Source organism: Streptomyces sp. NPDC048171, assembly GCF_043202655.1.
Lineage (GTDB): Bacteria > Actinomycetota > Actinomycetes > Streptomycetales > Streptomycetaceae > Streptomyces.
The window spans coordinates 247,925-360,240 of sequence record NZ_JBIDAU010000003.1 but is presented as its reverse complement, the minus strand read 5'-3'; the positions used below and the strand labels follow the sequence as shown (position 1 = coordinate 360,240).

The window sequence follows — 112,316 nt, the reverse complement described above, 5'->3', positions numbered from 1 at the left end:
ACCGCCACGAGTCCGAGCGCTACGGGCCCGCCGAACTGAACGAACTGGGCGCCAGGCTGCTGGGCCTGACGCCCTGGCACGAGGACGCCGGCACCGGCACGGACGAGGCGACCGACGAGGCCACCGGGGACGCCGCATGCGCAGCATCTGCCTGACCCTGCCCACCAACCGGCACTGCCCGGACACCATCACGGCACTCGGTGAGGAAGCGTCCTACGCGGCCGCTCACTTCGACATCGATGTCCACCTGCTGGTCCTCGACTCCTGCCCGCCCGAGGACCACGCCGCCCACGCCGCGGCGCTGCGGCGGCTGCCCCCGCACCCCCGGATCACGGCGCACCACCTCGACGAGGCCGCCCAGCGCGACTTCCTGGAGCGGGTCACGGCACGCTCCGGCAGCGCCAAGCCCGAGCTGCTCCTCGACCTGATGCTGCCCGACGGCCTGTCCTACGGCGCCTGCACCAACCGCGCCTTCCTGATCGCGGCGGCGCTCGGCTGCGAGTCCGTGCACCGCAGGGACTCCGACAGCCGCTACCAGAGCGTGGACGGCCGCACGGTCTTCCCCGTCCACCACGAACTGCTCTCCCTCGGCAGGCGCGCCGCCGACGCCGTGTCCGGCGTCACCGAGTCCGCCCTCGCGGACGGCCTCCTCGCACGGCGGGTCGCCATGGTGGGCAGCTCCTTCGTGGGCGAACTCTCCGTGGACATCGCGCGGATACGCGACACCGACCCCGGCATCTACCACGACGTGGTCTCCCTGTGGGCGCCCGAGGACTGGACCCCCGAACAGAAACGCGACCTGGTCGAGGAGTCCTTCGCCGGCGCCGGCACCGACCCCTTCACGGCGGACCACTCGCTGCTCACGGTGGTCGACCCCATGCGGGTCGACATGTGCAACATCGCCTTCCACGGGGAGACGGTCAGCGAGCGCGTGCCGCTGCCGCCCGCCCGCGACACCATCGGCAGCGACTACTTCCTCATCCACCTGGTGCACGACGCCCGGCTGCCCGGCGTGCTGCACAACCGCAACATCGTCAACTACTACACCGGCGAACGGCGGACCGGCCCGGGATTCCTCGCCTACCAGACCCGCTTCGCCAAGTTCCTGCTGTCGATGCTCTACTTCCACTTTGTCTACGACCGCATGGCCGAGGCCGGCGACACCCTCCTGGACGAGCACGGCCGGGCCCGCCCCACCGCGGTCGCCGCCCTGGCCCGCGAGAGCACCAGCCTGGACACCGCGGAGAACGTCCGCAGGCTCGACGCCCTCGACACCGCCTACCGGCGCCTGGGCGGCCCGTACGCCGACTTCGCCGACCTGCTGGCCGGCCGGCGCGAACGGCTCCTCGACGAGGCACGCGGCGACATGGCCGACTTCGCCCTGCTCACCGAGGCGTGGCAGGGGCTGGTCGCCGCCGCCAAGGCCACGCCCCCGGTCCGGCCGCCGGTGGCGCCGCGGTGAGCGCGCTGACGGGCCCGGTGCCGAGCGCGGTCCTCGCCGAGCCCCTGGCCGCCGCCCTCGCCGCCGCCACCGAGGACCGCATCGTCTACGACCTGGCCGGCATCGAGCAGCGGTACGACACCCTGCGCCGGGAACTGCCCGGCGTCGAGGTGCGGTTCGCGATGAAGGCCTGCCCGGTCGACGAGGTCCTCGCCGCGCTGGCCCGCCGCGGCGCCGGCGCCGACGCGGCCAGTCCCGGCGAGATCGAACAGGCGCTGCGCGCCGGAGTGCCGGCCGGACGCGTGCACTACGGCAACACCGTGAAGTCCGACCGGAACATCGCCGACGCGTACCGGCTCGGCATCCGCACCTTCGCCACCGACAGCGTCCAGGACGTCGCCGCCCTCGCCCGCCACGCCCCCGGCGCCCGCGTCTTCTGCCGGGTGGCGACCGGCGGGGCGGGCGCCGTATGGGGGCTCAGCAACAAGTTCGGCTGCTCGCCCGGCGACGCCGTCCGCGTCATGGAACGGGCCCGGGAAGCCGGTCTGGTCCCGGCCGGCCTGTCCGTGCACGTCGGCTCCCAGCAGATGACCGGCGAGGCGTGGCACGCCGCCGTCGAGGACCTCGGCGAGGTGCTGCGCGCCCTGCACCGGCGCGGTATCCGCGTCGACCACGTCAACCTCGGCGGCGGCCTGCCCGCGCTCGGCTACCGCGACCGGCGCGGCGCCCCTCTCGACCCACCGCTGGACAAGATCTTCGCGGTGATCCGGGAGGGCGTGGACGAACTCCGCCGGATCCACGGCGGACCGCTGGACTTCGTCATCGAACCCGGCCGGCACCTCGTCGCCGACCACGGTGCGATCCGCGCCCACGTCGCCCGCCTCACCGAACGCCGGGACGCCGACGGCGAACGCCGGCACTGGCTCTACCTGAGCTGCGGCAAGTTCAACGGCCTGTACGAGATGGACGCCCTCCAGTACCGGCTGGTGTTCCCGACCCACCCCCACGGGCCCACCGTCCGGGCCGTCGTCGCCGGACCCACCTGCGACAGCGACGACGCCTACTCCCACGAGGAGGGACTGGTGCCCGTACCCCGCGCACTCGCCTCGGGCGACCCGGTCTGGGTGCTGTCCGCGGGCGCCTACGCGACCAGTTACACGACCCTGGGGTTCAACGGCGTCGCCCCGCTCCCGTACGCCTGGGCGGACCGCCCCGAGGGGACCGGCGCCGATGACTGACACCGTGCGCGTCCGGCCCCTCGCCGACCGGGACTGGGACGCCGTCGTGGCGCTGGAGCGGGACGCCTACACGGGCCTCGGGCTGTCCGAGGGCCGGGCGGCGCTGGAGTCCCGCGCGGCGGCCTCGCCGGACACCTGCTTCGTCGTGGACGTCGGCGCCCGCACCGCCGGATACCTGCTGGCCCTCCCCTACCCGCCGCACCGCTACCCGGACCTGACGCAGGCGGAGGAGGCCGCGACGGCGTTACCGGCCGGCAACCTCCACCTGCACGACATCGTCGTGGCACCCGGCCTGCGCCGCAGAGGGCTGGCGCGGCACCTGCTGCACCATCTGACCGGCACCGCCCGGACGCGTGGGGACGAGCGGATCTCGCTGGTCGCCGTGGGCGGCACCGAGCGGTTCTGGTCGGCGCGCGGCTTCGTGGCCGAGCCGGGGGTGGTGCCCGAGGGCGCCTACGGCGGCGCGGCCGTCTACATGTCCAGGCCGGTCCCGGCCCACCCGTCCCTCTCCCCGCCCCCGAGTCCGTCCCCGTCCCTGCGCGAAGTGAGCTGATGCGCGTGTCCCGTGTCCACGACCCCTTCCTGCGCGGCCAGTTGGCGATCGCCGCGCTGTTCCTGTCCCTCGGCTTCCAGTACGCCACCTGGGCCGCGCGGATCCCGGCGATCAAGTCCGACCTGGACCTGAGCGCCGCCGAGGTGGGGGTGCTCCTGATGGCCGCGGGGGTCGGCGCGGCGGTGTCGTTCCCGTTGGTGGCGTGGCTGATGCGGCGCATGGGCTCGCGGCGGCTCGGCCTGCTCTCCCAGCTCGGCCTCGCCCTGCTCCTGCTCGGCCTGTCGGCGGCCCCCAACTACCCGGTGGCCCTGCTGGTGATGTGCGCCGACGGCGTCCTCGTCGGCTGCCTGAACGTGGCCATGAACGCGCAGGGCTCCGCACTGGAGACACGGCACGAACGCAACACCATGGCGAAGCTCCACGCGACCTTCTCCGCCGGCTCGCTGCTCGCCGCACTGCTCGCCTCGGGCATGACCGCCGCGACCGGCTCCGTCGCCGCGCACTTCGGCGTGGCCGTCGTCCTCCTGGTCGCCCTGGGCGCCGCCGCCCGCACGGGGCTCCTCGACGACGAGGCGCCGGCGGACGGGGCGGGCGAGGCGGCCCCCGCGGACGCGGCCGCCACCACCGGCGGGAAACCGGCCGGCCGCCGCTGGAACATCCCCTCCAGCCTGACCCTGTGGATGTGCTGCGCCATGGTCTTCGGCACGGTCGCCGAGGGCGCCATGAACGACTGGTCCGCCCTCTACCTCGAGGACGTCGCCGAGGCGTCGGCGGAACTCGCGCCCCTGGGCATCGCCGTGGTGTCCGGGATGATGGTCGTCGCCCGCCTGTTCGCCGACGGCTGGCGGGCCCGCTGGGGCGACGGCCGGGTCGTCCTCCTCGGCAGCGCGGTCGCCGCCGCCGGCCTCGCCCTCGCCCTGGTCAGCGGTGGCGTCGCACCGGCCCTCGCGGGCTTCGCCTGCATGGGCCTGGGCATCGCCGCCGTGACCCCCTGCGTCTACGCCGCCGCGGCCCGCCAGGGCTCGGACGCGCTCACCCTGGTCGCCGCCATGGGCACCACCGGGCTGCTGGCCGGGCCGCCGCTCATCGGCTTCATCGCCGGCGCGAGCAGCCTGGCCTGGGGCATGGGCGCCGTCGCGGCGTCCGCGGGCGCCGTCGCCCTGTGCAGCACCCGCATCCGCTGGACCCCGGCACCGGCCGTACCGGACGAGGCCGCCACCCCCGCCTGACCTCGCCCCCTTGAACGCCCCCGGCCGCGCGTACGTATGCCCTCACAACCGCCCGCGGCCCGGGGAAGGCGGACGCGGGGACGACGTGAGGATCAGGCGATGAACGAACGGGTCACACCGGCGCCGGCGATGCACGCCCTGCCCGACGGGGAGGCCGAGGTCGCCCTCGTGCTGCGCCTGCCCTGGGAGGACGTGGCCCGGCTCGGCCAGGAGGCCGGGCGGCTGGCCGCGCAGATGCAGCGTCCGGTGACGCTGGACGAGGCGGTGAGCCACCGGCTGCGCTCCGCGCGGGCCGCGGCGACGCACGCCAGGCCGGCCGGTGAACAGCCGCCCGCGGTGGCCGCGTCGGCGTCCGGCACGGCACCCGCATCGGTGTCGTCGCTGCCCGCGCGGCCCCCGGCCGAGCAGGCACGGCAGGCCATCGACCGGATCAACGGCACCGCGTAGCACCGGCGGAGCCGGAGTCAGCCGCGCCGCTCCTCCACCACCCGCGCGGTCTTGCGGGCGGCGACCAGGACGGGGTCCCACACCGGGGAGAAGGGCGGCGCGTACCCCAGATCGAGGGCCGTCATCCGGTCCACGGTCATCCCGGCCGTGAGGGCCACCGCGGCGATGTCGACCCGCTTGCCGGCGCCCTCGCGGCCGACGATCTGGACGCCGAGCAGCCGGCCGGTGCGCCGCTCCGCGAGCATCTTCACCGTCATGGGGGAGGAGTCCGGGTAGTAGCCCGCACGGCTGGTCGACTCGATCGTGGCCGTCACGAACCGCAGCCCCGCCCGCAGGGCGTCCTTCTCGCGCAGCCCGGTGCGCGCGATCTCCAGGTCGCACACCTTGCTGACCGCGGTGCCGGCCACGCCGGGGAAGGTGGCGTAACCGCCGCCCACGTTGGTGCCAACGACCTGACCGTGCTTGTTGGCGTGCGTGCCCAGCGGGATGTGCCGCGACTGCCCGGAGACCAGGTCGAGCACCTCCACGCAGTCGCCGCCCGCCCAGATGTTCTCGTGCCCCCGCACCCGCATGCCGAGATCGGTCAGCAGCCCGCCGTGCGCGCCGAGCGGCAGCCCGGCGGCCTCGGCCAGCGAGGTCTCGGGGCGTACGCCGATGCCGAGCACGACCACGTCCGCCGGGTACTCGGCGCCCTCGGCGGCCACCGCCCGGACCCGGCCGTCGTCCCCGGTGAGCACCTCGGTGACCTCGGCGCCGTTCACCATGGTGATGCCGAGGCCCTCCATGGCCTCGTGCACCATGCGGCCCATGTCCGGGTCCAGCGTCGACATCGGCTCCCGGCCGCGGTTGACGACCGTCACCTCGTAGCCGCGTTGGATGAGCGCCTCGGCCATCTCCACGCCGATGTACCCGGCACCGACGACCACCGCGCGACGGCCGCGCGTGCGGGTGAGCGTGTCGAGCAGCGCCTGACCGTCGTCGAGGGTCTGGACCCCGTGCACGCCGGGCGCGTCGACGCCCGGCAGCTCCGGCCGGATCGGCCGCGCCCCGGTACCGATCACGAGCTTGTCGTACGGCGTCCAGGACTCCGCCCCCGAATCGAGGTCACGCGCGCGCACCCGCCCGCCGGCCACGTCGATCTCCGTGACCTCCGTGCGCATCCGCAGGTCGATGTCGCGGGCGCGGTGCTCCTCGGGCGTACGGGCGATCAGCTGGTCCCGGTCGGCCACGTCGCCGCCGACCCAGTACGGGATGCCGCACGCCGAGTACGAACTGAAGTGGCCGCGCTCGAACGCCACGATCTCCAGTTCCTCCGGGCCCTTCAACCGGCGGGCCTGTGACGCCGCGGACATCCCCGCGGCGTCACCGCCGATCACGACCAGTCGCTCTCTCGTACCGCCCGCGGCGCTCATGCTCATGCGAACACGCTACGCGGACCCGGCACTTCAGTCCCGCGCGCCGCTCTCCTCCCCGCGCGCCGCCGGTACCGCCGGTGACGGCGACTGGGCGGGTGCCGTCGCCGGTGCCGTGCGGCGCGGCAGCCTGGGCCGCACCACCCGCAGCCACACCAGCACCAGCAGCGACGCCACGACGGCGAACGGCAGCACCGCGCCGAGGGCGACCGCCAGCCAGCGCAGCATCGTCACGAAGGCGTCCCAGCCGCCGGCCAGCGCGTCCGTGAACCCGGGGTCGTCGTCCTCGGCGGCCTCGTCGACCGGCGTCTCGGACAGGGACAGGGTGATGGTGGCCAGGCTGGTGCGGTCCTTCAGGGACGCCTGCTGGGCGAGCAGCGCCTCCAGTTCGGTCTGCCGGGAACTCAGCTCGCCCTCCAGTGTCACCACGTCGCTGAGCTTCGCCGCCCGGTCCATCAGCTCCCGCACCCGGGCCACGCTGGCCCGCTGCGACTTGACCCGGCTCTCCACGTCGACGACCTGGTCGGTGACGTCCTCCGCCTTCGCGCCCCGGTGCAGCAGCTTCCCGGCACCCTCCAGGCCGTCGAGGACGTCCTGGTACGCGTCGACGGGCACGCGCAGCTCCAGCCGGGTGCGTTCCCGGCCGTCCTCGTCCCGGCTGGTGTCCTCGTCGCCCACGTAGCCGCCCTCGTTCTCGACGGTGGTGCGGGCCTCGTCCAGGGCCTTCGGCACGTCCTCGACCTGGACGGTCAGCGAGGCGGTGCGGATGACGTGGGTCGCGGCGGCCTTCGGCGGAGCGGTCGCCCCGGCACCGGAGGCGTCGCCGCCCGCCGCGCCCGGGCGGTCGTCGGCCGCAGGGGGAGCGGCCTCCTTGGCCGCGCCGCCCGCGCTGTCCGCGCCGGAGTCACCGCCCCCGGAGGTGCATCCGGTCAGCGCGAGAGCCCCGGCCAGCAGGAGGGCGGCCAGCGCCGGAAGCGGTCGTGGGAAGGATGATGTGCGCACAGGGGCCCCCGGGATCGTCGGTACGACTGTCGTTCCTACGACGCGTGGAGCGGCCCGCAGGCCGGCGCGGAACGGTCCCGAACAGGTCACGGTCCGGACTCGCGGGGCCCGGACACGTGACCGGCCTGGCGGCGGCCCCGCCGGTGGGGTCTGAGACGCTGGGGGACATGTGCGCAAGCGAGACCCCCGCGGGGCGGGTTCCCGTGGCCCCGGACCCGGGACCGGGACATGTCGTCGTCGTCGGAGCCGGCATCGCCGGACTGGCCGCCGCCCACCGCCTGCTGGAGCGGGGCGCCCGGGTGACCGTGCTGGAGGCCGCCGACCGGGTCGGCGGCAAGCTGCTGCCCGGTGAGATCGCCGGCGTCCGCGTCGACCTCGGCGCCGAGTCGATGCTGGCCCGCCGCCCCGAGGCCGTCGGCCTGGCCCGCGCGGCCGGTCTCGCCGACCGCCTCCAGCCGCCGGCCACCGCGTCGGCCTCCCTGTGGACCCGCGGTGCGCTGCGCCCCATGCCCAAGGGCCACGTCATGGGCGTCCCCGGCACCGCCGCCGCCCTGGCCGGCGTCCTCTCCGACGAGGGCCTGGCCCGCATCGAGCGTGACGCCGACCTGCCGCGCACCGAGGTGGGCGACGACGTCGCGGTGGGGGAGTACGTCGCCGTGCGCCTCGGCCGCGAGGTCGTCGACCGCCTCGTGGAACCGCTGCTCGGCGGCGTCTACGCGGGCGACGCCTACCGCATCTCGCTGCGCTCCGCCGTGCCCCAGCTCTTCGAGGCGGCCCGCGACCACACCTCCCTCACCGAGGCGGTGCGCGCCCTCCAGGGACGGACGGCCACCTCACCGGCGAGCGGCCCGGTGTTCATGGGCATCGAGGGCGGCATCGGCACCCTGCCCCTCGCCGTCGCCGAGTCGGTCCGGGCGCGCGGCGGCGAGATCGTCACCGGGGCACCCGTGACGGAGCTGCGCCGCACGGCCCCGGACGGCTGGCGGATCGTCGCCGGCGAGCGGGTGCTGCACGCCGGCGCGGTCGTCGTCGCCCTCCCCGCCCGCCCCGCCGCCGATCTGCTGCGCGCCGAGGCGCCCGCGGCCGCCGCCGAGCTGTCCGCGGTGGAGTACGCCTCGATGGCCCTGATCACCCTCGCCTACCGCCGCTCCGACGCCGCCGCCCTGCCCGCGGGCAGCGGCTTCCTGGTGCCGCCGGTCGACGGGCACACCATCAAGGCGTCCACCTTCGCCTCCCGCAAGTGGGGCTGGATCGCCGACGACGACCCGGACCTGGTCGTCCTGCGCACCTCCGTCGGGCGGTACGGCGAGTCGGAGATCCTCGGCCGCGACGACGCGGGCCTGGTCGCCGCCTCCCGGCACGATCTCGGGGAGGCCACCGGGCTGACCGCCGAACCCGTCGCCACCCGGGTCACCCGCTGGCAGGACGGCCTGCCCCAGTACCCCGTCGGCCACCACGCGCGCGTGGCCCGTGTCCGCGGGCACGTCGCGAAGCTCCCGGGCCTCGCGGTGTGCGGGGCGGCCTACGACGGCGTCGGCATCCCGGCGAGCATCGCGAGCGCGTACGCGGCCGTGGACCGGATTCACGGGGGCCCGCGCGACGTGGACGGGCCGACCGCCCACCCGGTGCGGAGTCCGCACGGCGGAGCGGGAGAATAGGGGCATGAGTGACGACGCCTCCACCGCTGCCGCCGGCCGGATCCCCAACAAGGGCAAGCTGGCCAAGGACCTCAACGAGGTCATCCGCTACACCCTCTGGTCCGTCTTCAAGCTCAAGGACGCGCTCCCCGAGGACCGCGCCGGCTACGCCGACGAGGTCCAGGAGCTGTTCGACCAGCTCGCCGCCAAGGACGTGACGGTCCGCGGCACGTACGACCTGTCCGGTCTGCGCGCCGACGCCGACCTCATGATCTGGTGGCACGCGGAGACCGCCGACCAGCTCCAGGAGGCGTACAACCTCTTCCGCCGCACGAAGCTGGGCCGCGCGCTGGAGCCGGTCTGGTCGAACATGGCGCTGCACCGCCCCGCCGAGTTCAACCGCGCGCACATCCCGGCCTTCCTGGCCGACGAGACGCCCCGCGACTACATCAGCGTCTACCCGTTCGTGCGCTCCTACGACTGGTACCTGCTGCCCGACGAGGACCGCCGCCGCATGCTCGCCGACCACGGCAAGATGGCCCGCGGCTACCCGGACGTGCGCGCCAACACGGTCGCCTCCTTCTCGCTCGGCGACTACGAGTGGATCCTCGCCTTCGAGGCCGACGAACTGCACCGCATCGTCGACCTCATGCGCCACCTGCGCGCCTCCGAGGCCCGCATGCACGTCCGCGAGGAGGTCCCGTTCTACACGGGGCGCCGCAAGGACGTCGCGGAGCTGGTGGCCGGGCTGGCCTGATCAGGGCGCCGGGCTCGGCTCCGGTTCCGGGCGCGGGGCGCACGACGCGTTCCGCGCCGGGAGCCGGCCCTCCAGCAGGTACGCCTCCAGGTGGCCGTTGACGCAGGCGTTCGGTCCCCCCGCGATGCCGTGCGTACCCGCGTCCCGCTCGGTGACCAGGACCGAACCCGACAGCCTGCGCCGCAGCTCCAGCGCACCCTCGTAGGGGGTGGCCGCGTCCCGCTCGGCGGCCAGGATCAGCGTCGGCGGCAGCTCACCGGGCACGGTGCGCACGTCGAGGGGCCGCTGCCGGGGTACCCGCCAGTAGGCGCACGGCAGGTTGGTCCACACGTTGTCCCAGGTCTCGAAGGGCGCCCGGCGCGCCAGCCGCGTGTTGTCCCGGTCCCAGACCTCGAAGTCGGTCGGCCAGGCCGCGTCGTTGCACTCGACGGCCGTGTACACGGCGTTGGAGTTCTCCGCCCCCTTCGCGCCCTTCGCGGTCCGCGTCCCCGCCTGGTCGATCAGCGGCTGCGGATCGCCCTTCAGGTACGCCGACAGCGCCTCGGCCCGGTGCGGCCAGTAGTCGTCGTAGTACCCGGCCCGCAGGAACGCCCCCTGCAACTGGGCGGGGCCCACCGTTCCGCCGGCCGGCTCCGCCGCGAGCCGCTCGCTCGCCTCCTCGTAGCTGTTCTGCACCTGCCTCGGCGTGTCCCCGAGGCCGTACACGGCGTCGTGGCCGGCGATCCACGCCTTGAAGTCGTCCCAGCGGTCCTCGAACGCCTCCGACTGCTCGAGGTTGTTGCGGTACCAGACCAGCGACGGGTCCGGATTCACCACGGAGTCGAACACCATCCGCCGCACCCGGGCCGGGAACAGCTCGGCGTACAGGGCCCCGAGGTAGGTGCCGTACGACGCGCCCATGAAGGACAGCCGCTCCTCGCCCAGCGCGGCCCGCACCACCTCCAGGTCACGGGCGTTGTTGAGCGAGTGGTAGTGCCGCAGCGACTCCCCGGCGCGGGCGGCGCAGCCCCGCGCGTACGCCTCGGCCTCGGCGGCGCGCTCCTTCTTGTACGCGTCCGAGGGCTGCGTCGGGGCCGGGCGCGGGCCCTTGAAGAAGTCGCCGGGGTCCTGGCAGGACAGCGGCGCGGAGGGCGCGACCCCGCGCGGCGCGTATCCGACCAGGTCGTAGGCGCCCGCGATCCGCTTCCACTCGGGCACCAGGCCGACCAGCGGGAACTGCAGGCCCGAGCCGCCGGGACCGCCCGGGTTGTAGAGGAGGGCGCCCTGTCGCGGCACCTTGCGCTTCGGGTTCCCCGGGTCCTTGTGGGTGGCCCGCACCCGGCTGACGGTGAGCCGGAGCTGCTTCCCGTCGGGGTGCGCGTAGTCCAGGGGCACCCCGACCGTGCCGCAGCGCATGCCGCCCGGCAGGTCCTTGGCCTTCGGGCAGCTGCCGAACTCGATGCCGGCCGCCGCCGCCCGCCCGGCCGCCACGGCGGTGCCGCGCGCCTCGGCCGAGCCGTGGGCGGGCGGGGCCGCCTGGGCCGGAGTGGTGGTGGCGAGGGTGGTCAGCAGCAAGGACCCGGCGGCCGAGTAGAGGGCGGCAGCTCGCATCGCGTATCCCTTCCGTGGCACGGGGGTGTCACAAGGGATGTTTGGTTCGCCCGCCGGGCAGGGCAAGCACCGCCCGCGGGTGTCGGCGCCGAGTGCCTCCGTACGCCCCCGGCGCGTCGGCGTGTCGGCGGTGGCCGGTCAGAACCGGCGCCCGCGGTCCCCCTCGGTGTACGCCTCGCGGTGGGCGAAGGCCGCGCGCAGGTCCGGCTCGCCGATCGCGTGCACGCCGCGCACGGCGACGGAGGTGAGGTAGGTGCGCTCGTCGGCGGAGCCGTCGGCGTGCTGGACGAGGCTGCCGATCAGCCGCTGCCCGGCCGGGGAGGCCCAGCGGGAGTACGGGTGGATCTCCATCCGGGTGATGGCGAGGCAGCCCAGGGTCAGGGCGAGCGGCAGGGCGAACCACAGAGCGATCAGCGTGCGCGGCTCGTGCGCGGGCAGGGGCAGCGCCAGTGCGGAGACGGCCAGCGCGCACACGGCCACCGCCGCGACCCGTACCCGCCGCACTCCGGCCGCGATTCCGTCGGAGCCGCCGTCCGGTACGGCGAGACCGGCGCCGACCAGCCGGTCGGCCAGGCCGCGTATCGGGTCGGCCGTGGCGGCGGTGGCCCGGACCGGGGCTATCCGGGACTGTCCCTCGGGGCCTATCGCCCCTATGACCGACCGCTCCATGTCGTCGCGCCCGCACGGGTCCACGACCGTCGCCCAGCCGGTGTGTGCGAGCAGCAGCCGGCGCTGGCGGGCCATCGAGACCAGCGTCAGGTCGGCCACCCGCCGCGGGCCGCCGGACAGGAACGCCGCCTCGTACAGCGTCAGCGCGTGCTCCCGCGCGGGGGTGCGCGGGGCGACGGCCGCCGCGCGCACGGCGGCCAGACACAGCCGCAGGCACGCGAGGCCGGCGACGGCCCAGGCCGACAGGAGGAAAAGGACCCAGAACATGCCGTACTTCTATGCCAAAGGCTTTCGCCGGCGCCATGGCCTGTTCACATTTCGGGACGCAGTGTTGTGGGTATGTGACGTTCCGTTTGGTGATGTCCCGGACCGGCCGCGTCCGGGTCAGCGGCGCAGCAGGACCCGCCTGGTCGCACGCGCCCACCGCACCCCCGGCCGCCTCGACCGCGGCACCGGCCCCGAGCGCTCCAGCCACCACTCCCGCAACTCCCGCCGCACACCGGCGTCCTCCGCCGCGGGCCCCGCGTCCGCGCTCAGCAGCCGCTCTGCGAAGTCGAGGGCGTCCCGTCGGTAGCCCGCGCCCATCGGGCATCCCCGCGCGTAGGCGAGGAACGCCGGCCGGTACGCCGGGCCGAGGATCACCGGCAGTTCGGGCGCGACCTTCGCGACCACGTCCGCCCGCTTCCCGGCGAGCGCCCGCGCCTGTACGCCCAGCCGCACCCGGTCGAACCCCTCGGGCGCCGGCGCCCCCGCGACCAGCGCGGACAGCAGCGCGGCCTGCGCCAGACCGAGCCGCTGCCGTACGGCGTGGTCCGCCGCGTCCGCCGCGTCCGCCCCGGGCGGGGCCGCCTGCGCCACGGACGCGTCCCGGTCGGCGCGCCCTCCGCTCTCGGCCCGCCCCCGTGCGACGGCGTCGCGGATCGCCTCCACCTCCGCCTCCAGTTCGCCCGCGCCGGGGAAGTTCTCGTCCCGCTCCAGCAGGACGCCGGGCGGTGCCACCCGCGAGGCGAGGTCGGTGAGGATGTCGAGCACCGGCCGCGGGACGGGGTGGGCGTGGCTGTCGTGCCAGACGCCGTCCCGTTCGAAGCCGCCCGCGACATGGACGTAGGCGATGGCCTCCAGCGGCAGTTCGCGGAGCGCCTCGGCCGGGTCCGCCCCGATGTTCACGTGGTTGGTGTGCAGGTTCGCCACGTCGATCAGCAGCCGCACCCCGGTCCGGTCGGCCAGCTCGTACAGGAACTGCCCCTCCGTCAGCTCCTCGTCCGGCCAGGCGACGAGCGCGGCGATGTTCTCCACGGCGAGCGGCACGGGCAGTGCGTCCTGCGCGATGCGCACGTTCTCGCACAGCACGTCGAGCGCGTCCCGCGTGCGCGGCACGGGCAGCAGGTGCCCGGCCTCCAGGTGCGGGGAGGCGGTCAGCGCGCCGCCCGCGCGGACGAACGCGATGTGCTCGGTGACCAGCGGCGATCCGAGCGCCTCCGCGCGGTCGGCCAGCGCCGCCAGCCGTCCCGCGTCCGGCCGTTCGGCGCCGCCGAGACCGAGCGAGACACCGTGCGGCACGACGGTCACCCCGCGCTCGCGCAGCCGCAGCAGCGATTCCGGCAGATGCCCGGGACAGAGGTTCTCGGACACCGCCTCGACCCAGTCGATGCCGGGCATCCGCTCCACGGCGTCCGCGATCTCCGGACGCCACCCGATGCCGGTTCCCAGTCGTCGCATGGTCGTACCTCCTCCCCGTCGGTATGACGGGGGTATCGCCCGCCCGGCCCGCCGCCAACCGCGCGGGTGCCGTCTTCAGAGCAAGATTTGAGGGTGGGGAAATGTGAGCTCTGGGCGCGCATGGGCCGGCCCGCGTCGGCCGGGGCCACGTCGAGGCGTCCAGCGGACCGACGTCACCGGGGTGAGGACGGGCCGGCCGTCGTGGTGGCCGCGCCCACGCGGGCCTCGAAGCACTCCCGTTCGCCGTCGGCCGACGCGGGCCGGAAACAGGCCCGTACGGTGCTACCGGGGTGCACCTCGGTCATCTCGGTGTAGACGAAGGTCGCCGCGTCGTCCTTGTTCCTGATGCGCACGCCGTGGGTCGGGCCGTCCGCCGTGACGTCCACCCGGTCGCCGATCTCGGTCGCCCAGGTCCGGGCCCAGCTCGCACCGCACTTCTCACTGTGGCGCAGTTCGACGTGGGCGCCGGTGGCCGTGCGGTACGAGGCGAGGGTGTCGGGGCCGACGCCGCAGATCAGGCGCATCGGGTCCTGGCCCTCGCAGGCCGCACCCTGGCACAGGGGAGCGAAGGAGAACGGCACGGAGGCCGGCAGCGACTCGGCCTCCGGCGCCTCCGAGTCCGGCAACAGGAGGAACAGCAGGGCCGCGACGCCGCCCACGACCACGGTGTAGGCCGCCGCCAGCACCACCAGGAGCCTGCTTCGGCGAAGTCGCGGCCGCCGGGTCCCGTCGGGCGGTGGCAGCTCCTGGGGATGCGGCCGCGGCGACTCGTCCGGGGAAGCGGCGGGTGCGGTGGCCACCGCGCGTCCGCTCCAGTGCGATTCGGCGATCTCACGGAGTACGAGCAGGCGCCCGTCCGGTTCGTCCGCGAGCCTGCACAGTGCCTGTACGGCCTGTCGGGGCGGCAGGCTCTTGCCGTTGAGGTAGCGCTCCCAGGTGGACTTGCTGTACGGCGTGCGCTCCGCCAGCGCTGCCAGGCTCAGGCCCGCGCGGGCCCGCAGTTCCCGCAACGCCGCCACCAGCCGCGTGTGTTCCGTGCTCACTCGGGCGCCGCCCTGCGCAGTGCCTGCCAGGTCGGCGGGTCGATGACTCCGTTCACGATCAGTCCGTTCTGCTTCTGCATGCGTTCGACCGCTCGCCGCGTCTTCGGGCCGAAGACGCCGTCGATCTCTCCCGGCGCGGTACCCGCGCGGCGCAGCAGGCACTGGGCCTCGGCCACTTCCAGCCCCACCTGGGTGTTGGACAGCAGGATGTCCGTGGTGCTGCTCAGGCCCGCGGACCAGCGGGCGTCACGCCGCTCCAGCCGGCAGGTGTAGATGACCGGCACCAGGGTCTCCGACACGGTGGCCGGGACCGTCACTTCGGCGTCGGCGCGGTCGTGCGCGAGCTGGGCGCGGGCCTCGGTGAGCCGAACGGCCAGCAGGAGGGCCACGGAGACGGACAGCACCGTGACCACGGCTCCCGCCGTGACCGCCACGCGCAGAAGGCGCCCGTGGGGCTGCCGTTCGGTGGGGGTGTGGTCCGGTGTCGCGGAGGAGTCCTCGGGGGGTGCCGTGCCGGCCGTCCGCCCCTCCGCCCAGCGTTGGGCGGCGATCTCGTGCATCACCAGCAGCCGGGCCGGATCGTCATGGCAGATGCGGGCCATCGCCTCGACGGCTTCCAGGGGCGGCAGGGACCTGCCGTTCAGATAGCGCTGCCACGACTTCGCGCTGTATCCGGTCTTCACGGCCAGTTGCCGCGTGCTCAGCTCGCTGTGGTCCTTCAGCCTGCGCAGGCGCACGATCAGCTGGTGAACGTGCGGATGCAGCTCTGCGGGCAGTGCCTTCCAGCGCGACACGCTTCCCCCACTCGCGTTCCGGACCGCAGGACCGGCCCCCCGTGTCCTGGTCTCATTCTGCACCAGCGGTCCGGGGAACCGCCCCGCCGCCGGCCCCGCCCCGGGCGCGCACCCAGCCGCGCCCCTGTCGTCGAAGTCCCGCCACAGGGACACGGCGATCGGCATCCGCGCAGGTCATGGCGTGGGACGTCTCGGGACGGGGCCACCTCCGCGTCACCCGTGGACGGCCATCTCGCCGAACCCGCAGTGTCGTTGCGGAGCCGGCCGCCGCGGTCGGCTTCTTCAAGCGCACGTCATATCGAGGAGCACAGCATGCGAGCTCTCACCAAGACACTGGTCGGTGTCACCGCCGCGGTCGGCATCGCCACCGGCAGCCTCGCCACCGCGGGTACGGCCATGGCGGACACCTCACCCGCCCCGAGGCCGGCGGTCGCGGCGGTGGCCGCGTACAACAACCTCGGCCTCACCAAGAACCAGGCCACCGGCGTCCAGTGCTTCCTGAACACCTCGCCCACCGTCAACCTTGACGAGGACGGGTATCTCGGCCCGAAGAGCTGGGAGGCGATGCAGGAGTTCCTCAACAGGAGTTGGGGCCGGAACCTCGTCGTCGACGGCATCGTCGGCCCGGCCACCATCAAGGGGCTGCAGTACTTCCTCAAGCACGGCAACTGGGGGTACACCGGCAAGATCGACGGTATCGCCGGCGAGGGAACGCGTGCGGCGTTCGCCAGGTTCGGTCAGGCGACCGCGAAGCAGTTCTGCTAGGTCCTGTCCGGATTCCGCGTCATGAGTGCGGTGCGATGCGCGGAGCCAGAGCATCGCACCGCACGGGTGCGGTCCGGCCCCGGACGCTCAGCGCAGGTCGAGCCGCATCAGGACGCGCGGGTGTCCGGCCAGGGCGGAGGTGGTGTCGGCGGCGTGGACGAACCCGGCGCGCTCGAAGTTCCGCCGGAGCCCGGCGTACGCCATCGTCAGGTCGACCCGGGCGTCCCCGTTGTCCAGCGGGTACGCCTCGATCGCCGGAGCACCCTGGGAGCGGGCGAATTCGACGGCCCCGGCGATCAGGGCGTGCGAGATCCCCCGCTTCCGGTGTCCGGGCCGCACGCGGACGCACCACAACGACCAGACCGGCAGGTCGTCCACGTGCGGGATCTTGCGGTTGCGGGCGAAGGAGGTGTCCGCGCGCGGCGCCACGGCGGCCCAGCCGACCGGCTCGTCCCCGTCGTGGGCGAGCACTCCGGGAGGCGGCGCCGTCCGGCACAGCTCGGCGACGTACGCGCCGCGGGCCGGGCCGCGCAGCTCCTTGTTGACCTTGGAGGGGACGCGGTAGCTCAGGCACCAGCAGACGTTGGCTCCGGGCGACTTGGGGCCGAGCACCGCGCGCACGTCCTCGAAGACCGAGGCCGGGCGCACGTCGATGCTCATGCCCCCACGATGTCACGCGGCACGGGACTACGCCTCCGGCGCCCGCCCGGCGTCCAGGAACTCCTCCAGGAGCGGCACGAGCAGGGCCGTGCGCCGCATCAACGTCATGTGGGTGGTGCCGGGGAGGACGGCGAGGCGCGCGTCGGGGATCAGCTCCCGCATCTCGGCGGCGTGCTCCACGCGTACGAAGTCGCGGTCCCCGACGACCAGCAGCGTGGGTGCCGTCAGTCCGCGCAGGTCGTCGGCGCTCCAGGGCAGCGGGCCGTGGGCGGCCTGGGAGCACTTGTCGATGAAGTCCTGGAAGTGCTCGGGGTGCGGAGCGGTGGCCGCGTACGCGTCGGCCATCTCCTTGAAGTCGGCCTCGCCGGGCAGCAGCGGTGAGTCGTAGTCGGGGGTGCGGACCTCCTCGCGGTAGCCGTCCTGGGTGTACTGCGTGGCGGCGAGCACGAGCCGCCCCACCCGTTCGGGATGCCTGACGGCGACCTCCAGCGCGGTCAGCCCGCCCAGGCTGAACCCGAGCAGGTCGGCCCGCTCGATGCCGAGCGCGTCGAGCAGGCCGACGACGTCACCCGCGAGGTGGGGCACGGTGATGGCGCGGTCGACGTCGGCGGTGTGCCCGTGCCCCTGCAGCTCGGGGGCCACGATGTGGCGGCCGGGGGCGAGGGCGGGCAGCAGGGCGCCGAAGCTCAGTCCGACGGTGAGGACACCGCCGTGCAGCAGGACCAGCGGACGCCCGGTGCCGTCCCGGCCGGAGCCGTGGATCTCGTAGTACATCTCCAGGCCGTCGAGGAGGGCGTGGGCGGAACTGCTCGGCACGGTGATCACGTCCGTTTCTGGGAGGTACGCCTGCTGGATACACCTGCTGGGTAGACCGTCCCGCCTCGCGGAACTCATCGCATGCGCACCGCCGCGGCCGTCGTTCAGCGGGCGTCAACCGTTTGCGTATGCGGGTGGCCCACGCTGGCCGTGGACGGGTTCGGCGTCCGCCGGGGGAACGGGGGAACACCTTGCTGCGGATCCACTTCACCGGACAGGACCTGGAGAACATCAGACTGGCCCGCGGCCCCGATCCGCTGTGGGAGATCGTGTGCAGCGTCTGCCGCCTCCAGACCCGGGAGGGCGCGCTCGCCTTCGACCCGTGGCGGCGGCAGGTCAGGGCCCGGCTGCTGCACGACGGCACGGCCCGCCGGGCCGCGCTGGCGCTGCGTGGCCTGGTGCCGTTCGGAGCGTACTTCCCGGACTTCCTCACCCCGCCCGTGGAGGGCCACCACGTGACCCTGCGGGACGGCGTCGAACGGGTGCTCGCCACCCCGCGCGGCCGCCTCCGGCACGAGCTGGCCCTGCTGGCCGCGTCGGGCGCGCGGCCGGTCCCGGGCGCGGCGGCACTGGCCGGGGGCGACGTGACGGCGCTCGGGGTGCTGGGCGACGGCCTGCGCGCCTACGACGAGGCGCTGCTCGAACCCGTGCGCGACCGGATCGGGGCGGCCGTCGGCGCCGACCTCGCCTGGCGCACCCGGGCCCTGGTGACCGGTGGGACGGCCGCCCTGCTGGCCACCTTCCGGCCGATGGCGGTGTGGCGGCCACCGGTGCTCGAAGTGGACTATCCGGTCCGGCGCGACCTGCTCCTGGAGGGGCGTGGGCTGCTGCTCGTGCCCTCGTACTTCTGCTGGCGGCGGCCGATCACCCTGGTCGACGCCGGCCAGAGCCCCGTGCTGGTCTACCCGGCGGACAAGACGGTCGTCCCGGCGCCGGTCACCGGGTTCGCCGCGCTCACCGCCCTGCTGGGCCCCACCCGGGCCGCGCTGCTCCACGAGGCGGCCGGACGCGCGTGCGGGACGACGTCCGAGTTGGCGGCGGCGGTCGGCATCTCGCTGCCCAGCGGCAGCCAGCAACTGGCGGTGCTGCGCGAGGCGGGCCTGCTCACGACGCGCCGGGCCGGCAAGTACGTCCTGCACTCGGTGACCGCGCTGGGCCTGCGGCTGCTCGGCGACGATTTGGCTGGGCCCGAACAGTGGTGCGCGAACGGCACCCGCGCCAGGAACCTGCCGGTGCAGGAAACCGCAACGGAGGGAATCCCATGAAGCTCTTCCACCGCGCACTCGCCGGCGGCGCCGCGTCCGTCGCCCTCACGGCCGGACTGCTGGGCGCCGGCACGGGGGCTGCGTCCGCGGCACCGGCCGCGGACTCCCAGTACGGATGCCCGGTCGGGGCCGTGTGCATCTACCCGCAGGGCGAGTACTGGAAGGACAGCAAGCCGACCCACTTCTACTACTCCCGGGGGGTGCACAAGCTCTACAACCAGTTCGGAGACCACTGGGTCTACAACAACCAGACCGACGGCTGGACCGTGCGGCTGTGCACGGGCGGCAACGGCACGGGCTGCGGCGACCGCATTCCGCCGGACTGGGCCTGGAACCGCAACCTCACGCCCATCAACTCGATCAAGATCGAGTCGTAGCACCAGCCAACGCCGGGTGGTCCGCGACCACCGTGCACGAGCCCGGCGCGATCTCCGTGAACCCGGCGTCGCGGACCACCGGCAGGCCACTCGTGGTCAGGCCGCTCCAGCGGGCGGGATCCGGTGTGCGCACGGCCAGCGGGTAGCCCGCCGCACGCCACGCCGCCCGCGCCCCGGCGTCCAGCTCCCACCAGGCGAGCTGGGCGCCGTGGCCCGCCTGGGCCATGGCCTTGCCCGCCGACATGTCCAGGTCCGGGTTCATCCAGAGCACCGGCGCCGCGAGGTCGGCCTCGGCCGGCGGCTCCGGATCGTCGAGGTCGGTGCCGGAGACCTGGAGACGGGCCAGGTCCTTCGGCCAGCCGTCCAGCGGAACCGGGGGAAAGACCCGGACCTCCGCCGACCCGCCGCTCACCGTGATGCCGGGCAGCGCCTCGGCCCGCCGCCACTCGGCGCCGCGCGCCCGGCGCACCACCTTGCGGATGCGCGCGTCCTGCCAGTCCCGCACCGCCTGCGCCCACTCGCCGTCGCCGGCCGACCGCTCATCGCCGAGCATCACCAGCACCGCCCGGGCCGCGGTCTCCAGCGCGTCGGTACGGGCCGGCGGTGCCGCCCGCTCGATGCGCACCACCAGCGGCAGGACGAACTGCGGCGCGAGGTCGCGGTCGCCGGGTTCGGGGCGGAAGGGGCTGTCGGGGACGGGCGTCGTCGCTTCGTTGCTCACGCCCCCAGTCTGCCAATCCGCGTGCCGGTCAGCCCGAGCAGGCCGTGCGCTGCGCCTCCTGCCACTCGCAGACCGGGCAGTAGGTGATGCCCTTGTACGACTCCGGGTACTCCGTCGGTTCCCGGCACAGCACGCACTCCGCGTACGGCGGGCCGTCGGCCTTGGGCGGCCGGGTGGCGTCGATGAGGCAGTAGCCGTCCGGACCCCGTTCGTCCGGACCCTGGTCGTCGTCGCTGTTCATCTCTCCAGCGTAGGCCCGTCAGGCGCGGCCGTTCGCGGTGCCGATCAGCTCCGAGACCTTCACGAAGCGGTAGCCCCTCTCGCGCAGCTCGGGCACGATCGTCCGGACCGCCCGCTCGGTCACCGGGGCGGCGCTGCGCGTGCAGTGCATGACGACCACCGACCCCGGCTTCGCGCCGTCCAGCACCTCGCGGGCCACGGCGTCGGCGTCCGTCGCGAACGCGTCGCCGCTCACCACGTCCCACTGCACGGCGGTGACGCCGGCCGCGGTCAGCTCCTTCAGCGCCGCCTTGTCGTAGCAGCCGCCCGGGAAGCGGAAGTACGGCATCGCGTCCGGCACCCCGGCCTTCCGGAACGACGCGTACGCCCGCTCCAGGTCCGAGCGCATCCGGTCCCGGGACACGGTCGGCAGTCCGTAGCAGTCGTCGGTGTAGGCGTAGTGGCTGTAGGAGTGGTTCGCGACCTCGAACCGCGGGTCCCGGCCGATGGACCGGGCCGCGTCCGGGTACTCCTCGGCCCACCGGCCGGTCATGAACACCGTGGCCGGCACCTTCAGCCGCCGCAGCGTCGCGATCAGCCCGGGATTGTCGAAACGCTCACCCGACGCCGCCCGGGGCCCCTGGTCGGCGGTCATGTCGGCGTCGAAGGTGAGCGCGACCGTCTTGCCGGCGGTGCGCGAGCCGTGTTCGAAGACGGGGGTCAGACCGGCCGGGCCGGGCGCGAGCGTCGGTGGCCGGGAGGGTTTCGACGGGGCGGTGGAGGGCGCGCTGGGCGCCGGCCGGGGCGCCCGCGGGGACTCGGAGGTTCCGCAGGCGGCGAGGGCGGCGCCCAGCACGCAGAGGGCGGTGGCACGACGTACGAGAGTGATCACCGTACGAACGTATGAGTACGTTCGTCGGTTTGTACGACTATGGGGCGTGACGTGCCCCGAGGCTCACCCTCCCGGGCCTACCCGCGCCAGGGACCCGTGACCGCGAAGGTGGTGCCGGGTGTGTAGCAGTTCACGTACATCGTGTCGCCGTCGGGGGAGAAGGTGACCCCCGCGAACTCGCCCCACTCCGGCGCCTCGGGCGTCCCGATGTTCTGGGCGCCCCGGGCCATCGCGTACACCTCGCCGCGCCGGGTCACCCCGAACACGTGCTGGGCGCCCCCGCCGTCCTCGCAGACCATCAGGCCGCCGCTGGGGGCCAGGCAGATGTTGTCCGGGGACTCGCCCGGCAGCTGCACGTCGGTGTCCGGACCGAAGACGATCACCAGGGTCAGGCGGCGCCGTTCGGGGTCGTAGCGCCAGATCTGCCCGTAGTGGTCGGCGGCCGAGCCCTCGTCGCTGTGGGCGAAGGACGACACGAAGTACACGCACCGACCGCCCCAGTAGCAGCCCTCCAGCTTCTGCGCGTGGGTGATGCCGCCCCGGCCGAAGTCCTGGAAGCGGATCGGCGTCCCGGCGGCCAGCGGGTCGGGTACGTCCACCCACTCGATGCCGTCGAATTCGGCGCCCGTCTCCTGGATCGAGGACAGGTCGGGCACGCCGGGCACCCGCATCGCCTGGAGCCTGCCGCCCGCCCGCAGTGAACCCCGGCCGCCGAGCGGCTTCTCGGGCAGGAACCGGTAGAACAGTCCGAACGGCCGCTCGAACGCGTCCTCCGTCTCGTACACGACGCCGCGCCGCGGGTCCACGGCGATCGCCTCGTGCTGGAAGCGGCCCATCGCGGTCAGCGGTACCGCGCCGGTGCGGTGCGGGTCGACCGGGTCGACCTCGAAGATGAAGCCGTGGTCCTTCGTGTAGCCGTTGGTGCCGGCCTTGTCCTCGGTCTCCTCGCAGGTCAGCCAGGTGTGCCAGGGCGTGGGCCCGCCCGCGCAGTTGACGGCCGTACCGGCGATCGCGACCCGCTCGGACAGCACGCGGTTGCGGGAGTCCAGCGCCAGCGCCGTACAGCCGCCCTTGCCCTCGGGGTCGTAGGTCAGGCCCTTGACCGTCGGGACCGGGACGCGGCCGTCCTCGCGGTTCTCGTGGTTGCGGACCAGGTGGACCCCGCCGTGCCGGCCCGGGAAGGCGGCCATGCCGTCGTGGTTGGAGGGCACCGGGCCCTCGCCGGAGCGCAGCCGGTCGCCCTCGCGGGACAGCACCCGGTAGCGGAAGCCCCTGGGCAGGTCGAGCAGGCCGTCGGGGTCGGGCACCAGGGGGCCGTAGCCGGTGTGGCCCAGGGTCTGGGCCGCGGCGGTGCCGGCGAAGAGTTCGGAGAGGGCCCCGGTGAAGGCGATGCCTGCGCCCAGGGCTCCCGTGCGGGCGAGTACCTGACGTCGGGTCGCGTCGTTGCTGGACATGGTCATGGGGGGAAACCTTCCTGCTGGCGGACAGGATTGTGACCCCGCCGTGTCTATCACCTGCCAGGAGTCCCGGGAACCACGCGCGTAGCACGTGTCACTGCTCCACGGGGTGCTCCTGGGCCCTCTCCAGGAACCGCAGCAGCTCCACCGGGAAGGGCAGTACGAGGGTCGAGTTCTTCTCGGCGGCCACCGCCACCACCGTCTGCAAGAGGCGCAGTTGCAGCGCCGCGGGTGTCTCGGACATCTCCCGCGCCGCCTCCGCGAGGACCTTCGAGGCCTGCAGTTCGGCGTCGGCGTTGATGACCCGGGCCCGGCGCTCCCGGTCGGCCTCGGCCTGCCGGGCCATCGAGCGCTTCATGGTGTCGGGCAGGGACACGTCCTTGATCTCGACCCGGTCGACCTGGACGCCCCACCCCACGGCCGGGCTGTCGATCATCAGCTCCAGGCCCTGGTTCAGCTTCTCCCGGTTGGACAGCAGGTCGTCCAGCTCGCTCTTGCCGATGATCGAGCGCAGGGAGGTCTGGGCCATCTGGGAGACGGCGAAGCGGTAGTCCTCGACACGGACCAGCGCGTTGGCCGCGTCGATCACCTTGAAGTAGACGACGGCGTCCACCCGCACGGTGACGTTGTCGCGGGTGATGCCCTCCTGGGCGGGCACCGGCAGGGTGACGATCTGCATGTTCACCTTGTGCAGCCGGTCCACGACCGGCACCACCATCGTGAACCCGGGCCCGCGCACCTCGCCCGCGAGCCGCCCGAGGCGGAAGACCACCCCGCGCTCGTACTGCTTGACGACCCGCGCGGCCGAGACGACGTACACCACCCCGGCGCTTCCCACCGCCGCGGCCGCGGTCAGGAGCTCCTCGAGCATGACGGCCTCCTCGCCAGAGGTCCGGTTCATCTGCTCCTGCCACGATATTCCCGACGCCCGGTCCGGGGCCACGCCCCGGACCGGGGTGTGCTGGGGTGTGCCGCTACACCGAGACCGCCTTCGGCGGTTCCGTGACCGTCACCGGTTCCGTGCCGGCGGTGCTGTGCCGTTCGGCCCAGTTCTCCAGGGCCGTGCGGCAGGCGTGGTCCAGGTGGTGCAGGCCGGACAGGTCCAGCTCGACCGGGCGGTCCTGCGGCAGCGACTCCAGGCTCTCCAGGATCTTCGGCAGCCGCAGGAAGGTCGCGTTGCCCGACAGGTGGGCCTGGACGGGGCCCGCGCCCTTGTCGACGATCTCCAGCTTGAGGTGCGAGGCCTCCCAGGCGGTCTTGACCACGGACAGGGCCAGACCGATCAGCACGCCCTCGAACATGTTCACCGCGACGATCGACACGGCCGTGACCACCAGGATCAGCGCCTCGCCCCGGTGCTCCCGCCACAGCGGCACGATGCCGCGGAACGGGATCAGCTTCCAGCCCGCGTGGACCAGGATGCCGGCCAGCGCGGGCAGCGGGATCAGGGCCAGCGCGGACGGCAGCAGCGCGGCGAACAGCAGCAGCCACACGCCGTGCAGCACCCGGGACGCCTTGGTCTTCGCACCGGCGCTCACGTTGGCGGAGCTGCGCACGATGACCGCCGTCATCGGCAGCGCGCCGAGCACACCGCACACCGTGTTGCCGGCGCCCTGCGCCATCAGCTCCTTGTTGTACTCGGTGCGCGGCCCCTTGTGCAGCCGGTCCACCGCGGCGGCGCTGAACAGGCTCTCCGCCGACGCGATCAGGGTGAAGGCGACGATGGTGCCGAGCAGCCCGATGTTCGCCAGCTCGCCGAAGGCGTCGGCGCCGGGCGGCTGGATGGAGTCCAGCAGGCCGTTGACCTCGACCGTCGCGACCGACAGGCCGAACACCGCCGTGACCGACGTGGCCAGGACGACCGCGGCCAGCGCGCCCGGCAGGGTCTGCGCCCGCTTCGGCAGCCGCTTCCACAGCACCATGACCGCGACGGTGCCGGCGCCCAGGGCGAGCGAGGTGAGCGCCTCGGTGCTGCCCAGCGCGTCGGCGGCGGCGCCGGGCAGCCCGGTGAGCTTGTCCAGGCCGGAGGCGGGCGCGTCGAGGCCGGCGGCCGCGTAGAGCTGGCCGGCGATGAGCACCAGGCCGATGCCCGCCAGCATGCCCTCGACCACCGACAGGGAGATCGCCCGGAACCAGCGCCCCAGCTTCAGGGCGCCCATCGCGAGCTGGAGGAGACCGGAGGCCAGCACGATCACACCGAGCGCGGGCAGCCCGTACTGGTCGACCGCGCCGAAGACCAGCACGGTGAGGCCGGCGGCCGGGCCGGACACCTGGAGGCTGCTGCCCGGCAGGAGTCCGGTGACCAGGCCGCCCACGATGCCGGTGACCAGGCCGAGTTCGGCCGGGACACCGGAGGCGACGGCCACGCCCACGCACAGCGGGAGCGCGACCAGGAACACGACGAGGGAGGAGGTGAAGTCCTGCCGCCAGTGCGGGAACTTGGCTATCCGGTTCATGCCGGCGCTCACAGGGTCTCGAACGCGTCGGTGTCCGCGCTGTGTTGGCGTACGGCTCCGGTGTGGACCTCGTAGTACCAGCCGTGCAGCCGCAGCCGGCCCTCCGTCAGGCGCTGTTCCACGCAGGGGTAGGAGTGCAGCCGCTCCAGTTGCGCCAGGACGTGCTGCTGCACGGCCTCGGCGACGGTCGGGTCGGCGGGGTCGCAGGGCTTCGGCTCGTCGGCGGCGTACGCCAGCCAGTCGCGCACGGCGGGTACGGCGCTCAGGTCGTCGCCGCGCACCAGCGCGCCGACGGCACCGCAGTGCGAGTGGCCGCAGACCACGATGTCGCCGACGCCGAGTACCGCCACGGCGTACTCGATGGTGGCGGCCTCGCCGGAGGGGTGTCCGGTGCCGTGCGGCGGGACGATGTTGCCCGCGGTGCGCAGCTCGAAGAGCCGGCCGGGCCGGGCGCCCGTGATCAGGGCCGGGACGACCCGGGAGTCGGAGCAGGTGATGAACAGTACTTCGGGCGACTGGCCTTCGGCGTGCCCGGCGAACTCCTCAGGGCGCTGTCCGAACGTACGGGCGTTGTCGATGAGGGGTTGCATGATGCGGGTTTCCTCCTGGCGCGCAGTGGGGGCGCGTCGGATGGGCAGGACAGATGTGGGGGATCCGGCCGTCCCTCAGCAGCGGAAGACCTGAAGTGCCGCCGGGGAGTGGCCCGTCGAGGGTCTGGACCGGTGGTCGGTGTGCCGCCCCGACGTGGCCGGCTCGGTCCACGCGAGCGGGCGCCCGGGTGGACCGGGCGGGGGCGTCGCGGTGGTGCGGTGCCGGTCGCGGACGCGCGCGGCGTCGTGGGCGTCCGCGGAGCGGCCGCTGTCGTGACAACCGGCCCGCTCGTCGTACGGCGCCGTGCCGGAGAGGGTGGTTCCGGGGTGGGCGTTGGCCATGGCATCACGGCTCGTATGCGCGAATGCGAAGGAAGTGGCCGGAGCGAACAACAGGAGCACGACCAGGACGGCGGCGGGGAACGGAATCCGCGTCCGCGCCGTCGTGCCTCGGAACATGCGCCCCCCTCCAGGCATTTCACGCCTTCGATGTGTGCCGGTGCATGGTCGGTGCACGGTCATCGCTTGGTCAACGCATGGTCAATGCGTGGTCAAGAAACACGTTAACCCTGCAATGAGCTTTGCAGGGTTAACGTAGCGTTACGAGCTGAAGAGAGCCTGAAAATCGAGGGCGGTTGGCGCGAAGCGGCCGTTCTCAGGGCGCGTCGGGGCCGTCGACCAGGCGCGCGGCGTCCCGGGCCAGCGCGGTGAGCCGGGAGATCGCCCGGAAGTACTTCTTGCGGTAGCCGCCCTTCAGCATGTCCTCGCCGAAGAGCTGGTCGAAGGGGAGCCCGGACGCGAGGACGGGCACCTCGCGGTCGTAGAGGCGGTCCGCGAGCACCACCAGGCGCAGCGCCGTCGACTGGTCCGGGACCGGGCGCACCCCGGTGAGGCACACCGCCGCGAGGTCGTCGGTCAGGGCGCCGTAGCGGCTGGGGTGGACGCGGGCGAGGTGGTCGAGGAGCGCGCCGAAGTCGTCGAGCGAGGCGCCCGCGGTGGCCCGCGCCGCCCGGGTGACCTGCTCGTCGGTGTGCGGCGCCGGGGCCTCCGGCAGGCCGCGGTGTCGGTAGTCCTCGCCGTCGATGCGCAGGGTGCGGAAGTGGGCGGACAGGCCCTGGATCTCGCGCAGGAAGTCCACCGCCGCGAAGCGTCCCTCGCCGAGCTTGCCGGGCAGCGTGTTCGAGGTGGCGGCGAGCGCCACGCCGGCCTCGACGAGCCGGGCGAGCAGGCTGGAGACGAGGACGGTGTCGCCGGGGTCGTCCAGCTCGAACTCGTCGATGCACAGGAGGCGGTGCCCGGAGAGGGTCCGCACGGTCTGCTGGAAGCCGAGGGCGCCGACGAGGTTGGTCAGCTCGACGAAGGTGCCGAAGGCCTTGCGGGAGGGGTCGGCGGGGGTGGCGTGCCACAGGGAGGCCAGCAGGTGGGTCTTGCCGACCCCGTAGCCGCCGTCGAGGTAGACGCCGCGGGGGCCGGCCGGGGCCTTCGGCGCCCTGCTCCGCCCGAACCCGAAGAACCCGCGCCGCCCGGCACCCGCGCCGGACGCCTCGCCCAGCCCGCCCGCGAACTCCTCCAGGACCCGTACGGCCTCGTGCTGGCTGGGCTGGTTCGGATCCGGCACATAGGTCCCGAACCGCACCGAGTCGAACCGCGGCGGCGGCACCATCTCGGCGACCAGGTGGTCGGCGGGCACATGCGGCTCACGAGCACACAGGGACAACGGATCGGCCCCGGCTATCGGGGTGGACCCGGGGCCGGCGGCGGAGGAGGAGGGCGACACGGTGGTCCATGGTAGGCCCTGTGGACCCGGGGCCCCGGTCGAGCGGCCGGCGCCCCCGGTGCCGGCGGCGGCCCTGGGCCGGGGCGCCCCCGGCGTCGGTGGCGTTCCCGGGGCTGGTGCGGACGTGCGGCCGGGGCCTTGCACGCGGGCCTGTCCGCCGGCGTGTGGGCCGCGCGGCCGAACGCGGCAGATCTTGATCCCGTCGGCTCCGCCGCAGCCCAGCCGCAGCCGCAGCCCCAGCCGCCGACGGCTCCGGGGCCGATGCGGGCGTGCGGCCGGGGCCTTGCACGCGGGACCTGCCGGGAGCGTGCGGGTCCGGCGGCGCGTGGACTCCCGCGGCGATGTGACGGACCTCGGCGCCAACAGGACCCCACCGGCGGATCCGGGGACGGTCCGGGTTCCCTGGGCGTGGAAGACTGCGTCGCATGCGACGTCTGTTCCCTGTGATCGATCAGGCAGCCGGCCCCGGGGCGGGCCCTGGCCCCGACGGGGGTGACCGGGAGTGGAGCCTGGCCGAGCTGGCGGAGGCCTACGCCTATCCCGTGCCGGACGGGCGGCGTGCGGCGTGGCTGCGGGCCAACATGGTGTCCACCCTCGACGGCGCCGCCCAGCACGAGGGCCGTTCCCAGCCCATCTCCAGCGCGGCCGACATGCGCGTCTTCGGCACCCTGCGCGCGCTGGCCGACGTGGTGGTCGCCGGCGCCGAGACCGTACGGCAGGAGGGGTACCGGCCCGCACGCGCGCGTGCGGAGTTCGCCGAGGCGCGGCGGGCTGCCGGGCAGACGCCCGTGCCCGCGGTCGCGGTGGTCAGCGCGAGCCTGGAGCTGGACCTCACCCTGCCGCTGTTCACCGCCCCGCTGGTGCCCACGCTGATCCTCACCGGGGCCGCCGCGCCCCCGGAGCGGATCACGGCCGCCGAGAAGGCGGGCGCCCGGGTCGTGATCGCCGGGGACGGTGCCGGTGTGGATCCCGTCCGGGCCGTCGGCGCGCTGGCCGCGCTCGGACACACCCGGCTGCTGACCGAGGGCGGCCCACGGCTGCTGGGCCAGTTCGTCGCGGCCGGCGTGCTGGACGAGCTGTGCCTGACCGTCTCCCCGATGCTCACCGCCGGGGACGCCCAGCGGATCGCGGGGGGACCCCCCGTCGGGGTGCCGCGACGGTTCGCGCTGGCGTCCCTCCTGGAGGAGGAAGGTTTCCTCTTCAGCCGCTACCGGCGGGACTAGGACACCCCGTCCCGGGCAGACGACGGCCACCGGACACGGGTCCGGTCGTACCGCCCTCCGGAAATCGGCGGAACCATCCGTTCCGTTTGGTCCGCGCCGGGCACACTGATTCCGGCAGTACCCGGGCGATCACGGGGCAGGATGGTTTCCGCAGGGTCCGGTACGGCCTACGGAGGGTGGGCCCACGGGCCCTCGAAGGAGAAGGGGCGCCTGGTGTTCACAAGCGTTTTGATGATCGAGAAGGCCCTGACGTCCGCCGACGTGGAGTTCGTCACCACCTTGCACGGCGAGGAGACGGTCGCCTTCCACGTGCTGCTCCAGCCGCGCGGCGATCAGGCCGACAGACTGCTGAGAGCGATCGACGACGTCGCGCTCGGCGAGCTGGACGACGCCGTCCGGGAGGGTGAGACGCCCGAGGGCGACGACGCGCAGAGCGTCGGCCGACGGGCACTGGAGGTGTCCCTCACCGCCCTGCGCGCCTCCGGCGCCGAGGCCGACGGCCGGCTGATCGAGGACCATCCGCTGGACGAGCTGAAGTCCCTGGTCCTGGAGATCGGCGCCGACGAGGTGATCGTCCTGACGGACCCCCACTACGTGGAGGAGTTCTTCCACCGCGACTGGGCCTCCCGGGCCCGGCACAAGGTCGGCGTACCGGTCCTGAAACTGTTCTCCCACAGCAAGGCATAGGCTGGTGCCGCGCCCCCGCCCAGGGGGCGCGACAACCAGCAGACCACCCGCCGCACCCCTGGGAGAACAGCGCATGGCACCCGGCCTTCCCACCGCCATGGACCGACCGCACTTCATCGGCATCGGCGGCGCCGGAATGTCGGGCATCGCCAGGATCCTCGCCCAGCGCGGCGCCCAGGTGGCGGGCAGCGACGCCAAGGAGTCCGAGACCGCCGAGGCGCTCCGCGCCCTGGGCGCCACCGTGCACATCGGGCACGCGGCGGAGCACCTCGCCGACGACGCGAGCTGCGTCGTCGTGTCGTCCGCGATCCGCCAGGACAACCCGGAGCTGGCCCGCGCCGCCGAACTGGGCGTCCCGGTCGTGCACCGCTCCGACGCGCTCGCCGCGCTCATGAACGGCCTGCGCCCGATCGCGGTGGCCGGCACCCACGGCAAGACCACCACCACCTCGATGCTCGCGGTCAGCCTGTCCGAGCTGGGCCTGAACCCCTCGTACGCCATCGGCGGCGACCTGGACACGCCCGGCTCCAACGCCCTGCACGGCGACGGCGAGATCTTCGTCGCCGAGGCGGATGAAAGCGACCGCAGCTTCCACAAGTACGCCCCCGAGGTCGCCATCGTCCTCAACGTCGAGCTGGACCACCACGCCAACTACGCCTCGATGGACGAGATCTACGAGTCCTTCGAGACCTTCGCCGACCGGATCGTCCCCGGCGGCACCCTGGTGATCGCGGCCGACCAGCAGGGCGCCCGGGAGCTGACGCGCCGCCTGGCGGGCAAGGTGCGGACCGTGACCTACGGGGAGTCCGAGGACGCCGACGTGCGCATCCTGTCGGTCGTCCCGCAGGGCCTGAAGAGCGAGGTCACGGTGGTGCTGGGCGGCACGGAGCTGACCTTCGCGGTCTCCGTCCCCGGCCGCCACTACGCCCACAACGCCGTCGCCGCCCTCGCCGCGGGCGCCGCCCTGGGCGTCCCCGCCGCCGAGCTCGCCCCCGCCCTGGCCGCCTACACCGGCGTCAAGCGGCGCCTCCAGCTCAAGGGCGAGGCGGCCGGCGTCCAGGTCGTCGACTCCTACGCGCACCACCCCACCGAGATGACGGCCGACCTGGAGGCCATGCGCGCCGCGGTCGGCGACGCCCGCATCCTGGTCCTCTTCCAGCCGCACCTCTTCTCCCGCACCCAGGAACTGGGCAAGGAGATGGGCCAGGCCCTGTCCCTGGCGGACGCCTCGGTCGTCCTGGACATCTACCCGGCCCGCGAGGACCCGATCCCGGGCATCACCAGCGACCTGATCATCGAGGCCGCCCGGGCCGCCGGCGCCGACGTCACCCCGGTCCACGACAAGGCCGGGGCGCCCGCGGTGGTCGCGGGAATGGCGAAGGCCGGTGATCTCGTTCTCACCATGGGAGCGGGCGACGTCACCGACCTCGGACCCCGCATCCTGGACCAGCTGTCGAGCACCGGAAACTAAGGGGCTGAGGACTCATGTCGTACGACGTCGAGAAGCCGGACGAGCAGTGGCGCGCGGAGCTGGCCCCGGCCGAGTACGCCGTGCTGCGCCAGGCCGGCACCGAACCGGCCTTCACCGGTGAGTACACCGACACCAAGACCGAGGGCGTCTACTCCTGCCGGGCCTGCGGCGCGGACCTGTTCACCTCCACGACCAAGTTCGAGTCGCACTGCGGCTGGCCGTCCTTCTTCGACCCGAAGGACACCGACGCGGTCGAGCTGATCGAGGACCGCTCGCACGGGATGGTCCGCACCGAGGTGCGCTGCGCCCGCTGCGGCTCGCACCTCGGGCACGTCTTCCAGGGCGAGGGCTACCCGACCCCGACCGACCAGCGGTACTGCATCAACAGCATCTCGCTGCGGCTGACGCCCGCCGGGGACTGAGTCACCGGACGGCGGACGCGTCACGGGCGGCGGCCGGGAGCGTCACGGTGAACACCGTGGCGCCCGGCTCGCCGTCCACCTCGACCGTGCCGCCGTGCGCGCGCACCAGCGAGGCGGCGACGGACAGGCCCAGGCCGCTGCCGCCCCGGTCGCGGCTGCGGGCCTTGTCGACGCGGTAGAAGCGGTCGAAGATCCGTTCCCGGTCCGCCGCCGGGATGCCCGGCCCCGCGTCGGCCACCGAGACCCGGACCGCGTCCGCCCCACCGCAGACCGTGACCGAGACCGCGGTTCCCGGCGGAGTGTGCACGGCCGCGTTGGTGAGCAGGTTGTCGAGAACCTGCCGGATCCGCTGCGGGTCGAGGCGCAGCTTCACCACCGCCGCACCCGTCCGCACCGTCAGCGGACGGTCCGGGTGCCCGGCGCGGAAGGCGTCCGCGGCCTGCCGCACCAGCTCCGTCAGATCCGCGTCCTCCCTGCGCAGCGGCGCCTCCACCTCGTCGGCGTCCAGCCGGGCGAGCAGCAGCAGGTCGTCGAGGAGCACCCCCATCCGGGCGGCCTCGGCCCGCAGCCGGGCCAGGTGCCGCTCCCGTTCCGCGGGCTCGTTGGCCGCCGCGTACTGGAAGAGGTCGGCGTATCCGCGCACCGACATCAGCGGCGTGCGCAGCTCGTGCGAGGCGTCGGCGACGAACCGGCGCAGCCGCCGCTCCGCCTCCGCCCGCACCGCCAGCGACGCGTCGATGTGCTCCAGCATCGTGTTGAACGCGGTCCGCAGCTCCGCCACCTCCTGCCCGCCGTCCCGCCCGTCGGCCCGCAGCGGGAGCCGGGCCGCCGACTCGGTCAGGTCGTGCGAGGCGATGCCGTGCGCCGTGCTCGCCATGTCGCTCAGCGGTTTCAGGCCGCGCCGCAGCATCCGCCGCCCGAACACCACCAGGGCGAGCAGCGCCAGCCCGAAGGCGACGACCTGCACCGTGACCAGCTGGTCGACGGTGTCCTCGACGTCTCCCATGGGCGCCGCGCTGACCAGCACCACCCCGGGCTCCACCTCGCAGGCGCGCAGCAGGTAGGGGCCGTGCCCGCCGATCCGCACCGTGCGGGTGATGTCCTCCTCCGAGCGGGCCATCGTCCGCGCCAGGTCGGTCAGGGCCCGGCTGTCGGCCGGCACCTCGGCGGGCGTGCGCAGCTCGGCGGAGGCCCCGGAGACGTCGTACACGGCCGTGTACCAGCCGTAGTACGGCTTGCGTTGCACCGTTCCGTGCGTCGCCGCGTCCTTGGACTGCACGACCTGCACCAGCTTCATCTGGTCGGCGAGCTGCCGCTCCAGGTAGTCCCGCATGTACGCGGTCAGCACCGTGCCGACCACCGCGAACACCACCAGTGACAGCACCCCGAGGCCCAGCGCCAGCCGGGTCCCGAGCCGCAGCCCCCGGTAGGCGCGCCACCCCCGCCGGATCACCGGGCCGTCTCCCGGATCGCGTACCCGAAGCCCCGCACCGTCCGGATCAGCGGCTCACCCGTGTCGTCGAGCTTGCGCCGCAGCCGGCTGACGACCAGCTCCACGACGTTGGACCGGCCGCCGAACCCGTACTCCCACACGTGGTCGAGGATCTGCGCCTTCGTCAGCACGGACGGCGACCTGCGCATCAGGTAGCGCAGCACCTCGAACTCCGTCGGCGTCAGCGACAGCCGCCGCCCGCCGCGCCGCACCTCGCGCGTGTCCTCGTCCACCTCCAGGTCCGCCACGCGCAGCACCGACCGCGGCGACCCCGGCCCGGCACTGCGCCGCAGCACCGTCCGCAGCCGGGCCATCAGCTCCTCCACCGCGAACGGCTTGACCAGGTAGTCGTCACCACCCCGGGTCAGCCCCGCCACCCGGTCGGCCACCCCGTCCCGCGCCGTCAGGAACACCACCGGCACCATCGTGCCCGAGTGGCGCAGCCGGTCCAGGACGCCGAAGCCGTCGACGTCCGGCAGCATCAGGTCGAGCACCACGATGTCCGGACGGAACCCGACGGCCAGCCGCAGCGCCTGCTCGCCGGTGTTCGCGGTGACCGCCTCCCAGCCCTCGTAGCGGGCGACCGTGGCCACGAGATCGGCGATGGGCGGGTCGTCGTCCACGACGAGGAGTCGCACTTTGTCCACCCGCACATACTGCGCCACCGGGCGCCCGAACCCCTAGGGCCCGACCGGCCGGACTCCCGTAGGAGCGTCAGGCGCCGCGGCGGGCGGTGAGCAGCAGATACTCCCACTCGAGGGCACCGTCCTCGAGCGCACCGCGCGCCAGGTCCACGAGAGCCGCGTCCAGGGCGGCGGTGCGTTCGGGGTCGTCGGCCAGGTTCCGGTAGACGCTGATCGTCGGCCCGTACGCGGACTTGAAGAACGCGCGGAATTCCTCCGGCTCGCCGAACGTGTCCACGCGAAGCGACCGCCGGTGCGCTTCGACGTCCGTGACCCGGTCGCCGAGCAGCATCCGCACGTGTTCCTCCCGGCCCCACAACGGCGGGGGCTGGGCACCGGGAGGGGGCGGCGGCGCATACGGTTTCATGATCGTGAACATCTGCCCGACGAACCCCTCGGGGGTCCAGTTCAGGAGCCCGATCGTGCCACCCGGCCTGCAGACCCGCACCAACTCGTCGGCGGCGTCCTGGTGATGAGGAGCGAACATGACTCCCACGCAGGACATCACGGTGTCGAAGGACCCGTCCTCGAACGGCAGATCCTCGGCATCCGCCTCCTGCCACCTCACTGTCGCGCCGCGCGCTTCGGCCTCTCTCCGGCCCACGTCCAGCAGTTCGGGAGTGAGGTCGGAGGCCACCACGTCCCCGCCGGCCAAGGCGGCCGGGATCGAGGCGTTCCCCGATCCGGCGGCCACGTCGAGGACCCGGTCGCCGTCCCTGATCCCGCAGGTCTCCACGAGGGCGGGGCCGAGACCGGCCACGACGTCCCGTGCGACCGCCGGATAGTCTCCGAGGGCCCACATCGAGCGATGCTTCGCCTTGAGCGCGCGGTCGGCTTCACGCGCCTGTGCCGTCCCGGTCATGTGACCCGCCTCCACGCGGTACCGATGGCTGCCCTTCTTCGAGGATAGGGAGGCGGCGGCCGCCTTGCCCGGCGAGCGTGACCTGCGTGGGGGGTGTGAGCCGGATGCGTCGCAGCGGGCCCGCTTCTAGACTGGAACGGTGCCTGATCGCCTCGAGGTCCCGAGTGGAGGCGCAGAGCGATGGCGACAGTCCTGTTCATAGTCAGTGGTGCGACGTACTGGGTGCTGAAGGACGGCACACGATATGCGACGGGATATTGGGCGGAGGAGTTCGCCAAGCCGTACAAGGCCCTGACGGATGCCGGTCACGCCGTCGTGGTGGCGACTCCGGGCGGCACGACTCCGAACGTCGACATGATGAGCCTCCGCCCGTCGATGGCGGGTGGCGAGCAGGGTGCCCTGGACCTGGAGTCCATCATCCGGGACGCCGAGGTGATGCGGCGTCCGCTGAGGCTCTCGGACATCCGTCTGGAGGACTACGACGCGGTGTACCTGCCGGGTGGACACGGCCCGATGTCGGATCTCGCCTTCGACGCCGACGCCGGTCGGCTCCTGACGGCACAACTCGGCTCCGGTGAACCGTTGTTCATCGTGTGCCATGCGCCCGCCGCGATGCTGGCGACCCGGATCCACGGAGTGTCACCGTTCGCGGGGTACAAGGTCACGGGCTTCACCAACGAGGAGGAAGAGGGCGTCGGCCTGGCCCCCCGGGCGACCTGGCTCCTGGAGACGGAGCTGAAGGACCAGGTGGGTGTCCAGTACAGCCGGGGGCCCGTCTGGGAGCCGTACATGGTCGAGGACCGGAATCTGGTCACGGGGCAGAATCCGGCCTCCGCCGAGGTGCTGGCCGAGCGGCTGCTGAAGATCCTCGCCTGAGGAGGGCAGGGAGCATGCGGGAGTTCATGGTCGAGCTGACCACTGCGGTCCCGGAAGGGACCGACCCGGCTGAGGTCGACCGGCGTCGCGCGGCGGAGGCCGTCCGTGCGGGGGAGCTGGCCGAGCAGGGGCGCCTCTTCCGGCTGTGGCGCCCGGTGGGGGAGAAGCGCAGCGTCGGTATCTGGCGGACCGACGACGAGTCCGATCTGCGGTCGAACGTACTGGGCAGCCTGCCCCTGTCGCCGTGGATGACAGCGGTGGTCACACCCTTGCAGCCGCACCCGAACGATCCCGGTCCGACCGGATGAGCCGCGCGCGGCGCGCGGGGGGTCAGAGCAACTGCTGGCCGCCGTCGATGTCGTACGTGGCCCCGGTCAGCGCCTCGTTGCGCATGATGTGAAGGGCGAGGTCGGCGACGTCCTCCGGCCCGACCACGCGGCGGATCGGCAGGGTCGACCTCAGCTCCTCCCGCCTCGCCTCGAGACCGTCCCCCAGCAGCGATGCCGAGAGCGGCGTGTCGACGAAGCCGGCCGCGATGAGGTTCACGCGCACGGGGGCCAGTTCGAGGGCCAGGTTGGCTGTGAGGGCGGGCAGCGCGGCGGTGAGCGCCGCGATCACCGTCCGCCCGACGCCCGGCCGCCTGCCTCCGGTGCCGCCGATGAAGAGCAGCGTCCCCCCGGCTCGGACCTTGTCCTGACCGTACTTCGCGATCGCCAGGGTCATGGCCAGGCGGTCGCCGAAGTGACGGCTGGTCTCGCCGAGATCCATCTCGGCCAGGGGCAGGTACGACGGGCCGCCGGCGGTGGAGATGACGTGATCGACGGGGTGCGGCAGGCCCTGGAAGAACGCCCGGACTCCGTCGGGGTCCGCGGCGTCGAACGTGGCCGTGCCCAGCGGCTGGATCTGTGCCGCCGCCCTCTCCAGCCGCTCCTCGTTGCGTCCGGTCAGGAACACCTGGCCGCCCTCGGCGCGCACGCGGCGAGCGGTCTCGAAACCCATGCCCGAGCTGCCACCGATCACCACGACCACTTGCCCGGCCAGCCCGCCGTCCTTCTGCTCGTGGCTCATCGCAGACCTCCGATCAGGTAGCCGGAACCGTGCACGAGAATACCGGGACGAAGAATTACGCACCATTTGGAACTGACGACGAGGGCGGCGGATGAATTGCCGAGGCCGCTCCCATGCCTATCCTGACCGTGGCAGCGAGATGTGACGAGACGGCCGAATTGCGGAGTCCTGCATGGGAACAGCCCAGAGACTGTCGGCTCTCGCCGTCGCCCTCGGTGGCGATCCGCGCATCGAGAAGGGCGACCTGTCACTCGCGCTGGCGGCCGCCGAACTCATCGATCTCACGGAGGCGCAGGCCGTTCTTCTCCACGGCGATCGTCTCCTCCCCGCCGCGCCGGTGGGAACCGGATCCCCGATGCTGATCGAAGCCGCGTCGCAGCTGGTCCGGGACGCCCCTTACGAGACGGTCGTGGACTGGCTGTGGCGCCGGGGCAGCGGCCTGGCCGGACGCTACCGGGCCGCCGTGGCGGAGGCCGGTCACGTGCACCGCGACGCGGCCGAAGCCGTGCGGGACTGGAACGACCCCGTCCTCGCCCACCTGGCGGCGGCGGCCGGGATGCGTCCGACGCCGCCCGACGACACTTCCGCGGACCTCGAGCACGAGCAGATCGCCATTCTGGGTGAGGTGCACCAGGCCATTACGCAACTGGCCGCCGAAAGGCAACGGCGGTCGATCGAGCGAGGCCCCTTCGAGGGCATCCTGCGCGGCTTCTGACCCGCCGCTGAACCCGAACGGCCCATCGACGCTACCGGTTGGGATCACCGTGACGGGCCGGTCGTGCCCGGTTCGTGCAGCATGAGCGCAAGGAGCCGCGGACCGGCACCCCCGGGCCCACAAGAGGAACCATCGTGCTGAACGCGTTCGTAAGTGTTTTCAAGACCCCCGACCTGCGGAAAAAGCTGGCATTCACTCTGGGCATCATCATCCTGTTCCGTCTCGGCTCACACGTGCCGATTCCGGGAGTGGACTACCAGAGGGTCCAGAGCTGCGTGGATTCCGTTTCTCAGACGAACGGAATCCTCGGGCTGGTCAATCTGTTCAGCGGCGGTGCGCTCCTCCAGATCACGGTATTCGCCCTCGGGATCCTTCCCTACATCACGGCCAGCATCATCCTTCAGTTGCTCACGGCGGTGATTCCGAGGCTGGAGGCGCTGAAGAAGGAAGGGGCGTCCGGGCAGGCCAAGATCACTCAGTACACGCGCTACCTCACCGTGGCTCTCGCCGTTCTCCAGGGGACCGGTCTCGTGGCGACCGCCCGCAACGGCGCCCTGTTTCCCAGCTGCCCGGACGCGTCCCGGATCGTTCCGGACGATTCCGTCTTCGTCACCGCGGTCATGGTCGTGACCATCACCGCCGGTACGGCATGTGTCATGTGGCTGGGCGAACTCATCACCGAACGGGGCGTCGGCAACGGCATGTCGATGCTGATCTTCCTCTCCATCGCCTCGACCCTCCCCGGCGCACTCTGGGCCGTGAAGCAGGAGAGCACCCTTGCCGGAGGCTGGCTCGCCTTCGGCATCGTCCTGCTGGTCGGGTTCGTGATGGTGGGCCTGGTCGTCTTCGTGGAGCAGGCGCAACGCCGTATTCCGGTGCAGTACGCCAAGCGCATGATCGGCCGGAAGGCGTACGGGGGAACCGCCACCTACATCCCGCTGAAGGTCAACCAGGCCGGCGTGGTCCCCGTCATCTTCGGCTCCTCGCTTCTCTACATTCCGGCGCTGATCGCGCAGTTCGCCGGTTCCGATTCCGGATGGTCCACCTGGATCACGAACAACCTGAGCAGAGGGAACCACCCCTACTATGTGGCGATCTACTTCCTCCTGATCGTCTTCTTCGCCTTCTTCTACGTATCCATCACCTTCAATCCGGAGGAGATCGCGGGGAACATCAAGCAGGCCGGAGGGTTCATTCCGGGGATTCGTGCCGGGAAGGCCACGGCGCAGTACCTGGGCTACGTCCTCAACCGCCTCACCTGGCCGGGATCGATCTACCTCGGGCTGATCGCCCTCGTGCCGACCGTGGCCCTCGGCAGTTTCGGCAGCGCGAACCAGCTCACCGGGACGAGCATCCTCATCATCGTGAGCGTCGGGCTGGAGACGGTCAAACAGATCAGCAGCCAGATCGAGCAGCACCGCTACGAGGGCTTCCTGCGCTGAGCGCCGGCGGCCGTACGGCCGTGATCCCGCCGTCCCTCACATGTCCAGGACGACATCGCCGTCCGGCCGGGCGCAGCAGATCAGCACCTCGCCGGTCGCGGGGTACTCCAGCGGGGCCGGGTCGTAGCCGACCGTCCCGGACAGGAGCGCGGTGACGCAGGTGTGGCACACCCCGGTACGGCACGACCAGCGGACGGGGACGTCGCAGGCTTCGGCCAGCTCGAGAAGGCTCCGCCGGCCCGCCGGGTACCGAGTGGTGAGGCCGCTGCGGACGAAGGTCACCTGTGGGCCTGTTCCGGGCTCGCCGGCGGGCTGGTGCGGCGCCGCGACCACCTGCGGGGCGATACCGGGGCGGAGGGCGGGCAGCGCCGAGAAGGCTTCGGTGTGCGTGCGGGCCGGATCGATCCCGGCCCCCGCGAGCGCCTCCCGCATGTCGTCCATGAAGCCCTCGGGCCCGCAGATGTACGCGCTGGCCTCGGCGGGAAGGGAGAGGGCCATGAGCGCCTCCCTCGTGAGCCGCCCCCGTACGGCGTGGCCGAGTTGGTGGTCACCGTGTGCGGTGGAGCTGTAGTAAACGTGCTCATGCCCGTTCGGCAGGTCGGTGAGCAGGCCGTGGGCCTCCGCGGCGAGCGGGTACTCCTCGGGCCGGCGGGCGCCGTGGATCCACCAGACCTCGCGCTCGCGGTCGTGGGCGGCGAGCTCGTGGAGCATGGCCAGCACGGGTGTCAGACCGATTCCGGCCGAGACGAGAACGACCGGCTCAGTGCCGCGGTCGAGCACGAACTCGCCCCGGGGAGCCGCCACGTCGAAGCGGGCACCACGGTGCGTGCGCGTGGTCAGGTAGCCGCTCACCGAGCCGTGGGGGTCGTGTTTGACGCTGATGCGGTACCGGCCGTCTGCCGAGGTCGAGGACAGCGAGTAGCTGCGCACCGGGGCCGGCTCGGCGAGCGAGGGAAGGCGCAGCGTGACGTACTGCCCGGCCCGGGCTTCCGGGAGAGGCGACCCGTCGGGCGAGCCGAGATAGAGGGAGGTGACGGACGCGCTCTCGGGGACCACTTGGTCCACCAGCAGCTCCCGGAACCCCGGCCACCTCGGGCTCGGGGACGCGTCGGGACCTTCGGCGGCGGCCAGCAGGTCACGGAACGAGCCGCGCCAGCCGGGGCTGAGGGCGGGGATGGACAGGGCGAGCCGCAGCGTGCCGGCGTCGTGGTCGGGCAGGTAGAGCAGGGCGTCGGCGTCAGTGACGCTCAGTGGTCCCCATCCGGTGCGCGTCCTGACGATCGGGTCCCCGGCCCGGATGCGGCCCTCCCGGATCACCCGCATGTAGAAGCCGGGCCGGCGGTGGCCGACCAGCAGAGCCGGCATCCGCGGCTCCGCGAGCCGCATGCCGACGCGGTAGCAGGTGACCCTGGGCTGGGTGACCTCGAACTCGGCCTCTCCGATGGCGTAACGATCACCGATGCAGACCTGGTCGTCGGGCAGACCGTCGACGGTGAGGTTCTCGCCGAACTGGCCGTAGCCGAAGTCGTCACGGTGGAGGACCTGCTCCCAGTACCGGTAGGACTGCACCTGGTACACGAGGACCGCGCGCTGTTCACCCCCGTGCCCCGCCCGGTCGCCCTGCCCGTCGCCGTCGAGGTTGAGGCGGCGGGCCGTCACCGGGCCGGACCGGGGCATCTTCCACACCCCGGTGTGGACCGTGTCGCCGTGCCAGGCCACGTTCCGCGGCATTCCCACGTTCACCGACAGCAGGGAAGACACCACGTTGCTCCCATCGGACGCCGGGACGTCTTCCCTCCAGTGTCGTACTCCCGCCGACGTGATGCCCGCCCGCGCGCGCCGTACCCGACGACCCGGTGTGAACGCCCGGCCAGGGGGAAGGTGTCGCCCGGACCAACGGGCCCCGCAGATCCGCCGTCTACACTCGACCGGCGACGGCCCCACCGACCGCGGCCGGAGCGGGCAGCTTCTGCCAGACCCGAAGGGTATTCGGCGTTTTGATACGCATGGACTCAGTCACCAAGCGGTACCCGGACGGCACCGTGGCGGTCGACCACCTGTCGCTGGAGATACCCGACCGCGCGATAACCGTCCTCGTCGGACCCTCGGGCTGCGGCAAGACGACGACCCTGCGGATGATCAACAGGATGGTCGAGCCCACCGAGGGCACCATCCTCCTCGACGGCGAGGACCTCGGCCGGCAGCCGGTCACCACACTGCGCCGCTCGATGGGCTACGTCATCCAGAACGCCGGGCTCTTCCAGCACCGGACGATCCTCGACAACATCGCGACCGTGCCCCGCATGATCGGCTGGGGCAAGCAGAAGTCCCGGGAACGCGCGGCCGAGCTGATGGAACGCGTGGGGCTGGACGCCTCCCTCGGCAAGCGCTACCCCTACCAGCTCTCCGGCGGCCAGCAGCAGCGCGTCGGCGTGGCCCGGGCGCTCGCCGCCGACCCGCCGGTGCTGCTCATGGACGAGCCGTTCTCCGCCGTCGACCCCGTGGTCCGCAAGGGTCTCCAGGACGAACTCCTGCGCATCCAGGACGAACTGGGCAAGACCATCGTCTTCGTCACGCACGACATCGACGAGGCCATCAAGCTGGGCACCATGGTCGCGGTGATGCGCACCGGCGGCCGTCTCGCGCAGTTCGCGCCGCCCGCCGAGCTGCTGTCCGACCCCGCGGACGAGTTCGTCGAGGACTTCCTCGGCGCCGACCGCGGCATCCGGCGGCTCTCCTTCTTCCCGTCCGCAGACCTGGAGCCGACCCGCGACCCGGTCGTGCGCACCGGCGCCACCCAGGTGCCGCCCGCCGCTGCCGACGCCCCCTACCTCCTGGTGACCGACGCGGACGACAGGCCGCTGGGCTGGGCCCGGCCGGAGGACCTGGCGGGCGGCGACATCGCCCCCGAGCGGCTGCTGTCCCACGGGCGCCCCTTCACGCCCGGCACGGACTCGCTGCGCGCCGCCCTCGACTGCGCCGTCCTCTCGCCCACCGGGTGGGCGGTCGCCGTGGACGCCGACGGCCGGGTGACCGGGGTCGTCTCCCAGCAGACCATCGCCGAGGCCATCCGCGCCGCCCACGACGGCACGGCCACCGCCCGGGCGTCCGACGCCGGGGCGTCCGACGCGGGGTCCGCAGATGTCGCGAAGGTCGCGCCGTGAACGGCTTCTTCGACATCCCGAGCGACCTCGACAACACCTACTTCGGCCTGATCGGCCTGCACCTGCGCGAGGCGCTGCTGCCGGTGCTGGCCGGACTGCTGGCCGCGCTGCCCGTCGCCCAGCTGTGCGTGCGCTTCCGCTGGCTGTACCCGCCGGTGCTCGGCGTGACCACCGTCTTCTACGCCGTCCCGTCGCTGGCCGTCTTCGTCGTCCTCATCGACTACACCGGCCAGACCGAGCTGACGGTGATGATCCCGCTGGCCGTGTACAGCCTGGTCGTGCTGGTCCCGGCGATCGTGGACGGCGTGCGGTCGGTGCCCGAGGAGACCCTGGCCGCGTCGACCGCGATGGGCTTCGGTCCGGTACGGCGCTATCTCCAGGTGCAGTTGCCGATCGCGGTGCCCGCCATCCTCGCCGGACTCCGCGTCGCCGTGTCGGCGAGCATCTCCCTGGTCAGCGTGGGCGCCCTGATCGGCAACCAGGGCGCCCTCGGCAACCTGCTCGCGGACGCCCAGAAGTACGGCCGGCCGGAACTGGCGGTCAACTCCGTCCTGACCACCGCCGTACTGGCCGTCCTGTGCGACGCGGTGCTCGTCCTGATCAGGAACCTGCTGACCCCGTGGATGCCGCGCGGCAAGGGCCGGCGACCCAAGGAGTCCGCCGCACGGCGGGAACTGCCCGAGCCGAAGGAGGCGTCGGCCCGGTGAACGTACTCAACTTCGTCAACGCCTTCTTCAGCGACAGTGCCCACTGGCACGGCTACGACGGCATTCCGCAGCGCCTGCTGGAGCACGTCCAGTACACGCTGCTGGCCCTCGGCCTGGCCACCGCGATCGGCCTGCCCATCGGGCTGCTGACCGGGCACACCGGGCGCGGCGGCAACGCCGTCGCGTTCGTCGCCACCGCCGCCCGCGCGCTGCCCAGCTTCGGGCTGCTGGTGCTGATCGCCGTCGTGGTCGGCATCGGCCTGCTGCCCGTGATGGTTCCGCTGGTCATCCTCGCGATCCCGCCGATCCTGGTGACCACGTACGAGGCGGTCCGCTCCGTCGACCCCTCACCCGTGGACGCCGCGCGCGGCATGGGCATGCACGAGTCGAGCATCCTGTTCCGGGTGGAGCTGCCCGTCGCCCTGCCGCTCGTCCTCAGCGGTCTGCGCTCCGCCGCCATCCAGGTCGTGTCGACGGCGACGATCGCGGCGTACGTCTCCCTCGGCGGGATCGGCCGGTACATCATCGACGGCCTCTACCAGCGCGACTACGAGAAGGTGGTCGGCGGCGCCACACTGGTGGCCCTGCTGGCGCTGGTCACCCTCGCGGCGTTCTGGGCGGCGGGACGGCTGGCGGTGTCACCGGGCGTGCGGCGGCGCTGAGAAGCGACGGCTGCGACCGCCGTAAAAGAAACCGTAACCAGGCCGTTCTTGACTGACCGACATGTGGCTCGTTTGGATCGATGGATGACTTCTACCAGGAAGAGCAGCTGGTCCAGGACGAGGCACTCCGGCGCGGCGGCCGTCGCGCTCACCGCCGCGGCGGCGCTGCTCGCGGGCTGTTCCTCCGACTCCGACGACACGTCCGACAATCCGCTGGCCGGCGAGAAGGCGAAGGCCGGCACCGTCGTCGTCGGCTCGAACAACTTCGCCGAGAGCACCCTGCTCGCCGACATCTACGGCGAGGCGCTGAAGGCCAAGGGCCTCAAGGTCACCTACAAGCACAACATAGGCAGCAGGGAGACGACGTACGGCCTGATGAAGAACGGCTCGGTCACGGTGCTACCCGAGTACAACGGCTCCCTGCTGGCCTACCTCGACCCCGAGGCCGAGCAGCAGTCCGCCGACGCGGTCAACGAGGCCGTGAAGGCCAAGCTCGACAAGAAGCTGACCGTGCTGGAGTCCTCGCCGGCCGAGAACAAGGACTCGGTGAGCGTCAACGCCGAGACCGCGAAGAAGTACGGACTCACCGCCGAGTCGACCCTCGCCGACCTCAAGGAAGCCGCCCCGGACCTGACGATCGGCGGCTCGCCCGAGTTCCAGACCCGGCAGCAGGGCCTGAAGGGCCTGGAGTCGGTGTACGGGCTGAAGTTCAAGTCGTTCAAGGCGCTCGACGCGGGCGGCCCGCTGACCCAGTCCGCGCTGACGAAGAACACCGTGCAGGCGGCGGACGTCTTCACCACCGACCCGACCATCATCAAGGAGCAGTTCGTCGTCCTGAAGGACCCGGAGAACCTCTTCGGGTACGCGAACGTGACCCCGCTGGTCACCAAGGACGGACTGTCCAAGGAAGGCGTGGCCACGCTCAACGCGGTCTCCGCCAAGCTGGACACCAAGACCCTCCTGGACCTGGACGCCCAGGTCCAGCTGGACAAGAAGGACCCGCTGGACGTGGCCAAGGAGTGGCTCACGTCCGCGGGTCTCGTCTGACGGACGCCCGAGGACGACCGGTTACGACGCCGCGGCCCCGGTCGCGGCGTCGATCAACTGGTCGATCAGGGCGATGAGGACGTCCCGGCTGGAGGTCCGCTCCCGCGCGTCGCAGAGCAGCACCTGCACGTGCTCCGGCAGCGCCAGGGCCTCCCGGATCTCCGCCGCGGGGTACGGATGCCGCCCGTGGAAGCCGTTGACGCCGACCACGAACGGGATGCCCCGCCGCTCGAAGAAGTCGATCGCGGCGAAGCTCGACTCGGGCCTGCGGACGTCGACCAGCACCACCGCGCCGAGCGCGCCGATCGCCAGGTCGTTCCACATGAACCAGAACCGCTGCTGACCGGGCGTGCCGAAGAGGTACAGCACCAGTTCCCGGCCGATGGTGATCCGCCCGAAGTCCAGGGCCACGGTGGTGGCCCGCTTCTCCTCGATGCCGGCGAGGTCGTCGACGTCGAGTCCCGCGGCGGTCAGCGGTTCCTCGGTGCGCAGCGGGGCGATCTCGCTGACCGAGCCCACCATGGTGGTCTTGCCGACGCCGAAACCGCCGGCGATCAGGATCTTGACGGCGTCGGGCGCGGTCGCGCGCGCGGATGCCGTGGGCGCCTCAATTGCGCGGTCAGAGCCGGCCAAGGCCGTCCCTCACTTTCTGCAGCAGGTCCAGGTCCGGGTTGGCGCGGGAGACGAGGTGCGGCGGCCGGGCGGTGATCCGGCCGGCCTCCAGCAGGTCGGAGAGGAGGATGACCACCACGCTCACCGGCAGGTCGAGGCGGGCCGCGACCTCCGCCACGGCCACCGGATCGGCGCACAGCCGCAGGATCCGCAGATGCTCGGGCTGCGGCCGCGCGCCCCGGGTCGGCTGGGGGTCGACCGCGGTCACCGTCGTGATGAGGGTGAAGTCGGCGCGGCTGGGCCGGGTCCGTCCGCCGGTCAGGGTGAACGGCCGCACGAGCCGGCCGGCCGCGTCGCCTCCGGTCACGTCACTCGCCGGGGCCGGCGGTGGCCCGCGGTGCCGCGCTCAGGTGCTCGCCGATCTTCTTCACCAGCATGTTCATCTGGTACGCCACCACACCGACGTCCGCGTTCGGCCCGGTGAGTACGACCAGGTGGGCGCCGGGACCCGCGGAGCTGAGGATCAGGTAGCTGTTGGCCATCTCGATGAGCGCCTGACGCACCGGGCCGCCGCGGAAGTCCATGCTGACGCCCTTGCTGAGGCTCATCAGGCCCGACGCGGTCGCCGCCAGCCGCTCGGCGTCGTCCCGCAGGAACCCGGTGGACTTGCTGACGACGAGCCCGTCCTCGGAGAGCACCACCGCCTGGTTCACGTCGGCGACCCGCTCCACGAGTCCGGTGAGCAACTGGTCCAGCTCGCTGTGCGTGGCGGGGGAGGGTCGGGTCATCGGGTGTCCTTCGTCGGCGGTCGGCGGTCGGCGGTGGGAGTGGAGGGGGCGGCGGAGGAGAACACCTGCCCGTCGGTGTCGTCCTGGGCGGCGTCGGCCTGGGCCCGCAGCGTGCCGCGCTGGAATCCGCCGAGGGACGACGCGGCGTGCTCGGCCGTGAAGTCGGCGTAGTCGTTGGGCGCGTCGTCCCGGCCGCCGGCGGTGTCCTCGTCCCGCAGCTCGGCGGCGAGGCTGGTCTGCGGAACCCTGCGGGGCAGCGGCGCCAGGCCGTTCGGCTCGGAGGCAGCGGCGGAGGCGGAGGCAGCGGCGGCCGGGGCGGCGGGCGCGGCGGGTTCGGCCCGGCTCGCGGGCACCGGCCGCGGCCTTGCCGTGGGCCCGGCGGACCCGTCGGACGCGGAGCCCTCGGAGCCCGGCGCGTCCGCCGGCTCCGGCGCGGGTGCGGCGGGCGCCCCGTCGACCGGCTCCCGCACCACGATCTCGTGCGGGATCAGCACGATCGCCGTGGTCCCGCCGTAGGGCGAGGAACGCAGTGTCACGGTGATGCCGTGCCGGTGCGCGAGGCGGGCCACGACGAACATGCCGAGGCGCAGGTCGTCGGCGAGCGCCACCACGTCGAACTGCGGGGCCACCGCCAGCTGCTCGTTGAACGCCGCGTAGTCCTCCTCGGACAGTCCGAGCCCGCGGTCCTCGATCTCGACGGCCAGCCCCTTGGCCACCAGCGCCGCGCGCACCCCGACCGGGTTGGGCGCGGGGGAGTAGGCCGTCGCGTTGTCGATCAGTTCGGCCAGCAGGTGGATCACGTCGGCGACCGCGGGCGGCGCGAGCGCCACCTCCTCGTCGGTGTGCAGCTCCACGCGCTGGTACTCGGCCACCTCACCCACGGCGCTGCGCAGGATGTCGACCAGCGAGACGGGCTCGCGCCAGGTGCGCCTGGGCTGCTCGCCGCTGATGATGACGAGGTTCTCCTCGTACCGGCGCAACTGGCTCGCCGTCGAGTCCAGTTCGTACAGACCCTTCAGGATCTCCGGGTCGGTGTGCTCGCGTTCCAGGGCGTCCAGCTTGCCGAGCTGCATGTTGACCAGGTTCTGGCTCTGCCGGGCGATGCCCAGGATCACCTTCTGGAAGCCGCGCCGGGTGTCGGCCAGTTCGACGGCGGTGTGCACGGCGGTGCGCTGCGCCGTGTTGAACGCCTGGGCGACCTGGCCGAGTTCGTCGCGGCCGTAGTCCAGCGGCGGGGTCGCCGACTCCACGTCGACCTTCTCGCCCCGCTCCAGGCGCGCCACCACGTCCGGCAGCCGCTCCTCGGCCAGGCTCAGCGTGGCCAGCCGCAGCCCGCGCAGCCGCCTGGACAGCGAGCGCGTGATGCGCCAGGACATGCCGACGCACAGGAGCAGGGCGACCAGTCCGCCGGCGCTGAGGGAGGCGGCCGTGATCAGCAGCTGGCGCGCCTCGTCGGCGCTGCGGTCGAGGAGCCCGCCCGTCTGCTGCCGGATCAGCGTCCCGTACGCGTCGGAGACCTTCGCGAACGCCGCGGTCCACTGCTCCCGCAGGTCCGGCAGGTCGATCCGGTCCGCACCGTTCGCCGCGCGGGCCGCCAGCACCCGGTCCTCGACCCGCTGGAGGGTCTGCCACTCGGGGCTCGCGAGGATCCGCTCGGTCTGCGTCTTCACACTGCCGCTCAGGGAGGGGACGATCTGGTCCTGCACCAGCCAGCGCCGGGTGTGCACCAGTTGCGCGAAGTCCGCCCACTGCTGCTCGTCCATCCGGTCGGACGGCCAGGCCAGGGTGAGCCGGGCGTCCGCCCGGGAGGTCAGTTCCGCCGCCTGCTCCAGGGCGACCAGCGGCCCGGCCTGCGAGGTGAGGTCGCCGTCGTCGACCTGGGACAGTTCCTGGAAGGCGTGGATCTGCTCGTCGATGATCGAGGTGTACTGGTCGAGCGCCTGCTCGGGGGTGATGTCGCTCGGGTCGTCGACCTGGTTGCGGTAGTACTCCAGGCTGCCCACCGAGCCGAGCACCGAGTACAGCCGGTCCGAGACCCGGGAGGGCGCGTCCTCGATCGCGGCGGACTGGCCGACCAGCTGGGCGACCGCCTCGTCCGTCTTCCTGCGCTGGGCCTCCAGTTCCGACCGGTCGCCCTCGGGCGCGGCCAGCCAGGCGGCCGACAGACTGCGCTCCTTCTGCAGGGCGAGCGTCGCCTCGGTGCCCATGGCCCCGGTGTCGCGGCTCAGTTCCGTCTGTGAGCGCAGCCGCAGGCCCTCCGAGAACATCTGGATCGTCGTCACCCCCCACACCGCGGCCAGCGTGACGCCGGGCACCAGGGCCAGGAGGATCAGGGAGAGACGTATGGAGCCGAGGCGGCGCCGGGCTCCCTTCCGTGCGGGCATCGTCGTCCTAGGCGATCATCGGGGGAGGATGTCGGAGGTGCGGGGGAGCCGGCGGCCGCGGGGCCCGGTCACCGGGTGCCGCCCGCGGCGAACTTCGCGACCGTGTCGGCGTTCGTGCGGGTGACGAACGCGGGGCCGGTCAGCACGGGCGCCACTCCGCCGCCGCTGACGTTGCCGTTGGTCCGGTACAGCCAGAGCGCGTCCACCGCGAGATAGCCCTGGAGATACGGCTGCTGGTCCACCGCGAACTGGACGTCCCCGCGTTTGACGGCGGCGACCAGGTCGTTGTCGAGGTCGAAGGTGGCCACGTCGGCGTCGCTGCCCGCCTCGTCGACCGACTTGACCGCGGTGAGGGCGAACGCCGCGCCGTTCATGACGACTTCGTCGATGCTGGGGTCCTGGCGCAGCCGCGCGGTGATCGCGGCGCCCACCGCCTTCATGTCGGTGCCCTCGACGTAGAGCATCTCGGTCTCGCCCTTGAACGTCTTCTTCACCCCGGCACAGCGGGCCTCCACGGCAACGTTGCCACGCTCGTGGATGACGCACAGGGCGTGCTTGGCCTTGAGGTCGTTGAGTTTGTCGCCGACGGCCCGGCCCGCCACGCTCTCGTCCTGTCCGAAGTACTCCAGGAGCCCCGCCGACCGCCAGGCGTCCATACCGGAGTTGAGGCCGACCACGGGGATCCCGGCCGCCTTGGCCTCGGCGACCGGCGCCTTCATCGCCTGCGGCTTGGCCAGCGTCAGGGCGATGCCGTCCACCTTGTCGCGGACCGCGTCGCGCACCAAATCGGCCTGGCCGGCGGTGTCGGCGTCACCCGCGTACGTCAGGTCGATGCCGTCCTTCGCCGCCGCCGCCTCGGCGCCCTTGCGCACCCGGTCCCAGAAGGCGTCGCCCTCGCCGCCGTGGGTGACCATGACGACCTTCATCCGGTCGGCGCCGGACCCGCCGGCGGCGTCCGCCGTCGAGCCGTCCTCGTCCCCGCCGAGGGCGGAGCAGCCGGCCGTCAGCAGACAGACGGCCGCGGCGAGGGCCGCGGCCCGCAGCGGGCCGGGGGAGTTGGTGGGCGGGGGAGAAGTACTCATGGGGGCGGGGGCACCTCGCTGTGCGGCCGAGCAGGAGGAACGGGGCGAGGTGCCCCGGAGCCACGTGTCGCTGCGCCAACCGGGTGAATCTCGCCTGGCCGGAGCAAATCGTGAGTGACCGCTGGTAGTCAAGTGACCGGCGACCAGGTGTGAGTTGTCGGTGCCGCATCGTGATGAACGGGACAGGTGGCGACCGGTGTCTCCTCGACGTCCGCGACGGGGTCTCAAGGAGGACTATCTGACGGTCAGTTATCGGTGAGTTATCGTGTACAGGGGGTAAAGGCGGGCCGCACGGTCTGTTGAGTTCCAGCCCAGGAGAGTTCAGCCGATGGCGAGGCAGCTACGCGCCGAGCAGACCCGCGCGACGATCGTCGGTGCCGCCGCCGACCTGTTCGACCGTCACGGCTACGAGTCGACCAGTCTGAGCGAGATCGTGGCCCACGCCGGGGTCACCAAGGGCGCCCTGTACTTCCACTTCGCGGCGAAGGAAGACCTCGCCCACGCCATCATGGAGATCCAGTCCAGGACCTCGCGGCAACTCGCCACGGACCTGGGCGGGCGCGGCTACACCTCGCTGGAGGCGCTGATGCGCCTCACCTTCGGCATGGCCCGGCTGTGCGAGGAGGGTCCGGTGCTCCGCGCCGGTCTGCGGCTCGCCACCGCGGGCGTGCCGGTACGGCCGCCGCTGCCGCACCCCTTCACCGAGTGGCGGGAGATCGCCACCTCCCGGCTCCTCGACGCCGTCCGGCAGTCCGACCTGCATCCGGACATCGACGTCGACTCCGTCGCCCACACCCTCGTCTGCTCCATCGTCGGCACCCGCGTGGTCAGCGGGACCCTGGAACCGGCCGGGCGCCAGCCCCGCCGCCTGGCCGAGATGTGGCACATCCTCATCCGCGGCATGGTGCCGGTGACCCGGCGCGCCCGCTACGTCACCCTCGCGGCGCGCCTGGAGCGCGAGACCGTGTCCGCCTGAGCTCAGCGGCCCGCGCGGTACGGTGAGGCGCATGCCCGACACCCCGTCCGCGCCCGCCCCCGTCATCGTCGGCGACGAGCCCGGGTCCTTCCCGCACGGTGTGCTCGCCGACCGGCACCCCGCCATCGTCCGGCAGGTGCGCGACGCGTTCCCCCACGGCCCGGACCGGCTGCGCGCCCTCGACGCGCTGCTCGCGAGCGGCGCCGACGGCGTGATCGAACCGCTCCCCGCCGACGCCGACCCCGGCGACCGGGACCGCTGGGCGCGGTGGGGCCTGGACGCGTATGCCGGCCGCTCCTGGTACGACGTGCCCTGGCTGTGGGCCGAGAGCCACTTCTACCGGCGGCTCCTCGACGCCGTCGGGTACTTCGCCCCCGGCACCTGGCAGGGCGTCGACCCCTTCCGGCCGGCCAAGCTCGCCGAACTCGACGACCCCGCGACGGACGAGGAACTCGCCGCGCTCGACGGCCTCGCCGCCCTGTCCGCCGACGAGCGGACCCGGGCCCTGCTGCACGGCTCGCTCTGGGGCAACCGGGCGGACCTCGGCTTCCGCCTCTCCGAGGGCGGCACCGGCACCGGGGAGCAGGTGGAGGCCCTCGTGTGCGACGACAGCGACGCCCTGTGGTCCCTGCTTCCGCCCTCCGCAGGGCCGGGCACGGCGGGGCCGAGGACGCTGTGCCTCGTCGCCGACAACGCGGGGCGCGAACTCGTCCCCGACCTGCTCCTCGTCTCCCACCTGCTCGCCGAGGGCCGCGTCGACCGGGCGGTCCTGCACGTCAAGCCGCATCCGTACTACGTCTCCGACGCCACGCCCGCCGACCTGCTCGACGCGCTGCGGCGGCTGGTGGCGGCGGGCGGCACGGCCGAGGAGTACGGGCGGCGGCTCTGGACCGCGCTGCGGGACGGGCGCGTCACCGTCCGCGCCCACCCGTTCTCCTGCGCCCCGCTGCCGTACGCGGACATGCCCGACGACCTGCGCGCGGAGTTCGCCGAAGCCACCGTCACCGTCCTCAAGGGCGACCTGAACTACCGCCGCCTGGTGGGCGACCGGTGGTGGCCGCCGACCACGCCCTTCGCGGACGTCACCGCGTACTTCCCGGGTCCCGTCGCCGCCCTGCGCACCCTCAAGTCCGATGTGATCACCGGCCTGTCGGGGAAGACCGAGGAGGCGCTGGAGTCCGGCGGGGAGCCGCGCTGGCGGACCGGCGGAACGCACGCCCTGATCCAGGTCAGGACCTGAGCGCGGAGTTCCCGCGTTCCGCGCTCTTTCACGCGATGGTGTGATCATGTGCCGCCGGGTGGATGTGCCCTCGGGGCCGTGGGTAGGGCCGGGCCATGACGCAACAGCCCTTCGAACTCCCGCACTTCTACCTGCCGCATCCCGCGCGGCTCAACCCGCATCTCGACGAGGCCCGCGCCCACTCGACGGCGTGGGCGCGCGAGATGGGCATGCTGGAGGGCTCCGAGGTCTGGGAGCAGTCCGACCTCGACGCACACGACTACGGACTGCTCTGCGCCTACACCCACCCCGACTGCGACGGGCCGGCGCTCTCCCTCATCACCGACTGGTACGTGTGGGTCTTCTTCTTCGACGACCACTTCCTGGAGCGGTTCAAGCGCACCCAGGACCGCGTCGGGGGCAAGGCCCACCTGGACCGGCTGCCGCTGTTCATGCCGCTCGACCTCTCCACCGGGATGCCCGAGCCGGAGAACCCGGTCGAGGCCGGTCTCGCCGACCTCTGGACCCGCACGGTGCCCGCGATGTCGGCCGGCTGGCGCCGCCGCTTCGCCGTCGCGACCGAGCACCTGCTCAACGAGTCCCTGTGGGAGCTGTCCAACATCAACGAGGGGCGGATCGCCAACCCCGTCGAGTACATCGAGATGCGCCGCAAGGTCGGCGGCGCCCCCTGGTCGGCGGGGCTCGTGGAGTACGCGACCGCCGAGGTGCCCGCGGCCGTCGCCGGGTCCCGGCCGCTCCGGGTGCTGATGGAGACGTTCTCCGACGCCGTGCACCTGCGCAACGACCTCTTCTCCTACCAGCGCGAGGTCGAGGACGAGGGCGAGCTGAGCAACGGGGTGCTGGTCCTGGAGACCTTCTTCGGCTGCACCACCCAGGAGGCCGCCGAACTGGTCAACGACGTCCTCACCTCCCGCCTGCACCAGTTCGAGCACACCGCCTTCACCGAAGTGCCCGCGGTGGCCCTGGAGAACGGACTCACCCCGCCCGAGGCCGCCGCCGTGGGGGCCTACGCCAAGGGCCTCCAGGACTGGCAGTCCGGCGGCCACGAATGGCACATGCGCTCCAGCCGGTACATGAACAAGGGCGCGCGGCCCGTCGCCGGGTGGCAGGCGCTCACCGGCCCCGGCACGGCCGCCGCCGACGTCGGCGCCCTGTTCGCCGCCACCGCCGCCCGGCGGGCCCGGCCCTACACGCACGTCCCCTTCCAGAAGGTCGGCCCGTCGGTCATCCCCGACATCCGCATGCCGTACCCGCTGGAGCTGAGCCCCGCCCTGGAGGGCTCCAGGCGGCATCTGCTCGCGTGGTCGCACCGGATGGGCATCCTCGGCGAGGGCGTCTGGGACGAGGACAAGCTCGCGAGCTGCGACCTCCCCCTGTGCGCCGCCGGTCTCGACCCGGACGCCACCCAGGACCAGCTCGACCTGGCCTCCGACTGGCTGGCCTTCGGGACCTACGGCGACGACTACTACCCGCTCGTCTACGGCCACCGCCGCGACCTGGCTGCCGCCCGGCTGACCACGGCCCGGCTCTCGGCCTGCATGCCGCTCGACGGCGAACCGGTCCCGCCGCCCGGCAACGCCATGGAGCGCTCCCTGACCGACCTCTGGGCGCGCACGACGGCCGGCATGACGCCCGACGAGCGGCGCCCCCTCAAAGCGGCCGTCGACAAGATGACCGAGGCCTGGGTGTGGGAGCTGTCCAACCAGATCCAGAACCGCGTCCCCGACCCGGTGGACTACCTGGAGATGCGGCGCGCCACCTTCGGCTCGGACCTCACGCTGGGCCTGTGCCGCGCCGGACACGGGCCCGCCGTCCCGCCCGAGGTCTACCGCAGCGGTCCGGTCCGCTCCCTGGAGAACGCGGCGATCGACTACGCCTGCCTGCTCAACGACGTCTTCTCGTACCAGAAGGAGATCGAGTACGAGGGCGAGATCCACAACGCGGTCCTCGTCGTGCAGAACTTCTTCGGCGTCGACTACCCGGCCGCCCTGCGGGTCGTACAGGACCTGATGAACCAGCGCATGCGCCAGTTCGAGCACGTCGTCGCGCACGAACTGCCCGTCGTGTACGACGACTTCCAGCTCTCCGACGAGGCCCGGGGCATCATGCGCGGCTATGTGACCGACCTGCAGAACTGGATGGCCGGCATCCTCAACTGGCACCGGAGCGTCCCGCGCTACAAGGCCGAGTACCTGGCGGGACGTACCCACGGCTTCCTCCCCGACCGGATCCCGGCCCCGCCCCTGCCCTCGCCCGGGGGGTCCCTCGTGCCGACGCCCTGACCGGCGTTCAGTCTCACTCGTTCGTGGCTCGTCACGCGCCGGTGCGCCGGGTAGAGCACCTGCCGGAGGCGATCCATGGAACAGACAGCGTTGCGGCCCAAACCGATGCCCGGCCGGGAACCGGCCGCCCGCACCGAACCCGACGGCCCCCGGCGTCCGCACGCCGGGCGCCGGCGCCGTCGGCGGCTGACCACCGTGCTGCTCGGCGTGTCCGCCGCGGTCGTGCTGCTCCTGGCGGGCGTGGGACTGGGCACGGTGGGTGCCACGGTGATCGGCATGAGCGAACTCGCCGCACTGCAACAGCGGTCGGCGGCATCGGGGCCCGGCCCGGGGGCGGGGGACCGGACCGGTTCCCTCACCGCCCCCGCGCCCCCGTCGGCGGCGGCGTCCCCCTCCCCGGCCCGGGCCGCCGCGACCCTCGGCGTGGAGGCCGTGGACCACGTGAAGCCGGGAGCCCTGGTCGTGGGCGTCCACGTGCCCGGCCCCGGGTACGCGGCGGGGCTGGTCCGGGGTGACGTGCTGCTGGCGTTCGGCACGACCCGCGTCGACTCGGCCGCCGACCTCGCACGGGCGGTGGCCCGCGCACGGCCGGGCAAGGACGTGAGGATCACCGTCCGCCACGAGAGCGGCGGCTACCAGCAGTTGACGGCCGTACCGGGTGTCGTCACGTGACGGTGCGGAAGTGGCTGGTGAGCCGTCCGGCGTCGTCCAGCACGTGGTAGGCCAGCCCGACCGGCGCGTCCCGGTCCGCGACCTGCTCGCCCTCCCAGGGCAGCCGCAGGGTCCAGGTCACCCCGGGGCCGACCATCACGGGCCGCCCGGCGAAGACGGTGGCGGCGGGGGTGTGGGCGTGCCCGGTGATCAGCCCGGCGACCCGGGGCCGCCGCTCCAGCAGCGCGGCGAGGCGCTCGGGCCGGCGCAGCGGGTACGAGTCGGGAAGGGGGTGGTGCAGGGGCGTCGGCGGGTGGTGGAAGGCGAGCAGCGCCGGGCGGTCGCCGAGTCCGTCGAGCGTCGACTCGATCCAGCCGTACGTCTCCTCGTCCAGCTCCCCCTCGTCGCTCCCCGGGACGCTGGAGTCGCACATCAGCACCGCGCCGCCGGCGAGGACACGCACCTCGTTGACCGGACCGTCGGCGGCGGGCAGCCCCAGCAGGGCCTTGCGGTAGGGGGCGCGGACGTCGTGGTTGCCCGGGCAGGTCAGCACGGGGAACGGCGCGGTGCCGTCGCGCAGCCCGAGGAGCGCGGCGGCCTCCTCGTACTCCGCCTCGGTGCCGTGGTCCGCGATGTCCCCGGTCACCAGCAGCGCGTCCACCCGCCCCGGCAGTCGCCACAGGTGGTCACGGACCCGCGCGGCGCGCTCGGTCGAGCGCGCGCTCCCGTCGAGATGAAGATCGCTGATGTGCGCGAGTACGAGCACGGTTCCCCCTCCTTGCGGGCGCCCGCACGGGACGCCCCCTGGCTAATGCTTTCAACGCATCAAACCATTAGCCGGGTCGGTCGATCAATGCCAATCGGCTCGCGCCGCCCCCGCGCTGCGGGCAGGATGCTGCCCGTGGTCCCTTCACTCTTTCGCCCCGGGAGGCCCGGATGACCGGCCGCAGGCCCGCCGCTTCCTTCACCGCCGACGACTACCGGGCCCGCATGGAGCGCGCCGCGGGCGCCGCCGCCGACGCGGGTCTCGCCGGGCTGCTGGTGGCGCCGGGCCCGGATCTCGTCTGGCTCACCGGCTACGCGCCCACCGCGGACACCGAACGGCTCACGCTGCTCGTCCTCACCCCCGGCCGCGACCCCGTACTGGTCGTCCCCACGCTGGAGGCCCCCGACGCGGCGAAGGCGACCGGCGCGCCCGCCCTCACCCTGCGCGACTGGACCGACGGCAAGGACCCGTACGCCGCCACCGCCGCCCTCCTCGACCAATCCGGGCGGTTCGGCATCAGCGACAACGCCTGGGCGATGCACCTGCTGGCCCTGCAGAGCGCCCTGCCCGGCACCTCCTACGCCTCCCTCACCGAGGCGCTGCCCATGCTGCGCGCCGTCAAGGACGCGGCGGAGCTGGAACTGCTGGCGGCGGCCGGCGCGGCGGCGGACGCCGCGTTCGAGGAGATCCGCACCGTCCGCTTCGGCGGCCGCCGGGAGTCCGAGGTCGCCGCCGACCTCGCCGGCCTGCTGCTGGGCTTCGGCCACTCCCAGGTCGACTTCACCATCGTCGCCTCCGGACCGAACGGCGCCAACCCGCACCACGAGGTCGGCGACCGCGTCATCGAGGACGGCGACATGGTCGTCCTCGACTTCGGCGGCCTGAAGGACGGCTACGGCTCGGACACCTCCCGCACCGTCCACGTGGGCGAACCCACCGACGAGGAGCGCCGGGTGCACGACCTGGTCCGCGAGGCGCAGGAGGCCGGCTTCCGGGCGGTGCGGCCCGGCGCCGCCTGCCAGGACGTCGACCGGGCCGCCCGCGCGGTCATCGCCGACGCCGGGTACGGCGAGTACTTCATCCACCGCACCGGGCACGGCATCGGCGTCACCACGCACGAACCGCCGTACATGATCGAGGGCGAGGAACGGCCCCTCGTACCCGGCATGTGCTTCTCCGTCGAGCCCGGCGTCTATCTGCCCGGCCGGTTCGGGGTACGCATCGAGGACATCGTCACCGTCACGCAGGACGGCGGCCGGCGTTTCAACGACACCACCCGGGAGCTGGTCGTGGTGGAGTGACCGGCGACAGCAGGACCCGACCGCCCCGGCCGACCCGGAGGACGACGGCGCGACCATGACCCAGGCACCGACACCCACCGCGGACACCGTCCGCCGACTGGTCGGCTCCCTGCTGGGCGGGAGTACACGACCCGACGTACGGCCCGTCGCCGCGGGCACGGGACCCGCCACCTGGTGGGTCGGCGACCGGCACGTGCTGCGGCTGGCCCCCGACCGCGACGCGGCCGTGCGCCAGCGCCGCGAGCTGCGCCTGCGCGAGCTGGTACGGCCGTACCTGCCCGTCGCGGTGCCCACCAGCGTGGCGCACGGCGAGTGGGCGCCGGGGCTGACCTACACGCTGGACGCCAAGGTGCCCGGCGGCTCGGGCGAGGACCACGACGTGTCCGCCCTGGGCGAGGCGGATCTCGCGGCGCTGCTCACCGCCGTGCGCGAGGTGCCGGTCCGCCAGGCCGAGACCCTCGGCGTTCCCCGGTCCGCCCCGCGCTCCCTGGAGGCGCTGCGCGGGATCGCCGAGCGGGCCGCCGGACGCCTCGCCGAGGCCGACGAGTTCGACGCCACGCGGCCGGAGCGGCTCACCCGGCAGGCGGCCGCCCAGCTCGGCGCACAGCCGGGTGCGGCGGTCCTCGTCCACCACGGACTGACCGGCGAGCACCTGGTGGTCAGCGCCGACGGCCGGGTCCGCGGCGTCCTCGGCTGGACCGACTCCGTCGTCGGGGACCCGGCCGAGGACATCGCCGGACTGGCGCTCTCCGTCGGCTCACCGGCCGCGGTGCGCGCCGCCACGCTCGCCGGGTACGGCGCCCGGCCCTGCCTGCGGGGCCTGTGGCTGGCCCGCTGCGACACCGCCGTTCAGCTCGCCGACGCCCTCGCGGGACGCTCCGCCACCGACCTGCCCCTGCTCAGGACCCGGCTGCGGCGCGCCTGGGAGCCGATCCTGCTGGAACGGGTGACGGAGCTGCGCGAGGACGACGGGGACGGCACGGACGACGCGCCCGGCTGAGCGCGCCGCCCCGACAGCGAGGCCGGGCCCCGTCACTGCTGTTCGAGCACCACGCTCGACTCGCCCGGCACCCGCAGTATCCCGTCCGGGCCCGGCCCCTCCACCGGTTCCCACGCGGCGAGCACGCGCGCGGGGCGGCTGCCGAGCGGGATGAGAGCCGGTTCGGGGCCCAGGTTGACGGCCACCCGGACGTCGCCGCGCCGGAAGGCCAGCCAGCGCGCCCCGGAGTCGTACGCCACCCTGGTGTCGGCGAGGTCGGGGTCGGTGAGGTCCGGCTGCTCGGCGCGCAGGGCGATCAGCCGCCGGTACCAGTCCAGTACGCGCGCGTGCGGCTCGCGCTCCGGCTCGGACCAGTCGAGGCAGGAGCGCTCGCGCGTCGCCGGGTCCTGCGGGTCGGGCACGTCCTCCTCCTTCCAGCCGTGCGCGGCGAACTCCCGCCGCCTGCCGCTGCGTACGGCCTCCGCCAGCTCCGGGTCGGTGTGGTCGGTGAAGAACTGCCAAGGTGTCCCGGCGGCCCACTCCTCGCCCATGAACAGCATCGGCGTGAACGGCGCCGTCAGCGTCAGCGTGGCCGCGCAGGCCGCGAGGCCGGGGGAGACCAGCGCGGCGAGCCGGTCGCCCTGCGCGCGGTTGCCGATCTGGTCGTGGGTCTGGCTGTAGCCGGTCAGCCGGTGCGCGGCCACCCGCCCCCGGTCCAGCGGACGGCCGTGACCGCGCCCGCGGAAGCTGGAGTAGGTGCCGTCGTGGAAGTAGCCCCGGGACAGCGTCTTGGCCAGCGCCGCCACCGGGTCGCGCGCGAAGTCGGCGTAGTAGCCCTGCGACTCCCCGGTCAGCGCGGTGTGCAGGGCGTGGTGGAAGTCGTCGTTCCACTGCGCGTGCACGCCCAGGCCGCCCTCCGCGCGCGGGGTGATGATCCGCGGGTCGTTGAGGTCGGACTCGGCGATCAGGAACAGCGGGCGGTCCAGGTCGGCCGCGAGCTCGTCCACCGCGGTCGACAGCTGCTCCAGGAAGTGGGACGCGCGCGTGTCCACCAGGGCGTGCACCGCGTCCAGGCGCAGTCCGTCGACGCGGTAGTCCCGCAGCCACGCCAGCGCGCTGTCCACGAGATACGCGCGCACCTCGTCGGAGCCGGGCGCGTCCAGGTTGACGGCGACGCCCCAGGGCGTGTGGTGGGTGTCGGTGAAGTACGGGCCGAAGGCAGGCAGGTAGTTGCCGGACGGGCCCAGGTGGTTGTGCACCACGTCCAGGACCACGCCCAGACCCAGCTCGTGCGCCCGGTCGACGAACCGTTTCAGCGCCTCGGGCCCGCCGTACGGCTCGTGCACCGCCCACAGCGAGACCCCCTCGTACCCCCAGCCGTGCCGGCCCGGGAAGGGGCACAGGGGCATCAGCTCGACGTGAGTGACGCCCAGTTCGGCCAGCTGCCCGAGCCGCTCGGCGGCGGCGTCGAGCGTGCCCTCCGGCGTGTACGTGCCCACGTGCAGCTCGTACAGCACGCCGCCGGGCAGCGGCCGCCCCGCCCATTCGGCGCGCCACGCGTGCCGGCCGTGGTCGACGACGGCGCTGAGCCCGTCCGGTCCGTCCGGCTGCCGTCGCGAGCGCGGATCCGGCAGCACCGGCCCGTCGTCCACCGCGAAGCCGTACCGCGAGCCGTCACGCGCCTCGCTCTCCCCGCACCACCACCCCGGCCGCTCGGGATCGCGCTCCAACGCGCGCGTGGCGCCGTCGCACTCCAGCGTCACTCGGCCGGCCTGTGGTGCCCACACCTCGAACTGCACGGACGGTTCCCCTTCGTCTGCTCACCGTGATGTAGCCCGTCCATGGTCCTTCATGGGGGAGCGGTCCGCTAAGGGATTGCCCCCGCTCGCGGCAGGTGTCGTGCCGTACCGCGCGCGGGGACGGTCGTCCTGGCGCGTCAGGTGAGCCGGAGCAGCGGGGTGTGGCTGCCGAGGACGGTGCGGAGGGCGGGGATGTCCCGCCAGGTGAGGCCGAGTGCGCGGGCGGCGTACCGGAGGGTGATGTGGTCGGCGCCGCCGGCCGCTTCGCGGAGGGACTTCACGGCCCGGTCCCGGTCGGGAGGGGGTGTCCCTCCGGCGGGCGGGTTCCGCCGGGGCATGCCGGGGTGTTCGCTCGCCAGCCCGGGGATTCCGGTGAGCCGGTGGGAGACGTCGGCCGCGGCCCGCAGGGTTTCCGGGCGTTCCTCGACGAGGGTCCGTGCGACCGGGTTGTGGCCGACGGCAGTCTCGAGTGGCAGGGGGTACAGGCCCGGGGAGGCGTCGGTGAGCCGGATGGCGCTGCTGCGGACGGTGCGGACGGTACCGCGGGCTCCGAGGACGGCGGCGGCCCACAGCGCGGAGGCCTCGGAGGGGTGCCAGGCCAGCGCGCGGGCCGCCGCCGCCACCGCGTCGCGGTCGGGAACGAGGGGACGGCTGGTGGCGAGGCGTTCGAGAAGGGTCCGCTCCTCGATCTCACCGTCGAGGCCGGGCCCCGCGACGTGCACGGTGGTGGGGACACCGGTGAGCCGGCAGGCGGCGAGGGTGAGCGCGTCCCCGAACGGGCTGCACAGGGCGGGCTCGTCGCCGTGGGTCAGGACGTCGCCGCCGACGTCGACGACGTGGATCCGGCCGCCCGCGGCCGCTGCCATCGACGCGATCTGCCGTGCCAGGGCGGCGAGTCCCGCCGCGGGGTCGAGCAGCAGCAGCCGGGCGGGCAGGTCCCGGGCCAGGCCGGGCATGGTGGACCCGGCCGGCGGGCGCACACGCGTGGCCGGGGTGAAGGCACCGAAGCCGCCCCCGTCGGCCGCCGCTTCCCGGACCAGCCCCTCGAAGTCCCCGGCCCCGAGGAGGGCGGCGGTCGGATCGACCTCGGGGCGCTCCCACGCGTAGGTGGCGATCAGCGGCGGGCCGGCCCGGTCGCCGCCGATGGCGCGGGCCGCGATCAGCGTCCCGACGGGGTCCCCTCCGCCGCCCGCCGCGACGTACAGATCGCTCACGCGGCTCCCTCGCGCTCGCGCAGGTCGACGCCCGTGATCCGGACCGGCGTCGCCCCCATGTTCTTCCGGGCGCGCGCGTTCGCCGCGTGGAGGCTCTCGTAGTACTCGCGGTCGAGGTCCTTGACGGGCCCGGAGTAGAACATCCACGACAGGATGTCGCGGTACTTGAACCCCTTGGGGGTCAGCTGCACACGGCTGCCGAGGCGGTGGACGAGCCCGTTGGACTCGGCCGCCTCCAGGACGGGTTCGAACTCGGCCGCGTGCCGCTGGTAGCCGAAACGGTCCAGTTCCGAGAGGTCGAGGTCGAACGTGTCGAGGACGAGCCGCTTGCGGACGATCTCCTCGTCGTTCAGTTCGAAGCCGGTGACGGGGACGAGTTCGTGGTTCCGCGCCTTGCTGATGTACTCCGCGACCTCGGCCGTCGAGGGCTTCACACTCCCGCACATGTAGTCGAGCACGCTGGTGTAGGAGCGGGCGCCTACGCCGAGGCCGAGCAGGGGGACGCCGTGGAAGGTGAGCACCTTCTGCGCGTAGCCGCCGCGGCCGGGCTTCTTGTAGCGGACGGAGCCCTCCTGGACGTACCCGTGGTCGAGGAAGACCTTGCGGGCGTAGTCGTAGCGCTCGTACAGCTCGGGCTGCCACATGTACTGGTAGGCGCCAGTCTTGGAGAACCAGGCGTCCGGCCGCACGGTGAGGAAGTAGGTGCTGATGGTGGTGGGCCGGAGCGCGGCGAGCTCGTCCACGCTCTGCCGCCAGGTCTCGGGGGTCTGCCCGGCGAAACCCATGATCAGGTCGGTGGACAGGTCGGGCAGGCCCAGTTCGTGCGCGGTGCGGACCGCGCGGCGGATGACGTCCTCGTCCTCACCGCCCCGGCCGGCTTCGCGGATCTCGCGGGGGACGAGGGACTGGATGCCGACGTTGGCGCGGGTGAGGCCCATGTCGATGAGGGCCCTGAACTCGTCCGGCGCGTCGGCGATCGACGACGGGGTCGCCTCGACGGCGACCTCCTCGGCCGTGGAACGCCAGTTGGGGTAGACCTCGCCGATGGTGCCGAAGATCTGCTCGAAGTGGCGGGGCTTGAGCAGCGCGGGAGTACCGCCTCCGATGTAGATGGTGCGTAACCGCCGGGCCTGGATGATCTCCGCGTGGTCGCGGATCTGGGTACAGAGAGCGTCGGTGTACGCGTCGTAGACGTCCTCGTCGGTACTGATGACGGTGTAGAGGTTGCAGAACCCGCATTTGCGGTCGCAGAAGGGGACGTGCAGGTAGAGGTTGAGTTCCGGCACCTGGTGGTTGGAGAGGTCCTTCTCCCACACGTCGCGGACGCTCCACTTGCCCTCGGGGAGTGGGCGGTAGGTGGACCGAGGCGGGTAGGAGTACTGGTAGGGCGGGATGACGCCCTGGTCGATGTGGTCGGCGAGCTGCTGGTGCAGACTGCTGGACACGGTGTTGCCTTCCCGTGGGTGGCGCGGCGCGGTTCTTCCGGCGTGGCGATCCGACCACGGGACACTTGTGCGACTCCATCAGACAGGCGCACCAAATACCCCGTTTCTACTGGCCAGTTCGTTGGCAATTGCTCCAAAGGCGCACGTGATTGGGCGAGTTGGTTTCGTCTGTCAGGCCGATAGCCGCCGCGGGCGCCCCGCGGGTTTGCTGATGGAATGACATTCGGGGCGGGCCCGCGCGGGCCGGGAGTGCTGCTGATCGAGCCGATGGGGAACGCGGGGCGCTTCCTCGTGGAGGCCGCCGACCGGCTCGGGGTGTGCTTGTACGCGGCCACGCACGAGGACGTCCACGACGGCTACCCGGACTGGCTGCGGGCCGCCCTCTCCGGGGTGTGCACGACGGATCTGACGGATACCCCGAGGGCCTTGGGGGACATGGAGGCCTTCTGCCGGCGGCACGCCGTCGCCGGGATCGCGGCCTGCTTCGAGTTGTTCACCCCGCTCGCCGCGCTGCTCGCCGCACGGGTCGGCCTGCCCGGCAACGATCCCCGGCTGGCGCACGCGCCCAGGAACAAGATCCTTATGGGCCGGGCGTTCGCGACCGCCGGCATCCCCGCCCCGCGCTGGGCCGTCGCGCACGACGCGGCCGAAGCCCGGCGGGTGGCACGGGCGGGGCCGGACGGTCTCGGCTGGCCCCTGGTGGTGAAGCCCGCGGAGCAGGGCGGATCGTGGGGGGTGTCCGTGCTGGACGGCCCCGACCGGCTGGCCGACGCCGTCGCCGCGGCCCAGCGGTACACGCACGCCCACCCGCACGGCCTGGAGCTCGACACGCGCGTCCTGCTGCAGGAGTACATCCCGGGGGAGGAGTACTCCTGCGACACGGTGGTCGCGGGTGGGGTGGCCCATCCGCTGCCTGTGGTCAGGAAGGACACCACCGAGGGCCCGTACCGCATCGAGACCGGGCACACCTGCCCCTCCGGCCTGCGCGCACCGCTGGCCGAGGCGGTGCGGCGGACCGCGGCCCGGGCGGCGCTCGCCGTCGGTGTGCGCAACGGGATCGCGCACACCGAGGTGAAGATCCCGCCGGGCGCGCGGACGCCGTACGTCATCGAGACCGGCGCCCGCCTGCCGGGGGACAACCTGTGCGAGGTCGTCGAGGCCGCGACCGGCGTGAGTGAGGCCGTGGCCCATCTCCAGGCCGTGCTCGGCCTGGTCCCGGACACCGCCCCCTCCCGTACGGACGCGGTGTCGATCCGGTTCCTGCTCCCCGCCCGCGGCGGAGTCCTGCGGCGCGTGGACATCCCGGACCTGCCCGGCACGCACAGCGAGGTGCACCTGAGTCCCGGGGACGCGGTACCGGATCCGGTGGACTCGGCGTGCCGGGTCGGGCACGTGGTGGCCCGCGCGGCGACGGCCGACGAGGCACGCGGACTGGCCGACCGGGTGGCCGCCCGGTCCCGAGTGGAAGTGGGCTGACCCAGGTGCGGAGGATCGCGTTCTTACGATCGGTGGGCATCCGGCGGGCCGACCCCTACATCCAGCGGGCCGTACGCGAACTCGCGGCCGACGGGATCGAGGCCGGGCTGTTCCACACCAGCGGCACCGCCGGTGACGACGACTTCCCCGGCCACCGGGAACGGCTGGACCGGGGGGTGACACCGCGCGAGATCGCGGACGCCGTCGCCGCCTGGGGCGCCGACGCGGCGGTGTCGATCTCGCTGCCGTGCGAGAACGCGCTCCGCGACGCCGCGGCGAAGTCCTTCCTGGACGCCGTCGGCATCCCGACGGTCATGACCCCGCTCGCGGCCACGATGCTGCTGGTGGACAAGTGGGAGACCAAACAGCTCTGCAGGCGGGCCGGACTGGACGTACCCGACGGGTTCCGCGTCGACTCCGACCTTCTCGCCGGACGGGGCCTGACGGTCCCCGGCTACCGCGACGCACTGCGCGTCCAGGCCGAACGCGTCGGCTACCCGCTGATGTCGAAGCCCGTGTGGGACTCCACCAGCATGGGCATCCGCACGCTGCGCTCACCCGCCGACCTCGACGCCCACCTCGCACCCGGCCCGGAGGCGGTGTCGACGGTGGTGGAACAGGTGATCGAAGGCGACCTGTGCAGCGTGGACATCGTGGGCCGCCCCGGCGCGTACCGGATCCTGCCCCTGTGCTGGACCGGACGCGCCGGTGCCGAACCGGTGTTCACCTTCGCCGACCTGCGCTGGTGCGGCCCCCGCGAGGAGGCCGACACCGCGTTCGCCGAAGTGGCCCGCACCCTGGCCGGCCTCTGCGGGGACCTCGGGGTCCACGGTTCGGTCAACGTCGACATGATCTACACCGGCGGACGGTTCGTCGTCCTGGAGATCAATCCGCGCATCGGCGGCGCCACCACCCTCTCGTGCGCCGCGTCCGGCACCAACACCTTCACCTCCCTCGCCCGCATGGCCCGCGGTCTTCCCGTCACCGGCGGCATGGCGCGACGGACCTGCTGGGCGGTCGAGTTCCTCGCCGTCGACGGCATACCGTCCGCGGCACTGGCCGAACTCGGACGGCACGTCCGGGTGGTCACCGCGCACGAGCTGGTCATCGACGGCGTCTCGCACGGGGACATCGTCGTGTTCACCCTCGCCCGGGGCGAGGAGGACCGGACCGTCAAGGCCCTGTCGGAGCTGCACGAGGCATCCGGCTTCCCCGGCGCCGAGGTCATGGCCAAGATCGGTGCCCTGCTGGACCCGGACCGGTGAGCGCGTCCGCGGACGCCCGCCGCCGCACCCGCACCGCGGACCGCCTGGGCCTGCCCGGACTGCGCGGGCACGGCCTCTTCATCACCGGCAACCTGATCGACTCCGTCGGCAACGGCATGCTCCTGCCGCTGGGCCTGCTCTACTTCACCGAGGTCCAGGGCGTCCCCCTGACGCGGGTCGGCGCGGCCATGACGGCCGGTCAGGCCCTTGCCCTGCCGGTCACGTTCCTCGCCGGACGCCTCATGGACCGGGTCGGTCCGAAACGCGTCGTCGTGTGGGCGAACGTCCTCTCCGCCGCCGGGTTCGCCCTGTTCCTGCTCGCCCGCGAGCCGTGGCACATCGCCGGCGTGCACGTGCTCGTACAGGGCGGCATCAACATGTACTTCACCGCGCAGCGCACCCTGATCACGCATGTCACCCGGCCCGGTGAACGCCGCTCCTGGTTCGCGTTCACCGGCTCGCTGCGCAACATCGGGCTCGCCGCCGGGGCCGCCGCCGCGGCCGGGGCCCTGAGCGTCTTCGGGAACGGCTCGCTGCGCTGGCTGATCGCCGTCGACGCCGCGACCTACCTCCTGGCGGCCGCCTGCTTCGCCACCCTCACGACCACCGCGCCGCAACCGGACGGCACACCGCCCCGAGACCGCGCGACCAGAGCGGACGACACGCGCCGCTACCTCGTGCTCGTGGCCGTCAACATCCCCTACGTCCTCGCCCAGGCCATCCTCTCGGTGCTTGTCGCCGTCTACACCACCCGGGCTCTGGACCTCCCCGCCTCGGCCGCGAGCCTGCTGTTCGTCATCAACACCGTCGTCGTCTCCGTGTGCTCGACGGCCGTCACCGCGCACCTGGCTCCCAAGGTGCCCCACCGCGCCGTGTCCGCCGGATACTTGGTCATGGCCGTGGGCATGGGGGCGTTCGCGCTGCCCGCGCTCCCCGGCGCCGCCGCCACCGCCTGGGCGGCCCTCGTCACGGCGATCGTCCTGTTCAGCGTGGGGGAGATCCTCCTCGGCCCCGCGCTGAGCGAGCTGTCGGTGACCCTCACCCCCCAGGCGGCCGGAGGCTTCAGGCAGGGCCTCTACCAGTTCTCGTGGGCGCTCGGCATGGTCGCCGCCCCCGCCCTGTTCACCCTGCTTCTGGAGGCCGGTCCACTCCTTCCGTGGGGTGTCGAAGCCGCCGCCTGCGTCGTCGCGCTGCTCGCCGTCCCGGCCCTCAAGGCCCCCGCCCGCCACCGCAGAAGGACCACGCGTTGATCACGAGCATCGTCGACTCCATCCACGAGGTCCCCGTCGCCGACTGGGAGCGCCTCGCCCGCCCGGCCGGCCTCTACCTCTCCCACCGCTGGCTCGCGGGCGAGGAGGAGGACCCCACCGCCACCAGCGCGTACTGCCTCGTACGGGACCCCGAGGGCACGCTGCTCGCCGCCGCGCCCCTCTACCTGGTGCGGGACGAACCGAACGACAGCTACCAGCCCGAGACCGTGCTGCCCCCGCGCCTGCGGCCCCGCGTGATCGCCGGCGCGCGCCGCGGCTACCACAACACCCCGCTCGTCGGCCCCGGTCACGACGCCTGCCTCCCCCGGCTCCGCGACGCCGCACGCCGTTTCGCGGACCGTCACGGCACCACGCACTGGTGGCCCTACCTCACCGCACGGGCCACGGCCGCCCTCGCCCCGCTCTACCCGGATCCGCCCGTCCACCTGGAGGACGACGCCTTGATCCCCCTTCCCGGCACGGGCATCGACGACTACATCGCCTCCCTGCCCGCGAGACGCCGCGCAGGCATCCGCCGCGAACGCGCCGACTTCGCCGCGGCCGGCATCCAGATACGCCACCAGCCGCTCGCGGACTGCTTCGAGGAGGCCGGGGTCCTCCTCGCCGGACACCAGCGGGAACACGGCCACGACCGCGACGGCGTCGACGCGATGACCGCCCTGCTGGCACGCCAGGCCGCGACCATGGGCGACGAGGCCCACGTGGTCGCCGCCTACGACGGGGGCCGGATGATCGCCTTCTGTCTCTACTACCACTACGGAACCACGACATGGATCCGCGCGGTCGCCCACGACCGCGGGCACCCCGCACCCCACCTCTACTTCAACCTCATGTACTACCTCCCCGTCGAGGACGCCTACGCCCACGGCACGACGGCCCTGCACGCGGGCATGACCACGATCGAGGCCAAGCGGCGCCGCGGCGCCGACGTGTCCGCCCTCCACGCCCTGGCCGACCGGCACCGGGTGCGCGGGTGACCGGCCGTGTCCTGGACACCCCGGCCTCGGCTGACCGACAATCACCTGTGTGACGTCGTCCTTCGAGTTCCCCACGCACCCCGCGCGGTTGTCCGACGCGGAGCGCGACAAGGCGCTGAACCTGCTCCGGGACGGCGTCGTCATGGGACGGCTGTCGCACGACACGTTCGTGCGCCGGATGGAACTGGCGCTCGCCGCCCGCCGTCTGGAGGAGCTGGCCCCGCTCACCGCCGACCTGCCCACCGAGGGCCGGCTGTCCCGGTTCGTGTTCGGCACCGTCGAGGCGGTGTCGGGGTTCGGCGTGCGGCTCGGCAGGGCCTGGCGGGCCGAGCGGCTGCCCAAGCTGCTGCTGCCCCATCCCGCCACCGGCCACCCGCTGCGGATAGGGCGCGACCCCTCCAGCGGCCTGCGGCTGAACCACGAGACCGTCTCCCGGGTGCACGCGGAACTCAGCCGCCAGGGCGGCATGTGGGTGCTGCGCGACCTCGGCTCCACCAACGGCACCACGGTCAACGGACGGCGGGTCATCGCGGCGGCCGTCGTCCGCGAGGGCGACCAGATCGGCTTCGGCCGGATGACCTTCCGCCTCGCGGTGAACTGACGGCGGCGGACGAGCCCGCGCACACCTCTGGCCTGGGCTTCACGCGTTGTCATGCGCTGCTCCGGGGCGTACTTCCCTTTGCGTTGCGCGGTGTTGACGTACCCCCCAAGTCGTGACTGACTGTGCGTACACCGCACGCCAGGTGAACCGTCGGCCCACTTCGTGGAGGTGTGCCCTGCCGCCCCTCCTGCGCTATCCGACCGTGGACGAGCTGGGTGCCCGGGCCGCCGCCTTCGTCGCCCGCCATCCCCGACACGCCCGGCTGCGCCAGGTCGGCACCTCCCGCGCGGGCACCCCGATGCTGCTGCTCTCCGTCGGCCACGGCACCCGTCACGCCCTCGTCGTCGCCGGACCGCACGCCAACGAGCCCGTGGGCGGCGCCACCGCCCTCCGGCTGGCCGAGCGGGCCGCGGCCGACCCCCGGCTCACCGAGGGCGCCGACGCCACCTGGAACCTGCTGCTCTGCGCCGACCCCGACGGACTGCGCCGCAACGAGGGCTGGCTGTCCGGCCCGTACACCCTCGGCCGCTACGCCCGTAACTTCTTCCGGCCCGGGTTCCTGGAGCAGCCCGAGTGGCTGCCCGACGGCCCGGACCGCGCCACCCTGCCCGAAACCCGCACCCTGCTCGACCTCCAGGACGAACTGCGGCCCTTCCTCCAGTGCTCCCTGCACGGCGTGGACGTCGGCGGCGGCTTCGTCGAGCTGACCCACGACCTGCCCGGCATCGCCCAGCGCATCGCGCACGCCGCGGCCCGGCTCGGCATCCCCCGCGAACTGGGCGCCTACGACACCCTGTACTGGCCCGACCTCGGCCCCGCCGTCTACCGCATACCGCCGCCCCGCCGCGGCGACCTCACCGCGGCCATCACCGAGGCCGCCGTCGACTCGACCTGGTGCCACCCGGGGCGCTACGGCACGGTCACCGCGGTGGTCGAGGCGCCCATGTGGGGAGTCGCCGCCGTGGCCGACGGCACGCCCCCGGCCGACCGGGACGGGGTGCTGCGGTCCGTGAGCCGCGCCCTGCGGCACGACGCCCGGCGCCTGCAGCGCGTCCTCGTCCGCGTCCGGCCGCACCTGGCCGGGGTGCCGGAGGCGGCGCACCTGCTCGCCCCGGTCGACGACTACCTGCTGGTCTGCCCGCGGCTCGCCGACGCCTGGGACCCCGACACCGACGACGGGTCGGGCCGCTCCCTGCCGCCCATGAGCACCGCCCACCTGGTGGCCCTGCGCCTGGCCGGACGGCGGCTGGCCCTGCGCACCGCGGGGCTGCTGCACCAACTGGTGACCCGCGCGGGGAGCGACCCGGCGGGCGTCCTGCCCGAACTGGACCGGCTCGTCGACGAGGGCTGCGCCGACTACCGCGACGGCTGCGCGGCCCGCTGGATACCGATCGCACGCCAGGTGGAGTACCAGACCCGGGTCGTCCTGGCCGCCTTCGCACTGGCCGGGCGGCGCCCCACCGCGCGCTCCCGGTCGGGAGAGCCCGGCTGGGGCTCCGGGGCCGCCGTGCCCATGCACCGGGAGTGACCCCGCCTCAGCCGTTCTGACCGGTGCCCTCCACCCGTTCCAGCAGCGCGACCGGTGTGACCGCGAACAGGTCCGCCAGGCGCGCGTGCCCCTTGAACTCCCTCTCCGGCGCCAGCGCGTCCGCCCACCGGCCCGGCGGCAGCGGAAGCGTCGTGGTGCCCCAGCCGCCCGCCTCCGCCAGCCGCAGCGACAGCCGGGTGACGGCCGTGACGGTCTCCCCGGAGCGGACGAACGCCAGGCAGTGCTCCGCCGCCGGGCCCTCGGCGGCCAGCGCCTCGTACGTCGCCGTGTCGCCGAAGGCACCGGGCCGCCGGGCGCGCAGCGCGAGCGCCGCCCGCGTCACGGCCGCCTTCTCGCCGGACGTCCCCGGCTCCGCCGGCCCTCCGTCCCCCCGCGGGCCGGCCGGGAAGTCCACCGGCCGCCGGTTGTCCGGGTCGACCAGGGCCAGGTACTCGTGCTCGGTGCCCTGGTACAGGTCCGGCACACCCGGCATCGTGAGGTGGATGAGAGCCGTGCCGAGGACGTTGGCCCTGATGTGCGGCGCCAGCAAGTCGCGCAGCGCGGCCACCCGCTCGCCCGGCGCGCCGCACGGCCCCGCCGCCACGAACGCCGCCACCGCCTCCTCGTACGACGGCTCCTGTTCCGTCCAGCCGGTGTGCGTCCCCGCCTCGCGCACGTGCTTCAGGAGCGCATCCCGCACCCGCTCACCGTCCGCCGGGCCCAGCCCGAACACCGTCTGCCAGGCCGCCCACGCCAGCTGCGTGTCCGGCCCGTCCGCCCCGGTGCGGGTGACCTCCGCGAGGACGGCCGCCCACCGCTCGGGGCACTCGGTGAGCACGGCCAGCGCGGCGCGCACGTCGGCGCTGCGCTTGGTGTCGTGCGTCGAGACGACCGTGCCCGTCGCCGGCCAGTCGCGCTGCACGCGCGCGCAGTAGGCGTGGAACCGGTCCGGGGACAGCGCCGGACCGCCCGGGTTCCCGCCCACCTCCGTGGCCGACAGCAGCGGCACGTAGCGGTAGAAGGCGGTGTCCTCGACGGACTTGGCGCGCAGCGCCGACGCGGTCTGCGCGAACCGGTCCCGGAACTCCGCGTGCTCCGGCCCGTCGCCGTACCGCCCCAGCACGAGGTCCCGTACGACGTCCACCGCGCCGGCCTCCTCCGGCACCGCGAAGACGGCGCGCGCCTCGGCCGCCGCCTCCTCGGTCACCACGGATGCCGCGTCCGCGGCGCCGTACGGCCGGTACACCTCCAGGCGCACCAGCAGCTCGCACAGCGCCGTGCGCAGCGCCCAGGGGGCCCGGTCGCGCAGCGCGGGCTCGGGTGAGGCGACGCACAGGCGGTGCGCCACCCGGGTCAGGCGGTCCGTCTCGGTGGCCAGTTCGTGGCCGAGCACCCGGTACGCCGCCCGCCGCACCGTCGCCGCCCAGTCCCCGCCCAGGTCGTCCCGGGGGGCGGCGAACGCACGGTAGTCCCCGAGCAGTTCCCCGTACCCGGCCGGGTCCGTGAAGACCCCGTCGACATGCCGCAGGGCGTCGTATCCGGTCGTGCCCGCGACGGGCCACGCGGCCGGCAGCCGCTCCCCGTCCGCGAGGATCTTCTCCACCACCGTCCACCGCCCGCCGCTCGCCTCGTGCAGCCGCCGGAGGTAGGCGCCGGGGTCCGCGAGACCGTCGGGGTGGTCGACGCGCAGCCCGTCGATCACCCCTTCGTGCAGCAGCCGCAGGACGGTGGCGTGCGTGGCCTCGAACACCTCGGGGTCCTCCACGCGTACGCCGATCAGCTCCGAGATGCTGAAGAAGCGCCGGTAGTTCAGCTCGGTGCGGGCGAGCCGCCACCAGACCGGGCGGTACCACTGCGCGTCCAGGAGCTGCGGCAGCGGCAGGTCGGCGGTGCCGTCCCGCAGCGGGAAGGCGTGCTCGTGGTAGCGCAGTACGTCGCCGTCCACGCGCAGCTGGTCCAGGACCTCGCCGGCGGGAGCGCCGAGCACCGGCACCAGGAGCTGCCCGCCCTGCGCCTCCCAGTCGATGTCGAACCACCGCGCGCGGGGCGACGCCGGGCCCTGGCGCAGCACGTCCCACAGGGCGCCGTTGTGGCGGGGGGACATCGCCATGTGGTTGGGCACGATGTCCACCACCAGGCCCAGACCGTGCTCCCGCGCGGTGCGCGACAGGGCCCGCAGCCCCTCCTCGCCGCCCAGTTCCGCGCGCACCCGCGCGTGGTCCACGACGTCGTAGCCGTGGCCCGACCCCGGCACCGCCTCCAGCACCGGCGACAGGTGCAGGTGGGACACGCCGAGCGAGGCCAGGTACGGCACGGCCGCCGAGGCGGCGGCGAAGGGGAAGTCGGGCTGGAGCTGGAGCCGGTAGGTGGCGCGGGGAGCGGAGGAGGAGGCCGTGGACGTCACCGGGTCGGGTCGCTCAGGTGTCATGCAGAGCTACGTACCCGCCCCGCCGCCTTTCGTGTCACCGGCCCCCTGCACGGGTGAGGGGCGACCGCGCCCGGCGGACGCCCCCCCGGCCCGGGCTAGACGGGCCGCTGGAGCACCACCAGGCTGCGGTCCACCAGGGTCAGCCGGTCCCCGGCCTGCACCTTCGCCCCTGTCTCCGAGGGCACCCCCTCCGGGAGCGCGGTGTCCACCACCACCTCCCACTGCCGGCCGTGGTCCACCGGCACGACGAAGTCCAGCGTCCTGGGCGCGGCGTTGAACATCAGCAGGAACGAGTCGTCGGTGATGCGCTCTCCGCGCGGACCGGGTTCGGAGATCGCGTTGCCGTTCAGGAAGACGGTCAGCGCCGACGCCCGCGCGGAGTCCCAGTCCCGCTGCGTCATGTCCGCGCCCTCCGGAGTGAACCAGGCGATGTCCGACAGCTCGTCGCGGGTGCCCTCCACGGGGCGCCCGTGGAAGAAGCGGCGCCTGCGGAAGACCGGGTGATCCTTGCGCAGCCAGACCATCGACCGCGTGAACTCCAGCAGCCCCGCGGCGACCTCCTCGCCGTTCGGCCAGTCCACCCAGGCCAGTTCGTTGTCCTGGCAGTAGGCGTTGTTGTTGCCCCGCTGGGTGCGGGCGAACTCGTCGCCGTGGCTGATCATCGGGACGCCCTGGGAGAGCAGCAGGGTGGCGGTGAAGTTGCGCATCTGCCGCGCCCGCAGCTCCAGGACCGCCGGGTCGTCGGTGTCCCCCTCGACGCCGCAGTTCCAGGAGCGGTTGTGGCTCTCCCCGTCCCGGTTCTCCTCCCCGTTGGCCTGGTTGTGCTTGTCGTTGTACGCCACCATGTCGTGCAGGGTGAAGCCGTCGTGGCAGGTCACGAAGTTGATCGAGGCCAGCGGGCGGCGCCCGTCGTCCTGGTAGAGGTCGGAGGAGCCGGTCAGCCGGGAGGCGAACTCCGCGAGTGTGCGCTGCTCGCCGCGCCACAGATCGCGCACCGTGTCCCGGTACTTGCCGTTCCACTCGGTCCACAGCGGCGGGAAGTTGCCCACCTGGTAGCCGCCCTCGCCCACGTCCCAGGGCTCCGCGATCAGCTTCACCTGCGAGACCACGGGGTCCTGCTGCACCAGGTCGAAGAAGGACGACAGCCGGTCCACCTCGTGGAACTGCCGGGCCAGGGTGGCGGCGAGGTCGAAGCGGAAGCCGTCGACGTGCATCTCGGTGACCCAGTACCGCAGCGAGTCCATGATCATCTGGAGTACGTGCGGGGACCGCATCAGCAGCGAGTTCCCGGTCCCCGTGGTGTCCATGTAGTAGCGCGGGTCGTCGGTAAGCCGGTAGTACGAGGCGTTGTCGAGGCCCTTGAAGGACAGCGTCGGACCCAGGTGGTTGCCCTCGGCGGTGTGGTTGTAGACCACGTCCAGGATCACCTCGATCCCGGCCTCGTGCAGCGCCTTGACCGCCGACTTGAACTCCAGCACCTGCTGGCCGCGGTCGCCCCAGGAGGCGTACGCGTTGTGCGGGGCGAAGAAACCGATGGTGTTGTAGCCCCAGTAGTTGTTCAGCCCCATGTCCACCAGACGGTGGTCGTTCACGAACTGGTGCACCGGCATCAGCTCCAGCGCGGTCACCCCCAGCTCGGTGAGGTGCTCGATCAGCGCCGGGTGCGCCAGGGCCGCGTAGGTGCCGCGCAGCTCCTCGGGCAGGCCCGGGTGACGCATGGTCAGCCCCTTGACATGGGCCTCGTAGATCACCGTGTGGTGGTACTCCGTCCGGGGGCGCCGGTCGTCGCCCCAGTCGAAGTACGGGTTGACCACGACCGACGTCATCATGTGCGGGGCCGAGTCGAGGTCGTTGCGCCGTTCGGGCTCGCCGAAGTGGTAGCCGTAGACCTCCTCTCCCCACTGCACCGCGCCGCTGATCGCACGCGCGTACGGATCGAGGAGCAGCTTGGCGCTGTTGCAGCGCTGCCCGTGCTCCGGCGCGTACGGGCCGTGCACGCGGTAGCCGTACCGCTGCCCCGGCATCACGCCCGGCAGGTACGCGTGCCGCACGAACGCGTCGCTCTCCCGCAGCTCGACGGCGGTCTCCGAACCGTCGTCGTGCAGCAGACACAGCTCTACTCGGTCGGCGGCCTCCGTGAAGACCGCGAAGTTGGTGCCGGCGCCGTCGTACGTGGCACCCAGTGGATACGCCTCTCCAGGCCAGACCTGCATGAACACGACTCTTTCAGGTGTGGGGCGCCGGTGCGGACGCCTTGGCTGCGAGTCTCCCCGAAAGTGAGGCGACCACCTAGCACGTACGTCTCCCTACCCACCCTTCGGCGTTCTGCTCCGCACGCGCCGCGGGACGGGCGCGGGGAAGTCTTCCCCGTACCCGGCCACGTCACCGCTATGACTCCGCTCACTCACCGGTGGGGCGCGACCCGGAACGGGCCCGTGGATCAAGGACGTTGGGAAAACCGGCCCGTCCATCGGGCTGCACCGCGGACCGCTCCCGGAGTACCCTTCCTTGATCGTTGGGACGGGGTGTCCCCGGGAAGCGTCCGGGGGAGCGGAAGGCGGTACGCGGGTGGGCTCGGGAGGGCTGGAGCTGCCTCCTGGTGACGACGGTCACCAGGAGAACTCCACGGACGTCCCGCCCGGTGCGGTGTCCCTGGCGCGGCCGATGAACGCGGGCGCGATCGGTCCGGAACTGGACTGGGACGGCGACGCCTGGCACGAGGTGCGCACCCGTGCCCAGCGGGCCGGCCGCGCCTACATCTGGCTGAACCTCGTCGAACAGCGGCTGCGCGCGGTCGTGGCGGCCGTTCTGCGGCCCATCTACGAGCCCGTCCACGGCGACGAGTGGGTGGTCGCCGCGGCCGGACCCGCCGGCCAGGAGTGGGTGCAGCGTGCCGTCGCGGTCCGCGAGGTCAGCCGCCGCAAGGGCTACCTGCTGGACCCGGCCGACGACAACGTCCTCAGCTTCCTCACCCTGCCCCAGCTGCGCGAGCTGATGGTGCAGCACTGGCCCTGCTTCGAGCCGTACGTGGACGAGCGCCGGGACGTCGAACTCGCCTTGGACGAGCTGGAGGTCACCCGCAACGTCGTCTCCCGCAACCGGGCGCTGTCCGAGGCGGTGTTGAGCCAGGCCGAGCGGGCCTCGGCGCGCCTGCTCGAAGTCCTCGGCGCGGGCGGCGAGGTGCCGTCCGCGCGCCGGCTGCCGGTGGACGCGGTCGAGGACCTGGTCGGCGACCGCTACGCCGACGTCGTCGCCGTCCACTCGGACCGGGTGCGGCTGCTGCGCCAGTTCCCGGCCGAGGACCTGTTCGGCGGGGCCCGCCGCGTGGACGCCCTCGGCATCGGCCTCAACCTGCTCGTGCAGAACTTCTCCGGCCGCCGCCTGCTGCGGCTGGCCGAGTCCGGCGGCCGGGTGCGGCTGCTCTTCCTGAACCCGGCCTCCAGCGCGATCAAGCGCCGTGAGCGCGAACTGGGCATCAAGCGGGGCGAGCTGAGCCGGGCCGTGGAGATGAACATCCTGCACATGCGCCGGGTGCGCGCCCGGCTGCGGGACCCGGGGGCGTTCGAGATCCAGGTCTTCGACGAGACGCCCCGCTTCACCGCCTACCTCGTCGACGGGGACGGTGCCGACGGCATCGCGGTCGTGCAGTCCTATCTGCGCCGGACGCGGGGGATGGAGGCACCGGTCCTCGTCCTGCGCAACGGGCGGGGCGGAGGCAGGGTGGTGAAGGCGGACGAAGTCGACGAAGGTGGACTCTTCCCCACGTATCGTGAGGAGTTCGAGCTGATGTGGGCGGATGCGCGGCCGGTGTCGTGAAGGTCCTGTCCGGTGTCGGCCGGAGGCGTCGGCCGGGGGTCGTCCCGGGGCCGGAAGGGGGTAACCGGAATGCGATCCTCTGATTGTCAGTGGCCCGTGGGAAGGTGGAGACCACTGGGGGAACGCACCACCGAGAAGGGGGACCGCCCATGGGCTGGCACCGGGAGCTGCTGATCGGCTTCGACCTGGAGACGACGGGCACCGATCCGCGCGAGGCGCGCATCGTCACGGGGGCCGTGATCGAGGTCAGGGGCGGGGAGCCGCAGGGCCGCCGGGAGTGGCTGGCCGACCCGGGCGTGGAGATCCCGGCCGAGGCGGTCGCGGTGCACGGCATCAGCAATGAGCGGGCGGCCGCCGAGGGCCGGCCCGCCGACCAGGTCGCGGACGCCATCGCCGCCGTGCTCACGGACCACTGGCGCACCGGCGCACCGGTCGTCGCCTACAACGCGGCCTTCGACCTCACCCTGCTCGCCGCCGAGCTGCGCCGTCACGGACTGCCGTCCCTGCGCGACCGCCTGGGCGGCACGGACCCCGCCCCGGTCATCGACCCGTACACCATCGACCGCTCCGTCGACCGCTACCGCAGGGGCAAGCGCAATCTGGAAGCGGTCTGCCGGGAGTACGGCGTCCCGCTGGACGCGGCCCACGACGCCACCGCCGACGCGCTCGCCGCGGCCCGGCTGGCCTGCGCGATAGCCGACCGCCACCCCAAGGTCGCGGCCCTCGGCCCGGCGGACCTGCACCACCGCCAGGTCGAGTGGTACGCCGAGTGGGCGGCGGACTTCCAGAGCTTCCTGCGCCGCAAGGGCGACGCCACGGCCGTGGTCGACGCGACCTGGCCCCTGCGCGAACCGGCCGACGAGCGAGTCTGACCGGCCGGGCACCGGACAGGCGGGGCCGGACATCGGCCGGGCCCCGGGCAGCAGCGCTGGGACCAGGGCACGGGACAGGTGAAACCGGGCACCGGCCGCGCCCCGGCACCCGCGAGGCGGCCAGGGCTCAGAAGGGATACCAGCGCACCGTCGGGTCCCCGTCCCGCAGCGACGCCACCCTGCGCTCGAACTCGGCCAGTGCCTTCGGATTGCTCGGCGCGTGCTGGGCCACCCACGCGCAGCTGGCGGTCTCCCGGGCGCCGCGCAGCACCGCGCAGCCGTCCCACTCGCGCACGTCCCAGCCGTAGGTGGCCGTGAAGGCGTCGTACGCCTCGGCGGGCAGCCCGTAGCGGTCCCGGCTGAGCGCCAGCACCACCAGATCGTGCTCGCGCAGGTCGGCGGAGAAGGTCTCCAGGTCCACCAGGACCGGCCCGTCGGGACCGACGTGCACATTGCGGGGCAGCGCGTCGCCGTGGATCGGGCCCGGCGTCAGGTGCGGCGTGAGCGCGGCGGCGGCCGAGGCGAATCCGTCCCGGCGCTCGCGCAGATACGCGGCGTCCGCGGGGTCGATCACGTCGCCCGCGAGCCGCAGCCAGCGCTCCACACCGCCCAGCAGCTCGCGGGGCGGCAGTTCGAAGGAGGAGGGGAGGGGCAGTTCGTGGACCAGCCGCAGCAGTACGGCGACGTCCCGCGGTTCGGTGGGTCGCACCGGCTCGGGCAGCCGCCGCCACACCGTCACCGGGTGCCCGTCGACGAAGAGCGCCGTCGGACGGGCCGCCCGCACCGCCGGCACGCCGGCCTCCTCCAGCCAGCGGGCGACGGCCACTTCCCGGCGCGCCCGGTCGAGCAGCTCCGCGTCCCGGCCCACCTTGACCGCGAGGTCGCCGGCGGCGAACACGGCGTTCTCGCCGAGGGCCAGCAGCCGCGCCTCGGCCGGGCGGGACAGCACCTCCGCCCCGGCCAGCACCTCCCGGGCCCGTGCCTCGTCCATCGTCGTACGCCTCCGTGTCCGTCATGTCCGCCGGGTTCCCGCCGTCCGTCGGCCAGTGTCGCATTCGCACAGGTGGGAGCGGATGCGCGGGCTCTTGACGGGCCGCGGTCACTTCACGACCATGACGAGGCCCGTCCGAGCAGCGCAAAGGGGCTGATTACGTGGCATTGGTGACCGAGTCGAGGAAACCGGCGCGCCGTGCGCCCGGCACGGAGCGGGAGCGCCGCGGGCCGGATCACGGCGCCTGGTTCCTCGTGCTGCCCGCGCTGATCCCCATCCTGGTGCTCAGCGTCGGACCGCTGCTCTACGGCATCCTGCTGGCGTTCACCGACGCCCAGTCAGGCCGCACCGAACCCACCCGGTGGATCGGCACGCTGAACTTCCAGGACCTGCTGCACGACACGCTGTTCTGGGAGTCGTTCCGGATCGGGCTCGTCTGGGCGGTCGGGGTGACGGTGCCGCAGTTCCTGCTCGCACTCGGTCTCGCCCTGCTGCTCAACCAGAACCTCCGCCTGCGCTGGCTGGCCCGCGCCCTCGCGATCATCCCCTGGGCGATGCCCGAGGTCGTCGTCGGCGTCATGTGGCGGCTCGTCTACAACACGGACGCGGGCATCCTCAACGAGACGCTCCGCGACCTCGGCCTCGGCGACGGACACGACTGGCTCAGCGGCCTCGGCACCGCCCTGCCCGCCGTCATCGTCGTCGGCGTCTGGGCCGGCATGCCGCAGACCACGGTGGCGCTGCTGGCCGGACTCCAGAACACCCCGCGCGAGCTGCACGAGGCCGCCGCGGTCGACGGCGCCGGAGCATGGCGCCGCTTCCGCACCGTCACCTGGCCCGCCCTCAGACCCATCGCGCTCGCCATCACCGCGCTCAACCTCATCTGGAACTTCAACTCCTTCGCCCTGGTCTACGTGCTGACCAACGGCGGCCCCGGCGGCCGCACCCGGCTGCCCATGCTCTTCGCCTACGAGGAAGCCTTCCGCTACGGGCAGTTCGGCTACGCGGCGGCGATGGGCTGCGTCATGGTGGCGGTGATCTCGGTCCTGCTGGCCGTCTTCCTCGCCGGCCGGCTGAAGGGCGGACTCAAGGGAGGTGACGAGGCGTGAGGACCTCGACCACGGCCCGCGTCGGCCAGTACGCCGCGCTGCTCGCGTATCTCGTCTTCCTGGCCTTCCCGTTCCTCTGGCTGATCTCCACCGCGTTCAAGCCGCCACGCGAGCTGGGCAGTCTGCACCCCACCTGGATCCCGGAGAACCACACCCTCGACAACTTCCGGCAGGCATTCGACGAACAGCCCCTGCTGCACGCCGCGCTCAACTCCCTGCTCGCCGCGCTCGGCGCCGCGGTGATCGCCGTGGTGATCGCCACCCCGATGGCCTACGTCATGGCCCGCCGCCGCGGCCGGCTCGCCAGGGCGGCCACCGGGTGGGTCGTGGTCAGCCAGGCCTTCCCCTTCGTCCTGCTGATCATCCCGCTCTTCCTGGTCCTGAAGAACCTCGGACTGATCAACTCCGTTCCCGGCCTTGTGATGGTGTACGTGGTGTGGTCGCTGCCGTTCGCACTGTGGATGCTCGCCGGGTACGTGCGCGCCGTACCGGCCGAGCTGGAGGAGGCGGCGGCGGTCGACGGCGCCGGGCGGCTGCGGACGCTGGTCTCGGTGACCGCGCCGCTGCTCGCGCCGGGGATCGTGGCGACGGCCCTGTTCGCGTTCATCACCGCCTGGAACGAGTTCTTCTTCGCGCTGGTGCTGCTGAAGACGCCGGAGAAGCAGACCCTGCCGGTGATCCTGACCCACTTCATCGGCGCCGAGGGCGTCGCCGACCTCGGCCCGCTGGCCGCGGCGGCCTTCCTCGCGACGCTGCCCTCGCTGGTGATCTTCGCGCTGATCCAGCGGCGGATCACGGGCGGCATGCTCGCCGGGGCGGTGAAGAGCTGATGCGCACCCGCACCGCGACCCTGCTCGTCGCCCTCGCCCTGCTGCTCGCCGGCTGCACCTCGGGCGGCGGCGACGCGGACGACGGCCGGATCACCCTGCGCTTCCAGTCGCTGGCCTGGCAGGAGGAGTCGGTCGAGGCCAACAAGGAACTGGTCCGGGAGTGGAACGCCGCCCACCCGGACATACGCGTCGAGTACGTCCAGGGCAGCTGGGACAGCGTCCACGACCAGCTCCTCACCTCCTTCGAGGGCGGCGAGGCGCCCGACATCATCCACGACGCCTCCGACGACCTCGCCGACTTCGCGTACGGCGGCTACCTCGCCGACCTGACCGAGCTGCTGCCCGACCGGCTGAAGTCGGACATCCCCGAGCGCAGTTGGGAGACGGTCACCTTCGGCGACGGGGTCTACGGCGTGCCGTTCCTCCAGGAACCCCGGGTGCTGATCGCCAACGCCGACCTGCTGCGGAAGGCGGACGTCCGGATCCCCACCCCCGAACACCCCTGGACCTGGGCGGAGTTCCGGCAGGTGACGAAGCGGCTCAGCGGCGACGGCGGATACGGGGTGGCCTGGCCGCTCAAGGAGCCCGTCTCCGCAACGCTCAACCTCTCCCTGTCCAACGGCGGCCGGATGTTCCACCGGGACGCGGACGGAAAGGTCACCGTCCGCTTCGAGGAGGGCGACCAGGTGGTGCCCCGCACCATCCACGACCAGGTCGAGACGGACCGCAGCGCCTCCTCCGACACGCTGGGCAGCGGCGGTTCCGACACCCTGCCCGGCTTCTTCGCGGGCAAGTACGCGATGGTGCCCCTCGGCTTCTCCTACCGCCAGCAGATCGAGCAGCAGGCCCCGGAGGGCTTCGACTGGCAGGTGCTGCCCGCGCCCGCGGGCACCGACGGGCTCGCCCAGGGCGTCAGCCCGCAGACCCTGTCGATCGCCGAGGACACCCCGCACAAGAAGGAGGCCGCCGCCTTCCTCGACTTCCTCCTCCAGCCGGACAACATGGTGCGCCTGGCCCTCGGCGACTGGATGCTGCCCACCGGTACGCGGGCCCTGAAGGACCCCGCCCTGCACACGGCCGACCGGGGCTGGGCCACCGGGACCGCGCTCGCCGGCCATCTGCGCTCGGCACCCGCGCAGTCCGTCCGGGGGTACCCCGAGTGGAAGGACAAGGTGGCCACCCCCGCGCTCCAGGAGTACTACAGCGGGGCGATCGGCCTGGACGAGCTGCGCGAGCGACTGGAGGAGGACGGCAACCTCGTACTCGCCCGGTACCAGCGCTGACGGCGGGCGGTGGGCAGCCCGCGCCGGGGGGCCGCGCCGAAAACCCGTTGCCCGCCCGGCGCCCGGCCGCCTAGCGTCAGCTCCGTGGCAGCTTTCAACGCGATCTTCAGCTCCGGTCTCGGCCGGGGCTGCACGCACTCCATCAGGATGCGTCGTGGCCCCGGAGCCCTGACCGGCCCGGGGTCCCCCCGCCGCTGAGGCACGTCACGCACTGACGCACGTCTCCCACCCGCGGCGGGGTCGAGCCTCCGCGTTCTCTTTCGCCTTCGTCTTCCGGTCAGGGCCTTCGGCTGCCCTTTCCCCTCTCCACGGAAGACAAAGGACCGCAGGCCATGGCCCGCCCCACTCAGCGTGCCCGCACGCTCTCGCAGAACTTCCTCGCCGACCGCGCCACCGCCGAGCGCGTCGCCCGGCTCGCCGCACCCGACAGCCGGCACCCTCCGCTCCTGCTCGAAGTGGGCGCCGGCCAGGGCGCCCTCACCGAGCCGCTGGCCCGCCGCAGCCGGGAACTGCGCGCCTACGAGATCGATCCCCGGCTCCTGCCGGGGCTCCGCGCCCGTTTCGCGCACACCCCCCACGTCCGCGTCGTCGCCGGTGACTTCCTCGCCGCGCCGCCGCCGCGCACCCCGTTCGCCGTCGCCGGGAACGTGCCCTTCTCGCGCACCGCGGACATCGTGGACTGGTGCCTCACCGCCCCCGCGCTCACTCGCGCCACCTTGATCACGCAGCTGGAGTACGCCCGCAAACGCACCGGTGACTACGGCCGCTGGACCCTGCTGACGGTCCGGACCTGGCCGTGCCACGAGTGGCGATTGGTGGGGCGGGTGGGCCGGTACCGCTTCCGTCCGGCACCGCGCGTCGACGCCGGGATCCTCCGCCTCGAACGCCGCCCCACCCCGCTGCTCACCGGCGCCGCCCGCCGGAGCTGGGACGACCTGGTCGAGCTGGGCTTCTCGGGGGTCGGCGGGTCGCTGCACGCGTCCCTGCGGCGGGCCCGTCCGGCCCGGCGTGTGGACACCGCGTTCCGGGCCGCACGGCTCGACCCGCGCGTGCTCGTCGGCGAGGTCCCGCCCGCCGCGTGGCTGCGGCTGCACGAGGAGCTGGCGGCATGATCCGAGAAGATGCGCACCAGAACTTGCACGAGACGTCTCGTCTCGCGTACGGTCGTCGCATGACCAGTCCCGCGCACATCGCCATGTTCTCCATCGCCGCCCACGGCCACGTGAACCCCAGCCTGGAGGTGATCCGCGAGCTCGTCGCGCGAGGGCACCGGGTGACGTACGCGATCCCGCCGCTCCTCGCGGAGAAGGTCGCCGCGGCGGGGGCCGAACCCAAGCTCTGGAACAGCACGCTGCCCGGCCCCGACGCCGACCCGGAGGCATGGGGGAGCACCCTGCTGGACAACGTGGAGCCGTTCCTGGACGACGCCGTCCAGTCGCTCCCGCAGCTCGCCGAGGCGTACGAGGGCGACGAACCGGACCTCGTCCTGCACGACATCGCCTCCTACACCGCCCGCGTCCTCGGCCACCGCTGGAACGTGCCCGTGGTCTCGCTCTCGCCCTGCATGGTCGCCTGGGAGGGGTACGAGCAGGAGGTCGGTGAGCCGATGTGGGAGGAGCCGCTGAAGACCGAGCGCGGCCAGGCGTACTACGCCCGCTTCCACGCCTGGCTGGAGGAGAACGGGATCACCATGCACCCAGACCCCTTCGTCGGCCGCCCCGAGCGCTCCCTGGTGCTGATCCCCAAGGCCCTCCAGCCCAATGCCGAGCGGGTCGACGAGAAGACGTACACCTTCGTCGGCGCCTGCCAGGGCGACCGGACCGCCGAGGGCGACTGGACGCGGCCCGAGAGCGCGGAGAAGGTCGTGCTGGTCTCCCTCGGGTCCGCCTTCACCAAGCAGCCCGGCTTCTACCGGGAGTGCGTCAGGGCCTTCGGTGAGCTGCCCGGCTGGCACACGGTGCTCCAGATCGGCCGGCACGTCGACCCGGCCGAGCTGGGCGACGTGCCGGACAACGTGGAGGTGCGTTCCTGGGTACCCCAGTTGGCGATCCTCCAGCAGGCCGACCTGTTCGTCACCCACGCGGGCGCCGGCGGCAGCCAGGAGGGCCTGGCGACCGCCACGCCGATGATCGCCGTACCGCAGGCCGCGGACCAGTTCGGCAACGCCGGCATGCTCCAGGGCCTCGGAGTCGCCCGGCAGCTCGACACCGAGGAGGCCACCGCCGAAGCGCTGCGCACCGCCGCCCTCGCCCTGGTCGACGACCCGGAGGTGGCCCGCCGCCTCAAGGAGATCCAGGGCGGGATGGCCCACGAGGGCGGCACCCGACGGGCCGCCGACCTGATCGAGGAGCGACTGGCCGCCGCCAGGGCCTGACCGCACCCGGCACCGCACGCCACGGGCCCGCCCGTTCCGAGAGGAACCGGCGGGCCCGCGGCAGTGGTTGGCCGGGGGTGGCTCACACCCCCACCCGTTCACCCCGCTCCCCGCGCTCGCCCTCGTCGTCGCGGACCGTCGTCGCGATCGCCTCGGGCGCCTCGTCGTGGGTGAGGTCCGGCAGCCGGTGCAGCCACTTCGGCAGGTACCAGTTGCGCTCACCGAGCAGGGACATCACGGCCGGCAGCAGGACCCCTCGGATGATCGTCGCGTCGATCAGCACCGCCGCCGCCAGGCCCACGCCCATCTGCTTCATGGACTGCATGGACAGCGTCCCGAAGATGGCGAACACCGCGACCATGATGACGGCGGCACTGGTGACGACGCCCGCTGTGGTGACCACCCCGTGCCGGATCGCGTCCGCCGTGTTCCGCCCGCGCAGCCGCGCCTCACGGATCCGCGAGACCACGAACACGTGGTAGTCCATCGACAGGCCGAACAGGATCACGAAGAGGAACAGCGGCAGCCACGTGATGATGGCGCCCACACCCTCCGCGCCCACCAGCGACGCGCCCCAGCCGTGCTGGAAGACGGCGACCAGGATGCCGTAGGCGGCGCCCACCGACAGCAGGTTCAGCACGATCGAGGTGAGCGCGACCGTCAGCGAACGGAAGGACAGCAGCATCAGCAGGAAGGCGAAGACGACCACGAAGACGAAGACCGGCAGGACCGAGCCGACCAACTGGTCGTTGAAGTCCTTCGACCCGGCGACCTGACCGGTGATCGGCGCCTCGACGCCGTCGACATTGCCCAGCGTGGCCGGCCGCACCTCGTCCCGCAGCTTGTCGAGGCTCTCGCCCGCCTTGTCCTGGTCGGAGCCGCCGACCAGCGGGACGTAGACCAGGGCGACGTTCTGCTCGTCGTGCACCGTGACGTCGACCGGTCCGCGTGAAGCCCCCGAACTCACCGCCCGCTCACGGAAGTCGGCGAGCGCGGCCCGCACCTCGGGCGCGTTGATGTCGTCGGCCTTCACGACCACCTCGGCCGGGTCCGACCCGCCGGGGAACGCCTCGTTGACCCGGTTGTACGTCTGCACGATCGGCAGCGAGTCGCCGAACTCCTGGTCCAGTGTGAGGTTCTCCGTCTTCATGCCGATCGCCGGGGCGGCCACGGCCAGCAGCGCGCCGGTCGCCACCACGGCGGCGAGCAGCGGCTTGGCCAGGACGCGGTTCAGGACCGCCGTCCAGAACCGGCTGCCCTCCGAGGCGCCGCCCTTGCGGCGCCGGCGCAGGAACGGCAGGCGGCCCTTCTCGACCCGGTCGCCCAGCAGCGACAGCAGTGCGGGCAGCACCGTCACCGAGCCGACCATGGCGACCGCGACCACCATCAGCGAGGCCAGGCCCATCGCCTCGAACTCGGCGATGCCCGTGAACAGCATGCCCGCCATGGCCACGCACACCGTGACACCGGAGACGACGATCGCCCGGCCGCTGGTGGCGGCGGCGATCCTGAGCGCGGTCTGCCCGTCCCGGCCCGCGGCGCGCTCCTCGCGCTCACGGCGCAGGTAGAACAGGCAGTAGTCGACGCCGACGGCCAGACCGACCAGCAGCATCACGGAGTTGGCGGTCTCGCTCATCGGCTGGAAGTGGCTCACCAGGGCCATCAGGCCCATCGTCGCGATGATCGCGGTGATTGCCAGTGCCACCGGCACCAGCGCCGCCACCAGCGCCCCGAACGCGACCAGGAGGATGCCGAGCGCCACCGGCACCGCCGAGTACTCGGCCTTCTTGAAGTCGTCGCCGAACGCGTCGTCGAACGTCTTCATCATGCTGGCGCCGCCGATCTCCTCGATCCGCAGCGACTCGTGCTCCTTCTGGACGTCCGCGACGGCGTTCAGCACCGGTTCGACCCGGTCGCCCGCGGTGTCCGCCTCGCCGCGCATGTCGAACCGCACCAGCGCGCTGCGGCCGTCCTTCGAGATCGTCTCGGCCTCGTACGGGGAGGTCACCCCCGTGACCTGCCCGGTTCCCTCCACGGCCGTGACGACCGCGGTGACCGCGGCCCGGAAGTCGGCGTCCGTCGCCTTGAGGCCGCCGTCCTTCGCCTGGATGAGGACGGACTCACCGGCCGGCTCCTCGATCCCGGCGTCCTCGACAATCTGCGCGGCGGTGTGCGTCTCACCGCCCATCTGGTCGCTGTCCTTGACGTCGACCCGGCCGGCCGCCGACCCGAGCCCCATCGCGAGGACGACGAACAGCACCCAGATGCCGACGGCGGCCCATCGGTGCCTGGCGCTCCAGCCGCCGGCCCGCGCGGCTATGCCCCGCACCCGTGTGTCTCGGTTCCGCATGACCGGCCTGCCCCCCAATGAGCGGCGACGACCCCCTGCCGTCACCTTGCGCTTCGAAGGTATGGCCCGCGTAAGAACACCGCGTCGTGCTCCTTGGTGACGCGAACCGGCGGCGGGTCATCCCTCCGTACCGCCGTCTCTCACCGCTGAGGAGGATCCGGGTCCCTTACATCTTCCGGGGGCGCCGGGGCGTGGGGTCAGGGTGCGCGCTCGGTGGGCCGCCGCTGCTCCAGCAGGCAAGGGCGCTGCAGCAGACGATGTACTCGGTGTCGGGCACCGACTCCAAGTCCCCACAGCATGTTGCCCGTCGACAAGTGCCACGGCTCCAAGCAAGCCCGGATCCGGCAGGCGACCGTGCCCAGAAGATGAAGGTTGTCGCGACATCGGTGGGAGCCACGCTCGTGGACCCTGCGTCCGACTTCAAGGACGAGGCGATCTTGGTGATCCCGAATCCATCCACGCTATCGTCATGGACGGCCGGTCCGAGGCGGACAACGATTCGCCCAAGCCGTCGATGACGTCGTTCCACCCGAAGATCTCCGGCGCCCGGCACCCCGCCAAGCATCACCCGTGTCGGGACCCATCGGTCTGCGAAGAGCGAGGATTCCCGCCATGCGGTACGTACGATTCGTGAAAGGCGCTGTCACCGTCGTTGTCGCCACCGCAGCCTGTCACGCCCTCATGTCCGTCGGTTTCGCGTGGGCACGCGACAGGGCGGACCAGAGCGGAGACTCGATGTTCTCCGGCGCCTTCGAGTTCCTGCTCACCACAGCTGCTTCCTGGGCTCTCATGCCCGTACTGCTGTGGGTCGGAATGCGGATGACGGGGGAGGCCGGCAACACCGTGCTGGTGGCCGTCGGCGGGCTGGTCTGGTTGGGGTTGTCCGGGTACTTCATCGACGACATCGACCGGGCGGGCGGGCACATACCGATCCTCGCCCTCGCCGCGTACCTCCTTCTTGGGACAGGGCTGGCCGGGGCCGCGCCGGGCCGCCGCACCTGAAGTCCGGGCCGTGTCCGCGGCTCCTCGTGGCCCGTCGACCGGCCCACATCACGTGAGGGGAACCCCGCGCCGGCGACGACCGTCGAGCACTGTTTCCTCTGGGTCGCGCGTCCAATACGGTGGGCCGGGAGTTCCGCAGGCTTGTTGTTTAAGTCACAGGCGCGTGTAGTGGTTGAACCCCGCACACCGCATCGGCGAGAGTGGCGCGCACGTCCGCCGCCGTGCGGACCCGGCCGTCGTGCCCGCCCCCACGGGGCACGACGGCCGTTCTGAGCTTCGGAGTCCTGGCCCGGACGCCAGGGACAAGTAACCCGCTTCTTCGCCCAGGCCGGTTCGGGCGCGGTTGCCCGCGCTGTTCTGGTCGAACATCAAGGCGAGTAGACAACGTCTACGGCCGATGGTAGACACTGTCTATGACCGGTGAGGGCTCCCTTCGGGAGCGGTTGATCGATGTCGGAGTCGACCTCGTGCTGACCGAGGGCTCCGCGTCCGTGGGCCTGAGGGAAATAGCCCGTCGAGCGGGGGTGTCGCACGGCGCTCCGCGTCGGTACTTCCCCACGCACCACGCGCTGCTGTCGGCCATCGCCCGTCGCGGCTTCGAGGACCTCGGGGCCCGGTTCGAGGCCGCCGTCGCCGGCACGTCCACACCGCGCGGCGAGCTGCATGCCCTCGCGCGGGCGTACGTCGGGTACGCGTTGGAACGCCGCGGCATGTTCGAGCTCATGTGGCGGCACGACCTGCTCGACAGCGAGCCGCAGCCATCGGACCAACCGAGGCTGCGCGAGTCGACCCTCCCGTTGTTCGGGCACCTCACCGAACTCGTCGCCCGTTGCCGGTCGGAGCGGCATGCCGCGCAACACACCGACTGGCCGAAGGAGACCGCACCGCCGCCTGCCGTGACCGCCGCCGCCCTGTGGTCGAACCTGCACGGTATCGCCCAGCTGTGGGCATGGGGCAGCCTGCAACTCGCCCTCGGGGCCCCACCGCCGGGCCGCGACCCCGGTGACGACCGACGCGACGGGCTCATCACGGCAGTTCTGGACGCCCATCTCGGCCCGGTGACCGCATGACCGCACCCTTACAGCGGCAACTCGCCCTTCTGATCAGCGTGGCCGCCGCAATGACCGTTGCACTGGACGGCACCATCCTGCTCTTGGCACAGCCCAGCCTGCAGCGTGATCTCGGCGCGAGTATGGCGCAGATCCAGTGGACGAGCACCGGCTATCTGGTCGCGGTGGCCGCGTTGCTCGTCATCGCCGGGCGCCTCGGGGACCGTTACGGGCACCCGCGCCTCCTGCTCGTCGGGGCCCTCGGCTTCGGGGCCGCCTCCGCCGGGATCGCGCTCGCGCCAACCGTCGGCTGGGTGATCGTCCTGCGCGCGATGCAGGGCGGGTTCGGCGCGCTCCTGCAGCCTGCCACGCTCGCGCTGCTACGGCTGGCGTATCCCGCTGACCGGCTCGGCACGCCCATCGCCATCCGCACCAGTGCGATCGCGGTGGCGTCAGGGGCCGGTCCGATCCTCGGCGGTGTGCTCGTGGCGCATCTGGGCTGGCGCGCCGTGTTCTGGGTCAACGTACCTGTCGCGTTCGTCATCGCCGCTCTCGTCCTCGCCGTGCGGACGCCCATACCTGAACGTGGCAACGCTGCGCGGCTCAACCTCACCGGTGCGGGCCTGCTCGCGATCGCACTCGCAGTCCTGGTTCATGCCCTGGCCGAGATACCCGCGCGGGGGTGGACCGCCCCGCCGACGCTGCTCGAACTCCTCGCCATCATCGGTATCGCAGCGCTCCTCGCCCGGCACGAACGCCGCACTACGCACCCGATCGTTCCACCGGCCGTGGCGCGGTCCGTACCGGTGACGGCGTCGATGGCAATCCTGCTGGTCACCACCGCCGGCCTGTTCGGCGCACTGTTCAGGGCCACGTTCTACCTCCAGGACACACTCCGCCTCGGCCCGCTCGCCAGCGGTCTGCGCGTCCTTCCACTGACCGCGCTCATGGCCCTCGGCGCACCAGCCGCGGTCGCCGCACTGCGCAGATACGGTGCGCGCCGCACCGCGATCGCCGGTACGGCCCTCGTTGCGGTCGGCATCGTGGGGCTGTCCCAGCTCGGTCCGACCAGCCCGTGGATGGTCATGACCGCAGCCTTTGCTGTCATCGGTGCCGGGTTCGCCACAGTGATGGTCACTGCCACAGGGACCGTCGTCGGCGACGCGCCGCCCGGGTACGCCGGGGCCGTCGGTGGGCTCAAGCAGACCGCCACGAACATCGGCCCGACCCTCGGCATCGCCATCGCGGCCGGCGTAACCGGGTCCGCTGTTTCCACGATGAGTCCAGCCCTGCTGGTCCTGGCCGCAGTCGCCGCCCTCGGCCTGCTCCCTGCGTCGCGGCTACCCCGGCGCCCGGCCCACCAGGAAGGGCACGGCACGACCTCCGCGGCGCGCGCGGCCCAGGCACCAACACCGCAGGCACCACCGGCTCGACGGACAACCAATTGAACAACCGCCCTCCATAACCAGGCGGATTTGGTCACATGCCAGACCGGTCTTCGGTGTCGGCCTCGTCATGCAGCTGCTCCGGGCAGTCACTCAGACAGCACAGTGAGGTGCCTCAGCACCGGGAAACGGCAGACCAACGAACCCCGGAACCAACTAGCGGGAATACTTGTCCCTGGTGTCCGGGACAGGACTCCGAGACCTTTTAAGGTGTGCCCATGACGACGATGTACGCGGCGCTGCTGCGCGGGGTCAATGTCGGCGGGGCGAGGAAGCTCCCGATGGCCGACCTGCGCGCGCTTCTGACGGACCTCGGCCACGACGCCGTACGCACGCATCTGCAGAGCGGGCAGGCCGTCTTCGCCGCCGCGCACGGGGACGAGGAGTCCCTGGCCGCCGACTTGGCGGGGGCGATCGAGAAACGCTTCGGCTTCGCGGTGGACGTGATCGTGCGCGACCACGCCTATCTGAAGGCCGTCGCCGAGGCGTGCCCCTTCCCGGCCGCCGAACTGGAGGCCAAGCAGCTGCACGTCACCTACTTCTCCGCCCCCGTGGACGCGGAGCGCTTCGCGCCGGTCGACGCGCCGGCCTTCCTCCCGGAGGAGTTCCGACTCGGGGACCGCGCCCTGTACCTCTACGCGCCCGACGGTCTCGGCCGCTCCAAGCTCGCCGAGGCCCTCGCGCGGCCCCGCGTGAACAAGGGAGTGGTCGCGACCACCCGCAACTGGAACACCGTCGTCAAACTCGTGGAGATGACCGGACCCTAGGGCCGGGACCGCCCGGCGGCGTCAGGCCCCGACCGCCGCCAGTACCGGCGTCCGCGCCGCGTCGTACCGCTCCAGCAGGACCCGCGCCACCTCGGGTGAGGGGCCGAGGACGTCCGCCAGTACGTCCGCCCCGGCCGCGCCCCGTGCGATCCGGTCCGGCAGACGGCCGGGCGCGAGGACGTACGGGGCGACGGCGACACGTGCGCAGCCAAGGGCGCGCAGCTCCCGTACGGCGTCCTCGGTGCGGGGCAGGGATGCGGAGGCGAACGCAGGCCGCACGGCGCACCAACCGGAACGCCGCCACTCCCGCGCGATTTCTGCGATCACTGCGATCGCCTCCGGGTCGGAGGACCCCGCCGAGGCCAGGACGACCCCGGTCGAGGACTTGTCGGCGGGCGTGAGGCCCGCCTCGTACAGCCGCCGCTCCAGCGCCGCCAGCAGCAGCGGCGAGGGGCCGAGCACCTCCGCCTGACGGATCCTGAGCCGCGGCGGGGCGTCCGCCAGGACCGCCGGGATGTCCGCCTTGGCATGGAAGGCGCGGGTCAGCAGCAGCGGCAGCGCCACCACGTCCCGCACCCCCTCCGTCGCCAGGGATTCCAGCACGCCCGGCACGGAGGGCACGTTGAAGTCCAGGAAGCCCGTCTCCACCCGTACGTCGGGGCGCAGCGCCCTGACCCGGCGGACCAGGGCGTGCACGGTCGCGGCGTGCCGCGGGTCGCGGCTGCCGTGGGCGATGACCAGAAGGACCGGTGCGGACATGTCGTACCTCAGCTCTTCACCAGCAGGCCGCGGCTGCGCAGGACCCACCGCTCCAGCGGGCTGAAGACGAGCAGGTCGATGGCGATGCCGACGATGAGGATGAGGAGGATGGCTTCGAAGACCATGGCCATGTCGCTGGCGTTGCGGCCGTTCTCCAGCAGCTGCCCCAGGCCCACCCCGAGGTCGGGGAAGGAGGCGATGATCTCGGCGGCCATCAGGGAGCGCCAGGAGAAGGCCCAGCCCTGCTTGAGGCCGGCGACGTAGCCGGGCAGCGCGGCCGGCAGGACGATGTGCCAGGTGCCCTTGAGTCCGGTGGCGCCCAGCGTGCGGCCGGCGCGCAGGAAGAGGGGGGAGACCTGGTCGACGCCGGAGACGAGGCCGTTGGCGATGGAGGGGACCGCGCCGAGGAGGATGACGGCGTACATCATCGAGTTGTTCAGGCCCAGCCAGATGACGGCGGGGGGCACCCAGGCGACCGAGGGCAGGGACTGGAGGCCGGACAGGATGGGGCCGATGGCGGCGCGGACGACCTTCACCCGGGCGACCAGCAGCCCGAGAGGGGTGCCGATCACCAGGGCGAGCAGGAAGCCGGAGAGTCCGCGCGAGACGCTGGTCCAGATGTAGCCGAGCAACTCGCCCTGGAGCCAGGCGTCCTGCGCCACCCGCCACACGTCCGCCGGGGCCGGCAGCTTGGTCGGGTCGTCGACGATCTTGAAGGAGACCAGTGCCTGCCACACGGCCAGGACCAGCAGCACGGCGACGGCCGGCGGAAGGATCTTCTCCACGAAGGTCTGCCTGAAGGGCGTCCGGGTCTTCTGCCGGGTCTCCAGGGCGTCGAGGCCCGCCTCCAGACCGGCGAGATCTCCCGCGTCCTTGGCGGGCGTGGTGGTCTCAGTGCTGGCCATGACGGCGGATCTCCCCACGCAGTTCTTCGGTGATCTCGACGGACAGCTCCGCCACGGCGGTGTCCTCGATGCGGCGCGGCTGCGGAATGCCCACCGTCCACTGGCGGGCGATGCGGCCGGGGCGGGAGGACAGCAGCACCACGCGCTCGGCGAGGCGGACCGCCTCGCGCACGTTGTGCGTGACGAACAGGACGGACAGCTGGGTCTCGCGCCAGATGCGGGTCAGTTCGTCGTGCAGGACGTCCCGCGTGATGGCGTCCAGCGCCGCGAACGGCTCGTCCATCAGCAGGAGTTTGCTCTCCTGGGCCAGTGCCCGGGCGAGCGCGACGCGCTGGCGCATGCCGCCGGACAGCTCGTGCACCCGCTTGCCGTGCGCGCCCTTGAGCCGGACGAGTTCGAGCAGTTCCTCCGCCTTCTCGCGGCGCTCTGTCTTGGGCACGCCGCGCAGTTTCAGGGCGAGTTCGATGTTCTTGCCCGCGGTGAGCCAGGGGAAGAGGGCGTGCTCCTGGAACATCAGGGCGGGGCGTCCGTCGGTGGTGATCTCGCCGGTGCTGGGCCGGTCCAGGCCCGCCACCAGGTTGAGCAGGGTGGACTTGCCGCAGCCGGAGGCCCCCAGGAGGGTGACGAACTCGCCGGGCGCGACATCGAGGGTGATGTCGTCCAGCACGAGCTGCTGCCCGGCGGGGCCCGCGAACGACTTCGAGACGTGCTCGATACGGGCGGCGTACGCGGTGGCCGCCTCGGTGCCGTCGGCGGCCTTGGCGAGGGTCGTGGTCGTGGCCATGGTCGTCACCTCCTGGGGAACGGTCGGATCCGGGCTTTACTGGGCGCCGAGTCCGGCGTCGTCGACGGTGGGCTTGCCCTTGGCCTTGAGGACCTTGTTGAGCAGCGTGAGGTCGTAGATGCCGCCCAGATCGGGCTGGTCGAGCAGGCCGGCCTTGACGGCGTGTTCGGCCTGGGCGTCGAGGGTGGCGGCCAGCGGGTCGTCGGTGAGCTGGATCGACTTCCACGCCGGGTCGAGGACGTCGGCGGGCAGGGCCTTGCCGGTGTCCTTCTCCAGCTGCTTGTTGGCGGCGGCCTTCGCCTCGTCCGGGTTGGCCTTGATCCACTCATTGGTGTCGACCGATGCCTTCAGCACCGCCTCGACGGCCTTCGGGTGCTCCTTGAGGAACTTCTGCGACACGATGATGTTCGTGATCACGAACTTCCCGTCGGGCCACAGCGCCGACTCGTCCAGCAGCACCTTGCCGCCCTCGGCGACCAGCTTCGACGCGGTCGGCTCGGGCACCCAGGCACCGTCCAGGGAACCGGACTTGTAGGCGTCCGGGGTGACCTTGTTGTCGCTGCGCACGACGGTCACGTCGCCCTTGCCGGACTGCGCGTCGGTCTTCCAGCCCTGCTCGGCGATCCAGTGGAGGAAGGCGACGTCCTGGGTGTTGCCGAGCTGCGGGGTGGCGATGCGCTTGCCCTTGACGTCCTTCAGCGACTTGATCTTGTCGGGGTTGACCACGAGCTTCACGCCGCCGGACGCGGAGCCGCCGATGATCCGCAGGTTCTTGCCGCCGGACTTGGTGTAGCCGTTGATGGCGGGGGAGGGGCCGATCCAGCCGATGTCGATGGAGCCGGAGTTCAGCGCCTCGATCTCGGAGGGGCCCGCGTTGAAGGTGGCGTACTTGGCCTCGGTGCCACCCAGGGCTTTCTGGAAGAAGCCCTTCTGGTTGCCGACCAGCGGCGTGGCGTGGGTGACGTTGCCGAAGTAGCCGATCCGCACGGAGTCCAGACCGTCGGTCTTCTCGGCACCGGCGGCGACCTTGGCCCCGTCGTCCTTCTCGGCCTGGGAGCCGTACCCGCAGCCGGCGAGGGCCAGCAGCGGCAGGGCGGCCAGGACCGCGACGGTGCGGCGCAGGGCGGTGGTGGCAGGCACGGGAGGTGTTCCTCTCGTTGGTCCGGCGCTCACGCCTGTCGGGTCGTCCGAGGTGTCAGGTCGTGGCCGGGAGGTCGGCTTGTCTTCGGCTGTGCGGGTGGGGGGTGTGGGCGCGCAGGCAGTGCGCGTACGTCAGCACACACATCGCGCCACTCCGCCCTGCCCGCTGCCGAGTGCACCGCTGCCGACGCGGCCGCCCTCCTTCGCGAACGTGGAGTAGACATCAGGGGAGTTCATGCTCAGAAGTCCCACCCGTCCTCGTCCGCCTCGTCCTTGACGGGCTCCGGCGTGGCGAAGGACTCACCGGCCATGCCGGCGGTGAGGGTGGTGCCGTCGTTGGGGTCGATGAGGATGAAGGAGCCGGTGCGGCGGGAGTCGGCGTAGGAGTCCGCGGGCAGGGGCTCGGCGGTGCGGATGGTCACCCGGCCGATGTCGTTGGCGGCGAGCTGTCCGGGGTGCGGGTGCAGGGACAGATCATCGAGGGTGAGCCGGGCCGGGATGTCCTTCACGATCGCCTTGACGGTGCGGGTGCCGTGCTTGAGCAGGACCCGGTGGCCGACGGTGAGCGGCGCGTCGGCCACGTGGCAGACGGTGGCCTCGACATCCTGGGAGGTGGCCGGGGCGTCCTTGCGCGGCACGATCAGATCACCGCGGGAGACGTCGATGTCGTCCTCCAGCAGCAGCGTCACCGACTGCGGCGTCCACGCCTCCTGGACCGGCACGCCCAGCAGGTCGATCCCGGACACCTTCGAGGTCCGCCCGGAGGGCAGGACGGTGATCTCGTCGCCGACGCGGAAGGTGCCCGCGGCGATCTGACCGGCGTAGCCCCGGTAGTCGGGATACTCGGCGCTCTGCGGGCGGATCACGTACTGCACGGGCAGCCGGGCGTGGCAGTGGGCGAGGTCGTGGCTGACCGGCACGGTCTCCAGGTGCTCCAGCACGGTGGGTCCGCCGTACCAGTCCATGACCGCCGACGGCTCGACCACGTTGTCCCCGGCCAGTGCGGAGATCGGGATGGCGGTGACCTCGGGGACGCCCAGCTCGGTGGCGTAGGCGGTGAACTCCTCGGCGATCGCCGCGAACACGGGCTCGCGGTAGTCGACCAGGTCCATCTTGTTCACGGCCAGGACGACGTGCGGCACCCGCAGCAGAGCGGCGATCGCCGCGTGCCGGCGGGTCTGCTCCACCACGCCGTTGCGGGCGTCGACCAGGATCACCGTGAGTTCGGCGGTGGAGGCGCCGGTGACCATGTTCCGCGTGTACTGCACGTGCCCCGGCGTGTCGGCGAGGATGAACCGGCGCCTGGGGGTGGCGAAGTAGCGGTAGGCGACGTCGATGGTGATGCCCTGTTCGCGCTCGGCGCGCAGGCCGTCGGTGAGCAGGGCGAGGTCGGGGGCGTCCTGGCCACGGCTCGCGGAGGCCCGCTCCACGGCCTCCAGCTGGTCGGTGAGGACCGACTTGGAGTCGTGCAGGAGGCGTCCGACGAGGGTGGATTTGCCGTCGTCGACGGAGCCGGCGGTGGCGAACCGCAGCAGGGTCGTCTCGGACAGCTGCCAGATGGACAGGGCCCCGGTGGGTTCGGTGGTGCTGGTCATGTCTAGAAGTACCCCTCGCGCTTGCGGTCTTCCATCGCGGCCTCGGACATCTTGTCGTCGGCGCGGGTGGCGCCGCGTTCGGTGAGGCGGGTGACGGCGATCTCGGCGATGACCTTCTCGATGCTGTCGGCATCCGAGTCGACGGCGCCGGTGCAGGACATGTCGCCGACGGTGCGGTAGCGCACCAACCGCTTCTCCACGGCTTCACCGGCCTTGGGGCCGCCCCACTCGCCCGCGGTCAGCCACATGCCCGAGCGGGCGAAGACCTCGCGCTCGTGGGCATAGTAGATGGCGGGCAGTTCGATGTTCTCGCGGGCGATGTACTGCCACACGTCCAGCTCGGTCCAGTTGGACAGCGGGAAGACGCGGACATGTTCGCCGGGGGCGTGGCGGCCGTTGTACAGGTTCCACAGCTCGGGACGCTGACGGCGCGGGTCCCACTGGGAGAACTCGTCGCGCAGTGAGAACACCCGCTCCTTGGCCCGCGCCTTCTCCTCGTCGCGGCGCCCGCCGCCGAAGACGGCGTCGAACTTCTCGGCCTGGATCTTCTCGGTCAGCGGGAGGGTCTGCAGCGGGTTGCGGGTGCCGTCGGGGCGCTCGCGCAGGACGCCGCGGTCGATGTAGTCCTGCACGGAGGCGACGTGCAGCCGCAGCCCGTGCTTCTCGACGGTGCGGTCGCGGTAGTCGAGGACCTCGGGGAAGTTGTGCCCGGTGTCCACGTGCAGCAGCGAGAACGGCACCGCCGCGGGCGCGAACGCCTTCAGCGCGAGGTGCAGCATGAGGATGGAGTCCTTGCCGCCGGAGAACAGGATCACCGGCCGCTCGAACTCACCCGCCACCTCACGGAAGATGTGCACCGCCTCCGACTCGAGAGCATCGAGGTGGGAGAGGGCGTAAGGGCTGTCGGTGCCCTCCGCCACGGCCGCCACGGACGTCGTCATGCCAGTCCCCTTTCGGTGAGCAGGGCGTGGACCGCCGCGGCGGACTCCTGAACGGTCTGATGCTGCGACTCGATGCGCAGGTCGGGCTTGACGGGCTCCTCGTACGGGTCGTCGACGCCGGTGAGCCCGGAGATCTCACCGGCGGCCTGCTTGGCGTACAGGCCCTTCACGTCGCGCACCGAGCACACCTCGACCGGGGTGGCCACGTGCACCTCCACATACGGGGTGCCGTTCGCCTCGTGCCGCTCGCGGACCGCGTCCCGGCTCTCCGCGTACGGGGCGATCACCGGGACCAGCGCCATGACGCCGTTGCGGGCGAGGAGTTCGGCGACGAAGCCGATGCGCTGCACGTTGGTGTGCCGGTCCGCGCGGTCGAAACCGAGGCCCGCGGAGAGGAACTCGCGGATCTCGTCCCCGTCGAGCAGCTCGACGCGCCTGCCCTCCTCGCGCAGGCGGCCGGCCAGCTCGTGGGCGATGGTGGTCTTCCCGGCGCTGGGCAGGCCCGTGAGCCAGACGGTGGCTCCGGTCGTCACGTGGGTCTCCCTGAAACTCGTTGGTCCGGTGGTCGTCGTCATGTCAGCCGTGCAGTCCGCATTCGGTCTTGGTGAGGCCCGCCCAGCGTCCGGAGCGGGCGTCCTCGCCCTCCAGCACACGGCGGGTGCACGGCGCGCAGCCCACGGAGGCATAGCCGTCCATGAGCAGCGGGTTGGTGAGGACGCCGTGCTCGTCGACGTACGTTTGCACATCTTCCTGTGACCACTTGGCGATGGGAGAGATCTTCACCTTCCGCCGCTTCTCGTCCCAGCCGACCACGGGGGTGTTCGCCCGGGTCTCGGACTCGTCGCGGCGCAGCCCGGTCGCCCAGGCCTGGTAGCCGGCCAGGCCCTCCTCCAGCGGCCTGACCTTGCGCAGCGCGCAGCACAGGTCGGGATTGCGGTCGTGCAGCCTGGGTCCGTACTCGGCGTCCTGCTCGGCGACGGTCTGGCGTGGGGTGAGCGTAATGACGTTCACGTCCATCACGGCCTCCACCGCGTCCCGGGTGCCGACAGTCTCCGGGAAGTGGTAGCCGGTGTCGAGGAATACGACGTCCACTCCTGGCAGGGCGCGGGAGGCGAGGTGGGCGACGACCGCGTCCTCCATCGAGGAGGTCACGCAGAAGCGGCTGCCGAAGGTGTCGGCCGCCCACTGGAGGATCTCCAGGGCGGAGGCGTCCTCCAGTTCGCGGCCCGCCCGCTCGGCCAGGGCCTTGAGTTCGTCGGTCGTACGCTCTTCCCGAACCGCGGTCATATCGGTTCCCCTCCCGTGGAGTTGGGCTGAAGTCCCCGGGTCAGCAGGCCGAGGAACTTCAACTGGAATGCGCGGTTGCACGCCGCGCATTCCCAGGCGCCGTGTCCCTCCTCGTGCGGACGCAGGTCCTCGTCACCGCAGTAGGGGCAGTAGAAGGGCGCGGCACGCTCGCTCATGACAGGGCCTCCTCGGAGGCGCGGGCCGCCCAGGTGGCGAAGCGCTCGCCGTCCTCGCGCTCGGCCTCGAAGCGCTTGAGGACGCGCTCCACGTAGTCCGGCAGTTCCTCCGCCGTGACCTTCAGGCCGCGCACCTTGCGGCCGAAGCCCGGCTCCAGGCCGAGGGCGCCGCCCAGGTGCACCTGGTAGCCCTCGACCTGCTCGCCCCGGTCGTTCAGGACCAGCTGGCCCTTGAGGCCGATGTCCGCGGTCTGGATGCGGGCGCAGGCGTTGGGGCAGCCGTTGAGGTTGATGGTGAGGGGCTCGTCGAAGTCGGGGAGGCGGCGCTCCAGCTCGTCGATGAGGGAGGCGCCGCGCGCCTTGGTCTCGACGATGGCCAGCTTGCAGAACTCGATGCCGGTGCAGGCCATGGTGCCGCGCCGGAAGCTGGAGGGCCGGGCGGTGAGGTCGAGCGCATCCAGGGACTCCACCAGGGAGTCGACCTGCCCCTCCTCGACATCGAGGATGATCATCTTCTGCTCGACGGTCGTGCGGACCCGGCCCGAGCCGTGCGCCTCCGCCAGGTCGGCGACCTTGGTCAGGATGGTGCCGTCGACGCGGCCGACGCGCGGGGCGAAGCCGACGTAGAAACGGCCGTCGCGCTGCCGGTGCACGCCGATGTGGTCGCGCCAGCGGCTGGTGGGATCGGCGGGGGCGGGACCGTCGGTCAGCTTCCGTTCGAGGTACTCGTCCTCCAGGACCTGGCGGAACTTCTCCGCGCCCCAGTCGGCGACCAGGAACTTCAGGCGGGCGCGGTTGCGCAGCCGCCGGTAGCCGTAGTCGCGGAAGATCGAGATGACGCCCTCGTAGACGTCGGGGACGTCGTCGATCGGCACCCAGGCGCCCAGGCGCACACCCAGCTTGGGGTTGGTGGACAGGCCGCCGCCGACCCACAGGTCGAAGCCCGGCCCGTGCTCGGGGTGGACCACGCCGACGAACGCCACGTCGTTGATCTCGTGCACGACGTCGAGGACCGGCGACCCGGAGATCGCGGTCTTGAACTTGCGGGGGAGGTTCGAGTACGCGGGGTTGTTCAGGACGCGGCGCTTCATCTCCTCCAGCGCCGGCGTGCCGTCGATGATCTCGTCCTCGGCGATACCCGCCACCGGGGAGCCGATCATCACGCGGGGCGTGTCGCCGCAGGCGGTGACCGTGGACAGGCCGACGCCCTCCAGGCGGTTCCAGATCTCGGGCACGTCCTCGATCCGGATCCAGTGGTACTGGACGTTCTGCCGGTCGGTGATGTCGGCCGTGCCGCGCGCGAACTCCTGCGAGATCTCGCCGACGACCCGCAGCTGCGCGGTGGTCAGCGCGCCGCCGTCGATGCGGACGCGGAGCATGAAGTAGCTGTCGTCCAGCTCCTCCGGCTCCAGGACGGCCGTCTTTCCGCCATCGATGCCCTGCTTGCGCTGGGTGTACAGCCCCCACCAGCGCATACGTCCGCGCAGGTCGCCGGGGTCGATCGAGTCGAAACCCCGCTTGGAGTAGATCGTCTCAATACGTGTCCGTACGTTGAGACCGTCGTCGTCCTTCTTGGTCTGCTCGTTGGCGTTGAGCGGAGTGAAGTGACCCGCCGCCCACTGCCCCTCGCCGCGGTGACGGCTCACCTTGCGGCGGGGGGTCGCGGCGGCAGGCTCGGGTGGGGTGGCGGCCATGGTGTGACACGTCCTTCAAGGCAGACGGAAAGCGGCTCTGGCCTGCGCGCACGGGCGCATGGCAGACATGCGCGTCCTTGCGCGGGCGGAGGCTGATGCGGGGGAATCCGGTAGTGCTGGAGAGAGCTCTCAGCGGGCCGGACAGATGGCGCTGGACATGCGGCCGAGGTCGACGTGCCGCCGACTCACCAAGGCAATTCCAGTTCCAGGCATGACGGAAGACTGGCACGGCGATCTGGACACAGTCCAGCTTCGTCCAAGATGCGGACACCCTTGTCCCGTAGAGCGAGACAAGGGTGTTGTGGATCACAGGTGGTCGCCCGCCGGGCGGGAAGCCGGCCGGTCAGGCGCGGGCCGGGCGGCGGCCAGGTGGGGATGAGGCGGGGCTCAGGCGGGGAACGCCCCAGGCCAGGGGCCCGGGGTGGCCACGTCGGCCTCCTCCTCGACCTTGGTGTCGAAGAGGCGGAAACCGCGGCGCTGGTAGTTGTCCATGGCGTGCTCGCCGTCCTTGCTGCAGGTGTGCAGCCACACCCGTTTGGTCGTGGCCAGCCCGGACCAGCGCTCCGCGAGGTCCCAGGCACGGGCGGTGCCGTACGAGAGGAGGTGGCCGCCGATGCGCCTCCCCCGGAACGCCGGGAGCAGTCCGAAGTACTCGATCTCCACCACGCCGTCGTCGCCGGCCGCCAGCTCCACGTATCCGGCGGGCGTACCCCGGTCGTACGCGACCCAGGTCTCCACGCCGGGCCGGTCCAGGTGCTCGCGCCAGCGGGCGTGGCTCCAGCCGAGCCGGTCCGTCCAGCGGATGTCGCCGCCGACCGAGGCGTAGAGGAAGCGGCTGAACTCGGGGGAGGGCACCGTGGAGCGGACGACGCGCACGTCCCCCTCCGGAGTGGCGGCCGGCAGCAGGTCGGTGGGCGCCGTCTGCTCCAGGGACCAGGTGGTCACGGCGATGTTGGTCATGCCGGTCAGGGAACCATCCGGTTCGCGGATCTGTCGATCCCGGCCGGACGGGCCCTGGCCGCGCGGATCAGCCGAGCGCGTCCTCGATCGACCTCAGCGGCAGGGCGAACAGCATGCTGCCGGACTGGGACCAGACCTCGCCGGTCCGCGCCCAGTAGGAGAGGGAGCCCGCCTGTCCGCTCCAGCAGCGCTGCGAGCCGTCGGAGCCGCACTCGGTGGCGCGGGCGCCCTCCGTGTCCTGGCGCCACAGGGTGCCGCGTCCGTCGTGGCCGCCGGCCGCGCGGTCCAGGTACCAGTCGGTGTCCGCGGCGCCCGCCGGGCGGTGCGACAGCACGCCGCCGACCTCGGCCGCCCCGGTCTCGTACGCCTCCACCGCGTCCACGCGTCCGGCGGAGTCGGTGGCCGGGAGGCCGGTGCGGTCCGGGTCCGTGCTCAGCGGGTAGCGCCACAGCCGGGTGGGGCGGTCGCCGTCCGCGGCCACCCGCTCGCTCGCCACCAGGCTGTCGGGGGAGGTGCCGCGGTCCAGCGAGATCGCGCCGGGCCGTGCGGCGTCGTCGGTGTCGGGGAGGCGGTACGAGGCGACGGCGGGCAGTACGTAGCGGTGACCGTTGGCCGCCCAGCCGCCCGGCACCCGGCCGACGGCGGAGGCCGCGGTGGTGGCGCGCTGGACGCGGTCCACCTCGTACACGTACAGCGCGTCGCGGTCTCCGGCGGCGGTGGTGACCAGCAGCTTGTCCTGGTACCAGACCATGCCGGTGACGGGGGAGGCGAGCCCCCGGTAGTCGTGGCCGCCGTCGACCGGGACGGCGAGGAGTGCCGAGGTGTAGCCGAGGTGGCCGGGGTCGTCGGCGTCGACGAACGAGACCCGGGCGAGGCCGCCCTGGGGGGTGCCGTCGTCCCGGGACCAGGCGGAGACGATGACGCGGTGGGTGCCCCAGGTCCCGTCCTCGTCGGCGTCCCCCGAGGTGGTGACCGCGCCGGGCAGCCAGCCCTCGGTGTCGGCCTCGTCCCAGCAGTAGGCGCGGGTGGCGGCGGGGGAGACCGGCAGGGACTCCTTCTCTCCCGCGGTGCAGTCGGCGGCGCCACGCAGGGCGCGGTCGGCGGAGTCGAGTACGGCGTCGACGCCCACCGGTTCGCCCATGGCGTCGGAGAGCCGGTCGAGCCAGGGCCCGGGGACGCGGTGCTCCGTCAGGCGCAGGGCGTCGGTCGCGGCGGCGGAGGTGAGGGGCTTGAGGGTGCCGGGGTCGTCGGCGATCGTGGCCTGCGAGGCGCTGATCAGCGTGGCGGCGCCGGTCAGGGCGAGGGCCGCCCCGGTCAGGGCCGCGCGCAGCGCCCGTCCCCGCCTGCGCCGGCGGTGTCTGCCGCGATGCTTCATGGAACCTCCACGGACACCGGACCAACTGCGCTCGACGGTGGACGCGTTGACCGAGGAGCGGATGGGACGGTCAGAAGAGGATGCTACGGCAGTCGGGGGGGTCCGCGGACGCGGACGTTGCAATTATGCGAAATCAACCCGTCTTTACGGCCAACCGGGGCGTTTGCCGGGATACCGCGTGCGTCAGGGCACGCCCGGCGCCGCCCGGCCCTCCCGTACTGCCGGGGCGGTGGAGTGGGGGAGCAGGTCGCGGGGGTCGGGCGGGAGGAGCAGCTCCACCTCCGCGGCTTCGCAGAAACGATACGGCCGATGTTCCAGATACGGGCCCAGATACCTGCGGACCCGGGACATCTCGGCCCGTACCGTCACCGTGCGGGCCGGGTCGCCGAACAGGTCCTCGGCCAGGTCCGCGGCGCTGCGACCGCCCCGGTGCACGGCCAGCAGGTACAGCAACTCGGCGTGCCGGGGACTCAGTTCCCGGGCCCAGTCGCCCGCCCCGCGCAACACCCGCACCGACCGGCGGCGCGGCTCTCCGAGGTCCAGCACGATCCGGGTGGCACCCCGCGGCACCGGCCCCTCGGCGGCCCGCACCAGCCAGCCCCCGGCCAGCGGCTCCACGCTGCACGCCCCGACCGCCGGCAGCCACGTCGCCCCCGCCCCGGGCGACTTGGGCAGCGTCACCCGGTCGACGTACGGCATTCCCGTCACCGCCGCCGTCCAGCCGTCCCGGTCCGTCACCAGCGCCCGCCCGTCCAGCCGGGCCAGCACCGGAGCGGCCACCGCCCGCAGCCGCTCCAGCGACCGCACGTGCAGTTCGCGCAGCCGGGCCTCGGCGAGCTTGGCCACCGAGTCGACCCACGCGAGCGTCGCCGGGTGCATGGTCTCCAGCGGCCCGCTCACGTCGACCACGCCGAGCAGCCGGCCGCTGCGCGGATCGGTGATCGGTGCCCCGGCGCAGGTCCAGGTCGCCTGGGACCGGACGAAGTGCTCGGAGGCGAAGACCTGTACGGGCCGCCGGGTCACCGCGGGCGTCCCCACCCCGTTGGTGCCGACGACCTCCTCCCGCCAGTCCGCGCCGAGTTCGAACCCGAGTCCGTCCGCCCTGCGCAGCACCGGCGCGCTGCCCTCCCGCCACAGCACCCGGCCGTCCTCGTCGGCGACCACCATGATGTGGTGGGCGACGTCCGCGACCGAGAGCAGCGCCTCCCGCAGCACCGGCAGCACGTGCCGCAGCGCCGAGGACTCGCGCCGCCGCCGCACCTCCTCCGGCGACAGCAGCCCGGAGCGGACGTCGTGGTCGGGATCGACGCCGCTGCGCAGCACCCGCTCCCACGACTGCTCGATCACCGGCCGCGGTGCCACCGGGGCCTGTCCGCCGGAGAGTCTGGCGGAGCGGACCTCACTGAGCATCCGGGCCGCACGGGCCGCGTCGACGGCGGCGAACTGCGTCACGTCCATCGGCGAGAGCGCCACAGGTCCTCGTCCTCCCGGAAGCCGGATGTCCGTCTCATGGTGACCGCTTTCCCGTGCTCATGAGGACACAGTCCGCACGTGACCGACAGCAAGTTGCAACCCCCTGCAACCCTGGTGGACGGCAGGGCGGGTGGCCAGACTTGAACCACGCCGTCCCGAGCGGCGTACGCGGCCCGAACAGGCCCGTGTGGCGGAGGTGGTGCCGTGTCGGCGCAGCACCACCTCCGCACCACCTGGCCGGATCAGGTTCCCGGCCGGGCCCGCTCCACCACCGACGCCAGGTCCAGGGTCGGCGGCAGCGTGCCGAAGGCCGCGCCCCCGTCGCCGCCCAGCCGCGCGGCGCAGAACGCGTCGGCCACCTCCGGCGGCGCGTACCGGACCAGCAGCGAGCCCTGGAGCACCAGCGCCAGCCGCTCCACCAGCCGCCGCGCCCGCCCCTCGGCGTCCGCCAGGTCGGCCAGTTCCGTCAGCAGGCCCCGGATCGCCGCGTCCAGCCGGTGATCGGCACCGCGCGCCAGGCCCACCTCCGTCAGGTACGCGTCCATCGCCAGCGGCTCCCGCCCCAGCGCCCGCAGCACGTCCAGCGCCTGGACGTTGCCCGCGCCCTCCCAGATCGAGTTGAGCGGCGACTCGCGCACCAGCCGGGGCATGCCGGACTCCTCGACGTAGCCGTTGCCGCCCAGGCACTCGGCGGCCTCCACCACCGTCGGCGCGCACCGCTTCGTCACCCAGTACTTCGCGGCCGGCACCGCCAGCCGCAGCAGCGCCCGCTCCCGTTCGTCGCCGTCGCCCGCGGCGTCCTGGGCCGCCGCCAGCCGCAGCGCGAGCGTGGTCGCCGCCTCCGACTCGATCGCCAGGTCGGCGAGGACGTTGCGCATCAGCGGCTGGTCGGCCAGCTTCGCGCCGAACGCCTCCCGGTACCCGCAGTGGTGCACCGCCTGCGCCACGGCCTGCCGCATCAGACCCGCCGAGCCCAGCACGCAGTCGACCCGGGTCGCCGCCACCATGTCGATGATCGTGGGCACCCCGCGCCCCTCCTCGCCCACCCGGCGGGCCCACGTGCCGTCGAACTCGACCTCGGCGGACGCGTTGGACCGATTGCCCAGCTTGTCCTTGAGCCGCTGGATCAGGAACACGTTGCGGGTGCCGTCGGCCAGCACGCGCGGCACCAGGAAGCAGGTCAGCCCGCCCGGGGCCCGCGCCAGCACCAGGAAGCCGTCCGACATGGGCGCCGAGCAGAACCACTTGTGCCCGGTCAGCTCGTACGTGCCGTCCTCGGCCAGCGGCCGGGCCGAGGTGGTGTTCGCCCGTACGTCGCTGCCGCCCTGCTTCTCCGTCATGCCCATGCCGAACAGGGCGCCGGCCTTCAGCCGGGCCGGCCGCAGCTCACGGTCGTACACCCGCGAGGTCAGCCGCGGCTCCCACTCGGCGGCCAGGTCCGGATCGGCGCGCAGGGCCGGCACGGCGGCGTGCGTCATGGACAGCGGGCAGCAGTTGCCCGCCTCCACCTGGGTCCACATGACGAAGCCGGCCGCGCGCCGCACGTGCCCGCCCGGCCGGGTCCAGGCCGCGGTCAGACCGGCCGCGACGCCCTTGCCGAGGAGCCGGTGCCAGGCCGGGTGGAAGTCGACCTCGTCGACGCGGTGGCCGTACCGGTCGTGAGTGCGCAGGACCGGCGGGTTCGTGTTGGCCTGCTCGCCCCACTCCCGAGTCTGGAGCGACCCGCAGCTGCGGCCCAGGCCCGACAGCTCCGCCAGCGCCTCCTCGCGCAGCTCCGGCGCCAGGTGCCGCCCGACGGCGGCCGTCAGGGCCCGGTCGCCGGTGAAGACGTCGTGGCCGACCAGCGGCGGCGCCTGATTCGTCACGGTGTGGGTGCTGCCTGCCATGAACGTGAACCTATCGTGCCGGGGACCTGCGCGGAGCCGGCAGCCGCCGGTGGGCGTCCAAGGATGAGTGCGACCCCCGGCGGCGGATACCTTTAGGTCGTGCAGCCAGCAAGTGAATCCCCCGAACGGCCCTCCGGCCGGCTTCATCGTGCCCGGGTCCTGTACCGGAACGTCTCCAAACGCAGGACCGCCTGGCTGCTGCTCAAGGACACGGTCAACTCGTGCATGGAGTACCGCATCCTCGGCCTGGCCGCCGAGGCCGCGTTCTTCACGCTGCTGTCGGTGCCGCCCCTGCTGCTGAGCCTGCTGGGGCTGCTCGGCTACGTCGACTCCTGGATCGGCGCCGACACCACCGAGAGCCTGCGCAACAACATCCTGGACGCCTCCCGCGCGGTGCTCTCCGAGCGGGGCGTCAAGCAGATCACCGAGCCGATCCTGGACGACGTGACCAAGGGCGGCCGGCCCGACGTGATCTCCATCGGCTTCCTGATCGCCCTGTGGTCGGGCTCCCGCGCGGTGAACGTCTTCATCGACACCATCACCGTGATGTACGGCCTCGACGGCGTCCGGGGGATCGTCAAGACCCGCCTGGTGGCCTTCCTGCTCTTCCTGGTGGCGCTGCTGATCGGGTCGGTCGCGCTGCCGCTGATGGTGGCCGGACCGGACGCCGTGGTGCGGATCGTGCCCTGGTCGACGACGGTCGTGCAGGTCCTGTACTGGCCGGTCGTGATCCTCCTGTCGGTGGCCTTCCTGACCACGCTGTACCACGTCTCCGTGCCGGTGCGCTCCCCGTGGATCGAGGACGTGCCCGGCGCGCTGGTCGCCCTCGGCATGTGGGTGCTCGGCAGCTTCCTGCTGCGCATCTACCTCACCAGCACCGTCGAGGGCCCCACGATCTACGGCTCGCTGGCCGCGCCGGTCGCCGTGCTGCTGTGGATCGGTGTGTCCGCGTTCGCCGTGCTCGTCGGAGCCGCGGTCAACGCGGCCATCGACCGGGTCTGGCCGGCCGCCGCCACCGCCGCCGCCCGCGAGGCCAACGAGCGGCTGCGCCAGGCCCAGGTCGCCGACTACGTGGCCCGCGCCTCGGCGAACGGCGAGTCGGACCCCGACATGCCCTCGGAGTTCCCGGAACGCTGGTCCCGCTTCCTCCCCCCGGAGGACGTCACGGCCCGCCTGCGCACCCACGCGAAGCACACACCGCCCGCCAACCACGACAAGCCGGAGGCCTCGTGAGCGGCGGCGCCTGCGCGCCCGAGGCGTACCCCTCATCCTTGCGAAGGGGACCCTGCGTGCGAACGGAGACCGTGCGGCCCCTCCGCCGCCGGGAAGGCCTGCTCGGTCCAGATGGTCTTGCCGGAGTGGGAGTAACGGGTACCCCACCTCTGGACGAGCTGCGCAACGATGAACAGGCCGCGCCCACCCTCGTCGTCCTCACCGCTGTGCCGTAGATGCGGTGACGTGTGGCCCGTGTCGGCGACCTCGCACAAGAGGGTGCGGTCCCGGATGAGTCGTACCCTGATCGGTCCCTCGGCGTATCTGACGGCGTTGGTCACCAGTTCGCTGACGACCAGCTCGGTCGTGAAGGACAGTTCCTCGAGGCCCCAGTGGTGCAGTTGCCGCGTGGCCAGGTCCCGGACACGGCCCGCGGCGACCGGCTCGGCGGGCAGCTCCCATTCGACGACCTGTGAGGTGTCGAGCTCGCGGGTACGCACGAGCAGCAGGGCGGTGTCGTCCGCCGTCGAGCCGCTCGGCAGGAGCTCCGCCACGGCGCGGTCGCACAGTTCTTCGAGGGGGGCGTGCCGGTCGCCGAGTACCCGTCCCAGGGTGTCGAGGCCGTGATCGATGTCGTGGTCGCGGGCCTCGACCAGACCGTCGGTGAAGAGGGCCAGCAGGCTGCCCACCGGAAGTTCGATCTCCTGGGACTCGAACGGCAGGCCGCCGAGGCCCAGGGGCGGGCCGGCCGGCAGATCCGGAAAGGTCACCCGGCCCGCCGGGTCGACGACCGCCGGGGGCAGGTGCCCGGCCCTCGCCATGACACAGCGTCGCGAAACCGGGTCGTAGACGGCGTAGAGGCAGGTTGCCCCCGTGGTCACGTCCGCCTGGGTGCCGTCCGGCACACCGGTCCCGCCCCACTGCTCCTCCGCCGACTGCGCCACCAGATCGTCGAGCCGCGACAGCAGCTCGACGGGATCCATGTCCATCTGGGCGAAGGCGCGCACGGTCGTACGCAGCCGCCCCATGGTGGCGGCCGCCTGCAGGCCGTGACCGACCACGTCCCCGACCACGAGTCCCACCCGTGTCCCGGAGAGCGGAATCACGTCGAACCAGTCACCCCCGACTCCTGTCACGTCGTCCGTGGGGAGGTAGCGGTAGGCCAGGTCGACGGCCGACGCCTCGGGCAACTGCTGCGGCAGCAACTGACGTTGCAGCGCCAGGGCGGCGGTGCGCTCGCGGGTGAACCGGCGGGCGTTGTCGATGGACACCGCCGTGCGGGCGACCAACTCGTCGGCCAGTGCGACCTCACCGCCGTCGAAGGTGGCCGACTCCGCGTCGCGAACGAAGGTGACGAGCCCCAGCAGGCCGTTCCCGGCCCGCAGCGGTACGACCAGCGTCGTGTTGTCGAGGACCAGTCCGCCCGAGGAGAGGCTGCGGTCCTGCGGCGAACCAGCGGCGTACTCCACGGGGGAGCGGACGGCGCCGGCGTTCCCGGTGTGCGCCCCGTCCGCCGAGCGGGCCGACGCCCGCACCAGAGGCATGGCCGCGGTGCCGCTGGTGGCCGGCATCTCGCCCTCCAGGACCATCCGCGCGAGATCGACCGTGACCGTGGAGGCGAACGCCGGCACCGACACCTCGGTGATCTTCTCCGCGGTGACCACCACGTCGAGGGCGGTCCCGATCCCGCGACCCGCCTCGACGAGCAGCGCCAGTCGCTGCTGCGCCCGGTATCGGTCGGAGATGTCGAACGCGTCCTCGCACACTCCGACGACCCGGCCGTCGGCGTCCTGGAGCCGGTAGTAGGCACAGGACCAGAGGTGCTCGGTGACCGGATCGCTCGGCGGGCGGCCCAGGAAGTGCAGGTCGAGAGAGGGTTCGCCGGTGTCCAGCACGTGACGCATGACCGCGTCGAGCGTGGGCGGATGCCCCTTGGTCACGAATCTTCCCTCGGAGTACAGCTCATCGGCCCGGAGGCCGCGGAACTCGGCGAACGGTCGTCCGATCTCCCGCTCGAAGGCCGTGTTGCACCAGGTCAGACGGAGATCGGCGTCGTAGATGGCCAGGCCGACGGGGGACTGGGTGGCCAGCCCGTGCAACAGGGCCAGTCGGGAGTCCCAGAGCCGGAGGTTTTTGAGCTCCGTCGCGACGAGGACACGCTCCGCCGCTCCGGCGCCCGGCAGCGGGCACCCGTCGACGGCGACGATCACCTCGCTTCCGTCCCGGTGCCGGGCGGCGCGTATGTCGTTGCCCCGGTAGTGGGTGAGGAGGGGGAGGAGAGACGGCGTCGGGCTGAGTGACAGGAACGTGGTCAGGCGGCGGCCGACGATCTCCTGCGGCGGGTAGCCGAAGAGCCGCTCCGCGCCGAGGCTCCATCCGATGACCGCGTTCTGCGCGTCGACGACCACCGTGGCCGCCCTGGTGACGTCGAGAGGGCCACGAAAGTCAGCACTCTGGTCCGTATTCCATGCGCTCATGGCGCCACACCAGCCCCGTTCGTCCCCTACAGAATCCGCTGTCTCCCGGGCAGGCACAACCGCAGTGCCTTGCCTCCGGGGAAGGGCACGCCCGTCCGCGGGCCGCCCGGGGGACAGCGCTCCACCCCCCTGCAACGGACCTAGGCGCCGCCGGACCCCTCCGGCACCCACACCCCCGTCGCCGCGCCCTCGCGGACGAAGTCCCCGAAGTCACTCGGCGTGCGGCCCAGAACCTCCTCGACGCCGTCCGACAGACGGGCGTTGCGGCCGTCGAGCAGCGAGCCGAACAGCTCCACGAGGAACGCGGTCTCCTCCGCCGGCACGCCGAAGGCGGCCAGGTTCTCGCCGTACTCCCGCGCCGAGACCGCCCGGTACGTCAGCGCTCGCCCCGTCTCCTTCCCGATCTCCGCGACCGCCTCCCCGAAGGTCAGCAGCCGGGGCCCTGAGACCTCCAGTGTCCGCCCGGCATACCGGTCACCGGAGGTCAGCGCGGCCACCACCACGTCCGCGACGTCCCGCAGGTCCACGAACGGCTCCGGGACCCCGCCGGCCGGGAAGACCAGCTCGCCGCGCTCGCGCAGTTCCGCGACCAGCGGGCCCTCGCTGAAGTTCTGCGCGAACCACGCGGACCGCACGACCGTCCAGCGCGCCCCCGCCCGGGCCAGCGCCTCCTCGGCGGGCCGCGCCCGCTCCTCGCCCCGCGCCGACAGCAGCACCAGTTGTCGTACGCCGAGCCCGGCCGCCTCCCGCGCGAACGCGCCGACCGTGTCGGCGGCGTCGGGGGCGCCGACGTCCGCGGGATGGACCAGGTAGGCCGCGTCGGCGCCGCCCAGGACGTCCGCCCAGGTCGACCGGTCCCACCAGTCGAAGCCGGTCGCCCGGGACGCCGCCCGCACCGCGTGCCCGGCCGCCCGCGCCGCCTCGGCCACCCGCCGTCCGGTACGCCCGGAGGCCCCCGTCACCACGATCGTCGTCTTCTCTCGCCTGCTCGTCTCCGTCATGACCTCAGTCAACTGCCGGGTGCCGCACGTTCCCATCGTCGAACGGCTCGCCCGCATACGTGTGCGTCTACGCTGGGCCGCCATGGACGCACTCGCCGGACTGCTGGAGGGCCCCCGCGCCCGTGGGGCGTTCATGATCCGTGCCTGTTTCGATCCGCCGTGGGCCGTCCGGGTCGAGGACCGGGCACCGTTGACGGTGATGCTCGTGGTCCGCGGGGACGCCTGGGTCGTGCCGGACGCGGGGGAGCGGGTGCGGCTGCGGGCCGGCGATCTCGCCGTCGCGCGCGGGCCCGAGCCGTACACCTGCGCCGACGACCCGGCCACCGCCCCGCAGGCGGTGATCCTTCCGGGCGGGGCGTGCAGCTACCCGGACGGACGGCCCCTCAACGGCTCGATGGACCTCGGCGTACGAGCCTGGGGCGACCGGCCGGACGGCGCGGCGGTACTGCTGATCGGCAGCTACCTGGTGCGGGGCGAGATCGGCGGACGGCTCCTCGACGCCCTGCCACCGCTGCTGTCCCTCACCTCCGACGCCTGGGACAACCCGCTCACCCCCCTGCTCATGACGGAGGTCGCACGCGACGAACCGGGCCAGGAGGTGGTCCTGGACCGCCTCCTCGACCTGCTGGTCATCGCCGCGCTGCGGGCCTGGTTCGCCGGACCGTCCGGTGAGGCGCCCGCCTGGTACCGGGCCCTGGGCGACCCCGTCGTCGGCCCCGCGCTGCGGCTGCTCCAGGACGACCCCGCGCACCCGTGGACGGTGGCGTCCCTCGCCGCGAAGTCCGGGGTCTCCCGCGCAGCCCTGGCCCGGCGCTTCACCGAGCTGGTGGGCGAACCCCCGATGGCCTACCTCACCGGCTGGCGCCTCGCCCTCGCCGCCGACCGGCTGCGCGACAGCGAGGACACCCTCGGCGCGATCGCCCGCCGGGTCGGCTACGGCAGCGCCTTCGCCCTGTCCACCGCCTTCAAGCGGGTGTACGGCGTCAGCCCGCAGGAGTACCGGACACCGGCGTAACCTGGCACCCGTGTACGCGGAACGCGCCTCCCGCCTGACCGGCGCCGTGGTGTGGACCAACACCCCGACCGATCCGGAACCGGGACGGGTCCTGCCGGACGGCTGCATGGACCTGCTCTGGCACGACGGCCGGCTCCTGGTCGCCGGACCCGACACCCGCGCCCACGTCACGGAGGGCACCCCGGCCGCCTGGGCGGGCGTCCGCTTCCCGCCCGGTACCGCGCCCGCGCTGCTCGGCGTCCCCGCCCGCGAGCTGCGCGACCGGCGCGTCGACCTCACCGACCTCTGGCCGGCCGCCCGCGCCCGGCGGCTGGCCGCGCGGGTGAACGCCGCCGCCGATCCGGCGAGCGGACTGGAGGCGGCCGCGCTGTCCCGGGCCGCCGAGGCGGAGCCCCCCGACCCGGTGCTGCGCCGGATCGTGGCCGCCCTCGACGCGGGCCGCCCCGTCGCCGCCACCGCCGACGAACTCGGCATCGGCGCCCGCCTGCTGCACCGGCGCTCCCTGGCCGCCTTCGGCTACGGCCCCAAGACCCTGGCCCGGGTCCTGCGCCTGCAGCGCGCCCTCGCCCTGGCCCGCGCCGGCACGCCCCTCGCCGAGACGGCCGCCCGGACCGGCTTCGCGGACCAGGCCCATCTGACGCGTGACGTAAGGGAGTTGGCGGGCGTCACTCCGGGTGAGCTGCTCGGTGACCGTCGCTAGCGGGCGAGCGGGTGGACGCGGTGGTCCGGTGCGGTGTACCGCCGTGTGCGGGCGACGCGAGACGTACGGGAGCCGGCGGGCGTCACCACCGGCGCACTACTCGGCGGTCGCCGCCAGCGGCGCGAACAGGTCCACACCGTGGCTGTCGGGGTCGGCCAGTACGGCGTAGCGCTGGCCCCAGTCGGCGTCCCACGGCTTCTGCTCGCCGTGGCAGCCGGCGGCGGTCAGTTCGGCGTAGAGCGCGTCGACCTCGGCGGGTGTGTCGCACAGCAGGGCGAGCGAATGGCGCCCGCCCCCGGCCGGCGGCTGCCACCCGGGCATGAAGGACTGGACGGACTCCTCGGTGTCCAGCAGCAGCCGGATGCCGCCCGGCAGTTCGGCCTCCGCGTGCGGCTGCCCCTCGCAGCCGTCGGGGAACGCGAAGCCGAGCCGGCGGTAGAAGGCCACGGAGGCGGACATGTCGGAGACGACGAGGCTGATGGCGTTGAATCGTGCGGTCATGACGTCACCGTAGACAGGGGGCGCCGGCAGGGTCTTGAAGGAAACGGACACGGGCCCGTTGGCTCAGGAACTCCTCAAGCGCCTTGCACCGGACGGGCCGTGGCGTCGACGATGACCGCATGTTCGGACGGAACAAGACACCGGAACTCAACGTCCTCGTCCTGCGTGACGCCGACGTCATCGCCCACGGGATCCGCCAGGCGCTCGCCGCGGCCACGCCCGAGGAACGGCCCGGCCTGGAGGCGGCCGCCGCCGTCGCCGAACGGGCCGCCGCGGCCTCCGACGCTCAGCTGCGCGCCCGCTGGGTCCACGAACGCCTCGCCGCGGCCGGCCACGAGGGCCCGGTCGACTCCGTACAGGCCGTCAAGACGCTGCGTGAGGCGGCCCCCGGTCTCACCCTGCTCTCCGCCGTCCAGCTGACCAAGGACGCGGCGGCGCACCGGCCTTGAGGGGCGGTCGGCGTCACTGGTCCTGCCGGACCACGCACAGCGCCCAGATGATGAACGCCGACATCGCGATCACCACGATCGACCAGACCGGGTAGTAGGGCAGCGACAGGAAGTTCGCGATGAGGACGAGCGCCGCGATGCCGACGCCGACCACCCGTGCCCACAGCGAGGCGCGGAAGAGGCCGAGCGACACGAGCACCGCCACGATCCCGAGCGCGAGATGGATCCAGCCCCACCCGGTGAGGTCGAACCGGAAGACGTACTCGGGCGTCGTGACGAACACGTCGTCCTCGGCGATCGCCATGATGCCCCGGAAGATCCCGAGCAGACCCGAGATCATCAGCATCACGCCCGCGAAGGCGGTCAGCCCGCCGGCCATCGCCCCCCTGGTCGTGTGCGCGCGTGCGCCGTGGGTCGCGGTCATCGTGCCTCCTCCGGTCCGGCCGGCCCGGAGCCGCTGAGCACCAGCTCCTTGGCCCTGCGGAACTCCTCGTCCGTGATGTCGCCGCGGGCACGGATCTCGGAGAGCCTGGCCAGCTCGTCCACGCTGCCGCTCCGCCCGTGCCCGCTCCCCGCCGTCTTGCGGATGTAGTCGTCGACCTCCTCCTGCCGGGCCCGTACGTGGGCGTGCTCACGACGGCCCATGCCCTTGCCCCGGGCGATCACGTAGACGAGGACGCCGACGAAGGGGAGGACGATGACGAACACCATCCATCCCGCCTTGGTCCAGCCGCCGAGCTCGTCGTCGCGGAAGATGTCGGTCACGATGCGGAAGAGCAGGATGAACCACATGATCCACAGGAAGAACCAGAGCAGCGACCAGAAGACGCTGAGCAGCGGATAGTCGTACGCCAGAAACACCTGTCCGTCCATGTCCCACAGTGTCGCGACGGTGGGGCCGTGGGGGGGGGGGGGGGGGGGGGGGGGGGGGGGGGGGGGGGGGGGGGGGGGGGGGGGGGGGGGGGGGGGGGGGGGGGGGGGGGCGT

Annotated in this window: 106 protein-coding genes (1 of these 106 cut by a window edge); 50 read left to right on the top strand and 56 right to left on the bottom strand. The window is 72.8% G+C overall.

Annotated features, from left to right (window positions below; genetic code table 11):
• From ACGF3J_RS10390 to ACGF3J_RS10365, 6 genes are all read left to right on the top strand, one after another.
• Nucleotides 1-155 carry the final stretch of a phytanoyl-CoA dioxygenase family protein gene (locus tag ACGF3J_RS10390; protein WP_393853892.1) on the top strand. It extends 931 nt beyond the left edge of the window, so 155 of the gene's 1,086 nt are visible here — the last part of the coding sequence; the start codon falls outside the window, past its left edge; it ends in the stop codon at nt 153-155.
• Nucleotides 137-1,462: a DUF6271 family protein gene (locus ACGF3J_RS10385; RefSeq protein ID WP_393853891.1), complete on the top strand. Its 1,326-nt coding sequence runs from the start codon at nt 137-139 to the stop codon at nt 1,460-1,462. Before ACGF3J_RS10390 ends, ACGF3J_RS10385 begins: the two co-directional genes overlap by 19 nt.
• Nucleotides 1,459-2,679: a type III PLP-dependent enzyme gene (locus tag ACGF3J_RS10380; protein ID WP_393853890.1), complete on the top strand. Its 1,221-nt coding sequence runs from the start codon at nt 1,459-1,461 to the stop codon at nt 2,677-2,679. Before ACGF3J_RS10385 ends, ACGF3J_RS10380 begins: the two co-directional genes overlap by 4 nt.
• A complete protein-coding gene (locus tag ACGF3J_RS10375) occupies nt 2,672-3,232 on the top strand; it encodes a GNAT family N-acetyltransferase (protein ID WP_393853889.1) in 561 nt (186 codons plus the stop codon). The genes ACGF3J_RS10380 and ACGF3J_RS10375 overlap by 8 nt, the downstream gene beginning before the upstream one ends.
• Nucleotides 3,232-4,461 carry an MFS transporter gene (locus ACGF3J_RS10370; RefSeq protein ID WP_393853888.1) on the top strand — a complete coding sequence of 410 codons (1,230 nt, stop codon included), beginning with the start codon at nt 3,232-3,234 and terminating at the stop codon, nt 4,459-4,461. The genes ACGF3J_RS10375 and ACGF3J_RS10370 overlap by 1 nt, the downstream gene beginning before the upstream one ends.
• A gap of 99 nt (nt 4,462-4,560) precedes the next feature.
• The gene (locus ACGF3J_RS10365) at nt 4,561-4,908 is read left to right on the top strand and encodes a hypothetical protein (RefSeq protein WP_393853887.1); all 348 of its coding nucleotides are present in this window, start codon (nt 4,561-4,563) and stop codon (nt 4,906-4,908) included.
• 17 nt (nt 4,909-4,925) lie between these two features.
• On the opposite strand, the gene ACGF3J_RS10360 is transcribed toward ACGF3J_RS10365, so the two are convergent.
• Together ACGF3J_RS10360 and ACGF3J_RS10355 are read right to left on the bottom strand one after the other, a co-directional pair.
• The gene (locus ACGF3J_RS10360) at nt 4,926-6,326 is read right to left on the bottom strand and encodes an FAD-dependent oxidoreductase (protein ID WP_393853886.1); all 1,401 of its coding nucleotides are present in this window, start codon (nt 6,324-6,326) and stop codon (nt 4,926-4,928) included.
• Nucleotides 6,327-6,353: 27 nt separating this feature from the next.
• The gene (locus ACGF3J_RS10355) at nt 6,354-7,322 is read right to left on the bottom strand and encodes a DUF4349 domain-containing protein (protein WP_393853885.1); all 969 of its coding nucleotides are present in this window, start codon (nt 7,320-7,322) and stop codon (nt 6,354-6,356) included.
• Between the two features lie 167 nt (nt 7,323-7,489).
• On the opposite strand from ACGF3J_RS10355, the gene hemG reads away from it, so the two are divergent.
• Both hemG and hemQ read left to right on the top strand, forming a co-directional pair.
• Nucleotides 7,490-8,980, top strand: coding sequence for a protoporphyrinogen oxidase (hemG, locus tag ACGF3J_RS10350; protein WP_393853884.1), 1,491 nt, complete (start codon nt 7,490-7,492; stop codon nt 8,978-8,980).
• Between the two features lie 4 nt (nt 8,981-8,984).
• A complete protein-coding gene (hemQ, locus tag ACGF3J_RS10345; RefSeq protein WP_161332426.1) occupies nt 8,985-9,716 on the top strand; it encodes a hydrogen peroxide-dependent heme synthase in 732 nt (243 codons plus the stop codon).
• On the opposite strand, the gene ACGF3J_RS10340 is transcribed toward hemQ, so the two are convergent.
• The 5 genes from ACGF3J_RS10340 to ACGF3J_RS10320 form a co-directional block, all read right to left on the bottom strand.
• A complete protein-coding gene (locus tag ACGF3J_RS10340) occupies nt 9,717-11,306 on the bottom strand; it encodes an alpha/beta hydrolase (RefSeq protein WP_393853883.1) in 1,590 nt (529 codons plus the stop codon). It abuts the gene before it with no gap.
• 138 nt (nt 11,307-11,444) lie between these two features.
• A complete protein-coding gene (locus ACGF3J_RS10335; protein ID WP_393853882.1) occupies nt 11,445-12,242 on the bottom strand; it encodes a TIGR04222 domain-containing membrane protein in 798 nt (265 codons plus the stop codon).
• Between the two features lie 117 nt (nt 12,243-12,359).
• The gene (locus tag ACGF3J_RS10330) at nt 12,360-13,694 is read right to left on the bottom strand and encodes a DUF692 domain-containing protein (RefSeq protein WP_393853881.1); all 1,335 of its coding nucleotides are present in this window, start codon (nt 13,692-13,694) and stop codon (nt 12,360-12,362) included.
• A gap of 173 nt (nt 13,695-13,867) precedes the next feature.
• A complete protein-coding gene (locus ACGF3J_RS10325) occupies nt 13,868-14,737 on the bottom strand; it encodes a helix-turn-helix domain-containing protein (protein WP_393853880.1) in 870 nt (289 codons plus the stop codon).
• A complete protein-coding gene (locus ACGF3J_RS10320) occupies nt 14,734-15,531 on the bottom strand; it encodes a peptidoglycan-binding protein (RefSeq protein ID WP_393853879.1) in 798 nt (265 codons plus the stop codon). Before ACGF3J_RS10320 ends, ACGF3J_RS10325 begins: the two co-directional genes overlap by 4 nt.
• Nucleotides 15,532-15,843: 312 nt before the next feature.
• On the opposite strand from ACGF3J_RS10320, the gene ACGF3J_RS10315 reads away from it, so the two are divergent.
• Entirely contained in the window at nt 15,844-16,296 is a 453-nt protein-coding gene (locus tag ACGF3J_RS10315; RefSeq protein WP_393853878.1) for a peptidoglycan-binding protein, read from the top strand.
• Nucleotides 16,297-16,383: 87 nt separating this feature from the next.
• Here ACGF3J_RS10315 and ACGF3J_RS10310 read toward each other — a convergent pair whose 3' ends face one another.
• Nucleotides 16,384-16,956 carry a GNAT family N-acetyltransferase gene (locus ACGF3J_RS10310; RefSeq protein WP_393853877.1) on the bottom strand — a complete coding sequence of 191 codons (573 nt, stop codon included), beginning with the start codon at nt 16,954-16,956 and terminating at the stop codon, nt 16,384-16,386.
• 27 nt (nt 16,957-16,983) lie between these two features.
• On the bottom strand, nt 16,984-17,781 hold the full coding sequence (locus ACGF3J_RS10305; RefSeq protein ID WP_393853876.1) for an alpha/beta fold hydrolase: 798 nt from the start codon (nt 17,779-17,781) through the stop codon (nt 16,984-16,986).
• A 182-nt stretch (nt 17,782-17,963) separates the two neighbouring features.
• Between ACGF3J_RS10305 and ACGF3J_RS10300 the strand changes: the two genes are divergently transcribed.
• Nucleotides 17,964-19,037 carry an ArsR/SmtB family transcription factor gene (locus tag ACGF3J_RS10300; protein WP_393853875.1) on the top strand — a complete coding sequence of 358 codons (1,074 nt, stop codon included), beginning with the start codon at nt 17,964-17,966 and terminating at the stop codon, nt 19,035-19,037.
• Nucleotides 19,034-19,414 (top strand): hypothetical protein, encoded by a 381-nt coding sequence (locus ACGF3J_RS10295; protein ID WP_161331010.1) that lies wholly within the window; start codon nt 19,034-19,036, stop codon nt 19,412-19,414. The genes ACGF3J_RS10300 and ACGF3J_RS10295 overlap by 4 nt, the downstream gene beginning before the upstream one ends.
• Here the strand turns inward: ACGF3J_RS10295 and ACGF3J_RS10290 are convergent.
• The 9 genes from ACGF3J_RS10290 to zapE form a co-directional block, all read right to left on the bottom strand.
• Entirely contained in the window at nt 19,398-20,135 is a 738-nt protein-coding gene (locus ACGF3J_RS10290) for a peptidyl-tRNA hydrolase (RefSeq protein ID WP_393853874.1), read from the bottom strand. The genes ACGF3J_RS10295 and ACGF3J_RS10290 overlap by 17 nt on opposite strands.
• Nucleotides 20,136-20,163: 28 nt before the next feature.
• On the bottom strand, nt 20,164-20,376 hold the full coding sequence (locus ACGF3J_RS10285; protein ID WP_393853873.1) for a hypothetical protein: 213 nt from the start codon (nt 20,374-20,376) through the stop codon (nt 20,164-20,166).
• An 18-nt stretch (nt 20,377-20,394) separates the two neighbouring features.
• A complete protein-coding gene (locus ACGF3J_RS10280; RefSeq protein WP_393853872.1) occupies nt 20,395-21,246 on the bottom strand; it encodes a polysaccharide deacetylase family protein in 852 nt (283 codons plus the stop codon).
• Nucleotides 21,247-21,323: 77 nt separating this feature from the next.
• Nucleotides 21,324-22,706, bottom strand: coding sequence for a PhoX family protein (locus ACGF3J_RS10275; protein ID WP_161331014.1), 1,383 nt, complete (start codon nt 22,704-22,706; stop codon nt 21,324-21,326).
• Nucleotides 22,707-22,797: 91 nt separating this feature from the next.
• Entirely contained in the window at nt 22,798-23,574 is a 777-nt protein-coding gene (locus ACGF3J_RS10270) for a slipin family protein (RefSeq protein WP_161331015.1), read from the bottom strand.
• Nucleotides 23,575-23,677: 103 nt separating this feature from the next.
• The gene (locus ACGF3J_RS10265) at nt 23,678-25,159 is read right to left on the bottom strand and encodes a SulP family inorganic anion transporter (RefSeq protein ID WP_161331016.1); all 1,482 of its coding nucleotides are present in this window, start codon (nt 25,157-25,159) and stop codon (nt 23,678-23,680) included.
• An 8-nt stretch (nt 25,160-25,167) separates the two neighbouring features.
• Complete coding sequence (locus tag ACGF3J_RS10260; RefSeq protein WP_161331017.1) at nt 25,168-25,749, bottom strand: carbonic anhydrase; 582 nt, start codon at nt 25,747-25,749, stop codon at nt 25,168-25,170.
• A gap of 75 nt (nt 25,750-25,824) precedes the next feature.
• A complete protein-coding gene (locus ACGF3J_RS10255) occupies nt 25,825-26,208 on the bottom strand; it encodes a hypothetical protein (protein ID WP_393853871.1) in 384 nt (127 codons plus the stop codon).
• Nucleotides 26,209-26,404: 196 nt separating this feature from the next.
• Entirely contained in the window at nt 26,405-27,526 is a 1,122-nt protein-coding gene (zapE, locus tag ACGF3J_RS10250) for a cell division protein ZapE (protein WP_161331019.1), read from the bottom strand.
• 425 nt (nt 27,527-27,951) lie between these two features.
• Between zapE and ACGF3J_RS10245 the strand changes: the two genes are divergently transcribed.
• The 4 genes from ACGF3J_RS10245 (at nt 27,952) to msrB (ending at nt 31,329) form a co-directional block, all read left to right on the top strand.
• Nucleotides 27,952-28,749 carry a pyrimidine reductase family protein gene (locus tag ACGF3J_RS10245; protein WP_161331020.1) on the top strand — a complete coding sequence of 266 codons (798 nt, stop codon included), beginning with the start codon at nt 27,952-27,954 and terminating at the stop codon, nt 28,747-28,749.
• A 213-nt stretch (nt 28,750-28,962) separates the two neighbouring features.
• Nucleotides 28,963-29,436 carry an indole-3-glycerol phosphate synthase gene (locus tag ACGF3J_RS10240; protein ID WP_185832646.1) on the top strand — a complete coding sequence of 158 codons (474 nt, stop codon included), beginning with the start codon at nt 28,963-28,965 and terminating at the stop codon, nt 29,434-29,436.
• Between the two features lie 73 nt (nt 29,437-29,509).
• On the top strand, nt 29,510-30,907 hold the full coding sequence (gene murC / locus ACGF3J_RS10235; protein WP_161331021.1) for a UDP-N-acetylmuramate--L-alanine ligase: 1,398 nt from the start codon (nt 29,510-29,512) through the stop codon (nt 30,905-30,907).
• 14 nt (nt 30,908-30,921) lie between these two features.
• The gene (msrB, locus tag ACGF3J_RS10230; RefSeq protein WP_393853870.1) at nt 30,922-31,329 is read left to right on the top strand and encodes a peptide-methionine (R)-S-oxide reductase MsrB; all 408 of its coding nucleotides are present in this window, start codon (nt 30,922-30,924) and stop codon (nt 31,327-31,329) included.
• A 1-nt stretch (nt 31,330) separates the two neighbouring features.
• On the opposite strand, the gene ACGF3J_RS10225 is transcribed toward msrB, so the two are convergent.
• From ACGF3J_RS10225 to ACGF3J_RS10215, 3 genes are all read right to left on the bottom strand, one after another.
• Complete coding sequence (locus tag ACGF3J_RS10225; RefSeq protein ID WP_161331022.1) at nt 31,331-32,782, bottom strand: HAMP domain-containing sensor histidine kinase; 1,452 nt, start codon at nt 32,780-32,782, stop codon at nt 31,331-31,333.
• A complete protein-coding gene (locus ACGF3J_RS10220; RefSeq protein ID WP_393853869.1) occupies nt 32,779-33,468 on the bottom strand; it encodes a response regulator transcription factor in 690 nt (229 codons plus the stop codon). Before ACGF3J_RS10220 ends, ACGF3J_RS10225 begins: the two co-directional genes overlap by 4 nt.
• Before the next feature lie 67 nt (nt 33,469-33,535).
• Nucleotides 33,536-34,366, bottom strand: a complete 831-nt coding sequence (locus ACGF3J_RS10215) for a class I SAM-dependent methyltransferase (RefSeq protein ID WP_393853868.1) — start codon at nt 34,364-34,366, stop codon at nt 33,536-33,538.
• A gap of 180 nt (nt 34,367-34,546) precedes the next feature.
• Between ACGF3J_RS10215 and ACGF3J_RS10210 the strand changes: the two genes are divergently transcribed.
• Together ACGF3J_RS10210 and ACGF3J_RS10205 are read left to right on the top strand one after the other, a co-directional pair.
• Nucleotides 34,547-35,242, top strand: coding sequence for a type 1 glutamine amidotransferase domain-containing protein (locus ACGF3J_RS10210; RefSeq protein ID WP_393853867.1), 696 nt, complete (start codon nt 34,547-34,549; stop codon nt 35,240-35,242).
• 14 nt (nt 35,243-35,256) lie between these two features.
• The gene (locus ACGF3J_RS10205) at nt 35,257-35,550 is read left to right on the top strand and encodes a muconolactone Delta-isomerase family protein (RefSeq protein WP_393853866.1); all 294 of its coding nucleotides are present in this window, start codon (nt 35,257-35,259) and stop codon (nt 35,548-35,550) included.
• A gap of 22 nt (nt 35,551-35,572) precedes the next feature.
• Here the strand turns inward: ACGF3J_RS10205 and ACGF3J_RS10200 are convergent, their stop codons facing one another.
• Nucleotides 35,573-36,310 (bottom strand): SDR family oxidoreductase, encoded by a 738-nt coding sequence (locus ACGF3J_RS10200; RefSeq protein WP_393853865.1) that lies wholly within the window; start codon nt 36,308-36,310, stop codon nt 35,573-35,575.
• A 172-nt stretch (nt 36,311-36,482) separates the two neighbouring features.
• Here ACGF3J_RS10200 and ACGF3J_RS10195 point away from each other — a divergent pair, with 172 nt between their 5' ends.
• Complete coding sequence (locus ACGF3J_RS10195; RefSeq protein WP_393853864.1) at nt 36,483-37,025, top strand: GPP34 family phosphoprotein; 543 nt, start codon at nt 36,483-36,485, stop codon at nt 37,023-37,025.
• 134 nt (nt 37,026-37,159) lie between these two features.
• Nucleotides 37,160-38,467, top strand: a complete 1,308-nt coding sequence (gene secY / locus ACGF3J_RS10190; protein WP_393853863.1) for a preprotein translocase subunit SecY — start codon at nt 37,160-37,162, stop codon at nt 38,465-38,467.
• A 36-nt stretch (nt 38,468-38,503) separates the two neighbouring features.
• Here secY and ACGF3J_RS10185 read toward each other — a convergent pair whose 3' ends face one another.
• Nucleotides 38,504-40,228, bottom strand: coding sequence for an MOSC domain-containing protein (locus tag ACGF3J_RS10185; RefSeq protein ID WP_393853862.1), 1,725 nt, complete (start codon nt 40,226-40,228; stop codon nt 38,504-38,506).
• 236 nt (nt 40,229-40,464) lie between these two features.
• On the opposite strand from ACGF3J_RS10185, the gene ACGF3J_RS10180 reads away from it, so the two are divergent.
• The 4 genes from ACGF3J_RS10180 to ACGF3J_RS10165 all read left to right on the top strand — a co-directional run bounded on the left by ACGF3J_RS10180 (nt 40,465) and on the right by ACGF3J_RS10165 (nt 44,047).
• Entirely contained in the window at nt 40,465-41,631 is a 1,167-nt protein-coding gene (locus tag ACGF3J_RS10180) for an ABC transporter ATP-binding protein (RefSeq protein ID WP_161331031.1), read from the top strand.
• A complete protein-coding gene (locus ACGF3J_RS10175) occupies nt 41,628-42,338 on the top strand; it encodes an ABC transporter permease subunit (RefSeq protein WP_234960018.1) in 711 nt (236 codons plus the stop codon). Before ACGF3J_RS10180 ends, ACGF3J_RS10175 begins: the two co-directional genes overlap by 4 nt.
• On the top strand, nt 42,335-43,000 hold the full coding sequence (locus tag ACGF3J_RS10170) for an ABC transporter permease (RefSeq protein ID WP_125494680.1): 666 nt from the start codon (nt 42,335-42,337) through the stop codon (nt 42,998-43,000). Before ACGF3J_RS10175 ends, ACGF3J_RS10170 begins: the two co-directional genes overlap by 4 nt.
• Before the next feature lie 84 nt (nt 43,001-43,084).
• Nucleotides 43,085-44,047, top strand: a complete 963-nt coding sequence (locus ACGF3J_RS10165) for an ABC transporter substrate-binding protein (RefSeq protein ID WP_393853861.1) — start codon at nt 43,085-43,087, stop codon at nt 44,045-44,047.
• 21 nt (nt 44,048-44,068) lie between these two features.
• On the opposite strand, the gene ACGF3J_RS10160 is transcribed toward ACGF3J_RS10165, so the two are convergent.
• The 5 genes from ACGF3J_RS10160 to ACGF3J_RS10140 form a co-directional block, all read right to left on the bottom strand.
• Entirely contained in the window at nt 44,069-44,680 is a 612-nt protein-coding gene (locus tag ACGF3J_RS10160) for an ATP/GTP-binding protein (protein ID WP_161331034.1), read from the bottom strand.
• Nucleotides 44,667-45,026, bottom strand: coding sequence for a DUF742 domain-containing protein (locus tag ACGF3J_RS10155; protein WP_393853860.1), 360 nt, complete (start codon nt 45,024-45,026; stop codon nt 44,667-44,669). The genes ACGF3J_RS10160 and ACGF3J_RS10155 overlap by 14 nt, the downstream gene beginning before the upstream one ends.
• A gap of 1 nt (nt 45,027) precedes the next feature.
• Nucleotides 45,028-45,447, bottom strand: a complete 420-nt coding sequence (locus ACGF3J_RS10150) for a roadblock/LC7 domain-containing protein (RefSeq protein WP_125494684.1) — start codon at nt 45,445-45,447, stop codon at nt 45,028-45,030.
• Entirely contained in the window at nt 45,444-47,831 is a 2,388-nt protein-coding gene (locus ACGF3J_RS10145) for a nitrate- and nitrite sensing domain-containing protein (protein ID WP_393853859.1), read from the bottom strand. The genes ACGF3J_RS10150 and ACGF3J_RS10145 overlap by 4 nt, the downstream gene beginning before the upstream one ends.
• Nucleotides 47,832-47,899: 68 nt before the next feature.
• A complete protein-coding gene (locus ACGF3J_RS10140) occupies nt 47,900-48,913 on the bottom strand; it encodes a substrate-binding domain-containing protein (protein ID WP_393853858.1) in 1,014 nt (337 codons plus the stop codon).
• Nucleotides 48,914-49,241: 328 nt separating this feature from the next.
• On the opposite strand from ACGF3J_RS10140, the gene ACGF3J_RS10135 reads away from it, so the two are divergent.
• The 4 genes from ACGF3J_RS10135 to ACGF3J_RS10120 all read left to right on the top strand — a co-directional run bounded on the left by ACGF3J_RS10135 (nt 49,242) and on the right by ACGF3J_RS10120 (nt 54,083).
• Complete coding sequence (locus ACGF3J_RS10135) at nt 49,242-49,889, top strand: ScbR family autoregulator-binding transcription factor (protein WP_161329748.1); 648 nt, start codon at nt 49,242-49,244, stop codon at nt 49,887-49,889.
• Between the two features lie 31 nt (nt 49,890-49,920).
• Entirely contained in the window at nt 49,921-51,129 is a 1,209-nt protein-coding gene (locus ACGF3J_RS10130) for a damage-control phosphatase ARMT1 family protein (protein WP_393853857.1), read from the top strand.
• Nucleotides 51,130-51,224: 95 nt separating this feature from the next.
• Nucleotides 51,225-53,411 carry a germacradienol/geosmin synthase Cyc2 gene (gene cyc2 / locus ACGF3J_RS10125; RefSeq protein ID WP_393853856.1) on the top strand — a complete coding sequence of 729 codons (2,187 nt, stop codon included), beginning with the start codon at nt 51,225-51,227 and terminating at the stop codon, nt 53,409-53,411.
• Between the two features lie 75 nt (nt 53,412-53,486).
• The gene (locus ACGF3J_RS10120; RefSeq protein WP_161329745.1) at nt 53,487-54,083 is read left to right on the top strand and encodes a PDZ domain-containing protein; all 597 of its coding nucleotides are present in this window, start codon (nt 53,487-53,489) and stop codon (nt 54,081-54,083) included.
• Here the strand turns inward: ACGF3J_RS10120 and ACGF3J_RS10115 are convergent.
• A complete protein-coding gene (locus ACGF3J_RS10115) occupies nt 54,076-54,828 on the bottom strand; it encodes a metallophosphoesterase (protein ID WP_161329744.1) in 753 nt (250 codons plus the stop codon). The genes ACGF3J_RS10120 and ACGF3J_RS10115 overlap by 8 nt on opposite strands.
• A gap of 170 nt (nt 54,829-54,998) precedes the next feature.
• On the opposite strand from ACGF3J_RS10115, the gene ACGF3J_RS10110 reads away from it, so the two are divergent.
• Both ACGF3J_RS10110 and ACGF3J_RS10105 read left to right on the top strand, forming a co-directional pair.
• The gene (locus ACGF3J_RS10110; RefSeq protein WP_393853855.1) at nt 54,999-56,129 is read left to right on the top strand and encodes an aminopeptidase P family protein; all 1,131 of its coding nucleotides are present in this window, start codon (nt 54,999-55,001) and stop codon (nt 56,127-56,129) included.
• Nucleotides 56,130-56,184: 55 nt separating this feature from the next.
• Nucleotides 56,185-57,129, top strand: coding sequence for an aminoglycoside phosphotransferase family protein (locus ACGF3J_RS10105; RefSeq protein WP_393853854.1), 945 nt, complete (start codon nt 56,185-56,187; stop codon nt 57,127-57,129).
• 32 nt (nt 57,130-57,161) lie between these two features.
• Here the strand turns inward: ACGF3J_RS10105 and treZ are convergent, their stop codons facing one another.
• The 3 genes from treZ to ACGF3J_RS10090 all read right to left on the bottom strand — a co-directional run bounded on the left by treZ (nt 57,162) and on the right by ACGF3J_RS10090 (nt 61,566).
• On the bottom strand, nt 57,162-58,907 hold the full coding sequence (gene treZ, locus ACGF3J_RS10100; protein ID WP_393853853.1) for a malto-oligosyltrehalose trehalohydrolase: 1,746 nt from the start codon (nt 58,905-58,907) through the stop codon (nt 57,162-57,164).
• Nucleotides 58,908-59,044: 137 nt separating this feature from the next.
• Entirely contained in the window at nt 59,045-60,121 is a 1,077-nt protein-coding gene (locus ACGF3J_RS10095) for a DUF1152 domain-containing protein (protein WP_393853852.1), read from the bottom strand.
• Nucleotides 60,118-61,566, bottom strand: a complete 1,449-nt coding sequence (locus tag ACGF3J_RS10090) for a coproporphyrinogen-III oxidase family protein (RefSeq protein ID WP_393853851.1) — start codon at nt 61,564-61,566, stop codon at nt 60,118-60,120. Before ACGF3J_RS10090 ends, ACGF3J_RS10095 begins: the two co-directional genes overlap by 4 nt.
• Before the next feature lie 216 nt (nt 61,567-61,782).
• Here ACGF3J_RS10090 and ACGF3J_RS10085 point away from each other — a divergent pair, with 216 nt between their 5' ends.
• From ACGF3J_RS10085 to ACGF3J_RS10060, 6 genes are all read left to right on the top strand, one after another.
• Nucleotides 61,783-63,042, top strand: a complete 1,260-nt coding sequence (locus ACGF3J_RS10085) for an ATP-grasp domain-containing protein (RefSeq protein ID WP_393853850.1) — start codon at nt 61,783-61,785, stop codon at nt 63,040-63,042.
• Nucleotides 63,043-63,074: 32 nt separating this feature from the next.
• On the top strand, nt 63,075-64,307 hold the full coding sequence (locus ACGF3J_RS10080; protein ID WP_393853849.1) for an acetyl-CoA carboxylase biotin carboxylase subunit family protein: 1,233 nt from the start codon (nt 63,075-63,077) through the stop codon (nt 64,305-64,307).
• Entirely contained in the window at nt 64,304-65,557 is a 1,254-nt protein-coding gene (locus tag ACGF3J_RS10075) for an MFS transporter (RefSeq protein ID WP_393853848.1), read from the top strand. Before ACGF3J_RS10080 ends, ACGF3J_RS10075 begins: the two co-directional genes overlap by 4 nt.
• Nucleotides 65,554-66,555 (top strand): GNAT family N-acetyltransferase, encoded by a 1,002-nt coding sequence (locus ACGF3J_RS10070; protein ID WP_393853847.1) that lies wholly within the window; start codon nt 65,554-65,556, stop codon nt 66,553-66,555. The genes ACGF3J_RS10075 and ACGF3J_RS10070 overlap by 4 nt, the downstream gene beginning before the upstream one ends.
• A gap of 49 nt (nt 66,556-66,604) precedes the next feature.
• Nucleotides 66,605-67,156, top strand: a complete 552-nt coding sequence (locus ACGF3J_RS10065; RefSeq protein WP_352155205.1) for a DUF1707 and FHA domain-containing protein — start codon at nt 66,605-66,607, stop codon at nt 67,154-67,156.
• Between the two features lie 202 nt (nt 67,157-67,358).
• Complete coding sequence (locus tag ACGF3J_RS10060; RefSeq protein WP_161331656.1) at nt 67,359-68,684, top strand: M14 family zinc carboxypeptidase; 1,326 nt, start codon at nt 67,359-67,361, stop codon at nt 68,682-68,684.
• Between the two features lie 7 nt (nt 68,685-68,691).
• Here the strand turns inward: ACGF3J_RS10060 and treY are convergent, their stop codons facing one another.
• The gene (gene treY / locus ACGF3J_RS10055; RefSeq protein WP_393853846.1) at nt 68,692-71,112 is read right to left on the bottom strand and encodes a malto-oligosyltrehalose synthase; all 2,421 of its coding nucleotides are present in this window, start codon (nt 71,110-71,112) and stop codon (nt 68,692-68,694) included.
• Nucleotides 71,113-71,207: 95 nt separating this feature from the next.
• Nucleotides 71,208-73,325 (bottom strand): glycogen debranching protein GlgX, encoded by a 2,118-nt coding sequence (gene glgX, locus ACGF3J_RS10050; protein WP_393853845.1) that lies wholly within the window; start codon nt 73,323-73,325, stop codon nt 71,208-71,210.
• A gap of 355 nt (nt 73,326-73,680) precedes the next feature.
• Between glgX and ACGF3J_RS10045 the strand changes: the two genes are divergently transcribed.
• A complete protein-coding gene (locus ACGF3J_RS10045; RefSeq protein ID WP_393853844.1) occupies nt 73,681-74,928 on the top strand; it encodes an SAV2148 family HEPN domain-containing protein in 1,248 nt (415 codons plus the stop codon).
• A gap of 149 nt (nt 74,929-75,077) precedes the next feature.
• A complete protein-coding gene (locus ACGF3J_RS10040; protein ID WP_393853843.1) occupies nt 75,078-75,800 on the top strand; it encodes a 3'-5' exonuclease in 723 nt (240 codons plus the stop codon).
• Nucleotides 75,801-75,927: 127 nt separating this feature from the next.
• Here ACGF3J_RS10040 and ACGF3J_RS10035 read toward each other — a convergent pair whose 3' ends face one another.
• The gene (locus ACGF3J_RS10035; protein WP_161331638.1) at nt 75,928-76,791 is read right to left on the bottom strand and encodes a phosphotransferase enzyme family protein; all 864 of its coding nucleotides are present in this window, start codon (nt 76,789-76,791) and stop codon (nt 75,928-75,930) included.
• 161 nt (nt 76,792-76,952) lie between these two features.
• Here ACGF3J_RS10035 and ACGF3J_RS10030 point away from each other — a divergent pair, with 161 nt between their 5' ends.
• The 5 genes from ACGF3J_RS10030 (at nt 76,953) to ACGF3J_RS10010 (ending at nt 82,387) form a co-directional block, all read left to right on the top strand.
• Nucleotides 76,953-77,900 carry a carbohydrate ABC transporter permease gene (locus tag ACGF3J_RS10030; protein WP_161331637.1) on the top strand — a complete coding sequence of 316 codons (948 nt, stop codon included), beginning with the start codon at nt 76,953-76,955 and terminating at the stop codon, nt 77,898-77,900.
• A complete protein-coding gene (locus ACGF3J_RS10025; protein ID WP_393853842.1) occupies nt 77,897-78,730 on the top strand; it encodes a carbohydrate ABC transporter permease in 834 nt (277 codons plus the stop codon). Before ACGF3J_RS10030 ends, ACGF3J_RS10025 begins: the two co-directional genes overlap by 4 nt.
• Nucleotides 78,730-80,013, top strand: coding sequence for an ABC transporter substrate-binding protein (locus tag ACGF3J_RS10020; protein ID WP_161331635.1), 1,284 nt, complete (start codon nt 78,730-78,732; stop codon nt 80,011-80,013). Before ACGF3J_RS10025 ends, ACGF3J_RS10020 begins: the two co-directional genes overlap by 1 nt.
• Before the next feature lie 332 nt (nt 80,014-80,345).
• Nucleotides 80,346-81,125, top strand: coding sequence for a 23S rRNA (adenine(2058)-N(6))-methyltransferase Erm(O) (gene erm(O) / locus ACGF3J_RS10015; protein ID WP_393853841.1), 780 nt, complete (start codon nt 80,346-80,348; stop codon nt 81,123-81,125).
• On the top strand, nt 81,122-82,387 hold the full coding sequence (locus tag ACGF3J_RS10010) for a glycosyltransferase (RefSeq protein ID WP_393853840.1): 1,266 nt from the start codon (nt 81,122-81,124) through the stop codon (nt 82,385-82,387). Before erm(O) ends, ACGF3J_RS10010 begins: the two co-directional genes overlap by 4 nt.
• 82 nt (nt 82,388-82,469) lie before the next feature.
• Here the strand turns inward: ACGF3J_RS10010 and ACGF3J_RS10005 are convergent, their stop codons facing one another.
• Nucleotides 82,470-84,737: an MMPL family transporter gene (locus tag ACGF3J_RS10005; RefSeq protein WP_393853839.1), complete on the bottom strand. Its 2,268-nt coding sequence runs from the start codon at nt 84,735-84,737 to the stop codon at nt 82,470-82,472.
• A 612-nt stretch (nt 84,738-85,349) separates the two neighbouring features.
• Here ACGF3J_RS10005 and ACGF3J_RS10000 point away from each other — a divergent pair.
• From ACGF3J_RS10000 to ACGF3J_RS09985, 4 genes are all read left to right on the top strand, one after another.
• Nucleotides 85,350-85,739, top strand: a complete 390-nt coding sequence (locus tag ACGF3J_RS10000) for a hypothetical protein (RefSeq protein ID WP_393853838.1) — start codon at nt 85,350-85,352, stop codon at nt 85,737-85,739.
• A gap of 413 nt (nt 85,740-86,152) precedes the next feature.
• On the top strand, nt 86,153-86,809 hold the full coding sequence (locus ACGF3J_RS09995; protein ID WP_393853837.1) for a TetR/AcrR family transcriptional regulator: 657 nt from the start codon (nt 86,153-86,155) through the stop codon (nt 86,807-86,809).
• Nucleotides 86,806-88,236: an MFS transporter gene (locus tag ACGF3J_RS09990; protein WP_393853836.1), complete on the top strand. Its 1,431-nt coding sequence runs from the start codon at nt 86,806-86,808 to the stop codon at nt 88,234-88,236. The genes ACGF3J_RS09995 and ACGF3J_RS09990 overlap by 4 nt, the downstream gene beginning before the upstream one ends.
• A 215-nt stretch (nt 88,237-88,451) precedes the next feature.
• Complete coding sequence (locus tag ACGF3J_RS09985; protein ID WP_386934988.1) at nt 88,452-89,000, top strand: DUF1697 domain-containing protein; 549 nt, start codon at nt 88,452-88,454, stop codon at nt 88,998-89,000.
• Between the two features lie 21 nt (nt 89,001-89,021).
• Here the strand turns inward: ACGF3J_RS09985 and ACGF3J_RS09980 are convergent, their stop codons facing one another.
• From ACGF3J_RS09980 to ACGF3J_RS09910, 15 genes are all read right to left on the bottom strand, one after another.
• Nucleotides 89,022-89,759 carry a sirohydrochlorin chelatase gene (locus tag ACGF3J_RS09980; RefSeq protein WP_361363994.1) on the bottom strand — a complete coding sequence of 246 codons (738 nt, stop codon included), beginning with the start codon at nt 89,757-89,759 and terminating at the stop codon, nt 89,022-89,024.
• Between the two features lie 8 nt (nt 89,760-89,767).
• The gene (locus ACGF3J_RS09975) at nt 89,768-90,664 is read right to left on the bottom strand and encodes an ABC transporter permease (protein WP_393853835.1); all 897 of its coding nucleotides are present in this window, start codon (nt 90,662-90,664) and stop codon (nt 89,768-89,770) included.
• Nucleotides 90,651-91,448 carry an ABC transporter ATP-binding protein gene (locus tag ACGF3J_RS09970; RefSeq protein ID WP_393853834.1) on the bottom strand — a complete coding sequence of 266 codons (798 nt, stop codon included), beginning with the start codon at nt 91,446-91,448 and terminating at the stop codon, nt 90,651-90,653. Before ACGF3J_RS09970 ends, ACGF3J_RS09975 begins: the two co-directional genes overlap by 14 nt.
• A 36-nt stretch (nt 91,449-91,484) precedes the next feature.
• Complete coding sequence (locus ACGF3J_RS09965) at nt 91,485-92,588, bottom strand: aliphatic sulfonate ABC transporter substrate-binding protein (RefSeq protein WP_393853833.1); 1,104 nt, start codon at nt 92,586-92,588, stop codon at nt 91,485-91,487.
• Between the two features lie 239 nt (nt 92,589-92,827).
• Complete coding sequence (locus ACGF3J_RS09960) at nt 92,828-94,183, bottom strand: sulfate adenylyltransferase subunit 1 (protein WP_393853832.1); 1,356 nt, start codon at nt 94,181-94,183, stop codon at nt 92,828-92,830.
• A 2-nt stretch (nt 94,184-94,185) separates the two neighbouring features.
• The gene (cysD, locus tag ACGF3J_RS09955; protein ID WP_161332586.1) at nt 94,186-95,124 is read right to left on the bottom strand and encodes a sulfate adenylyltransferase subunit CysD; all 939 of its coding nucleotides are present in this window, start codon (nt 95,122-95,124) and stop codon (nt 94,186-94,188) included.
• Nucleotides 95,121-95,657 carry an adenylyl-sulfate kinase gene (gene cysC / locus ACGF3J_RS09950; RefSeq protein WP_161332585.1) on the bottom strand — a complete coding sequence of 179 codons (537 nt, stop codon included), beginning with the start codon at nt 95,655-95,657 and terminating at the stop codon, nt 95,121-95,123. Before cysC ends, cysD begins: the two co-directional genes overlap by 4 nt.
• 43 nt (nt 95,658-95,700) lie before the next feature.
• Nucleotides 95,701-96,411 (bottom strand): phosphoadenylyl-sulfate reductase, encoded by a 711-nt coding sequence (locus ACGF3J_RS09945; RefSeq protein WP_161332584.1) that lies wholly within the window; start codon nt 96,409-96,411, stop codon nt 95,701-95,703.
• Entirely contained in the window at nt 96,408-96,587 is a 180-nt protein-coding gene (locus tag ACGF3J_RS09940) for a hypothetical protein (protein WP_064730401.1), read from the bottom strand. The genes ACGF3J_RS09945 and ACGF3J_RS09940 overlap by 4 nt, the downstream gene beginning before the upstream one ends.
• Nucleotides 96,584-98,281 carry a sulfite reductase SirA gene (gene sirA / locus ACGF3J_RS09935; RefSeq protein ID WP_393853831.1) on the bottom strand — a complete coding sequence of 566 codons (1,698 nt, stop codon included), beginning with the start codon at nt 98,279-98,281 and terminating at the stop codon, nt 96,584-96,586. The genes ACGF3J_RS09940 and sirA overlap by 4 nt, the downstream gene beginning before the upstream one ends.
• Before the next feature lie 129 nt (nt 98,282-98,410).
• Nucleotides 98,411-98,494, bottom strand: a complete 84-nt coding sequence (locus tag ACGF3J_RS09930) for a putative leader peptide (RefSeq protein ID WP_310887545.1) — start codon at nt 98,492-98,494, stop codon at nt 98,411-98,413.
• Nucleotides 98,495-98,668: 174 nt separating this feature from the next.
• Nucleotides 98,669-99,241, bottom strand: a complete 573-nt coding sequence (locus ACGF3J_RS09925; protein WP_161332582.1) for a GNAT family N-acetyltransferase — start codon at nt 99,239-99,241, stop codon at nt 98,669-98,671.
• Between the two features lie 67 nt (nt 99,242-99,308).
• On the bottom strand, nt 99,309-100,616 hold the full coding sequence (locus ACGF3J_RS09920; RefSeq protein WP_161332581.1) for a hypothetical protein: 1,308 nt from the start codon (nt 100,614-100,616) through the stop codon (nt 99,309-99,311).
• Nucleotides 100,617-100,799: 183 nt separating this feature from the next.
• Nucleotides 100,800-102,089 carry a GAF domain-containing protein gene (locus ACGF3J_RS09915; protein WP_393853830.1) on the bottom strand — a complete coding sequence of 430 codons (1,290 nt, stop codon included), beginning with the start codon at nt 102,087-102,089 and terminating at the stop codon, nt 100,800-100,802.
• Between the two features lie 242 nt (nt 102,090-102,331).
• A complete protein-coding gene (locus ACGF3J_RS09910) occupies nt 102,332-103,975 on the bottom strand; it encodes an acyl-CoA dehydrogenase family protein (protein WP_393853829.1) in 1,644 nt (547 codons plus the stop codon).
• Nucleotides 103,976-104,074: 99 nt separating this feature from the next.
• Between ACGF3J_RS09910 and ACGF3J_RS09905 the strand changes: the two genes are divergently transcribed.
• Nucleotides 104,075-105,208: a YihY/virulence factor BrkB family protein gene (locus tag ACGF3J_RS09905; protein ID WP_161332057.1), complete on the top strand. Its 1,134-nt coding sequence runs from the start codon at nt 104,075-104,077 to the stop codon at nt 105,206-105,208.
• Nucleotides 105,209-105,240: 32 nt separating this feature from the next.
• Here ACGF3J_RS09905 and ACGF3J_RS09900 read toward each other — a convergent pair whose 3' ends face one another.
• Nucleotides 105,241-107,664, bottom strand: coding sequence for a SpoIIE family protein phosphatase (locus ACGF3J_RS09900; RefSeq protein ID WP_393853828.1), 2,424 nt, complete (start codon nt 107,662-107,664; stop codon nt 105,241-105,243).
• Nucleotides 107,665-107,804: 140 nt separating this feature from the next.
• On the bottom strand, nt 107,805-108,665 hold the full coding sequence (locus ACGF3J_RS09895; RefSeq protein ID WP_393853827.1) for an NmrA family transcriptional regulator: 861 nt from the start codon (nt 108,663-108,665) through the stop codon (nt 107,805-107,807).
• 82 nt (nt 108,666-108,747) lie between these two features.
• Here ACGF3J_RS09895 and ACGF3J_RS09890 point away from each other — a divergent pair, with 82 nt between their 5' ends.
• Both ACGF3J_RS09890 and ACGF3J_RS09885 read left to right on the top strand, forming a co-directional pair.
• On the top strand, nt 108,748-109,680 hold the full coding sequence (locus ACGF3J_RS09890) for an AraC family transcriptional regulator (RefSeq protein ID WP_161332060.1): 933 nt from the start codon (nt 108,748-108,750) through the stop codon (nt 109,678-109,680).
• Nucleotides 109,681-109,690: 10 nt separating this feature from the next.
• Nucleotides 109,691-110,380, top strand: a complete 690-nt coding sequence (locus ACGF3J_RS09885) for a helix-turn-helix domain-containing protein (protein WP_393853826.1) — start codon at nt 109,691-109,693, stop codon at nt 110,378-110,380.
• A gap of 96 nt (nt 110,381-110,476) precedes the next feature.
• Here the strand turns inward: ACGF3J_RS09885 and ACGF3J_RS09880 are convergent, their stop codons facing one another.
• Nucleotides 110,477-110,881, bottom strand: coding sequence for a VOC family protein (locus ACGF3J_RS09880; protein ID WP_393853825.1), 405 nt, complete (start codon nt 110,879-110,881; stop codon nt 110,477-110,479).
• A gap of 119 nt (nt 110,882-111,000) precedes the next feature.
• Between ACGF3J_RS09880 and ACGF3J_RS09875 the strand changes: the two genes are divergently transcribed.
• Entirely contained in the window at nt 111,001-111,330 is a 330-nt protein-coding gene (locus tag ACGF3J_RS09875) for a hypothetical protein (RefSeq protein ID WP_386934969.1), read from the top strand.
• 13 nt (nt 111,331-111,343) lie between these two features.
• Here the strand turns inward: ACGF3J_RS09875 and ACGF3J_RS09870 are convergent, their stop codons facing one another.
• Both ACGF3J_RS09870 and ACGF3J_RS09865 read right to left on the bottom strand, forming a co-directional pair.
• Nucleotides 111,344-111,754: a hypothetical protein gene (locus ACGF3J_RS09870; RefSeq protein WP_161328463.1), complete on the bottom strand. Its 411-nt coding sequence runs from the start codon at nt 111,752-111,754 to the stop codon at nt 111,344-111,346.
• A complete protein-coding gene (locus tag ACGF3J_RS09865; protein ID WP_161328464.1) occupies nt 111,751-112,203 on the bottom strand; it encodes an SHOCT domain-containing protein in 453 nt (150 codons plus the stop codon). Before ACGF3J_RS09865 ends, ACGF3J_RS09870 begins: the two co-directional genes overlap by 4 nt.
• Nucleotides 112,204-112,316 lie beyond the last annotated feature (113 nt).

Bases quoted from the DNA above. Each gene is read 5' to 3' on its own strand.
- ACGF3J_RS09970 (WP_393853834.1), bottom strand. From the start codon at position 91,448: ATGGCCACGACCACGACCCTCGCCAAGGCCGCCGACGGCACCGAGGCG.
- ACGF3J_RS09890 (WP_161332060.1), top strand. From the start codon at position 108,748: ATGGACGCACTCGCCGGACTGCTGGAGGGCCCCCGCGCCCGTGGGGCG.
- ACGF3J_RS10135 (WP_161329748.1), top strand. From the start codon at position 49,242: ATGGCGAGGCAGCTACGCGCCGAGCAGACCCGCGCGACGATCGTCGGT.
- ACGF3J_RS10165 (WP_393853861.1), top strand. From the start codon at position 43,085: ATGACTTCTACCAGGAAGAGCAGCTGGTCCAGGACGAGGCACTCCGGC.
- ACGF3J_RS10005 (WP_393853839.1), bottom strand. From the start codon at position 84,737: ATGCGGAACCGAGACACACGGGTGCGGGGCATAGCCGCGCGGGCCGGC.
- treY (WP_393853846.1), bottom strand. From the start codon at position 71,112: ATGACACCTGAGCGACCCGACCCGGTGACGTCCACGGCCTCCTCCTCC.
- ACGF3J_RS10145 (WP_393853859.1), bottom strand. From the start codon at position 47,831: ATGCCCGCACGGAAGGGAGCCCGGCGCCGCCTCGGCTCCATACGTCTC.
- ACGF3J_RS09880 (WP_393853825.1), bottom strand. From the start codon at position 110,881: ATGACCGCACGATTCAACGCCATCAGCCTCGTCGTCTCCGACATGTCC.
- hemG (WP_393853884.1), top strand. From the start codon at position 7,490: ATGTGCGCAAGCGAGACCCCCGCGGGGCGGGTTCCCGTGGCCCCGGAC.
- ACGF3J_RS09875 (WP_386934969.1), top strand. From the start codon at position 111,001: ATGTTCGGACGGAACAAGACACCGGAACTCAACGTCCTCGTCCTGCGT.
- ACGF3J_RS10140 (WP_393853858.1), bottom strand. From the start codon at position 48,913: ATGAGTACTTCTCCCCCGCCCACCAACTCCCCCGGCCCGCTGCGGGCC.
- ACGF3J_RS09930 (WP_310887545.1), bottom strand. From the start codon at position 98,494: ATGCCTGGAACTGGAATTGCCTTGGTGAGTCGGCGGCACGTCGACCTC.
- ACGF3J_RS09985 (WP_386934988.1), top strand. From the start codon at position 88,452: ATGACGACGATGTACGCGGCGCTGCTGCGCGGGGTCAATGTCGGCGGG.
- ACGF3J_RS10215 (WP_393853868.1), bottom strand. From the start codon at position 34,366: ATGACCGGGACGGCACAGGCGCGTGAAGCCGACCGCGCGCTCAAGGCG.
- ACGF3J_RS09990 (WP_393853836.1), top strand. From the start codon at position 86,806: ATGACCGCACCCTTACAGCGGCAACTCGCCCTTCTGATCAGCGTGGCC.
- ACGF3J_RS10265 (WP_161331016.1), bottom strand. From the start codon at position 25,159: ATGAACCGGATAGCCAAGTTCCCGCACTGGCGGCAGGACTTCACCTCC.
- ACGF3J_RS10020 (WP_161331635.1), top strand. From the start codon at position 78,730: ATGCGCACCCGCACCGCGACCCTGCTCGTCGCCCTCGCCCTGCTGCTC.
- ACGF3J_RS10330 (WP_393853881.1), bottom strand. From the start codon at position 13,694: ATGCGACGACTGGGAACCGGCATCGGGTGGCGTCCGGAGATCGCGGAC.
- ACGF3J_RS10110 (WP_393853855.1), top strand. From the start codon at position 54,999: ATGACCGGCCGCAGGCCCGCCGCTTCCTTCACCGCCGACGACTACCGG.
- ACGF3J_RS09960 (WP_393853832.1), bottom strand. From the start codon at position 94,183: ATGACCAGCACCACCGAACCCACCGGGGCCCTGTCCATCTGGCAGCTG.
- ACGF3J_RS10010 (WP_393853840.1), top strand. From the start codon at position 81,122: ATGATCCGAGAAGATGCGCACCAGAACTTGCACGAGACGTCTCGTCTC.
- ACGF3J_RS09940 (WP_064730401.1), bottom strand. From the start codon at position 96,587: ATGAGCGAGCGTGCCGCGCCCTTCTACTGCCCCTACTGCGGTGACGAG.
- ACGF3J_RS10270 (WP_161331015.1), bottom strand. From the start codon at position 23,574: ATGCTCGAGGAGCTCCTGACCGCGGCCGCGGCGGTGGGAAGCGCCGGG.
- cysD (WP_161332586.1), bottom strand. From the start codon at position 95,124: ATGACGACGTCCGTGGCGGCCGTGGCGGAGGGCACCGACAGCCCTTAC.
- ACGF3J_RS09945 (WP_161332584.1), bottom strand. From the start codon at position 96,411: ATGACCGCGGTTCGGGAAGAGCGTACGACCGACGAACTCAAGGCCCTG.
- ACGF3J_RS09870 (WP_161328463.1), bottom strand. From the start codon at position 111,754: ATGACCGCGACCCACGGCGCACGCGCGCACACGACCAGGGGGGCGATG.
- ACGF3J_RS10205 (WP_393853866.1), top strand. From the start codon at position 35,257: ATGCGGGAGTTCATGGTCGAGCTGACCACTGCGGTCCCGGAAGGGACC.
- ACGF3J_RS10120 (WP_161329745.1), top strand. From the start codon at position 53,487: ATGGAACAGACAGCGTTGCGGCCCAAACCGATGCCCGGCCGGGAACCG.
- msrB (WP_393853870.1), top strand. From the start codon at position 30,922: ATGTCGTACGACGTCGAGAAGCCGGACGAGCAGTGGCGCGCGGAGCTG.
- glgX (WP_393853845.1), bottom strand. From the start codon at position 73,325: ATGCAGGTCTGGCCTGGAGAGGCGTATCCACTGGGTGCCACGTACGAC.
- ACGF3J_RS10340 (WP_393853883.1), bottom strand. From the start codon at position 11,306: ATGCGAGCTGCCGCCCTCTACTCGGCCGCCGGGTCCTTGCTGCTGACC.
- ACGF3J_RS10035 (WP_161331638.1), bottom strand. From the start codon at position 76,791: ATGGACGAGGCACGGGCCCGGGAGGTGCTGGCCGGGGCGGAGGTGCTG.
- ACGF3J_RS09900 (WP_393853828.1), bottom strand. From the start codon at position 107,664: ATGAGCGCATGGAATACGGACCAGAGTGCTGACTTTCGTGGCCCTCTC.
- ACGF3J_RS10245 (WP_161331020.1), top strand. From the start codon at position 27,952: ATGCGACGTCTGTTCCCTGTGATCGATCAGGCAGCCGGCCCCGGGGCG.
- ACGF3J_RS10335 (WP_393853882.1), bottom strand. From the start codon at position 12,242: ATGTTCTGGGTCCTTTTCCTCCTGTCGGCCTGGGCCGTCGCCGGCCTC.
- ACGF3J_RS09895 (WP_393853827.1), bottom strand. From the start codon at position 108,665: ATGACGGAGACGAGCAGGCGAGAGAAGACGACGATCGTGGTGACGGGG.
- ACGF3J_RS10385 (WP_393853891.1), top strand. From the start codon at position 137: ATGCGCAGCATCTGCCTGACCCTGCCCACCAACCGGCACTGCCCGGAC.
- ACGF3J_RS10310 (WP_393853877.1), bottom strand. From the start codon at position 16,956: ATGAGCATCGACGTGCGCCCGGCCTCGGTCTTCGAGGACGTGCGCGCG.
- ACGF3J_RS09910 (WP_393853829.1), bottom strand. From the start codon at position 103,975: ATGGCAGGCAGCACCCACACCGTGACGAATCAGGCGCCGCCGCTGGTC.
- ACGF3J_RS09920 (WP_161332581.1), bottom strand. From the start codon at position 100,616: ATGAAGCATCGCGGCAGACACCGCCGGCGCAGGCGGGGACGGGCGCTG.
- ACGF3J_RS10375 (WP_393853889.1), top strand. From the start codon at position 2,672: ATGACTGACACCGTGCGCGTCCGGCCCCTCGCCGACCGGGACTGGGAC.
- ACGF3J_RS09995 (WP_393853837.1), top strand. From the start codon at position 86,153: ATGACCGGTGAGGGCTCCCTTCGGGAGCGGTTGATCGATGTCGGAGTC.
- ACGF3J_RS10210 (WP_393853867.1), top strand. From the start codon at position 34,547: ATGGCGACAGTCCTGTTCATAGTCAGTGGTGCGACGTACTGGGTGCTG.
- sirA (WP_393853831.1), bottom strand. From the start codon at position 98,281: ATGGCCGCCACCCCACCCGAGCCTGCCGCCGCGACCCCCCGCCGCAAG.
- ACGF3J_RS10295 (WP_161331010.1), top strand. From the start codon at position 19,034: ATGAAGCTCTTCCACCGCGCACTCGCCGGCGGCGCCGCGTCCGTCGCC.
- ACGF3J_RS10195 (WP_393853864.1), top strand. From the start codon at position 36,483: ATGGGAACAGCCCAGAGACTGTCGGCTCTCGCCGTCGCCCTCGGTGGC.
- ACGF3J_RS10130 (WP_393853857.1), top strand. From the start codon at position 49,921: ATGCCCGACACCCCGTCCGCGCCCGCCCCCGTCATCGTCGGCGACGAG.
- ACGF3J_RS10365 (WP_393853887.1), top strand. From the start codon at position 4,561: ATGAACGAACGGGTCACACCGGCGCCGGCGATGCACGCCCTGCCCGAC.
- ACGF3J_RS10285 (WP_393853873.1), bottom strand. From the start codon at position 20,376: ATGAACAGCGACGACGACCAGGGTCCGGACGAACGGGGTCCGGACGGC.
- ACGF3J_RS10315 (WP_393853878.1), top strand. From the start codon at position 15,844: ATGCGAGCTCTCACCAAGACACTGGTCGGTGTCACCGCCGCGGTCGGC.
- ACGF3J_RS10260 (WP_161331017.1), bottom strand. From the start codon at position 25,749: ATGCAACCCCTCATCGACAACGCCCGTACGTTCGGACAGCGCCCTGAG.
- ACGF3J_RS10200 (WP_393853865.1), bottom strand. From the start codon at position 36,310: ATGAGCCACGAGCAGAAGGACGGCGGGCTGGCCGGGCAAGTGGTCGTG.
- ACGF3J_RS10105 (WP_393853854.1), top strand. From the start codon at position 56,185: ATGACCCAGGCACCGACACCCACCGCGGACACCGTCCGCCGACTGGTC.
- ACGF3J_RS10370 (WP_393853888.1), top strand. From the start codon at position 3,232: ATGCGCGTGTCCCGTGTCCACGACCCCTTCCTGCGCGGCCAGTTGGCG.
- ACGF3J_RS10085 (WP_393853850.1), top strand. From the start codon at position 61,783: ATGACATTCGGGGCGGGCCCGCGCGGGCCGGGAGTGCTGCTGATCGAG.
- ACGF3J_RS09925 (WP_161332582.1), bottom strand. From the start codon at position 99,241: ATGACCAACATCGCCGTGACCACCTGGTCCCTGGAGCAGACGGCGCCC.
- ACGF3J_RS10000 (WP_393853838.1), top strand. From the start codon at position 85,350: ATGCGGTACGTACGATTCGTGAAAGGCGCTGTCACCGTCGTTGTCGCC.
- ACGF3J_RS10275 (WP_161331014.1), bottom strand. From the start codon at position 22,706: ATGACCATGTCCAGCAACGACGCGACCCGACGTCAGGTACTCGCCCGC.
- hemQ (WP_161332426.1), top strand. From the start codon at position 8,985: ATGAGTGACGACGCCTCCACCGCTGCCGCCGGCCGGATCCCCAACAAG.
- ACGF3J_RS10360 (WP_393853886.1), bottom strand. From the start codon at position 6,326: ATGAGCATGAGCGCCGCGGGCGGTACGAGAGAGCGACTGGTCGTGATC.
- ACGF3J_RS10150 (WP_125494684.1), bottom strand. From the start codon at position 45,447: ATGACCCGACCCTCCCCCGCCACGCACAGCGAGCTGGACCAGTTGCTC.
- ACGF3J_RS09980 (WP_361363994.1), bottom strand. From the start codon at position 89,759: ATGTCCGCACCGGTCCTTCTGGTCATCGCCCACGGCAGCCGCGACCCG.
- ACGF3J_RS09975 (WP_393853835.1), bottom strand. From the start codon at position 90,664: ATGGCCAGCACTGAGACCACCACGCCCGCCAAGGACGCGGGAGATCTC.
- ACGF3J_RS09865 (WP_161328464.1), bottom strand. From the start codon at position 112,203: ATGGACGGACAGGTGTTTCTGGCGTACGACTATCCGCTGCTCAGCGTC.
- murC (WP_161331021.1), top strand. From the start codon at position 29,510: ATGGCACCCGGCCTTCCCACCGCCATGGACCGACCGCACTTCATCGGC.
- ACGF3J_RS10040 (WP_393853843.1), top strand. From the start codon at position 75,078: ATGGGCTGGCACCGGGAGCTGCTGATCGGCTTCGACCTGGAGACGACG.
- cyc2 (WP_393853856.1), top strand. From the start codon at position 51,225: ATGACGCAACAGCCCTTCGAACTCCCGCACTTCTACCTGCCGCATCCC.
- ACGF3J_RS10255 (WP_393853871.1), bottom strand. From the start codon at position 26,208: ATGTTCCGAGGCACGACGGCGCGGACGCGGATTCCGTTCCCCGCCGCC.